The 114,531-nt window shown below is 50.0% G+C and carries 124 protein-coding genes, 1 tRNA gene, 1 pseudogene and 1 riboswitch (2 of these 127 only partly in view); of the genes and pseudogenes, 113 read left to right on the forward strand and 13 right to left on the reverse strand.

What is annotated here, in order from left to right; translation table 11 throughout:
• The 11 genes from L3D05_RS01795 to L3D05_RS01845 all read left to right on the forward strand — a co-directional run.
• Positions 1-106: the 3' portion of a spore germination protein gene (locus L3D05_RS01795; protein ID WP_239614060.1), read on the forward strand. Its footprint begins 1,514 nt before the window's first position; only the last 106 of its 1,620 coding nucleotides appear in the window; the start codon falls outside the window, past its left edge; it ends in the stop codon at positions 104-106.
• Between the two features lie 140 nt (positions 107-246).
• On the forward strand, positions 247-1,578 hold the full coding sequence (gene lysA, locus L3D05_RS01800; RefSeq protein WP_239614062.1) for a diaminopimelate decarboxylase: 1,332 nt from the start codon (positions 247-249) through the stop codon (positions 1,576-1,578).
• Between the two features lie 107 nt (positions 1,579-1,685).
• On the forward strand, positions 1,686-4,769 hold the full coding sequence (locus L3D05_RS01805; protein WP_239614064.1) for a hybrid sensor histidine kinase/response regulator: 3,084 nt from the start codon (positions 1,686-1,688) through the stop codon (positions 4,767-4,769).
• 74 nt (positions 4,770-4,843) lie between these two features.
• A complete protein-coding gene (locus L3D05_RS01810) occupies positions 4,844-5,269 on the forward strand; it encodes a peptidylprolyl isomerase (protein WP_239614066.1) in 426 nt (141 codons plus the stop codon).
• Between the two features lie 171 nt (positions 5,270-5,440).
• A riboswitch (FMN riboswitch) is annotated at positions 5,441-5,637 on the forward strand.
• Positions 5,638-5,937: 300 nt separating this feature from the next.
• Positions 5,938-7,095, forward strand: coding sequence for a bifunctional diaminohydroxyphosphoribosylaminopyrimidine deaminase/5-amino-6-(5-phosphoribosylamino)uracil reductase RibD (gene ribD, locus L3D05_RS01815; RefSeq protein ID WP_239614067.1), 1,158 nt, complete (start codon positions 5,938-5,940; stop codon positions 7,093-7,095).
• On the forward strand, positions 7,080-7,745 hold the full coding sequence (gene ribE, locus L3D05_RS01820) for a riboflavin synthase (RefSeq protein ID WP_239614069.1): 666 nt from the start codon (positions 7,080-7,082) through the stop codon (positions 7,743-7,745). Before ribD ends, ribE begins: the two co-directional genes overlap by 16 nt.
• Positions 7,746-7,759: 14 nt before the next feature.
• Complete coding sequence (locus L3D05_RS01825) at positions 7,760-8,989, forward strand: bifunctional 3,4-dihydroxy-2-butanone-4-phosphate synthase/GTP cyclohydrolase II (RefSeq protein ID WP_239614070.1); 1,230 nt, start codon at positions 7,760-7,762, stop codon at positions 8,987-8,989.
• Between the two features lie 48 nt (positions 8,990-9,037).
• A complete protein-coding gene (gene ribH / locus L3D05_RS01830; RefSeq protein WP_239614072.1) occupies positions 9,038-9,508 on the forward strand; it encodes a 6,7-dimethyl-8-ribityllumazine synthase in 471 nt (156 codons plus the stop codon).
• Positions 9,509-9,562: 54 nt separating this feature from the next.
• Complete coding sequence (locus L3D05_RS01835; RefSeq protein ID WP_500786035.1) at positions 9,563-10,354, forward strand: segregation and condensation protein A; 792 nt, start codon at positions 9,563-9,565, stop codon at positions 10,352-10,354.
• A complete protein-coding gene (scpB, locus tag L3D05_RS01840; RefSeq protein ID WP_239614073.1) occupies positions 10,323-10,940 on the forward strand; it encodes an SMC-Scp complex subunit ScpB in 618 nt (205 codons plus the stop codon). Before L3D05_RS01835 ends, scpB begins: the two co-directional genes overlap by 32 nt.
• A gap of 65 nt (positions 10,941-11,005) precedes the next feature.
• Positions 11,006-11,695, forward strand: a complete 690-nt coding sequence (locus tag L3D05_RS01845) for a DUF2953 domain-containing protein (RefSeq protein WP_239614075.1) — start codon at positions 11,006-11,008, stop codon at positions 11,693-11,695.
• Between the two features lie 103 nt (positions 11,696-11,798).
• Here L3D05_RS01845 and L3D05_RS01850 read toward each other — a convergent pair whose 3' ends face one another.
• The gene (locus tag L3D05_RS01850; protein WP_239614077.1) at positions 11,799-12,614 is read right to left on the reverse strand and encodes an S-layer homology domain-containing protein; all 816 of its coding nucleotides are present in this window, start codon (positions 12,612-12,614) and stop codon (positions 11,799-11,801) included.
• A 224-nt stretch (positions 12,615-12,838) separates the two neighbouring features.
• Here L3D05_RS01850 and ytfJ point away from each other — a divergent pair, with 224 nt between their 5' ends.
• From ytfJ to L3D05_RS01900, 10 genes are all read left to right on the forward strand, one after another.
• A complete protein-coding gene (gene ytfJ / locus L3D05_RS01855; RefSeq protein ID WP_239614079.1) occupies positions 12,839-13,330 on the forward strand; it encodes a GerW family sporulation protein in 492 nt (163 codons plus the stop codon).
• A gap of 1,155 nt (positions 13,331-14,485) precedes the next feature.
• Complete coding sequence (locus L3D05_RS01860; protein ID WP_239614081.1) at positions 14,486-15,763, forward strand: D-alanyl-D-alanine carboxypeptidase family protein; 1,278 nt, start codon at positions 14,486-14,488, stop codon at positions 15,761-15,763.
• Between the two features lie 3 nt (positions 15,764-15,766).
• On the forward strand, positions 15,767-16,435 hold the full coding sequence (locus tag L3D05_RS01865; RefSeq protein ID WP_239614082.1) for a nucleoside recognition domain-containing protein: 669 nt from the start codon (positions 15,767-15,769) through the stop codon (positions 16,433-16,435).
• A gap of 5 nt (positions 16,436-16,440) precedes the next feature.
• Positions 16,441-16,980, forward strand: a complete 540-nt coding sequence (locus L3D05_RS01870; RefSeq protein WP_255807162.1) for a spore maturation protein — start codon at positions 16,441-16,443, stop codon at positions 16,978-16,980.
• A 21-nt stretch (positions 16,981-17,001) separates the two neighbouring features.
• Positions 17,002-17,772, forward strand: coding sequence for a pseudouridine synthase (locus L3D05_RS01875; protein ID WP_239614084.1), 771 nt, complete (start codon positions 17,002-17,004; stop codon positions 17,770-17,772).
• A 73-nt stretch (positions 17,773-17,845) separates the two neighbouring features.
• Positions 17,846-18,409, forward strand: a complete 564-nt coding sequence (locus tag L3D05_RS01880; RefSeq protein ID WP_239614085.1) for a redoxin domain-containing protein — start codon at positions 17,846-17,848, stop codon at positions 18,407-18,409.
• 25 nt (positions 18,410-18,434) lie between these two features.
• Positions 18,435-20,144: a cytochrome c biogenesis protein ResB gene (resB, locus tag L3D05_RS01885; RefSeq protein WP_239614087.1), complete on the forward strand. Its 1,710-nt coding sequence runs from the start codon at positions 18,435-18,437 to the stop codon at positions 20,142-20,144.
• Positions 20,141-21,403, forward strand: coding sequence for a cytochrome c biogenesis protein CcsA (gene ccsA, locus L3D05_RS01890; protein WP_239614089.1), 1,263 nt, complete (start codon positions 20,141-20,143; stop codon positions 21,401-21,403). Before resB ends, ccsA begins: the two co-directional genes overlap by 4 nt.
• 41 nt (positions 21,404-21,444) lie before the next feature.
• Entirely contained in the window at positions 21,445-22,161 is a 717-nt protein-coding gene (locus L3D05_RS01895; RefSeq protein ID WP_255807165.1) for a response regulator transcription factor, read from the forward strand.
• 3 nt (positions 22,162-22,164) lie between these two features.
• Positions 22,165-23,616: a HAMP domain-containing sensor histidine kinase gene (locus tag L3D05_RS01900; RefSeq protein WP_239614091.1), complete on the forward strand. Its 1,452-nt coding sequence runs from the start codon at positions 22,165-22,167 to the stop codon at positions 23,614-23,616.
• A gap of 111 nt (positions 23,617-23,727) precedes the next feature.
• On the opposite strand, the gene serA is transcribed toward L3D05_RS01900, so the two are convergent.
• A complete protein-coding gene (serA, locus tag L3D05_RS01905; RefSeq protein ID WP_239614093.1) occupies positions 23,728-25,320 on the reverse strand; it encodes a phosphoglycerate dehydrogenase in 1,593 nt (530 codons plus the stop codon).
• A gap of 224 nt (positions 25,321-25,544) precedes the next feature.
• A complete protein-coding gene (locus tag L3D05_RS01910; protein ID WP_239614095.1) occupies positions 25,545-26,468 on the reverse strand; it encodes a hypothetical protein in 924 nt (307 codons plus the stop codon).
• Between the two features lie 100 nt (positions 26,469-26,568).
• Between L3D05_RS01910 and L3D05_RS01915 the strand changes: the two genes are divergently transcribed.
• Positions 26,569-27,165, forward strand: a complete 597-nt coding sequence (locus L3D05_RS01915; protein ID WP_239614096.1) for a CPBP family intramembrane glutamic endopeptidase — start codon at positions 26,569-26,571, stop codon at positions 27,163-27,165.
• Positions 27,162-27,458 (forward strand): hypothetical protein, encoded by a 297-nt coding sequence (locus L3D05_RS01920; protein ID WP_239614098.1) that lies wholly within the window; start codon positions 27,162-27,164, stop codon positions 27,456-27,458. The genes L3D05_RS01915 and L3D05_RS01920 overlap by 4 nt, the downstream gene beginning before the upstream one ends.
• 86 nt (positions 27,459-27,544) lie before the next feature.
• Here L3D05_RS01920 and L3D05_RS01925 read toward each other — a convergent pair whose 3' ends face one another.
• Positions 27,545-28,417: a polysaccharide deacetylase family protein gene (locus L3D05_RS01925; protein ID WP_239614099.1), complete on the reverse strand. Its 873-nt coding sequence runs from the start codon at positions 28,415-28,417 to the stop codon at positions 27,545-27,547.
• Positions 28,418-28,583: 166 nt separating this feature from the next.
• Here L3D05_RS01925 and L3D05_RS01930 point away from each other — a divergent pair, with 166 nt between their 5' ends.
• From L3D05_RS01930 to L3D05_RS02010, 17 genes are all read left to right on the forward strand, one after another.
• Positions 28,584-28,919 (forward strand): hypothetical protein, encoded by a 336-nt coding sequence (locus L3D05_RS01930; protein WP_239614101.1) that lies wholly within the window; start codon positions 28,584-28,586, stop codon positions 28,917-28,919.
• Between the two features lie 190 nt (positions 28,920-29,109).
• Entirely contained in the window at positions 29,110-29,709 is a 600-nt protein-coding gene (locus L3D05_RS01935) for a genetic competence negative regulator (protein WP_239614102.1), read from the forward strand.
• Between the two features lie 142 nt (positions 29,710-29,851).
• The gene (gene prsW / locus L3D05_RS01940) at positions 29,852-30,547 is read left to right on the forward strand and encodes a glutamic-type intramembrane protease PrsW (protein WP_239614104.1); all 696 of its coding nucleotides are present in this window, start codon (positions 29,852-29,854) and stop codon (positions 30,545-30,547) included.
• Positions 30,548-30,567: 20 nt separating this feature from the next.
• Positions 30,568-30,759 (forward strand): hypothetical protein, encoded by a 192-nt coding sequence (locus tag L3D05_RS01945; protein WP_439647928.1) that lies wholly within the window; start codon positions 30,568-30,570, stop codon positions 30,757-30,759.
• Between the two features lie 117 nt (positions 30,760-30,876).
• Positions 30,877-32,232, forward strand: a complete 1,356-nt coding sequence (ypeB, locus tag L3D05_RS01950) for a germination protein YpeB (protein WP_239614106.1) — start codon at positions 30,877-30,879, stop codon at positions 32,230-32,232.
• Positions 32,233-32,372: 140 nt separating this feature from the next.
• Entirely contained in the window at positions 32,373-33,017 is a 645-nt protein-coding gene (locus tag L3D05_RS01955) for a flagellar brake protein (protein WP_239614108.1), read from the forward strand.
• 49 nt (positions 33,018-33,066) lie between these two features.
• A complete protein-coding gene (locus L3D05_RS01960) occupies positions 33,067-33,270 on the forward strand; it encodes a hypothetical protein (RefSeq protein ID WP_239614110.1) in 204 nt (67 codons plus the stop codon).
• A 131-nt stretch (positions 33,271-33,401) separates the two neighbouring features.
• The gene (cmk, locus tag L3D05_RS01965) at positions 33,402-34,106 is read left to right on the forward strand and encodes a (d)CMP kinase (RefSeq protein ID WP_239614111.1); all 705 of its coding nucleotides are present in this window, start codon (positions 33,402-33,404) and stop codon (positions 34,104-34,106) included.
• Positions 34,107-34,109: 3 nt separating this feature from the next.
• Positions 34,110-34,697 carry a lysophospholipid acyltransferase family protein gene (locus L3D05_RS01970; protein ID WP_239614113.1) on the forward strand — a complete coding sequence of 196 codons (588 nt, stop codon included), beginning with the start codon at positions 34,110-34,112 and terminating at the stop codon, positions 34,695-34,697.
• Positions 34,698-34,831: 134 nt separating this feature from the next.
• Positions 34,832-36,055, forward strand: a complete 1,224-nt coding sequence (rpsA, locus tag L3D05_RS01975; protein WP_239614115.1) for a 30S ribosomal protein S1 — start codon at positions 34,832-34,834, stop codon at positions 36,053-36,055.
• A gap of 176 nt (positions 36,056-36,231) precedes the next feature.
• On the forward strand, positions 36,232-36,861 hold the full coding sequence (locus tag L3D05_RS01980; RefSeq protein ID WP_239614116.1) for a hypothetical protein: 630 nt from the start codon (positions 36,232-36,234) through the stop codon (positions 36,859-36,861).
• Between the two features lie 62 nt (positions 36,862-36,923).
• Positions 36,924-37,781 carry a YIEGIA family protein gene (locus L3D05_RS01985; protein ID WP_239614738.1) on the forward strand — a complete coding sequence of 286 codons (858 nt, stop codon included), beginning with the start codon at positions 36,924-36,926 and terminating at the stop codon, positions 37,779-37,781.
• The gene (locus tag L3D05_RS01990; protein ID WP_239614118.1) at positions 37,774-37,953 is read left to right on the forward strand and encodes a capping complex subunit for YIEGIA; all 180 of its coding nucleotides are present in this window, start codon (positions 37,774-37,776) and stop codon (positions 37,951-37,953) included. Before L3D05_RS01985 ends, L3D05_RS01990 begins: the two co-directional genes overlap by 8 nt.
• Positions 37,954-38,074: 121 nt before the next feature.
• A complete protein-coding gene (der, locus tag L3D05_RS01995) occupies positions 38,075-39,397 on the forward strand; it encodes a ribosome biogenesis GTPase Der (protein ID WP_239614120.1) in 1,323 nt (440 codons plus the stop codon).
• A gap of 11 nt (positions 39,398-39,408) precedes the next feature.
• Positions 39,409-40,026, forward strand: coding sequence for a glycerol-3-phosphate 1-O-acyltransferase PlsY (gene plsY, locus L3D05_RS02000; protein ID WP_239614121.1), 618 nt, complete (start codon positions 39,409-39,411; stop codon positions 40,024-40,026).
• A complete protein-coding gene (locus L3D05_RS02005; protein ID WP_239614123.1) occupies positions 40,016-41,065 on the forward strand; it encodes an NAD(P)H-dependent glycerol-3-phosphate dehydrogenase in 1,050 nt (349 codons plus the stop codon). The genes plsY and L3D05_RS02005 overlap by 11 nt, the downstream gene beginning before the upstream one ends.
• 73 nt (positions 41,066-41,138) lie before the next feature.
• Positions 41,139-41,411, forward strand: coding sequence for a stage VI sporulation protein F (locus L3D05_RS02010; RefSeq protein ID WP_239614125.1), 273 nt, complete (start codon positions 41,139-41,141; stop codon positions 41,409-41,411).
• 57 nt (positions 41,412-41,468) lie between these two features.
• Here L3D05_RS02010 and L3D05_RS02015 read toward each other — a convergent pair whose 3' ends face one another.
• Positions 41,469-41,945, reverse strand: a complete 477-nt coding sequence (locus L3D05_RS02015) for an inorganic phosphate transporter (RefSeq protein ID WP_239614127.1) — start codon at positions 41,943-41,945, stop codon at positions 41,469-41,471.
• Between the two features lie 185 nt (positions 41,946-42,130).
• Here L3D05_RS02015 and L3D05_RS02020 point away from each other — a divergent pair, with 185 nt between their 5' ends.
• The 48 genes and pseudogenes from L3D05_RS02020 to L3D05_RS02250 all read left to right on the forward strand — a co-directional run bounded on the left by L3D05_RS02020 (position 42,131) and on the right by L3D05_RS02250 (position 81,562).
• The gene (locus L3D05_RS02020; RefSeq protein ID WP_239614128.1) at positions 42,131-42,346 is read left to right on the forward strand and encodes a DUF2768 family protein; all 216 of its coding nucleotides are present in this window, start codon (positions 42,131-42,133) and stop codon (positions 42,344-42,346) included.
• A 24-nt stretch (positions 42,347-42,370) separates the two neighbouring features.
• On the forward strand, positions 42,371-42,664 hold the full coding sequence (locus tag L3D05_RS02025; RefSeq protein WP_239614130.1) for a 2Fe-2S iron-sulfur cluster-binding protein: 294 nt from the start codon (positions 42,371-42,373) through the stop codon (positions 42,662-42,664).
• Between the two features lie 49 nt (positions 42,665-42,713).
• Entirely contained in the window at positions 42,714-43,319 is a 606-nt protein-coding gene (locus tag L3D05_RS02030) for a nucleotidyltransferase domain-containing protein (RefSeq protein ID WP_239614132.1), read from the forward strand.
• Positions 43,316-43,675: a 2Fe-2S iron-sulfur cluster-binding protein gene (locus tag L3D05_RS02035; protein WP_239614134.1), complete on the forward strand. Its 360-nt coding sequence runs from the start codon at positions 43,316-43,318 to the stop codon at positions 43,673-43,675. Before L3D05_RS02030 ends, L3D05_RS02035 begins: the two co-directional genes overlap by 4 nt.
• Before the next feature lie 26 nt (positions 43,676-43,701).
• On the forward strand, positions 43,702-44,433 hold the full coding sequence (locus L3D05_RS02040) for a YphF family lipoprotein (RefSeq protein ID WP_239614136.1): 732 nt from the start codon (positions 43,702-43,704) through the stop codon (positions 44,431-44,433).
• A 321-nt stretch (positions 44,434-44,754) separates the two neighbouring features.
• The gene (gene spoIVA, locus L3D05_RS02045; protein WP_239614138.1) at positions 44,755-46,233 is read left to right on the forward strand and encodes a stage IV sporulation protein A; all 1,479 of its coding nucleotides are present in this window, start codon (positions 44,755-44,757) and stop codon (positions 46,231-46,233) included.
• 331 nt (positions 46,234-46,564) lie between these two features.
• Complete coding sequence (locus L3D05_RS02050) at positions 46,565-47,716, forward strand: sugar ABC transporter substrate-binding protein (RefSeq protein WP_239614140.1); 1,152 nt, start codon at positions 46,565-46,567, stop codon at positions 47,714-47,716.
• A 114-nt stretch (positions 47,717-47,830) separates the two neighbouring features.
• Entirely contained in the window at positions 47,831-49,354 is a 1,524-nt protein-coding gene (locus L3D05_RS02055) for a sugar ABC transporter ATP-binding protein (RefSeq protein ID WP_239614141.1), read from the forward strand.
• Positions 49,351-50,337, forward strand: a complete 987-nt coding sequence (locus L3D05_RS02060) for an ABC transporter permease (protein ID WP_239614143.1) — start codon at positions 49,351-49,353, stop codon at positions 50,335-50,337. Before L3D05_RS02055 ends, L3D05_RS02060 begins: the two co-directional genes overlap by 4 nt.
• A 115-nt stretch (positions 50,338-50,452) precedes the next feature.
• The gene (hbs, locus tag L3D05_RS02065; RefSeq protein WP_182300606.1) at positions 50,453-50,725 is read left to right on the forward strand and encodes a non-specific DNA-binding protein Hbs; all 273 of its coding nucleotides are present in this window, start codon (positions 50,453-50,455) and stop codon (positions 50,723-50,725) included.
• A gap of 272 nt (positions 50,726-50,997) precedes the next feature.
• Positions 50,998-51,074: transfer RNA gene (locus L3D05_RS02070), tRNA-Pro, on the forward strand.
• A gap of 112 nt (positions 51,075-51,186) precedes the next feature.
• Positions 51,187-51,408 (forward strand): trp RNA-binding attenuation protein MtrB, encoded by a 222-nt coding sequence (gene mtrB / locus L3D05_RS02075; protein ID WP_239614145.1) that lies wholly within the window; start codon positions 51,187-51,189, stop codon positions 51,406-51,408.
• 99 nt (positions 51,409-51,507) lie between these two features.
• Positions 51,508-52,041 carry a hypothetical protein gene (locus L3D05_RS02080; protein WP_239614147.1) on the forward strand — a complete coding sequence of 178 codons (534 nt, stop codon included), beginning with the start codon at positions 51,508-51,510 and terminating at the stop codon, positions 52,039-52,041.
• A 101-nt stretch (positions 52,042-52,142) separates the two neighbouring features.
• A complete protein-coding gene (locus L3D05_RS02085) occupies positions 52,143-53,021 on the forward strand; it encodes a heptaprenyl diphosphate synthase component 1 (protein WP_239614149.1) in 879 nt (292 codons plus the stop codon).
• 8 nt (positions 53,022-53,029) lie between these two features.
• Entirely contained in the window at positions 53,030-53,749 is a 720-nt protein-coding gene (locus tag L3D05_RS02090) for a demethylmenaquinone methyltransferase (protein WP_439647929.1), read from the forward strand.
• The gene (locus tag L3D05_RS02095; RefSeq protein WP_239614152.1) at positions 53,746-54,621 is read left to right on the forward strand and encodes a UbiA-like polyprenyltransferase; all 876 of its coding nucleotides are present in this window, start codon (positions 53,746-53,748) and stop codon (positions 54,619-54,621) included. The genes L3D05_RS02090 and L3D05_RS02095 overlap by 4 nt, the downstream gene beginning before the upstream one ends.
• Positions 54,615-55,256 carry a UbiX family flavin prenyltransferase gene (locus L3D05_RS02100; RefSeq protein WP_239614154.1) on the forward strand — a complete coding sequence of 214 codons (642 nt, stop codon included), beginning with the start codon at positions 54,615-54,617 and terminating at the stop codon, positions 55,254-55,256. Before L3D05_RS02095 ends, L3D05_RS02100 begins: the two co-directional genes overlap by 7 nt.
• Entirely contained in the window at positions 55,249-56,124 is an 876-nt protein-coding gene (locus L3D05_RS02105; RefSeq protein WP_239614156.1) for a menaquinone biosynthetic enzyme MqnA/MqnD family protein, read from the forward strand. The genes L3D05_RS02100 and L3D05_RS02105 overlap by 8 nt, the downstream gene beginning before the upstream one ends.
• Positions 56,125-56,128: 4 nt before the next feature.
• Positions 56,129-57,103 carry a polyprenyl synthetase family protein gene (locus L3D05_RS02110; RefSeq protein ID WP_239614158.1) on the forward strand — a complete coding sequence of 325 codons (975 nt, stop codon included), beginning with the start codon at positions 56,129-56,131 and terminating at the stop codon, positions 57,101-57,103.
• Between the two features lie 86 nt (positions 57,104-57,189).
• A complete protein-coding gene (ndk, locus tag L3D05_RS02115; RefSeq protein ID WP_239614159.1) occupies positions 57,190-57,633 on the forward strand; it encodes a nucleoside-diphosphate kinase in 444 nt (147 codons plus the stop codon).
• 48 nt (positions 57,634-57,681) lie between these two features.
• Positions 57,682-58,503: a CheR family methyltransferase gene (locus L3D05_RS02120; protein WP_239614161.1), complete on the forward strand. Its 822-nt coding sequence runs from the start codon at positions 57,682-57,684 to the stop codon at positions 58,501-58,503.
• Positions 58,504-58,564: 61 nt separating this feature from the next.
• A complete protein-coding gene (locus L3D05_RS02125; protein WP_239614162.1) occupies positions 58,565-58,726 on the forward strand; it encodes a hypothetical protein in 162 nt (53 codons plus the stop codon).
• Between the two features lie 103 nt (positions 58,727-58,829).
• On the forward strand, positions 58,830-59,999 hold the full coding sequence (aroC, locus tag L3D05_RS02130) for a chorismate synthase (protein ID WP_239614163.1): 1,170 nt from the start codon (positions 58,830-58,832) through the stop codon (positions 59,997-59,999).
• Positions 59,999-61,114 carry a 3-dehydroquinate synthase gene (gene aroB / locus L3D05_RS02135; RefSeq protein WP_239614165.1) on the forward strand — a complete coding sequence of 372 codons (1,116 nt, stop codon included), beginning with the start codon at positions 59,999-60,001 and terminating at the stop codon, positions 61,112-61,114. Before aroC ends, aroB begins: the two co-directional genes overlap by 1 nt.
• Positions 61,111-61,479, forward strand: coding sequence for a chorismate mutase (aroH, locus tag L3D05_RS02140; RefSeq protein WP_239614167.1), 369 nt, complete (start codon positions 61,111-61,113; stop codon positions 61,477-61,479). Before aroB ends, aroH begins: the two co-directional genes overlap by 4 nt.
• Positions 61,480-61,644: 165 nt before the next feature.
• Positions 61,645-61,779, forward strand: coding sequence for a hypothetical protein (locus tag L3D05_RS26360; RefSeq protein ID WP_255807174.1), 135 nt, complete (start codon positions 61,645-61,647; stop codon positions 61,777-61,779).
• Between the two features lie 515 nt (positions 61,780-62,294).
• Positions 62,295-63,875 carry an anthranilate synthase component I gene (trpE, locus tag L3D05_RS02145; protein ID WP_239614168.1) on the forward strand — a complete coding sequence of 527 codons (1,581 nt, stop codon included), beginning with the start codon at positions 62,295-62,297 and terminating at the stop codon, positions 63,873-63,875.
• A 21-nt stretch (positions 63,876-63,896) separates the two neighbouring features.
• Positions 63,897-64,943 carry an anthranilate phosphoribosyltransferase gene (gene trpD / locus L3D05_RS02150; RefSeq protein ID WP_239614170.1) on the forward strand — a complete coding sequence of 349 codons (1,047 nt, stop codon included), beginning with the start codon at positions 63,897-63,899 and terminating at the stop codon, positions 64,941-64,943.
• Positions 64,933-65,739, forward strand: a complete 807-nt coding sequence (gene trpC, locus L3D05_RS02155; protein ID WP_239614172.1) for an indole-3-glycerol phosphate synthase TrpC — start codon at positions 64,933-64,935, stop codon at positions 65,737-65,739. The genes trpD and trpC overlap by 11 nt, the downstream gene beginning before the upstream one ends.
• Positions 65,736-66,422: a phosphoribosylanthranilate isomerase gene (locus L3D05_RS02160; RefSeq protein ID WP_239614173.1), complete on the forward strand. Its 687-nt coding sequence runs from the start codon at positions 65,736-65,738 to the stop codon at positions 66,420-66,422. Before trpC ends, L3D05_RS02160 begins: the two co-directional genes overlap by 4 nt.
• Positions 66,419-67,621, forward strand: coding sequence for a tryptophan synthase subunit beta (gene trpB / locus L3D05_RS02165; RefSeq protein WP_239614175.1), 1,203 nt, complete (start codon positions 66,419-66,421; stop codon positions 67,619-67,621). The genes L3D05_RS02160 and trpB overlap by 4 nt, the downstream gene beginning before the upstream one ends.
• Positions 67,618-68,463: a tryptophan synthase subunit alpha gene (gene trpA, locus L3D05_RS02170; protein WP_239614177.1), complete on the forward strand. Its 846-nt coding sequence runs from the start codon at positions 67,618-67,620 to the stop codon at positions 68,461-68,463. Before trpB ends, trpA begins: the two co-directional genes overlap by 4 nt.
• Positions 68,464-68,614: 151 nt before the next feature.
• Positions 68,615-69,712, forward strand: a complete 1,098-nt coding sequence (hisC, locus tag L3D05_RS02175; RefSeq protein WP_239614178.1) for a histidinol-phosphate transaminase — start codon at positions 68,615-68,617, stop codon at positions 69,710-69,712.
• A gap of 4 nt (positions 69,713-69,716) precedes the next feature.
• On the forward strand, positions 69,717-70,853 hold the full coding sequence (locus L3D05_RS02180) for a prephenate dehydrogenase (protein WP_239614180.1): 1,137 nt from the start codon (positions 69,717-69,719) through the stop codon (positions 70,851-70,853).
• 99 nt (positions 70,854-70,952) lie between these two features.
• Positions 70,953-71,807, forward strand: coding sequence for a hypothetical protein (locus L3D05_RS02185; protein ID WP_239614182.1), 855 nt, complete (start codon positions 70,953-70,955; stop codon positions 71,805-71,807).
• Between the two features lie 421 nt (positions 71,808-72,228).
• Complete coding sequence (locus tag L3D05_RS02190) at positions 72,229-72,825, forward strand: RNA polymerase sigma factor (protein WP_239614739.1); 597 nt, start codon at positions 72,229-72,231, stop codon at positions 72,823-72,825.
• Entirely contained in the window at positions 72,822-73,415 is a 594-nt protein-coding gene (locus L3D05_RS02195) for an anti-sigma factor family protein (RefSeq protein ID WP_239614183.1), read from the forward strand. Before L3D05_RS02190 ends, L3D05_RS02195 begins: the two co-directional genes overlap by 4 nt.
• Entirely contained in the window at positions 73,412-74,020 is a 609-nt protein-coding gene (locus L3D05_RS02200; RefSeq protein ID WP_239614185.1) for a histidine phosphatase family protein, read from the forward strand. The genes L3D05_RS02195 and L3D05_RS02200 overlap by 4 nt, the downstream gene beginning before the upstream one ends.
• A 122-nt stretch (positions 74,021-74,142) precedes the next feature.
• On the forward strand, positions 74,143-75,357 hold the full coding sequence (locus L3D05_RS02205; protein ID WP_239614187.1) for a hypothetical protein: 1,215 nt from the start codon (positions 74,143-74,145) through the stop codon (positions 75,355-75,357).
• A gap of 93 nt (positions 75,358-75,450) precedes the next feature.
• A pseudogene (locus L3D05_RS02210) lies at positions 75,451-75,606 on the forward strand (gamma carbonic anhydrase family protein); the annotation flags it as partial.
• Between the two features lie 37 nt (positions 75,607-75,643).
• Positions 75,644-75,826 (forward strand): IDEAL domain-containing protein, encoded by a 183-nt coding sequence (locus tag L3D05_RS02215; RefSeq protein ID WP_239614189.1) that lies wholly within the window; start codon positions 75,644-75,646, stop codon positions 75,824-75,826.
• Between the two features lie 206 nt (positions 75,827-76,032).
• A complete protein-coding gene (locus L3D05_RS02220; RefSeq protein WP_239614191.1) occupies positions 76,033-76,995 on the forward strand; it encodes an alpha/beta fold hydrolase in 963 nt (320 codons plus the stop codon).
• Positions 76,996-77,021: 26 nt separating this feature from the next.
• Positions 77,022-77,447, forward strand: a complete 426-nt coding sequence (locus L3D05_RS02225) for a DUF2487 family protein (RefSeq protein ID WP_239614192.1) — start codon at positions 77,022-77,024, stop codon at positions 77,445-77,447.
• Positions 77,448-77,704: 257 nt separating this feature from the next.
• Entirely contained in the window at positions 77,705-78,238 is a 534-nt protein-coding gene (locus L3D05_RS02230) for a Rieske (2Fe-2S) protein (RefSeq protein WP_239614194.1), read from the forward strand.
• A gap of 20 nt (positions 78,239-78,258) precedes the next feature.
• Positions 78,259-78,930 carry a menaquinol-cytochrome c reductase cytochrome b subunit gene (qcrB, locus tag L3D05_RS02235; RefSeq protein WP_239614195.1) on the forward strand — a complete coding sequence of 224 codons (672 nt, stop codon included), beginning with the start codon at positions 78,259-78,261 and terminating at the stop codon, positions 78,928-78,930.
• 19 nt (positions 78,931-78,949) lie between these two features.
• Positions 78,950-79,828, forward strand: coding sequence for a menaquinol-cytochrome c reductase cytochrome b/c subunit (locus L3D05_RS02240; protein WP_239614197.1), 879 nt, complete (start codon positions 78,950-78,952; stop codon positions 79,826-79,828).
• A 67-nt stretch (positions 79,829-79,895) separates the two neighbouring features.
• Positions 79,896-80,543 (forward strand): DUF1405 domain-containing protein, encoded by a 648-nt coding sequence (locus L3D05_RS02245; RefSeq protein WP_239614199.1) that lies wholly within the window; start codon positions 79,896-79,898, stop codon positions 80,541-80,543.
• 62 nt (positions 80,544-80,605) lie between these two features.
• The gene (locus tag L3D05_RS02250) at positions 80,606-81,562 is read left to right on the forward strand and encodes a sporulation protein YpjB (protein WP_239614201.1); all 957 of its coding nucleotides are present in this window, start codon (positions 80,606-80,608) and stop codon (positions 81,560-81,562) included.
• Between the two features lie 26 nt (positions 81,563-81,588).
• Here the strand turns inward: L3D05_RS02250 and L3D05_RS02255 are convergent, their stop codons facing one another.
• Complete coding sequence (locus L3D05_RS02255) at positions 81,589-82,458, reverse strand: YitT family protein (protein WP_239614202.1); 870 nt, start codon at positions 82,456-82,458, stop codon at positions 81,589-81,591.
• 85 nt (positions 82,459-82,543) lie between these two features.
• Between L3D05_RS02255 and L3D05_RS02260 the strand changes: the two genes are divergently transcribed.
• From L3D05_RS02260 to L3D05_RS02380, 25 genes are all read left to right on the forward strand, one after another.
• Positions 82,544-82,912, forward strand: coding sequence for a nucleotide pyrophosphohydrolase (locus tag L3D05_RS02260; protein ID WP_239614204.1), 369 nt, complete (start codon positions 82,544-82,546; stop codon positions 82,910-82,912).
• A gap of 47 nt (positions 82,913-82,959) precedes the next feature.
• A complete protein-coding gene (locus tag L3D05_RS02265) occupies positions 82,960-83,508 on the forward strand; it encodes a tetratricopeptide repeat protein (protein WP_239614206.1) in 549 nt (182 codons plus the stop codon).
• A gap of 4 nt (positions 83,509-83,512) precedes the next feature.
• Complete coding sequence (gene dapB / locus L3D05_RS02270) at positions 83,513-84,316, forward strand: 4-hydroxy-tetrahydrodipicolinate reductase (protein ID WP_239614207.1); 804 nt, start codon at positions 83,513-83,515, stop codon at positions 84,314-84,316.
• Positions 84,317-84,343: 27 nt separating this feature from the next.
• A complete protein-coding gene (locus L3D05_RS02275; protein ID WP_239614209.1) occupies positions 84,344-84,766 on the forward strand; it encodes a methylglyoxal synthase in 423 nt (140 codons plus the stop codon).
• A gap of 7 nt (positions 84,767-84,773) precedes the next feature.
• Complete coding sequence (bshB1, locus tag L3D05_RS02280; RefSeq protein WP_239614211.1) at positions 84,774-85,484, forward strand: bacillithiol biosynthesis deacetylase BshB1; 711 nt, start codon at positions 84,774-84,776, stop codon at positions 85,482-85,484.
• A gap of 57 nt (positions 85,485-85,541) precedes the next feature.
• Complete coding sequence (gene bshA / locus L3D05_RS02285; RefSeq protein WP_239614212.1) at positions 85,542-86,705, forward strand: N-acetyl-alpha-D-glucosaminyl L-malate synthase BshA; 1,164 nt, start codon at positions 85,542-85,544, stop codon at positions 86,703-86,705.
• A 45-nt stretch (positions 86,706-86,750) separates the two neighbouring features.
• A complete protein-coding gene (locus L3D05_RS02290) occupies positions 86,751-88,067 on the forward strand; it encodes a CCA tRNA nucleotidyltransferase (RefSeq protein ID WP_239614214.1) in 1,317 nt (438 codons plus the stop codon).
• Positions 88,064-89,050 carry a biotin--[acetyl-CoA-carboxylase] ligase gene (locus L3D05_RS02295; protein ID WP_239614215.1) on the forward strand — a complete coding sequence of 329 codons (987 nt, stop codon included), beginning with the start codon at positions 88,064-88,066 and terminating at the stop codon, positions 89,048-89,050. Before L3D05_RS02290 ends, L3D05_RS02295 begins: the two co-directional genes overlap by 4 nt.
• A gap of 276 nt (positions 89,051-89,326) precedes the next feature.
• Positions 89,327-90,190, forward strand: coding sequence for a 3-methyl-2-oxobutanoate hydroxymethyltransferase (gene panB, locus L3D05_RS02300; protein WP_239614217.1), 864 nt, complete (start codon positions 89,327-89,329; stop codon positions 90,188-90,190).
• Entirely contained in the window at positions 90,187-91,095 is a 909-nt protein-coding gene (gene panC, locus L3D05_RS02305; protein WP_239614219.1) for a pantoate--beta-alanine ligase, read from the forward strand. The genes panB and panC overlap by 4 nt, the downstream gene beginning before the upstream one ends.
• A complete protein-coding gene (gene panD, locus L3D05_RS02310) occupies positions 91,080-91,463 on the forward strand; it encodes an aspartate 1-decarboxylase (RefSeq protein WP_239614221.1) in 384 nt (127 codons plus the stop codon). The genes panC and panD overlap by 16 nt, the downstream gene beginning before the upstream one ends.
• 106 nt (positions 91,464-91,569) lie before the next feature.
• On the forward strand, positions 91,570-92,208 hold the full coding sequence (locus L3D05_RS02315) for a hypothetical protein (protein WP_239614223.1): 639 nt from the start codon (positions 91,570-91,572) through the stop codon (positions 92,206-92,208).
• Positions 92,209-92,239: 31 nt separating this feature from the next.
• A complete protein-coding gene (gene dinG, locus L3D05_RS02320) occupies positions 92,240-95,137 on the forward strand; it encodes an ATP-dependent DNA helicase DinG (RefSeq protein ID WP_239614225.1) in 2,898 nt (965 codons plus the stop codon).
• Entirely contained in the window at positions 95,124-95,777 is a 654-nt protein-coding gene (locus tag L3D05_RS02325; RefSeq protein WP_239614226.1) for a redox-sensing transcriptional repressor Rex, read from the forward strand. The genes dinG and L3D05_RS02325 overlap by 14 nt, the downstream gene beginning before the upstream one ends.
• Positions 95,777-97,081 (forward strand): amidohydrolase, encoded by a 1,305-nt coding sequence (locus L3D05_RS02330; protein WP_239614228.1) that lies wholly within the window; start codon positions 95,777-95,779, stop codon positions 97,079-97,081. The genes L3D05_RS02325 and L3D05_RS02330 overlap by 1 nt, the downstream gene beginning before the upstream one ends.
• On the forward strand, positions 97,078-97,602 hold the full coding sequence (locus L3D05_RS02335; protein ID WP_239614229.1) for a cell wall elongation regulator TseB-like domain-containing protein: 525 nt from the start codon (positions 97,078-97,080) through the stop codon (positions 97,600-97,602). Before L3D05_RS02330 ends, L3D05_RS02335 begins: the two co-directional genes overlap by 4 nt.
• A 113-nt stretch (positions 97,603-97,715) precedes the next feature.
• Positions 97,716-98,534 carry a DUF4362 domain-containing protein gene (locus tag L3D05_RS02340; RefSeq protein WP_239614231.1) on the forward strand — a complete coding sequence of 273 codons (819 nt, stop codon included), beginning with the start codon at positions 97,716-97,718 and terminating at the stop codon, positions 98,532-98,534.
• Positions 98,535-98,732: 198 nt separating this feature from the next.
• Positions 98,733-99,296, forward strand: a complete 564-nt coding sequence (locus tag L3D05_RS02345) for a hypothetical protein (RefSeq protein ID WP_239614232.1) — start codon at positions 98,733-98,735, stop codon at positions 99,294-99,296.
• Between the two features lies 1 nt (position 99,297).
• Positions 99,298-100,788 (forward strand): AAA family ATPase, encoded by a 1,491-nt coding sequence (locus L3D05_RS02350; protein WP_239614740.1) that lies wholly within the window; start codon positions 99,298-99,300, stop codon positions 100,786-100,788.
• A 185-nt stretch (positions 100,789-100,973) separates the two neighbouring features.
• Positions 100,974-101,522 carry an RNA polymerase sigma factor gene (locus L3D05_RS02355; protein ID WP_239614234.1) on the forward strand — a complete coding sequence of 183 codons (549 nt, stop codon included), beginning with the start codon at positions 100,974-100,976 and terminating at the stop codon, positions 101,520-101,522.
• Positions 101,522-102,730 carry a hypothetical protein gene (locus L3D05_RS02360; RefSeq protein ID WP_239614236.1) on the forward strand — a complete coding sequence of 403 codons (1,209 nt, stop codon included), beginning with the start codon at positions 101,522-101,524 and terminating at the stop codon, positions 102,728-102,730. Before L3D05_RS02355 ends, L3D05_RS02360 begins: the two co-directional genes overlap by 1 nt.
• A 135-nt stretch (positions 102,731-102,865) precedes the next feature.
• Entirely contained in the window at positions 102,866-103,738 is an 873-nt protein-coding gene (locus L3D05_RS02365) for a 3-hydroxyacyl-CoA dehydrogenase family protein (RefSeq protein WP_239614237.1), read from the forward strand.
• Positions 103,735-104,961 carry an acetate kinase gene (locus L3D05_RS02370; RefSeq protein WP_239614239.1) on the forward strand — a complete coding sequence of 409 codons (1,227 nt, stop codon included), beginning with the start codon at positions 103,735-103,737 and terminating at the stop codon, positions 104,959-104,961. The genes L3D05_RS02365 and L3D05_RS02370 overlap by 4 nt, the downstream gene beginning before the upstream one ends.
• Before the next feature lie 15 nt (positions 104,962-104,976).
• Entirely contained in the window at positions 104,977-106,269 is a 1,293-nt protein-coding gene (gene asnS / locus L3D05_RS02375; protein ID WP_239614241.1) for an asparagine--tRNA ligase, read from the forward strand.
• A 36-nt stretch (positions 106,270-106,305) separates the two neighbouring features.
• Positions 106,306-107,034 (forward strand): DnaD domain-containing protein, encoded by a 729-nt coding sequence (locus L3D05_RS02380; RefSeq protein ID WP_239614243.1) that lies wholly within the window; start codon positions 106,306-106,308, stop codon positions 107,032-107,034.
• Positions 107,035-107,145: 111 nt separating this feature from the next.
• Here the strand turns inward: L3D05_RS02380 and mtnB are convergent, their stop codons facing one another.
• The 7 genes from mtnB to L3D05_RS02415 form a co-directional block, all read right to left on the reverse strand.
• Positions 107,146-107,796, reverse strand: coding sequence for a methylthioribulose 1-phosphate dehydratase (mtnB, locus tag L3D05_RS02385; protein WP_239614245.1), 651 nt, complete (start codon positions 107,794-107,796; stop codon positions 107,146-107,148).
• On the reverse strand, positions 107,793-108,482 hold the full coding sequence (locus L3D05_RS02390) for a 2-hydroxy-3-keto-5-methylthiopentenyl-1-phosphate phosphatase (RefSeq protein WP_239614247.1): 690 nt from the start codon (positions 108,480-108,482) through the stop codon (positions 107,793-107,795). The genes mtnB and L3D05_RS02390 overlap by 4 nt, the downstream gene beginning before the upstream one ends.
• Positions 108,479-109,708, reverse strand: coding sequence for a 2,3-diketo-5-methylthiopentyl-1-phosphate enolase (locus tag L3D05_RS02395; protein WP_239614249.1), 1,230 nt, complete (start codon positions 109,706-109,708; stop codon positions 108,479-108,481). Before L3D05_RS02395 ends, L3D05_RS02390 begins: the two co-directional genes overlap by 4 nt.
• 62 nt (positions 109,709-109,770) lie before the next feature.
• Positions 109,771-110,643 (reverse strand): pyrroline-5-carboxylate reductase, encoded by an 873-nt coding sequence (gene proC, locus L3D05_RS02400; protein WP_239614251.1) that lies wholly within the window; start codon positions 110,641-110,643, stop codon positions 109,771-109,773.
• 13 nt (positions 110,644-110,656) lie between these two features.
• Positions 110,657-111,904, reverse strand: a complete 1,248-nt coding sequence (locus tag L3D05_RS02405) for a glutamate-5-semialdehyde dehydrogenase (protein ID WP_239614253.1) — start codon at positions 111,902-111,904, stop codon at positions 110,657-110,659.
• On the reverse strand, positions 111,897-113,024 hold the full coding sequence (gene proB, locus L3D05_RS02410; RefSeq protein WP_239614254.1) for a glutamate 5-kinase: 1,128 nt from the start codon (positions 113,022-113,024) through the stop codon (positions 111,897-111,899). Before proB ends, L3D05_RS02405 begins: the two co-directional genes overlap by 8 nt.
• Positions 113,025-113,382: 358 nt before the next feature.
• Positions 113,383-114,531 carry the 3' portion of a pyridoxal phosphate-dependent aminotransferase gene (locus L3D05_RS02415; RefSeq protein ID WP_239614256.1) on the reverse strand. 27 nt of this gene lie beyond the right edge of the window, so the window shows 1,149 of its 1,176 coding nt (coding positions 28-1,176); its start codon lies off the right edge, out of view; it ends in the stop codon at positions 113,383-113,385.

Raw genomic sequence — 114,531 nt, forward strand, 5'->3', positions numbered from 1 at the left:
TAACGCTGCTGCGCTGCGTAATATCATTTTCCGTCAGCCTCTAACGAATAATAAGAAACGCTTGTCGTTGTATCGGACGAAGAAAAACCGCAAGCAGCCCGTGTGAAGGTAATAATGCAAATGTTGTGGCAAATCCTCCATTTCCCCGGGGGAGGTTTTCCGCTATACTCAGGATATATAGTGCAAACGCCGGAATCTGGTCGAAGACTGACTGTTGCCGGAAATTTCGCCAAAGGGGAATAAGATATGTTTTTGCATGGAACTAGCAAAATTAACAGCAAAGGTCATCTTGAGATCGGCGGCTGTGACGTTACGGACTTGGCACAACAGTTCGGAACGGCTTTATACATCGTAGATGAAGCTCTTGTGCGCCAACGCGCGCGCGAATTCATGGAAGCTTTCAGGGAGACAGGACTTCGCCATCAGGTCGCATACGCTTCCAAAGCATTTTGCGTCATGGCGATGTGCCGCGTAGTGGAAGAAGAGGGAATGAGCCTGGACGTCGTGTCCGACGGAGAATTGTACACGGCACTGCAAGCCGGATTCCCGGCTGAACGTATTCATTTCCACGGCAACAACAAAACGCCGGAGGAAATTATCATGGCGCTGGACGCAGGCATCGGATGCTTCGTCGTAGATAACTTTAACGAATTGCAGTTGTTGAACGCACTTGCCGCCGACAAGGGCAAACGCGTAAACGTGTTGCTGCGCATTACGCCGGGAGTCGAAGCCCATACGCATGATTATATTTCGACCGGTCAGCAAGATTCCAAATTCGGTTTCGACCTTGGCAACGGCACGGCGTTCAAGGCGATCGAGACGGCTATCGGCTTGCCGAACCTGAAAGTGTTGGGCGTTCATTCCCATATCGGCTCGCAAATCTTCGAAGTAGAAGGTTTCCGCATGGCCGTCGAGAAGGTTGCTGCGTTCGCGGTAGAAATTCGCGATAAGCTTAACCATACGTTCACTGTTCTTAATTTGGGCGGCGGATTCGGAATTCGTTACGTGGAAGGCGATCAGCCGCTTCCGGTCGGCGTATACGTGCAAGCTATCGCCGACGCGGTACGCACGACTTGCGAGAACGCGAACTTTGCATTGCCGGAAGTATGGATCGAACCGGGCCGCAGCATTATCGGAGACGCGGGAACGACTTTGTATACGGTAGGGACAAGCAAGGATATCCCTGGCGTTCGCAAATATATCGCCGTTGACGGAGGTATGACCGACAATCCTCGCCCCGCGTTGTACGAATCTAAATACGAGGCTGTTCTGGCTAATCGCGCGAACGATACGCTTGAAGAAGTCGTATCCGTAGCCGGCAAATGCTGCGAGAGCGGAGATATGTTGATTTGGGACTTGAAACTGCCAGCCGTCCAGTCGGGAGATTTGCTAGCGGTTTTCTGTACGGGAGCATACAACTATGCGATGGCGAGCAACTATAACCGCATTCGCCGTCCGGCTGTCGTGTTCGTAAAGGACGGCCAAGCAGATCTCGTCGTTGCCCGGGAAACGTACGATAACATCGTTGGCAATGATGTCATTCCTGCTCGCTTGCAGAAACAAACCGTAACGAAGTAAACAAGACTCTATTTCATATGCAAAGACATCATACCTAAGAGATTGGGCTATGATGTCTTTTTTTATTTAGAAGGATTCGCGCGGAATTTGTCGAAGAGAGAAGAATGATGAGTAAAAGCAAAACGTTATGGATTACGGTATTGTTCGTGCTAGCCATTACAGGCATTCGATTGATATGGATAACTTTGCAGGCGCCGCCGGAGCATCCCCATGCGGTTCAAGGCGTGCTGGATCTGCGGAATTGGGACATGAATTCCAAACATTCGATCACTTTGGATGGCGAATGGGAATTTTATCCTAACCAGCTTATTATGAACGGGGATCAGAAGCCTGAAGCTAAGACTGGCTTTATTCAAGTGCCGGGAAGCTGGAAATCATCCTTTCCCGATTCGAACTCCCCGATCGGATATGGATCCTATCGATTACGCATTCTTGTGAATCCATCGGATAAAGATCATATATACGCGTTTAGAGTAATGGAGATCGTCAACTCTTCGGAATTGTTCGTTAACGGCCGTCAGATTGCTCATGCGGGTAAACCGGCGTCTAGCCATGAGGAATACATACCGCGAAGAATGCCTTACTCCGAGGTTTACACGACCGATTTGGACGTTCTTGACGTAGTCATACACGTAGCCAATTATGTCAATCCGAAACTCGGCGGTATTACGCATTCGATCAAATTCGGAGACCATACACCGGTATTGAACGAATTAGGGTTTTCGGTCGGAGCACAGACATTAGTAAGCTTCTTGCTTCTCCTTCACGTAGTTTATGTTTGTATTTTATATTTTCTAGGTACTCCCCGAAAGGTATTGATTACTTTCGCATTGCTTACCTTTAGCGCGATTCTCATGACTTTGACGGACGATGATCTGCTATTGTTGATGTGGCTTCCCATTAATTACTCTTGGACTGTTAAATTACAGCACGTATCGCTCATTCTCGCCGGATTGCTCCTGTTGCGCTTTATCACGCAATTGTTGCCGGAATATTCGAAGAATAAATATTTAAAATATTATTTCATGTTAAGCTCTTTTACTATAATCGTTATTTTATCGGCTCCGGTTTCGTTCAATTTGCAGATATTACTTTATTCTTTTCTGATTCTTCTTATCCCGGGCATTGCCGTACCCATGATCATTCTTCGATCGGCGGTGCGGGGCGATAAGGATGTTATATTCCTGCTGCTCGGCGTAATTGCATTAATGACGAACGCGATCTGGGGGTTTATTAAGAATACATACTGGACCGATCTGAACTATTATCCCGTGGATCTCATTATTACTTTTTTGTTGATTGCCGCCTATTGGTTCAAACGTTTTTTCCGGACTTCCATGCAGACGCAAAATTTGGCCGAGAAGCTTCAGAAGGCGGACAAGCTGAAAGATGATTTTCTTGCGAACACTTCCCATGAATTGAGAAATCCTTTGCATGGCATTCTTAATTTCGCCCAATCCGTGCTGGATACGAGCGAGGGCAAGCTGGACACCGACAATACGAAAAAGCTAAAGACGCTAATTACGGTAGGCAAACGCATGACTTTCTTGCTGAATGACCTACTCGAACTCAATCGTCTCAAGGAACGCGGGATCGCGCTACATACCGCTCCCACGCGTATTCAACCGCTCGTTCTGGGCGTGATGGACATGCTTCGCTATTTGGTCGAAGGTAAACCGGTGCAATTGTCGAATACCATCCCGGACGGCTTTCCGGCCGTCGTTGCCGATGAGAATAGGCTCATCCAAATTCTATTTAATCTCGTTCATAATGCGGTCAAGTTTACGGATGTAGGCCATATCACGGTTGGAAGCGTCATTAGAAACGGGAAAGCATGGATTATTGTCGCGGATTCCGGCATAGGGATGGACGCGGAGACGCAAGGGCGAATTTTCGAACCCTATGAAAAGGGCGATAACAGTATGACGGCGATAGGGGGCGGGCTTGGCCTTGGGTTAAGCATTAGCAAGCAGCTCGTCGAGCTCCATGGCGGTGCGTTACAAGTAAGTTCCGTACTTGGAAAAGGAACCGAATTCAGCTTCGAATTACCGCTTTCGAGTCACTATGATGGACTATCGACGATGGATCATCCATTTTCTTTAATGGCCGTTACGGAAGAAGAAACTTCAAAAAGAGCTCGCGCGGAAAATGAACCTATTGTCGAGCAGACGGTTGAACGTATTACGGATAAACTAAGCGTATTAGCAGTTGACGATGATTCGGTTAACCTTAGCGTCCTAGTTAATATTCTTTCTCCTGAAATTTATGACATCGTTACGGTGACCTCCGGCGAGGAGGCTCTTGCTAACTTGGATAGAAGAGAGTGGGATTTAGTCATCGCCGACGTCATGATGCCGCGTATGTCCGGGTACGAGCTATCGCACGCGATCCGCGAACGATTCTCCATTACCGAACTGCCGATTTTGCTGCTCACGGCGAGAAGCCAACCCGAGGATATCGAAGCAGGATTCCGTTCCGGCGCCAATGATTACGTGACTAAACCCGTGGATGCGCTGGAACTTCGTTCGAGGGTTCGTGCGCTAACCGAACTGAAAAAATCGGTCCGCGAGCGGCTCAGAATGGAAGGGGCTTGGCTTCAAGCGCAGATTCAACCCCACTTCCTGTACAATACGCTCACCGCGGTAGCCGCTCTAAGCGAAATCGACACTTCGAGAATGCGCTCCTTGCTAGAAGCGTTCAGTAATTATTTGCGGTGCAGCTTCGATTTTCAGAACGCGGAGCAATTGGTGACGTTGCAGCACGAGCTTGACCTCGTACGTTCCTACCTATATATCGAAAAGGAGCGATTCGAAGATCGGCTGGAAGTGACGTGGGAAGTGAACGAAGCCAGCTTCTTGCGCATTCCTCCGCTCACGATCCAGCCCCTAGTGGAGAATGCCGTAAGGCATGGGATCATGAAGCGCTCCCGAGGGGGAGGGGTTCGCATCCGCGTCGTGGAATACGAGGAATACGCGGAAATTTCGATCAAGGATAACGGCGTCGGCATCGAAGCGGATAAACTCAAACGCATATTGGATCCTCAATCGGCTAATGCGGAGAAGGGGATCGGCTTGCTGAACACGGATCGCCGCTTAAAGCAAATTTATGGCAAAGGCCTTCAAATCAGCAGCTTTCCGAACGGCGGAACGACGGTGACCTTTAGAGTGACTAGGAACAATTCCTCCGATTAGAGGAAGGCAGCTGCTTTCATTCGATCCTACTCTTGTTGTACAATAGAGCGATATGATCTAAGGAGGATATTTAATTGTCTAAACAAGCGATAATCAAAATGGCAGACGGAAACGAAATTAATCTTGAATTGTTCAACGAGGATGCTCCGAACACGGTAGCTAACTTCGAGAAATTAGCGAATGAAGGATTCTATGACGGAATTCCTTTCCACCGCGTTATTCCGGGTTTTGTTGCGCAAGGCGGATGCCCGAACGGCAATGGAACTGGAGGACCAGGATACTCGATCAATTGTGAACACAACATTAATAAACACGACCGCGGTAGCTTGGCTATGGCGCATCGCGGACCGAATACCGGCGGAAGCCAGTTCTATATTTGCTACAACCCGCAACCTCATCTGGACGGCGTGCACACTGTCTTCGGCAAAGTGACGTCCGGCATGGAGCATGTGGACGCGCTTAAAGGCCAAGAAAAAATGGAATCTATCCGCGTAAGCTAGTGGATTGCCTCTTGTATCAAAACCTGAGTTCATGCCTTGTTGGAGGCGGGACTCAGGTTTTTTTTGGGATGGAAACGGTTTATATTAATTATGCGGTAAACTTGTTATTTAATTCCTAGTGTATCACTTGCAATTTGTAAGTGGGGATGGTACACTTCTTTTCAATAAGTTGCTTACCTTCGGGGCGGGGTGTAATTCCCCACCGACGGTGATCGGCCGTTATGCTACTCGAACAATGATGAGAGCAGCGTGCAGCCGTCAGTCCGTGACCCGTCATCGCTACTTCCGGAACAACCGGTGGGCGTGGTGCGGTGGACCTGGTGAAAATCCGGGACCGACAGTTAAAGTCTGGATGGGAGAAGGAAGCGCAGCGGCCAAGCCGTGTCCATAGCAAGTAACATAGTCGTAGGCATATAGAATGGATGAACGACAACGTCAGTTATTGTTCTTTTTTTCACAAACCTGTGGCTATAGCAGGCTGTTTCCATATGCATGTTGACGGATATCGTCTATCATGTGCAGGCAGCTTCTGTTCGATTTGCTCATCAAGACACGCATTGAAGGTCTATTTATCGCTGTGCATCTACCACCCCCGAGGCTACGACCTCGGGGGTTTTCTGTTTGAAAATGTCCAAACAGGCCTGAAGGTACGGGAGGGAGAGGTGCCTATGGAATTGTTGAATGATGATTATTACATGCAGCTTGCATTGAATTTAGCGGGAGGCGCAACCGGTCAAACCGGCGTGAATCCCGTTGTCGGCTGCGTCGTCGTGAAAGATGGCCGAATCGTCGGAATGGGTGCCCATCTGAAACGCGGCGAAGGTCACGCCGAAGTACTAGCGCTGAATATGGCGGGTGAGCAAGCAAAGGGAGCGACGGCTTATGTAACGCTGGAGCCTTGCAGCCATCATGGTCAGACTCCGCCATGTTGCGAACGTCTTATCGCGGAAGGCGTCGGGAGAGTCGTTGTCGCTACGGTGGATCCTAATCCGTTAGTTGCAGGCAGCGGAATTAGACGATTACGGGAAGCGGGAATTCAGGTTGAGGTAGGAGTGCTAGAAGCCGATGCCGTCCAATTGAATGAAGCGTTCAACAAATTTATCGTGACAGGGCGCCCTTTCGTCACGCTAAAGACTGCGTTATCCCTTGATGGACGTATTGCTACGCGCACCGGTCATAGCCGCTGGATAACCGGTTCCCAATCGAGAGAGGCCGTGCATACGCTTCGCCATCGCCATAGCGCGATTATGGTGGGTGCGGAGACGGTGCTTGCGGACGATCCGGAGTTGACGACGCGTTTAAGCGTTCCCGGCCTGAACCCAACGAGAATCGTCGTCGATTCTAGGCTCAGAGTCCCTCATGAAGCGAGGGTGCTGAATGATTCGGCGCCCACGATCGTATTGACGACCGATCGATCCGATGAGGTCAAGGCCGGCCTCCTTCGCCAACATGGCATCGAAGTGCTACGTTGCGGCTCCGATGAACGCGTCGATCTGACGATCGCGATGGAGTCGTTAAGCAAACGCGGGATCAGCTCGATTTTACTAGAAGGTGGAGGCGTGCTGAACGGAGCAATGCTGGAAGCCGGTCTGGTAGATAAGCTTATGCTGTTCTACGCTCCGATTGTCGTCGGCGGGGATGGGGCACCATCCGCTTTCCAATTCAAAGGACCCGAAGAGATGTCGTCCGCCTTGCGCCTGAGTCGAGTATCGATGCAGACGTACGGCGATGACTGGTGTATTACGGGATATCCTGCGGTCAATTCGGCCGAGACGGAATCGGTGGCTTTTGCCCTTAAGGAGGAGAAATCATGTTCACAGGACTGATCGAAGAAATGGGTACGCTGAGGTCTGTTCAACGTCGGGGAGAAGCGATGATTCTTAGCATTTCCGCTTCTAAAGTGCTATCGGACGTGAAGCTTGGCGATAGCATCGCTGTTAACGGCGTTTGCCTGACCGTGGTCGAATTCGATCGAACAACGTTCGCGGTGGATGTCATGCCGGAAACCTATCGGCTCACGACTTTACAATCCATTCAAACGGGTAGCCCGTTAAATCTGGAGAGGGCTATGATGGCCGGGGGAAGATTCGGCGGCCATCTCGTACAAGGACATGTTGACGGGACGGGAACGATAAGAGGCAGAACGGCAGAAGCGAACGCGGTCGTATTTACGATCGAGCCGAATAACCCGGAACTGCTTAGGCATATGGTGCAGCAAGGCTCGGTAACGCTCGACGGAATTAGCTTAACGATCGTATCGGTCGATAGGGACTCCGGTACCTTTACCGTTTCGATCATACCGCACACGCTGCGTGAAACGGTGCTTCAAGTGAAGCAACCGGGGGAAGTTTTGAATATCGAATGCGATATTTTAGGTAAGTACGTCGATCACCTGCTGGGTTTGCGGGAGGGGAAACCTGCACGCAAATCTGGCGGATTAACGGAGTCCGTTCTGCGCGATAATGGATTTATGTGAAAGGAGCGAGAAGCATGACACACAAACATTTTGACCCGATTGAAGATGCGATTTATGATTTAATGAGAGGCAAGGTCATCATTGTCGTCGACGACGAGGACCGGGAGAATGAAGGAGATCTCGTCGCGCTTGCGGATAAAGCTACGCCGGAGGTCATTAACTTCATGATCCGCGAAGCGAGAGGGCTGCTGTGCGTACCGATTACGCAAGAGAGAGCGGAAGCTCTTGACCTGCCGCCAATGGTCAGTCACAATACGGATTATCACGGTACGGCATTTACCGTCTCGGTAGATCACATATCGACAACGACGGGCATATCCGCCCCCGAGCGTTCCATATCCGTTCAAGCGCTGATCGATCCGGCCGCAAAGCCAGGCGACTTCCGCAGACCGGGACATATATTCCCGTTAATCGCGAAAGACGGAGGCGTGCTAAGACGAGCCGGGCATACGGAAGCGGCGGTTGATCTGGCTAAAATGTGCGGATCTCCTCCAGCGGCAGTCATCTGCGAGGTTATTAAGGAAGATGGCACGATGGCTAGATTGCCCGACTTAGAAGTGTTCGCTAAAGAACATTCCTTAAAGTTGATTACGATCAAGGACTTGATCCACTACCGCAACGAGAAGGAAAAGCTCGTCAAGAGAGAAGTCGAAGTGAGAATGCCAACCGACTTCGGTACTTTTCAAGCGATTGCTTATACGAACGAAGTCGACAACAAAGAACATGTCGCTTTCGTTAAAGGCGAGATTGACGGCTCTAAGCCCGTGCTAGTCCGCGTCCATTCGGAATGCTTGACGGGAGACGTGTTCCACTCCCATCGGTGCGATTGCGGTCCTCAACTGGAAGCCGCGCTAAAGCAAATCGATGAGAACGGAAGCGGAGTGCTTCTGTATATGAGGCAGGAAGGCCGCGGAATAGGCTTGATTAATAAATTGCGGGCTTATCAATTGCAAGAACAAGGTTTGGACACGGTAGACGCGAATATCAAATTAGGTTTTGCACCTGATTTGAGGGAGTATGGTATCGGAGCCCAAATTCTGAAAGATATCGGCATTCGGGATATTCGTCTCTTGACGAACAATCCGCGTAAAATCAAAGGTCTGGAAGGTTACGGGCTCAACGTCGTTGAACGCGTGCCGATTCAAATGACCGAGAACGAAGACAACACGGGTTATTTGCACACGAAAAAAGCGAAGCTGGGTCATCTATTGTCTTTCAAAGGCGATCCGGATTATGAAATTTAATTTAAATCACCCAATAATCGATTTTCTATCTAAGAGAGGATGAATGACATGTCAGTAGTATACGAAGGTCACTTAATTTCCAAGGGGTTAAAATACGCGGTTGTCGTCGGAAGATTTAACGAGTTTATTACGTCTAAATTGTTAGGCGGGGCGCTGGACGCGCTTAAGCGTCATGGAGTGGAAGAGAACGAAATTGAGATCGCTTGGGTACCGGGAGCGTTCGAAATTCCTTTTATCGCCCAGAAGCTTGCGGAGAGCGGCAAATATGACGCTGTCATTACGCTAGGTGCGGTTATTCGTGGGTCTACTCCGCATTTCGACTTCGTGTGCAATGAGGTTGCGAAAGGCGTTGCGGCGATTTCGCTGAAATCGGGCGTTCCGACGATTTTCGGAGTGCTTACGACGGACAGCATCGAGCAAGCGGTTGAGCGTGCAGGCACGAAAGCCGGCAATAAAGGCTGGGAAGCTGCGACGACTGCGATCGAAATGGCTAATTTGTCTCGTGCAATCTCGGGCTAATGATATAATAGGTAGTAAAATGTGTACTTGCTTCATGTAGGGGGAGAAACACGCGTGGCAATGTTGTACAAGCTGGAAACGTTCGAAGGGCCGCTCGATTTGCTGCTGCATCTCATCGACAAAGCAGAAATCGATATTCAGGATATTTCGATCAACGAGATCACGGATCAATACATGGAGTATCTGGCGGCCATGCAGGAGTTGGAGCTTGACATTACCAGCGAGTTTCTCGTCATGGCGGCGACGTTGCTATCCATGAAGAGCAGGCAACTGCTTCCGAAGCCGCCCGTCACCGAGGAACCATGGCTTACGGTTGATGACGACGAGTATTTGGATCCGCGCGAAGAACTCATTCGCAAGCTGATCGAATACCGTAAGTTCAAATCCGTCGCCGGACAGCTTCGGGAGAAAGAATGGGATCGAAGCCAAGTGTACACGCGCGAGCCTGCGGATTTATCTCCTTTCGAGAAGGTAATCCAGACCAATCCGGTTGAAGGGCTTCACGTCGACGATCTGGTCAACGCGTTTCAGAAGGCGATGCGGCGATTGGCCGGTAGACATCGGGTATCTTCCATCCGCAAAGACGAGATTTCCGTGAAGGATCGTATTTTCGATATCATCGAGACGCTTAAGAGCCGGACTCATGACGGGAAATTGCTTTTTTCCCAATTGCTTGGAGACGGGGATGACCGCGAGGAAATCGTCGTCACTTTCCTTGCAATACTCGAGTTGATGAAGCGGAAGTGGATTTCATGCCATCAGAACGCTTTATTCGACGAAATCGTGTTGACGTGGACGGGGAGAGAGGATAACAATGGATTACTCGACATTGAAATCAGTACTTGAAGGATTGCTGTTCGTATCCGGCGACGAAGGAATCAGCGCCAAGACGGCTGCCGAAGTGGTCGAGACGGACATAGAAGTCGTCAAGGACGTGCTGAAGGATCTCCAGAAGGAGCTCACCAAGAAAAACCGCGGAATCCGGATCGCCGAAGTCGCCGGAGGGTATCGGTTGACTACCGTTATCGAGCATGCCCCATACTTCGAGAAACTGGCTTACTCTCCTTCGCGTTCCGCGCTTTCGCAAGCGGCATTGGAAACGTTGTCGATTATTGCGTACAGACAGCCGATCACTCGAGTGGAAATCGAAGAAATACGCGGCGTAAAGGCTGACCGGGCGCTACATAATTTGGTCAACAAGGATTTGATCGAGGAGAAGGGGCGGGCGGATGCGTTAGGCAGGCCTATCCTATACGGAACGACTAAATCGTTCCTCGATTATTTCGGATTGGCGAGCATTTCCAGCTTGCCGGAACCGACCATCTCCGATGGGGACGATGAATTGGAAGAAAGAACGAAGATGCTGTTCGATCGTATTGAAGGCCGCCAGCTTTCCATGGAAGACATGGATAGGGAATTGGATACGGAATGAATCGCAGTTAATGGAATGAGGAATTCCCAGAAGGTCATACTACCCCTAAGAAAGGCGGGGAAAGTATGGCCTTCTGGCTTTGGATCGTATTGGCAATCGTGATCGCGGGGTTGGTCGCAGCTTTGTTTTCCCGGATTAGAGTTCGGGTTCGTTATTCGAGAAGCGGCCGATTGGATCAGCTTGTCGTCGTTATTCAAGCTCTATACGGTCTGTTTCATTACCAGGTCAACTTGCCGTCTATCGTCATTCGCGGCTGGAACGTGGTTTACAAGGAGCATAGGGAAGGGAATATTCTCGGTCCTAAGCGGAATAATAAAAAGCGGATTATCGGAAGGCTGACTATTGTTCGTTACATGAAAGCCTATCGGACGATTTTGTTATCGACGACAAAATTCAGAAGGTGGGCAAGGCAGACGATGAAAAAAATCGAATGTACCCGCTGGCGTCTTGATTTTCGCGTAGGCACTGGCGATGCCGCATCTACAGCGACGATGACGGGACTGTTATGGGCGGTATCCGGTTGCGCTTCCGGCGCAGCTGCCCAACTGATCTCCCTGAAAACTTCCCCTCAAGGCGATATCGCGCCGAATTATTCGTCAACCGAATTTACGGTTGTATGGGAGGCCGACTTCCGCATTCGGCTGAGCGCCGCCTTGTGGGCCGTCGTGAAGCTTGGTACTAGCACGATTCGCATAGGGAAAGCGATCCGCGCATGGCGTAATTGGCTTTCCGGCCCTCCGGAGAGCGTGAGCTAGCAAGAGTTCTGCTAGTCGGGTGAAAAGCGAACGGGACGGAGAAGGCTGTTTAGCCCGACTCCGTCCCGTTTTTACTTATTTATCATCGTATCTTTACAGGTTATTACTTAGAGGAATATTTCTTTAAATCTCCATTTTCTTTTAAATATTGATAGAGACGATGTAAAGTGGTAGCGGCTTCGGCTCTTGTCAGCAACTTTCTCGGCGCAAATTTACCTTCGGAAGCGGTCATCAAACCGAGCTTCTGTAACGTTGCAAGCGTCGTTCCGGTTATCGCGGAGGAGTCGTCACTAAAATAGCCTTCACTAATGATGAGAGGAAACATCGCGTTTGTCCGGTCATTGGCTTCGTTGTATCTGCCATCCTCTTCCTTATATTCGCTTTCGTCAATTATTTTAATATCGCTCATGTTCTCTCTGATGATCGACAAGGCTTCGGAGGAATCTTGAATTTCTCCGAAGATCGCAGGGAGCAGTTTAGCAGCCCCGATTCTTGTCAGCTTAGTGTCGGGATAAAATTTAAAACCTTTGTTTGAACTGCTATATGTGTCCCATGTTGCGACATAAATCGTATCGTTTATGTATTTATAAGCCCAATATGATTTTGGAACGTCCAAAAACTTATTGATTTTCCAATAGTTGGCATTCGTATCGCGATTCGGTTTAAACTTGTCGAACAACTTCGCGGACAACGTGACGAACTCCGCCTTCGTGACGGCTTGGTCTGGTTTGAACGTTCCGTCGGAATAGCCTTTGATAACTCCTTTATCGTTCATGAAACGGATCGACTCGATAGCCCAGGAGTACTTTTCTTCGTTTACGTCCTTGAAAGATTTGGTTTGAGCAGTAACGGCGGATGAACCTAATAATAAGGTCATCGTTAACATTAGAGCTGTAGTGATTTTAGTGATTTTTTTCATTTGGATCCTCATCCTTCTCTTCTAGTTGATTGCGACATTAAGTGACATTTGTCGAATGGGGTCGCAAACCGCATTATACACTAGGGATATATTGGAAGTGAATGCTTTTATTTTTATTACGGATCGGCTCTTATCGGGTACAGTCGAGTGAATGATGACCGTGACCTGAGGGGATGATATTGACCAACACGACTATAATGCACCCTAAAGGAGGATAACGAATAATGTCTCAACATCCGATCAACGGATTAATGCAAACGGCAATGGAAAATATTAAAGATATGGTAGACGTGAATACGATAGTCGGCGAGCCTGTTCAAACTCCGGATGGCAGCGTCATAATGCCGATCTCGAAAGTCGGTTTCGGGTTTGCGGCCGGAGGTAGCGAATTTAACGGGTTAGAGGATTCTTCCGGTGGCTCTAGCCAGAAATCCTCGAATGGACAAGAAGGGCATAACGCTTCCGTATCACTACCGTTCGGGGGAGGTAGCGGCGGCGGCGTGTCCATTACGCCGATTGCTTTTCTTGTCGTCGGTACTCAAGGAGTAAAGGTCGTTCCTTTGGACAACCAAACGCATATTCTGGAACGTTTGATCGATGCAGCTCCGCAATGGGTGGACAAAATAAAAAATGCATTCCAGAAGGACGGGAATTCTTCGGAAGCAAGCACGCCTATTCCTCCGCTCACCTCCAACTCGTCCGATAACTTTATGTAAATACGCTGAAGAATCAGTCGTCTACCGGCCATTTGGCCGGTTTTTTGCTGTCTGGAAATATGCCGAAAAATGAGGAAAGGCGCGCTCATAGTTGCAAAAAGCGACAATGGTGGAAGGTGAGTGAGGAAAGGCGCGCTCATAGTCACAAAAAGCGACGATGGTGGAAGGTGAGCGAGGAAAGGCGCGCTCATAGTCGCAAAAAGCGACGATAGAGGAAGCTGAGCGAGGAAAGGCGCGCTCATAGTCGCAAAAAGCGACGATAGAGGAAGCTGAGCGAGGAAAGGCGCGCTCATAGTCGCAAAAAGCGACGATAGAGGAAGGTGAGCGAGGAAAGGCGCGCTCATAGTCGCAAAAAGCGACGATAGTGGAAGCTGAGCGAGGAAAGGCGCGCTCATAGTCGCAAAAAGCGACAATAGTGGAAGGTGAGCGCGGAAAGAAGCGCTCATAGTCGCAAAAAGCGACGATAGGGGAAGGTGAGCGAGGAAAGGCGCGCTCATTGTCGCAAAAAGCGACGATAGTGGAAGCTGAGCGAGGAAAGGCGCGCTCATAGTCGCAAAACGCGACGATAGTGGAAGCTGAGCGAGGAAAGGCGCGCTCATAGTCGCAAAACGCGACGATAGTGGAAGCTGAGCGAGGAAAGGCGCGCTCATAGTCGCAAAAAACGATGATGGCGGAAGGTGAGCGAGGAAAGGCGCGCTCATAGTCGCAAAAAGCGACGATGGTGGAAAGTGAGCGAGGAAGAGCACGCTCATAGTCGCAAAAAGCGACGATAGTGGAAGGTGAGCGAGGAAAGGCGCGCTCATAGTCGCAAAAAACGATGATGGCGGAAGGTGAGCGAGGAAAGGCGCGCTCATAGTCGCAAAAAGCGACAATAGTGGAAGGTGAGCGCGGAAAGATGCGCTCATAGTCGCAAAAAGCGACGAAGGCATGGCGAGTACTTTTCTGAGCGAAGGGGATAGCGAGAAAAGAGATGTGGCGCTTGTATTCTTAGCCTATCATCAACACTCAGAACATGATCGAAAACTTGATCGAAAACTTGATCGATTCTCCGCTTACATACTTCGGGACATGCGTACATAAAATGGTTATATGATTTTTGGGACGGGCCGCAATCCGCAATATAACCGGCTAGTCGCTCAAGGAGGAAACGCACGCATGTTCACCTTTATTGGTAAACGATATGCCCGCAAGTTGTGGACGGGCTTAATCGCCGTTCCGCTGCTCATGATCAGCTTCCATTCAGAGGCCCACGCCGCTCTTGGGAGTCAGTCAACGGATGACACGAACGTAAAGTTGCCTAGGGCACCAAGTAACCATGCAAAGGCAGCGGCACTTGCCGATGTAACCTCTGGGCGAATCTTATTCAGCCAGCACGGAGACGAGCCGATGAAGATCGCAAGCTTAACGAAGATCATGACCGCGATCGTCGCGATCGAGCATAGCAATCTTGATAGCACCATCAATGTCAGCACCCGGGCGGCCGGGAAGGAGGGCTCCTCCTTGTACTTGAAAGCGGGGGAGAAAATCACGCTCAGAAACGCGCTTTACGGGCTTATGCTGCGATCGGGCAACGACGCAGCGACGGCGATCGCGGAACATGTGGGAGGATCCGTAGAAGGATTCGCCTACCTTATGAACAAGAAAGCGGAAGAAATAGGACTCACGCATAGCCACTTCATGAACCCGCACGGATTGGACGAGCAGGGCCATTATTCGTCGGCGAACGATTTGGCGAAGCTCACCGTATACGCTTTGCACAACCCGGATTTCGCCAGTATCGTCAAGACGAAAGTAAAAGAAGCACCTAACCCGAATGAGCAATGGGATTATAAATGGGTAAACAAGAACAAAATGCTCACGATGTATGAAGGAGCGGATGGCGTTAAAACGGGCTACACGAAGCAAGCCTTAAGAACGCTGGTTAGCTCGGCGACGCGCGATGGGCAGCAACTCGTGGCGGTGACTTTGAACGACGGATCCGACTGGTTGGATCACCAGAATCTCCTCGATTACGGATTCGAGCAGTTTCATCTGGCAAAAGTGACGCAAGCCGGTGAACCGATCTCGGGTTATCCTTATCAAGTGACGACAAGCTTCACTTATCCTTTTGCTAATGGAGAACGGGAGCAGATGAAAATAAAATTAGCCCGATTGAACGAAGGATCGGTCTATTACAACCTAGGTTACCGAGGTCAACTGAAATTCATATTGAATGATCGCATTATTGGTACCGTACCATTTATCGATAAGAAAGATCAGCCGCAAGTCGAGCAAGGGAAACAAGAGGAGCGGCAACAACACCAGCATCAGCAGACCATGAGCGAACTAGATCATTCACGTTTAGCCGCCGTACAAGCCTCAACACCATCAAGATCCTTTGTTGCATCGATAAGAGCTACCTTCAAAGCCCTATTCCTGCAGAGGGGGACTTAAAATATGGTGAACTGGATATGGATGGGGATGATCGTATTCAGCGTTATCTTCGGTGCGGCCAATGGGAAAATGGAGAAGGTCGCGGAAGCGGCCTTCGGCGGCGCGCAGACTGGGGTAACCGTCTGTTTGGGCTTGATCAGCATACTCGTATTCTGGATGGGGCTTATGAGAATAGCGGAGGATGCGGGGCTCGTTCGCAAGCTGGCGGGTATAATGGCCCCCGTCGTCCGCAAGCTGTTTCCGGACGTTCCCGGGGATCATCCCGCGATGGGGTACATCTTGTCCAACATGAGCGCCAATCTGCTCGGGTTAGGTAACGCCGCGACTCCAATGGGCATTAAAGCCATGCAAGAACTGCAAAAGTTGAATCCGAATCCTACGATCGCTACACCGGCGATGTGTACTCTGTTGGCGCTAAATACGGCCAGTATCACGCTTGTACCTACGACGATTATAGCGATTCGAATGAATTTCGGTTCCGTTCACCCGGCGGACATCGTCGCTCCGACGTTACTTGCAACTTTAATATCGACCGGCGCTGCTATTCTAGTGGACAGGTGGTATCGGAGGAGAACCAAAGCCCCTCCAAGCACGCCGACATTACAATCGAACAAAGGAGCAGCTTCTCCATCTTCCTTGCCTAACCCGCCCGCTCCGATAGGGGGAGGCTGAACGATTTGATCTCACTTATTCAGATAATCTCGACGTGGACGATTCCCGTTCTAATCGCATTCATTCCTTTATACGCAACTTTGCGCAAAGTTCCCGTGTACGAATCGTTCATCGACGGAGCGAAAGACGGCTTCCAGACGGCTATCGGTATCATTCCGCATCTCGTCGGCATGATGACGGCGATCAGTATGTTTCGCGCTTCTGGCGCATTGGATGCTCTAATCGGCCTTGTCAGACCTCTGTTCGAAAGCGTCGGCATTCCGGGCGAAGTTCTTCCGTTAGCGTTGCTGCGTCCGATAACCGGAGCAGGTTCGTTAGCCTTTGTTACGGATTTGATCAAAGAGCAAGGGCCGGACTCTCTCGTCGCAAGAATTGCTTCAACGATTCAGGGGAGTACGGACACGACCCTGTACGTATTGACGGTTTATTTCGGCGCCATCGGCATCCGAAATTCGCGTTATGCTTTAAAGGTAGGGCTCATTTCCGACTTCATCGGGTTCTTCGCTGCCGTTGCCGCTTGCTGGTTGTTGTTCGGCTTGGTATGATGGTGGATGAGGTGAAAGTCCGTGGAAGAAAGATTACAGAAAGTTCTAGCGAATGCCGGGGTAGCTTCGCGGCGGAAATGCGAAGAGCTCATCACTGCCGGTAAAGTTACGGTCAATGGTGAAGTCGTTACCGAGCTTGGCATTAAAGCCGATCCTACCAAAGACATCATAACGGTATCCGGCAAAGCGATTAAGAAAGAAGCCAAGGTTTATATTATGTTCAATAAACCCAAAGGGGTTATTACGAGCGTATCCGATCCTCAAGGCCGAAGCGTCGTTACCGATTACTTGAAGGAAATCAAGGAACGGTTATATCCGGTCGGTCGATTGGATTACGATTCCGAAGGGCTGCTGCTCTTGACGAATGACGGGGATCTCGCGCACAAGCTGACCCATCCGAGCCATCATGTGCCGAAAACTTATCATGCTACCGTAGAAAGAGTTCCGCATGGTAATGCACTGGAGAAGTTGCAGAAGGGCATTAAGCTCGAAGACGGTTTAACGGCGCCAGCCGAAGTCGAATATCACGATATCGATCCCGAGAAGAAATTCGCCACGATCGCGATCACGATCCACGAAGGGCGCAATCGCCAAGTACGTCGGATGTTCGACGCGATTAACCATCCCGTCACGCGGTTGAAGAGGATCTCATTCGGCGGATTGGTACTGGGAAATTTGCAACGAGGGAAGAACCGCCGGCTTACGGCCGATGAGATAAGCAAGTTGCAAGAGTCCGTTGCGGGCGTAGCTGTCGCACCGGGTGCTGAAACCCCGGATACCGTCCAAGATTAACCCCATATTGCGTCACACAATGTTCAAAACCGGAGGTCGGGCTCTTGCCCTTGACCCCGGTGTTTTCGTTATAATGAGAGTATCGCATACAGGTGGTGAGAAGCTTCAAATGGGACGTTATCGGAAAACGATTCAATATATCATATTAGCCGTCGTTCTCCTTGTGGGGGGATTTGCGATCGGCAATTCGTTATTTTCAAAAAGCGTCGTACTTACGAAGGGGGATAAGCCTCCTAGTTTTCGATTAGCCGGATTGGACAACCAAGTTCACGAATGGAAGGATTACGAAGGCCAACCGCTCATCGTGAATTTCTGGGGTACCTTTTGCCCGCCTTGCCGGAATGAAATGCCCGCTCTGCAGAAGCAATACGAGAAATGGGAAGGGCAAGGTTTGGAGCTGATCGGAATCAACTTAAGCGAAGACCGATTAACCGTAGAAAGCTTTATTCGCCAGGTAGGGGTTAACTTTCCGATCCTGATGGACAAAGATAAACGAACGGAAAAGGCTTACGGGCTTAAGCAATACCCGACGACGTTCTTCATTGGCCGAAATGGCAAGATTCAAGAGGTCGTCATAGGCGGATTGCTGACGGAAGAGGAAATCGAAGTGCGCGTAGAACGGCTAATGAAGTCGTGAACGTTTAGTTAAGGAGGCTTCACAGTTGTTTCAGAACACCAAGTGCGAATGCGGACATCAAAATCCAGTAGGAACTGTATTGTGCGAGTCGTGCGGTAAACCTCTGATCGAGGAATTGCTAACAGATGAAAACGCTCCACTAGAGATGAGGTATGACGGTGTCGCGCGCAGGTCGCAGAAATCGAACCCGCATATCGTCGATCGGATATGGAATTTTTTCTCCTCGGTTAAAATTGCGGTTTACTTAATCGTCATTACGTTGCTGGGCGCGGCATTAGGAACGATATTCCAACAGGAGAGCACGTTAATCAACTTAACGGAGCGCTCTGAATTTGCCGCGTATTACAAAGAAGAGCACGGAACCTTGGGCGTTATCTACCATGCGTTAGGATTGTCGAGAACTTACGAGTCCTGGTGGTTCATTACGCTGCTCGTGATGATTGGGACGTCACTCGTCGTCTGTAGTCTCGATCGGGTACTACCGCTCTATCGCGCTTTATCCAAACAGCAAATTCGCAAACATCTGCAATTCATTACCCGGCAGCAGGTCGTGTATTCCGGCGATATGCAAGGCGATAATGAAGCGTGGATAACGGAATTCGGCAAACAGCTCAAGCGCAAACATTATCGGATATGGCAAGAAGACGGAGCGTTGTTAGCGGAGAAGAACAGATTTAGCCGTTGGGGACCCTATATCAACCATATCGGACTTATTATTTTCCTGTTGGCGGTTCTGGGGCGCGGAATTCCAGCCTGGCATATGGATCAATACCTTGCTCTTTACGAAGGGGAAACAAGGCAAATTCCAGGAACGAACTATTACGTGAAAAATGAAAAGTTCACGGTAGACTATTATCCGGAAAATGAACTGGCTAACAACCAGAAGGGGACGAAGGTCGTTAAGCTGTATGAGACGAAAGCTCGACTCTTCGAATGTACGGACGTTTGCGACGATCCGATCCAAGAACCTGTCCTCACGGAAGTGAAACAGCACGACATTCGCGTGAACAGCGCCATGTCTTACAAAGGTTTGAAGCTATACCAGAACAGCTTTCAGGAGCGGGTTCGCTTCATCTCCGTACATCCAACGCTTATGGACGTTGCGACCGGCAAGCCTATAGGCTCGTTCGATCTGCTCATGGACGATCCGATAGAGAAGTACGAAGTCGGTCCCTATACGTTGAAGCTTAACGATTATTATCCGGATTTCGGCTTGGACGAGCAGAACCGCCCGATGACGAAGACGCGCGAGCCGAACAACCCGGCTTTCGTATTCAGAATCCAAGGTCCGAACCTTCAGGCTAAGGGTGAAATCTATATTTACTTCCCAATGCCTAGCGAGAAGAGTAAGTTTTATCAGAAACTACTCAACGACAGCTTTAAGCAAAGAGGAGACAGCCAAGGTGTTTTCTCTATTCAAGTGGAAAACCCGATCGTCGATGGTAAAATGAATAATATTAAGTATTCCGAATATACGACCTATTTGAACATTCGGATGGACAAGGCTATGCCGTACATCTGGGTCGGAGCCGCGATTTCCATGATCGGCTTGATCATGGGATTCTATTGGCAGCATAGGAGAATTTGGTTACGAATCGACGAGGGCAAGCTTTCGCTCGGAGGACACACGAATAAGAACAGCTTCGGATTGAGGGCTGACGTTGCATGGGCTTTGGGACGTACGGGCATCGAAGTATTGCCCAAGTCGCTTGATAATAGGAGGAATGTACGTTGAGTTGGTGGCTAGATTTCAGTAGCAATGCTTTCATTGTCGCATTTTATTTGTACTGCGCTTCATTTATTTGTTTCGCTATTGCGGTTGGGGGCAAGCGTTGGAGTAATCGTAAACCGGAAGATCATACTAATCGTTGGGGGAAAATAGGATTTGCGGCTGCCGTGATCGGGTGGATCGCTCATCTCACTTTCTTCTTTACCCGTTGGTATGGCGGAGGACACATTCCGACCAGTAATATGTATGAATTTATGACCTTCCTTGGCATGGCGATTATGTTCGCTTTCATCGTGGTCCATTTGATTTACCGCAATATGTTGCTCGGAGCTTTCGCGCTCCCACTTGTCATAATTATTATTGCTTACGCTTCCGTATTTCCATCCGAAGTACAGCCGTTGATCCCGGCATTGAATAACTATTGGTTGAAAATCCACGTAACGACGGCTGCTACCGGAGAAGCATTCTTCGCGGTTGGGTTTGCAGCCGCTCTTATGCAGTTGATTAGAGTAGTCGACTTTACTCGCACCGATAAGGCAGGTAAACGCGCCCAATTTTGGACGGAGTTCTCGCTATTCGTCATTATCGTGCTGATCGGTTTTCTTGTCGCCGTCTTTGGATTCCGCGGCGCGGGGTACGAGTCGGCATTTAAGCAAGAAGTCGTTAAGATCGACGATAACGGAGTCGCGACTTCCGAGATTAAGGAAGTCAAATACAGCCTTCCACCTATCGTAGCCCCATACAACAGCGAGACGGTTTCCTTCCAGTCGTTCCTCGGCATGAAAGAGCCGGCGTTCGAATCTCCATCTTGGTTAAACGGAGTTAATGCGGGACGCAAGTTGAACACCGTAATTTGGTCAGTCATTTCAGGTTTGGTGCTCTACGGGGTTCTTAGGTTAATTGCCCGCAAGAAGCTGACGGCTGTCATTAATCCCCATCTGGCGGATATTGACCCAGAGGATTTGGAAGAGATCAGCTATCGGGCGATCGCGATCGGTTTCCCGATCTTCACGCTTGGCGCTCTTATCTTCGCGATGATCTGGGCTGAAATTGCCTGGTCTCGTTTCTGGGGCTGGGATCCGAAGGAAGTTTGGGCACTCGTTACGTTTTTGTTCTACAGCGCCTACCTTCATTTGCGGTTATCCCGCGGATGGCAGGGTACCCGTTCAGCGTGGCTGGCGGTTATCGGTTTCTTGGTCGTCATGTTTACGTTAGTCGGGGTTAATCTCGTAATTGCCGGATTGCATTCATACGCCGGGGTATAATGTGGCACATATAAGGCTAAGTGCCGAGAGGAGATCAAGCTTTGAATAACATTGGGAATCGGATACTGGTCGTTGATGACGAAGAGAGAATACGCCGTTTGCTTAGAATGTATTTGGAAAAGGAAGGCTATATCATCGAAGAGGCGGAAGACGGAGAGACCGCTCTTCGCATGGCCCAAGAGGATGATTTCGATCTTATCGTGCTTGATCTCATGCTGCCTGGTATCGATGGGTTAGAAGTATGCGCTCGCCTTCGCCAGCAGAAAGCGACGCCTGTGCTCATGCTCACAGCGAAAGGCGAGGAAGTCAACCGGGTTCAAGGTTTCGAGGTCGGCGCCGACGATTATGTCGTTAAGCCATTCAGCCCGCGGGAAGTCATTTTTCGAATCAAAGCCATATTGCGCAGATCTTCGGCAACCGCGTTCTTATCGAAAGAGCTAAATACGAGCAACAATATCGTGTTTCCCTATTTGATCATCGAGCATGACGCCCATCGGGTGACAGCAAGCGGCCAAGAGGTAAACTTAACGCCTAAGGAATATGAGCTGCTGCACTACTTAGCAAGTACTCCCGACAAAGTATTCTCGCGTGAAGAGCTGTTGAAAGACGTATGGAACTATGACTTCTTCGGTGATTTGCGTACGGTAGATACCCACGTCAAGCGTCTTCGCGAGAAGCTGAATCGAGTATCTTCCGAAGCGGCTTCCATGATCACGACGGTATGGGGAGTAGGGTACAAGCTGGAGGCGGCGAAGTAGACTATGGTGATCTGGAGAACGGTCGTCGGCAAAATGTGGCTGACGATTATGGGCTTAGTTGCCGTTGTCATTCTCACCTTAGGGTTGTTCCTGCTTGAATATATCGATCTTACGTTTACGGATCCGCTTGCCATCAAGCGATTGTTCAGTTATGCGGGGATCATCGGATTTCTTCTTACGACTTTTTTCGCTTTTTTCTTGCTAACTAAGATCACCCAACCTTTACGGGAAATGAAGGAAGCGGCGAATCGGGTCGCGCAGGGAGATTATACGACCCGAGTTGCAATTCGGTCGTCGGACGAGATCGGGGAACTGGCTAACACCTTTAATCAGATGGCTTCGGAGCTGCAGACGCTCATTCGCGATCTTCAGCACGAACGGGATCATTTAAGCAGTGTTCTTAAGAGCATGACGGATTCCGTCATCTCCTTCGATGCCGAAGGTGAGGTCATACTGACTAACCCGCAAGGCCAACATTTGCTGGAGGATTGGAGCTCCGTAGACTGGACCGACGAGGATACACCCGAACGGGATGCTCACGTGCCGGGTCCGTTACGGGAAACTTTCCGCAACGTCATCTCGAAGGGCAAAGAACTTACCGTCAAAATACACGTGAAAAGCGGAGTATGGTCCGTCGTGATGACGCCGCTGGCGTCCACGGATTCCGTCAGAGGAGCGGTTGCGGTTCTAAGGGACGTAACCGAGGAATTCCGCGTGGACAAAATGCGCAAAGATTTCGTAGCGAACGTATCGCATGAAATTCGGACACCGCTTTCGATGGTGCAAGGCTACAGCGAAGCGCTCATGGATGATATCGCCGCTTCTCCCGAAGAAAGAAGAGAGCTCGTACAGGTTATCCATGACGAATCGCTAAGAATGGGACGACTTGTTAAAGATTTGCTCGACTTGGCCAGAATGGAAGCCGGTTATCTTGAGATGAATTTTCAGCCTCTGGACGTTAACGGTTTGATGTCGCGGGTATACCGTAAATTCGCAGCTCTAGCTAAAGATCGTCAGATCATGCTTACGAAGACCGAAGAAGATCCGACTCTGATCGTTGAAGAGGCAGACGCGGATCGCCTTGAGCAAGTGTTAACGAATTTAATGGATAATGCTTTGCGTCATACCCCGTCTGGTGCCTCCATCGCCCTTTGCGCGTCCAAAGTCGAAAGCGCTAAGGGAGACTGGCTAGAGCTTAAGATCAGGGATGAAGGCCAGGGAATTCCTCCCGAGGACCTGCCCTATATTTTCGAGCGGTTCTACAAGGCGGATAAAGCCCGCAAGAGAGAGACAACGGGCGGAACCGGATTAGGACTAGCCATCGTGAAAAACTTGATCGTAGCCCACAGGGGGACGATCAGCGCGATAAGCGCGCCTGGTGAAGGGACAACTTTCACCATCATGCTTCCTATGACTGCAAGTCGCAAAAAGAATAATCCAGTATCGAAGCGCTAAGAAGGGAACTAACTTAGCATCGATATCAGGGTGTCAGGTGCCCAACATAAAAAAATCTCCCGCGGCCTTAAACGGCTGCGGGAGATTTTTTTATGTTGGTTATCCCATTAATTAATACAAGTGAACTTCTTTAGCGTTGTTCAGATCAGGCAGGGCGGAGATTTCGCCCAGCACTTGCTTAGTTACGCCTTTATCTACGCCGAGCACCATGATAGCTGCGCCGCCGACGATTTTACGTCCCACTTGCATAGTAGCGATATTGATATCTCTTGTGCCAAGCAGTGTTCCAACGCGGCCGATGATGCCTGGCTTATCATCGTGGGAGATAAGCAGGATATGTCCTTGAGGCTCAACGTCGACCGGGAATTTGTCCACTTGAGTAATACGTGGACCGAAGCCGTTCAGCAATGTTCCCGCTACGAGGCGCTCTTCTTTGTCGGTGCGAAGAGTTACGCTCACTTGGTTAGTGAACCCTTTGGAAGCATGCGACTTCGTAATGACGATGTTCACGTCGCGGTTCTTGGCAAGATGCATCGCGTTAACGACGTTGACTTGATCGGAACCCAAGTGATAGGAAAGTACGCCATCAACGATATGGCGAGTTAACGGTTGCGTATCGACATCCGCTAATTCTCCAGCGTAAGTAACCGCGATTTCCTTCACGGGACCTTCGGCGATTTGGGCTGCGAAGCTTCCAAGCTTGTTGCCGAGCTGGAAGTACGGCTCAAGCTTAGCTAATACGTCTGCGGCGACAGGAGGCATGTTAACGGCATTCTTGAACGGCTCACCGCGAAGAATGTGCAGCAATTGCTCCGATACGTCGATCGCAACGTTCTCTTGGGCTTCAATAGTCGAAGCGCCCAAGTGAGGGGTAACAATGATTTTCGGGTGGGACAGGAAAGGGTGGTCAGCCGCAGGCGGCTCTTCTTCGAATACGTCGAAAGCAGCTCCAGCGACTTGTCCTGCATTGATAGCTTCAACGAGCGCTAGCTCATCGATAATTCCGCCACGTGCGCAGTTAACGATGCGAACACCCTTTTTAATGCGGGCAAATTGATCTTTACCGATCATATGGCGAGTTTCCGGAGTAAGAGGCGTATGAACGGTAATGAAATCCGCTTCCGCAATAATATCTTCAACGGATGCTTTGCGTACGCCCATCTTCTCAGCGCGCTCTTCCGTCAGGAATGGATCGTAACCGAGGACGTCCATGCCGAATGCTTTGGCACGGGATGCGACTTCGCTGCCGATCCGGCCCATACCCAGTACGCCAAGTACTTTATTGCGAAGCTCTACACCGACGAAGGTTTTGCGATCCCATTCGCCGCCGACTGTTTTCAAGTAAGCTTGAGGGATATGACGAGCAACGGCCATCATCATGGCGAATGTATGCTCGCACGTTGTAATCGTATTGCCATCAGGAGCATTAATAACGATAATTCCGCGTTTGGTCGCTGCGTCCAGATCGATATTATCGACGCCGACGCCAGCTCTGCCGATGACTTTCAATTGTTTGCCGGCAGTCATGATTCTTTCAGTTACTCGTGTTTGGCTACGAACGAGCAATGCATCGTATTCGCCGATAATAGCGACGAGTTCGTCCTCGCTTAATCCTGTTTTCTTGTCAATCGAGATGTCGGATGCTTCGACGAGGAGTGAAATCCCCAAATCGCTAATCGGATCCGAGACCAGTACTTTAAACATGTGGAACCCTCCTTCGATATATAGAAAACACCCTCAACCCCGCTCACCGCAATTAGCGGGCAAACGGTGCGTAGAGGGTGACTCCGCAAGGTCACTTCTTTTCCTGTATCGCCTTACGCACGAGCGTGGTTCCAATTGCCTTTCCTATTTTATAGCAATGGGATAGGCATTGCAATGGCGAAAGTACGACAAAATGAGCATGAAATCGAGATTATCCCAAAGTTCTACTTCTCCAAGAAGAAAAAAGGCAGTTGAGGCAATTGCTCGCTCTCGTAGAAGCGCGATTTCATCGAAACGAAATCTCCGTTGCGCACCGCTTCCGTGCTGACAAGCAACTCGGCGATCGCATTAAAGCTTTTGACTTTTCTTTTGTCGGCTTGACCGGAGCTAATGAACTGGTCTATTCTTGCCGTTAAGTCATGTGGCAAAAAGTCGGTAAGCTCGTTTTGTTCGGACAAGAAATCGGAGCTGATTTTAATTTTGACCAGAAGAGGAAGGGCTTTCCACTTGCTGATAGAAAGGACTTCCGGACTCGCGTAATCACCCGGAATGTCGGAGTTGACCGATTCCGCCCATTTCAGCATGGAACTGTAATATTCTTTTTGCGCGGTAAGAGCTTGGGCTCTCCCTTCCTTATAGAACGAATTGCCGTTTACTTTGTCCATCACCATATCCGCTGTGCCTTCGTTGGCTTTCTCTGCAAGCGCCGAGAAGCTTTCGTTAAACAACTTGAGGCTCTTTAAGTAGCTTGTTTGGGAATTTTTCAGATGCGGCGAGATCGGCGCAACATAGACCCCTTTGATGGCATCGTATTTTTTCTGGGCGGATTTGGCAAGTTCCTTCATGGACGCCGCCCGATCGGCTGTAGGATCGGATAACCACTTATCTTGTGCCGTAATCCAATCGTTTTGAAATTCACGATAAGACAAAAATACGGTATGATAGAAGGAAACCAAATCTTGTTGCTGATAAGCGTTCGGTTGGAGTGCGGCCGTACTGTTTACTGTTACTTCCGCTACAGCAAGCCTGGTTTCCGTGCGATCGGTGCCGACTTTGACGCCGTAAAAAAAAGCACCAACCGCGATGATAAGCATAAGTAAGAAAGCTAGCGAGAACATGAGATCGGATCGATTCAGACGCTTTTCCATCGGTTGCTCCTTTAAACGGTATTAGTATTTTGTGGGTAGTCCTAGTATAGGAAAAAACAAAGCACTTGAACATACAAAAATTCGCAAGATAAGAGGGAACATGAGAAAATTCGACATAAAAAACATCAAAATACGTAAAGTGACCGTTGACCAGTTGAATGACAAGATGTTATTAGTCAATTTATATGTAACGCAAGTGCTCACTCTTATTATCGGTATCGTGTGGGTTTTATTTCAGGGCAGGAACCCACTTGACTTTTACCGTTATCCCGGTTCGGCCGATTTTGTGTGGTGGGGAGCCGGATTGGCGCTTGCCGTTCTAGTGTTTGATCTAGGTATTTCTCGATTTGCTCCAGAGGATGTGGCGGATGACGGAGGGGTCAACGACAGAATTTTCCGTACAAGGCCGGTATGGCATATCGCCGTCATCTCGTTGATTGTCGCCATTTGCGAAGAAACGTTATTCCGCGGAGCTATTCAACATGCGATAGGGCCGTATTGGACGAGTATTATTTTCGCTGCCATTCATGTTCGATATTTACGCCATTGGATTCCAACGGGCTTGGTATTCGCAATTAGTTACGGGCTGGGTTGGATTCTTATGGAAACGGGAACCTTATGGGCACCAATCTTGGCGCATTTCCTGGTCGATTTCGTGATGGGATGTATCATTCGTTTCCGGAGGGAAGAACAATGAAAGAAAACGACGAAACCTCATCGGTGTGGGAGAGGTACGTTGCGGCTAAACAAACTGTATTCGGAGATGACAAGGAAGAACAACCCCCGTTGACCATCGAAGAGCTGGAAGCGGCCATTGCCGAGGCTGCAGCCAGCTCGGGCATTCCGGAAATCGGGATGCCTCCCCGATCAGAAGTCCATCCCGTTAAACGGAGCCAGCTCTCGAAGTGGTTTTATTTGGTGTTGGTTATTTTATTTACCGCTTTGGTAATCGGGTTATTGTGGTGGGGGCGGAAGCTAGAAGGCGTATAGGTGATTTCGATACCCTATCCATAGCTCAGAAATAAGGCTGTCCCGGGAGGTCTGAGATCGGACCTTCCGGGACAGCCTTATTTGGCTTATAATTCGGTATCAATCGCGTTCGGATCAACGAAGGAGTAGCCTTTCTCTTCCAATTGCGTTAACAGGTTATCCAGCGTTTTTGCAGTCCAGGGAAGCTCATGCATGAGGATGTTGCTGCCGGGATGAAGCTGCTCCATTACGTTATCTATTACAGCTTGAGGGCGTTTGTCCTCTGCGGTTTTGTTCATATCCCAATCCAACGAACCGTTAGACCATGTCATGAACAGCATTCCGTTGTCTTTGGTAATTTTGCGAACGGCATCATTGCCAGCTCCGAAAGGCGGCCTGAAGAATACTGGGGTTTTACCCGTAACTTCTTTAACGATCGTTTGCACGCTTTCGATTTGGTCCTTGATTTTAGCTTCATTTTCTTTTTTAAGGGAGATATGGTCCCAAGAATGGTTGCCGATGACTTGATTGCGTTCGTCGATGACTTTAAGAAGATCCGGGTTCGCTTTTACGCGATAGCCGTTCACGAAGAAAATAGCTTTTGCATTATGTTTATCCAGCGTATCGAGGATAGGATCAAGCGTTATGTGATCTTTAGGGCCGTCATCGAACGTTAAAAGCACGACTTTGTTATCGGTCTTTTCTTTGTCGATGGGAACGATGAAATAATTTTTGTTCATACGGTAAGTTTTAGCGACTTCGGTTGGCTCCGGCGTGGCGCTTGGCTCGGTTTCTTCGGACGGCGAAGCTTGCGGACTCGCTGACGGCGAAGCTGACGCTGTAGCCGATGGAGATGCCGGGGTAGTCTCCACTTGGGATGGGGAAGCGGTAGAGCTTGGCGTAGAAGCTTTGCCGCCGCACGCGGTCAAAAGCCCAGCCAGCAAAACGGTTGTACAAAAAACGAGAAGACGACGATTCATGCTGGAATTCCCTCCATTTGCGTTCATAGCACTTGAGACGGCATAGCCGGCGTACATGAATTGTATCATAATTACCCCATGAATCGACAGATGACGCGCTTCCTTATTTTGATGGGGAATGTCTGAGGTCATCCCGGTCACAATAAAGTTATTAAGGAGGTGGCAAATGAAAATCGGGACTTTCGTTATGGGTGGATTAGCAGGAGCTGCAATCGTAATGATGATACAACGTAATCCGAGGATGTCAGCTGTCGCCGCGAACGTCGGCAATAACCTTAAGCATCGAATGTACAACATGAAGGACGATGCCATGGGGATGGCGAAGAATACGAAGTTTGCAAGCAGTTTCATGAGATCGACGGATAAGTCTAAACCGGGTTTCTCATCAACTTCCTCTCCTGACAGAGGGATGGACAATGTTGGGAAATCTGCTTCTCGGGATTCGGAAATTCGCGCCGAGATCGATTCGTTCATGGAAGATAGCGAGCAACATCGGATATAGGAAAAAGCGTGAAAAAAGGCGGCATTGTCCTCCCCTATAAGGGAAAGGATAGTGCCGTTTTTTTGTTTTTCGAGGGTTTTCCCTAGTGCATTTCGTTGGGAGAAGTGATAACATGTTCTCAAGAAAGTTTCATTCACGCATTATATGCTTAATCATAAGCTGTTATCACCCACAGAAGGAGGATCCTGTCATGAGGATGGAGCGGCTTAGCCAAGACAAAATTCGGATATTCCTCACTTTCGATGATTTGACTGAGCGCGGGATCCAGAAGGAAGACATGTGGCGAGAGATTCCAAAGGTTCATGAGCTTTTTAGCGAAATGATGGATCAAGCCTACAATGAACTTGGATTCGATGCTTCTGGCCCTTTAGCGGTAGAAGTGTTCGCTATGCCTGCGCAAGGAATGGTTGTAATCGTCACCAGAGGTAAGCTAGACAGGGATTCGGATTCCACGTCTGAGGACGAAGAGGAAGTATATGAATTAGAAGTTACGCTTGAACAAAGCGAAGCCATTATATATCGATTCAGGGACATTGAAGATGCAATCGGTGCCGCCAAGACATTAGTCAGCCATTTGACCGAAGAAGGTAGGATGTACCGCTATCAGAATCAATGGGTTCTTTGCTTCGATCCGGCTGGGCTTGAAAGCTCAGGCTATCATGCGCTGATCGCGGTGCTGGCGGAATATGGGGAAGCGACTTCGATCACCCCTGCTGTTCTAGAAGAATATGGCCAACTCATTATCGGCTCGCAAGCGGTTAAAGTACTAGCCGAGCATTTCACGAATTAACCTTTTGAATAGTCGCAACGAGTAAAGCCCCGATATCGGGGCTTTTTTATATGATAAGATCATCCTATTTCACCAAATGTTCTTTTTTTACACGTCTTGTTTTGCTGTTATAATAGAAGGGTAGGAAAGGAGGGAACAATGAATGCTGCTCGTATCGATATTGGCGGCCGCGATCGTACCCGGAATTGCGTTGCTTGCTTATTTTTACTGGAAAGATCGCTATGACGCCGAACCGGTATCGATGGTGCTCAAAATGTTCCTGACTGGCGTATTGATCGTAGTGCCCATTATGATCGTACAGCGTGGATTAATGATCTGGTGGGGAGAGTCTCCGTTCACTTTCTCTTTTATCATATCCGCTGGCGTCGAAGAATTTTTCAAGTGGTTCGTACTCTATCATATTATCTACAATCATACGGAATTCGATGAACCTTACGACGGGATCGTCTATGCCGTAGCGGTATCGCTTGGTTTCGCGACATTGGAGAACGTTTTATATGTTTTCCTTGAGCCCGCTACGTTCGGAACATTGATGATGAGGGCTTTGCTGCCGGTATCCGGACATGCTTTGTTCGGTGTATATATGGGATATTCTCTCGGTAAGGCTAAATTCTCAGTAGGCAAGAGCGTCAAGATCCACTTATGGCTGGCGTTATTGTTGCCCCTTATATGGCACGGAACATACGATTTCATGCTTATGACCGTTCCGTCTAGCTGGATTTGGCTGGCCGTTCCTTTTATGTTATTCCTATGGTTCAGCGGAATTCGCATGGTTAACAGCGCCAATGCCGTCTCGCCGTTTCGGTTCTTAAAGCGGGAGGAAGAGATTAAATCGTGACCGTTCCGTCCATACTGGATATGGGAATATTCGGTAGAGGGGGGAGTCACCTGTTGTCGCAACGGCATAAAGTAACGATACGGTGCAATCGGTGCCATGAGAAGTTCATTTTGCGAGGACGCAAAGAAAGAGGACGAGTGGACACCGGATTCAAGCAATGCTTGTGCAGCAATGCGGATGATTTCGAAATCGAAGAGGAAGCTCTCATCTAACAGGATGGGGCTTCCTTTTCTTGTTATTCCGGTAAAGCTGGGTGTCGCGCATAAAAGTGGAACCTTCTTCCCACAATAACCGCATAACGTTTTGGGAATGAAAGGGGTCGGCTTTTCATGTATGCTCGATTAAGTTCCATTATGTTTCCGATTGCAACCTTGCTGTTTATCGGCGCCATTGTTTGGGGGTACCAAGAGCATCAAGAGAAAAACTCCGTTCTAATCAAAGCAGAGAACCAGTATCAGCGCGCGTTCCATGATTTGAGCCATCACATGGGGCGGCTGCATGACCAGCTCGGACAAACGTTAGCCGTGTCTTCCGCGTCCCAAGGCATGCAGCGCAAAGGCATGGTTAACGTGTGGAGGTTGACCAGCCAAGCGCAGAACGAAATTAACCAGCTTCCGCTTGCGATGTTGCCATTCAACAAAGCGGAACAATTTCTTACGCGGATTTCGAATTTCGCTTACCGGACAGCGGTGAGGGATCTTAACAAGCAGCCGCTCACTCCAGAAGAACTAAAGACGATGAAGTCACTGTACAAAACGGCTGAATCCGTCAATTTAGAATTAGGCAAAGTGCAGGATGCGGTTATATCCGACCATCTACGTTGGATGGATGTCGAGGTAGCTATGGCTAGCGAGAATGGCCCTAACAACAATACGATCATCGACGGCTTCAAGGCGATGGATAAACAGATGGGGGCTTATCCAGAGGCGGATTGGGGACCATCCGCGATGTCCACGGACCGTAAGCTTTCTTCAGCGGGGCTGGAAGGCAAAGAGATGTCGCAAGCGGAAATCAAGAAAAAAGCGTTGGACTTCCTCGGACATCAGGCCAAAGAGACGAACGCCAAAATTTCGGAGGACGGAAGCAAGACGGACATGCCTATCTTCGCCGTCTCCGTCAAAGGGCAAGGCGGGGTGAACATTCAGTTGGACTATACCCGTAAAGGAGGACATCTGCTTTGGTTCATGAATCCTCGCGAGGTGAAGAGCCGGAAGCTTGATTTCGATACGGCCCGCAACAAAGGCTCCCAGTTCCTAGTCCGACACGATTATAAAGAGATGACGCCGATCACTTATGATGAATACGATCATGTTGCGGTGTTCACTTTCGTGCATACACTCAACGGAGTGAAAATATATCCGGATAAAGTAACGGTGCGCGTTGCTCTCGACAACGGAGAAGCCGTAGGTTTGCAAGCTTCTGACCATGTTTTTGCCGAGAAGGTGTTAGATCCAGGTAAACCGAAGATAACAAAGGAGCAAGCGCAAAAAGGTTTGAATCCCGATTTCCGAGTAGAGGATTATTCCCTGTCCGTAATCGAGAATGAAATGCGCAAGTCGGTTCTCTGCCATGAATTCGTCGGGAAAATCAATAACCACCGCTATCGGATATTCATGAACGCGGATACCGGGGAAGAGGAGAACATCGAGGAAATTCCGGATTCCGCCAAAGCGATATACAGGTAAAAAGGGTTGTCCATACACCATCGTCCGAAAGTATCCCGGGCGATGGTTGTATGTCATTCCCCAAACTTATCCACGCGTGCTATAATGAAGCGTAAGAGCGATCAGGATTTCCGATCATGCTTCATGTGGAGGGTTTACGAGTGCTTCCGAAAATTAATCAAACAATGTACATACAGACTGAAACGGTACCAGAGCCTTTAACGCTGCGTTCGCGCGTAGCCGATCAAGACCATCAACAGATTTATATCGAAATCCCGCTCGACGAGAAAAGTCGGAAGTTATACCGTGCGCAAGAAGGCGAGAATCTTCATCTTTATTTCTTCACGGAAGACGGGGTGAAGCATTCTTTCTCTAGCGTCGTAACAGGGTTTCGCAAGGATTCTGTTCCTCTCGTCGCAATTCGCAAGCCGGAGTTGGAGGACATTTCCAAGGATCAACGCCGCAGCTATCTTAGGGTCGAGGCTAACTTAGAGTTAGCTGTGAGAGTCGGGGATAAGATGAAGTTCGTAGCCATCACGGAAGATGTAGGCGGAGGCGGAGTTTCTTTCACCTGTGAACGAAATAAACCGATCGTGACGAATGTTGTTTTAACCTGTTGGCTATTATTGAATTATAAAGGCGGCACGGTTGCGCATGCAAAATTTGAAGGCGAAGTCGTCAGAGTGCTTCCCGTCGAACCTGACAAGCATTTGATTATGATGCGCTTTAAGGAAATCGGCGATTCTGATCAACAGAAAATCATTCGATATTGCTTTGAGCGCCAATTGGACAAGCGTAAGGATTAATGCCGCGAGGCCCCTTGTCCAGGTCACATCTGGACATAGGAGGTCAAGCATGGACGAAAAGTCTAAACAAAAGTACCAGTCTGATTTTGTCGCATGGTCAAGTCGACTGGAACGGCTTATTTTACGAGGGATTATCGTGTTGGTCGTGTTGCTGAGTGTATCCCAGCTTATGCTCCAATTTCCGGCTGCTCGGCACTGGCTGACGTCAACGGACGATTCGGAAGGCGTTCCGTTTCATTATCATGCACGCTAGCTAAGAGGATGGCATTTTTGCATCCCTAAGTGCTGTGTGGTATAATTTCCTCATTCCTTGCAGGCTTTGCCTGCCTTATTTTTTCTAATTGACATCAGGTTGTTGGCGTGTAGGAGGCTAGTCTTTTTCTCATGAATGGATCTCAGTACACTCGGATTAATATTGCGATCGACGGGCCGGCGGGAGCGGGTAAAAGCACAGTTGCCCGACTCGTTGCAAGGGCTCTTCAATATGTTTATGTCGACACGGGTGCCATGTATAGAGCCGTTACGCTCAAAGCTCTTGAAGCTGGTATACCGACCGAGGACAATGAACTCGTAGGGCAATTGGTTAAACAATTGGATATCGTGCTGTTGCCAGGTGAGGCTGCTCAACTCGTTCTAGTGAACGGAGTAGATGTAACCTCAGAATTAAGGTCATTAGAGATCAACCGTAACGTTTCTTATATCGCTCGTCTAGAAAGCGTCCGCACACGGATGGCAGAACTTCAGCGCCGAATGGCCAAAGAGAAAGGCGTCGTGATGGATGGCCGAGATATCGGAACCCACGTATTGCCGGATGCCGAATTGAAAATTTTCTTGACGGCAACGCCTAGAGAGAGAGCCAGTCGGCGGTTTCTAGAGTTAGGTCCTGATGCTGGCATCACGTTAGAGCAACTGGAGATCGAAATCAGTCAGCGTGATCGACTGGATCAGGAACGGGAAATCGCGCCTCTCCTTCAAGCTTCCGATGCCCGCCTAGTGGATTCTACGGGGCGGACAGTGGACGAAGTAGCGGAAGAAATCGTACAATGGGGACTTGCCGCGACAAGAACCATTTTGGCGGAGGAGAAGTAGATTATGTTATACCGTTTCTGTAGAGCGATTCTCCGTCTTATCTTTATGTTTCTTTATCGGCTGGAAGCCAGAGGTGTCTCTAACATTCCTCTTGAAGGCCCTGTTATCTTATGCAGCAATCATAAAAGTTTACAAGATCCCATTACTTTAGGGGTATGGGTGCCCCGCAAAGTTCATTATATGGCTAAAGAAGAACTGTTCCGCATTCCTCTCTTCGGATCTTTGATCAAAGCCGTCGGCGCGTTTCCAGTCAAACGCGGAGGCGTGAGCAAAGAGGCGATCCGAACGGCGATAACGCTGTTGCAGGGCGGTAACGTAATGGGGATTTTCCCGGAAGGTACTCGCAACGAATCGGTAGGCATGGGCAAACGGGGCGCGGTTACGATGGCGATTCGTTCTAAAGCCATTGTCGTGCCGGTTGCATTAGTCGGCCAGTACCGACCATTCCGTAAGATGATAGCGGTATACGGCGCACCCATCGATATGGCGCCATATGCGGAGCAAGGAACTACGGAAAGTATGGAACAAGCGACTGAACTGATCATGTCGCGAATCCGAGAAATGATGAAAACCAGTCAACCTGCTGCTTAAAGGATGCATGTTTCTGACGACATTCTTTCATACTAGAGGTATAATTTGGTACTCATGATTGGGATTAGCAAGATTTAAGCACCGCTAGAAGCGGGTTTAAATAAAGTTGGGGTAGAACTGAGGAGGTAATTTTCATGTCTGAAGAAATCAACGTCCAGGAAACGGCAGCCGCAGAATCGGTTAGCCAAGATGCACTGGAAAATCTCGTAACCTTGAAGAAAGGGGACACCGTGAAAGGTACGGTAGTCAAAATCGAGGATAACCAAGCGTATGTCAGCCTTGGATATAAATACGACGGTGTCATCCCGCTACGCGAGCTTTCTTCCGTTAACTTGGAGAACGCTGCTGCAGCTGTGCAAATCGGCCAAGAAGTCGAAGCGAAAATCGTTAGCATCAACGATGCTAAAGAATCGCTCGTCCTCTCCAAACGCCAGATCGACAGCCCGCGCGCTTGGGATGAACTGCAAGCAAAATTCGAAAGCGGCGAAGCGTTCGAAGTGGCCATCACTGACGTCGTTAAAGGCGGTCTAGTGGCGGATGTTGGCGTTCGCGGATTTATTCCGGCTTCTATGGTTGAGCGTCATTTCGTCGAGGACTTCAGCTCGTACAAAGGCCGTACGTTAAAAGTAAAAGTGAAAGAAATCGACCGTGAGAACAACAAGGTCATTCTTTCCGCTAAAGACGTGCTGGATGCGGAATACGAAGCTCAGAAGCAACAAATCATGAGCTCCTTGCAAGTAGGTCAAGTGCTTGAAGGCAAAATCCAAAGATTGACGCCATTCGGCGCATTCGTAGATATCGGCGGCATCGACGGTCTCGTTCATGTTTCCGAGATGGCTTGGCAACACGTTGCCCATCCTGGTGATGTCGTGTCCGAAGGCCAAAGCGTTAACGTGAAGGTTCTGAAAGTCGATCCTTCCCTTGGCAAAATCTCCCTCAGCATCAAAGCGGCTCAACCAGGTCCTTGGGACTCGGCAAACGGACAATTCAACGTCGGCGATATCGTTACCGGCGTCGTGAAACGTCTTGTCGCTTTCGGAGCATTCGTTGAAATCGCTCCTGGCGTAGAAGGTCTCGTTCACATTTCGCAAATCGCGCATCGTCATGTTGCGACGCCTTTCGAAGTGTTGAAAGAAGGCCAAGAAGTTCAAGCTAAAGTTCTTGACTTCAACCCGGCAGAGAAACGCATCTCCCTTTCCATTAAAGAAACGGAAGAAGCGCCTGCCCGCCCAGAACGCGAGCAACGCGAACCGCGTGCGCCTCGTGCTCCAAGAGAAGAAACGAATCTGCCTCCGGTAGAGAACATGAGCTTCAACCTTGGTGAAAGATTCGGCGATAAGCTGAGCAAATTCAAGTAAACAAACTTGGAAGAACCCGCCCTTGTGGCGGGTTTTTTTGCGTTTAGTTCACCCCGGACGCTGTAAGCCTACCAGTAATAGTCGATCATAAGCCGTACCGTTCGGGGAATTTGAACCTAATGGCGCGGCTTATTCTGTCGCCGACAGGCGCATACTAATCTTAGGGAGGTGAGCCAATGCCGGCTGCAATTGGCGCTGTGTTCCTGTGGCTAATGACGACAATATTATGGTGGAGCGGGTGGAGAGAGGAAACGACGGAGAACATCCCGCATTGGGCTGTTGGGGCGTTCCTGGCCGTATGGCCTTTTGCTTGGTTGGCTAACATTGGGTTTACTCCTCAAATCACGATAAACGGTGCCTGGATATGGACATTTCTGGCAGGATTATTATTGGCATGGCGCATGCGGCCTTCAAGAAGATGGACGGTCATCTCGGCGGGCTTCTTGGTGGGCTCTATTTACGTGGTCATAAGCCGGCTGGCTCATACCCCATCTGGGATGTTGTCTTATCTCGATCCTTGGGGCGCGGCGATCGTTATTGGCATGTTATCAGCAGTAATCGTTCGTAATGTTTCAGAGCAGGTGCTAGCTATCTCTACGGGTCTGGTGTTAAGTATGGGAATTTACGCTTATCTCCAGATGACCTCTGGCTCATTACTCGAGATGAAGGCTACGCAGTGGATCGAAAGCTGGTGGATCGCGGTACTGTGCTCGAGGTTATGGACATTAGCCGCGCGATCGGCGGTGAACCTTAGAAGAAAATGGAATTTCAAAATGGGTCAGAAAAGGGGGGGAGAACGTTGGTGATTCTCGATTGGTTTCATGCCCATAAAGACATTACATGCGTCATCATAGGATCGGCGTTCGGGATGGCGGCAAGAATATTCATGCTTCGCAGCGATTATAGGCAATATCCGGCTTATCCTCATGGCAAGATCATCCATCTTGCGTTAGGTCTAATCGCTGGCGCCTTGGGATCAGTCGCCGTTCCAGCCTTATATAACAAAGACTATACGGCAATTACTTTTCTATCGCTCGCTGCCCAGCAATTTCGCGAAGTTCGAAATATGGAGCGGAACACGTTAACCGCGATCGATCATCTTGAACTCGTCCCTAGGGGAGCCGCTTATATAGAGGGAATTGCCGTCGTATTCGAGGGGAGAAACTATTTGGCTATTATTACTGCCTTCCTGTCAAGCCTTTTCGCGATGTGGATCGGATGGTGGGGAGGATTGATTGCCGGAGTGTTCGCTTTAATACTTGCCCATTATTTTATGAAAGGGAAGAAGATCACGCATATTGCCGACATAGAGATGGTTCCGATAAAATTGGACGGCCCGGATCTTTATGTTGGCGACATCTACATGATGAACGTGGGTTTGGACGAGAACAGGGATGTGATCAAAGAACAAGGGATTGGGTTTATATTGACGCCCAAGAGTGACGATGCCAAAGTCACGATCGCTAATCTCGGTCAGCGGCAAGCTATTCTTCATGATGTTTCCACCAGGCTGGGCGTATACCGCGACGATGGCGATCCGGCATTGTTGCCAATAGGAAAGTTGGGTTTGCGGACTGGAAAACTGGGTCTGCTTGTTCTCCCGCGAGAGAAGGATATTGATAAAGCTTACCAATCGGTATGTAACGTGCCGCTTCTAGAGGCAGCTGTTCGAACGCCGACGAAAGCGAATCGCAAAAGTACGGAAGGGGCGAAGCAAAGTGGCTAGAATCGTAGGAATCGTCACGACCGACCATGGTAACGTAGGCGGCGGCTCGCCCATTTTTTACGCGTCTAGTCGGGAACAGCTGCAGAGATTGGCCCATCTGCTGGAGAAAATTTTGGATTCCGCCGCGCATGAGATGAACGAGGATTTATTCATTATCGTCGATAGGCATTAAACGGTTTGGCAATAATCGTTAGCCAAGCCGCGCAAATTTTGATATGATGAAAGTTGTGAGTGTTTTGACGAGCCCATCCTTGTGGGGGCAAAGCTGTTTGAAATGTTGAGGAGTGGGATATATGGCACGACCTATAATTGCCATCGTTGGAAGACCCAATGTGGGTAAATCCACGATTTTTAACCGGATCATCGGCGACAGGCTCGCGATTGTCGAAGACAAGCCGGGCGTTACTCGCGATCGGATTTATGGTACCGGTGAATGGAACGGAATTTCTTTTAGCGTAATCGATACAGGCGGCATCGAGATCGACGGGGAAGATAGCTTACTCCGTTCGGTTCGAACGCAAGCGGAACTTGCGATTGAAGAAGCCGATGTCATTATATTCATGGTGGACGCCAAGGCAGGTGTCACGAATGCGGACGAAGAAGTGGCGCAAATGTTATTCCGCTCTCAGAAGCCTATCGTGCTTGGGGTAAACAAGGTGGATAATTTGCAGCGCATGGACGATATTTACGAGTTTTACTCGCTCGGGTTCGGCGATCCCGTGCCTATGTCCGGTTCGCACGGAATGGGTATCGGAGATTTGCTTGACGCGGCAGTAAACAAGCTACCCGTTAAAGAAGACCAAGAGTACAATGACGACGTCATCAAAGTCGCTTTAATCGGGCGTCCTAACGTGGGCAAATCGTCGCTCGTGAACGCTATTCTTGGCGAAGAGCGCGTTATCGTAAGCAATATTGCCGGTACGACTCGCGACGCGATCGATACGCCTTTCGAGAAGGACGGTCAAAAGTATGTCTTAATCGATACTGCGGGTATGCGCAAAAGAGGCAAAGTATACGAAACAACGGAAAAATACAGCGTCATGAGAGCGATGCAAGCGATTGAGCGGGCAGACGTCGTACTCGTCGTGATTAACGGCGAAGAAGGAATTATCGACCAGGACAAACATATCGCCGGTTATGCCCATGAGAACGGGAAAGCCGCGATCTTCGTCGTCAATAAATGGGATGTCGTCGAGAAAAATGATAAGACGATGCAGCATTTTACGAATACGATTCGCGATCATTTCCTGTTCATGACCTACGCGCCGGTCGTATTCTTGTCGGCTTTGACGAAACATCGTCTAACGAAGCTGTTCCCGGTCGTTAACCATGTCGCGGAGCAGCATGCACTGAGAATTCCGACCAATGTCCTTAACGACATTATTTCGGATGCGGTAGCGATTAATCCTCCGCCGACGGACAAAGGGCGCAGACTGCGAATCAATTACGTGACGCAAGTTGCGGTTAAGCCGCCAACGTTGCTTATTTTCGTGAACGACCCCGAATTGATGCATTTTTCTTACGAGCGTTATTTGGAGAACAAAATACGCGCGGCTTTCGCATTCGAAGGAACTCCGCTTAGATTGTTCACCCGTAAGAAAGCGGATCAAGAATAGGGGGAGCCGGAGTGTTGAATTCGATCATCGCGATTGTCATAAGCTATTTGTTAGGTTCGATTTCCTTCAGCATTTTATTTGCGCGTTGGCTTCGTAAAATTGATATTCGGGATCATGGGAGCGGAAATGCAGGAGCAACGAATACGCTTCGGGTGCTTGGCAAAGGTCCGGCGATTGCGGTTTTCTTACTCGATATAGCTAAGGGATCCGCAGCCGTATTAATTGGCCTATGGATCGGGCAGAACAACGACTGGGTACCGGTTATTTGTGGGCTTGCGGTTATCGGGGGCCATAACTGGCCGATCTACTTCCGCTTCAAAGGCGGTAAAGGAATCGCATCGACGGTTGGGGCTTTGATCGTATGGGCTTTCTTGCCGACGCTAATCGCGGGAATCCTGGCTATTCTTATTATCGTCATTACGCGATACGTATCTCTCGGCTCTATGATCTTCGCCGTGTGCCTCCCGATCTTGTTCTACTTTTTCGATCTGGAAGCGCCGTACATTTGGGGAGCCTTGGTCGTAGCAGTATTAGCGGTCGTGCGTCATCGCAAAAATATCGTGAAGCTGATGAACGGTACGGAGAATAAGCTCGGTAGCGGTAAGAAGGGTGAACCACATGGAGTATAAGAAAATTGCGGTTCTAGTTGCGGGAAGCTGGGGAACGGCTTTATCCCGAGTGTTGGCTGATAATGGTCATGCGGTAACGCTCTGGACGCGTAATGAAATGCAAGCGAATGAAATCAATCATCAGCGAACCAACGAGAAGTTCCTGCCGGGCGCGAAGTTGCCGGAAGGCATTAAAGCAACGACGGTGATGGCCGATGCGGTGACTCGAGCCGATGCCGTATTGTTTGTTGCCCCATCATCGGCGATGAGGGATGTCGCCCGTCAAGCGGCTCGTTATTTACATAATGACGCTTTGGTCATTCATGCCACTAAGGGATTCGAAAGCGACAGCCTTAAGCGGATGTCCACGGTTCTCTCGGAGGAGCTTGGTCGGCCTGAAGATCGCGTTGTCGTCTTGTCCGGACCTAGCCACGCAGAAGAAGTCATTGATCGTCATCCGACGACGATCGTTGTCGCCTCCAAGGAAATCGCATGCGCCGAGGCGGCCCAGGATTTGTTCATGAACGAGTCTTATTTCCGGGTATACACGAATCCCGATCTTATCGGGGTTGAAACGGCAGGCGCAATCAAAAATATTATTGCGCTTGGTGCGGGGTTGTCGGATGGTCTCGGCTTCGGGGACAATGCCAAAGCCGCGTTGATTACGCGAGGCTTAACCGAAATCGCCCGTCTAGGCGCGGCGATGGGGGCAAATTCATTAACGTTCGCCGGTCTCGCCGGCGTAGGAGATTTGATCGTGACTTGCACGAGCCAGCATAGCCGGAATTGGAGAGCGGGATCCATGCTCGCGCAAGGTTTGCCGCTTGAAGAGGTGCTGGAGCGGATGGGCATGGTCGTAGAGGGCGTGAGGACGACGAAAGCGGCTCATGTGCTTGCGGGCAAGCATAACGTTGAGATGCCCATCACGGATCAGTTATATGCCGTCCTGTTCGAAGGGAAGTCACCGGAGAAAGCCGTCGGCGCTCTCATGGGACGGGTACGTACGCATGAGATCGAGGAAGTCGCCTCCACGTTCCAGAATAAATGGCTTAAAGGCTAAACAATAAACTAGCCCACACGCTTCAGCCTTTCTTCTCATAGGATGCAATGCAAACATCCGGAGGAGGGGAAGCATGGATAAGTTTCCTAAGGATCTTCTTGGCGCCGTGAACAAAAAAGCAGGAAAAAACATTTCCGAAAACTCGATCAAAAAAATTGCCAGCAACGTCAATGCAGGTACGTTGCAAAGCGAAGCGCAGATTAAAGCTTTGATCAAGCAAGTATCGGCAATGGCCAACGTTCCCGTATCCGAAGAAACGGTGAGAGAAATCGTTAGCGCGGTCAAGAAAAGCGGCATGAACTTGAACAGTCTGGAGTCGCTGGTCAAAATGATGATCAAGAAATGAGAAAAGATGCCCCTCTTCGGCTGTTTCAGCCAAGGGAGGGCATCTTTCTTTGGCGATTTATGGGCGTTGCGCGAATCTTAGCGGGATTGTCCAAGCCGCTGCGACCGCGAGTACGATCCATAGGATATCCATGGCATCGAAAGCATCGCTAAAGCGGATTGCATATTCGGAATTATTAAGCAAATCGGACATGCCGAGCTTGTCCAACTCTTCGATGATGTCTTGTTTCACAAGATAGAAAGTGATGTACTTACCGGCGATTACGCCTGCAAGAGCAAATATAACTGCAATGATTTGATGGGATTGCGTAATGTTTTTCTTGGCCAAGAACGCTACGGCAATACCGACTAAAGCTCCTACCCCTGATGCAAGAATGCCTAATTCATAATTTCCGTAATAAGCAATCAGCGCCCAGACGACTGCTCCTGCAAGAGCGGACACGATTGCCCCCCCTACGATTAAGGCCATTGAAGCGGGTTGTTGCTGTTGATTCACCGGGATTAACTCGGCTTCGAGATTTTGTTGCGTTTCCAATTGATCACCCATTTCTATGTAGTAAAAACTTCCAAGAAGTAATATTCTACATTTTCCGATATTTTCCTCCTTTATTCGATAGATGTTTTTTAGAATGATGATTACGGTGTATTTTTGTCATAACAAGCTGTGAATGGTATAATGTTATGCATTTGAGTCAGTCTACGAGACGGAGGATGACATAGATGTACATGATGTCGCAATTATTCGCGGCTGCCAAGCTGGATCCGATGAGCAAAATGTGGGTTTCCATGATCGGGATCGGTTTAATGGTGCTAGCGGCACTTATTATTACATACGCAAGAAGCAAGACCAAAGGATGGGTTCGACTCGTTCTGACTTTAGTTGCTATTGTTATGCTTATTTATGGAATGATCTGCGGACTATTATCTCTAGTGTAAATTACGGATACGGAGGGCATTTGCTTGATTACTTTAACTGGACGAACCCTCACCAAAAGCGTCGATACCGGAATCGGCCAAAGCTTACTGCAGCTCGCCCAAGGGACTTCGATAGATTGGCAGTTCAATTGCTCTAGAGGGACTTGCGCGAAATGCAGATGTTTGATCCATGAGGGAGCGCATTTGTTGTCGGAAGTCAGCGATGCCGAATGGGATCGGCTAGGACCGGATGAGCTGGACGCGGGTTATCGGCTGGGCTGCCAGGCTATTGTCTTTAAAGACGGGGATATTAAAGCAACGAACAAAACTTATTTCTAACATTACTGAGTCTTATTGAATTTTCGCTTACAGAATGGAAGTGGCCCTTATGCGAAGAGATTGGCCGATGTCCGCACTTGCCCGTATTGCGGCAACGCTCGACAATTGCGATGCGCGTTGGGTAGTCGGAGGAAGTACAGGGCTAGCGCTTAGGGGAGCCCGATTGGATCGTGCGCCTCGAGATCTGGATATCTACGTGGATAACGATGACGTGATGTCCATTCATAAGAAATTGGATGCCTATGCAATCGATGGACCGCAGGAGAATACAACGGAAAGATATCATTCTACGCTGTCGCATTATAGCATCTCCGATTCGATGGTCGAGTTGGTCGGGAGCTTTCGGGTATCGGCTTTGCATAGTATGTATACGACCGAAGTGAGCGATTTCTTATATCCTTACAGTGATAGAGTCGAGGTAGAGGGGTACGAAGTCCCCATAGTTCCGCTTGGCCATGAACTCATTTTTAATTTGCTTAGGGAGCGTCAAGACAGAGCGATCGTCGCGGGCGGTCTCATTTCCCACGATCCGCAGAGACATTTGCCCTTGCTTCAGCAGCTTCTTGGCCGGAATACAATAACGAATGCCATTGCTGAAGAGGCCTTGAGATTAGCGGGCGTAAACAAGGCGTTCTCTCCGAAGGAGTCGCTATGACAAATTCAATTAAGATCACCTTTCTTCCGGATGACAGATCGGTATCGGTCAGATCCGGGACGACGCTACTAGACGCTTCCCGACGTGCCGGGGTTGCCATAAGAACACGCTGCGGTGGCGTTGCGGGTTGCCTTATGTGCAAAGTGAATGTTGCGGAAGACCAGAAGGGGTTTCTCCAGCCCCCGACATTAGCCGAAACGCGTAAGCTTGGCTCCATGCTCTCCGAAGGAGTTCGACTTTCCTGCCAAGCGCGGGTTAAAGGCGATGTTACGGTTACGGTGCCGGAAGACCCGCTAAAAGCGGCCATTCGCAAAAAGTTGGCCGAACAGCAGGAAGATGAGGATTGGTTTAAGTGAATCAGAGAGTTACAGGAGGACTATTCATGAAGCTGCGTCAACTTCCTAGAGCCCTTACTTTGGGGCTGCTGAGCATAATGATCTTATCGTTGACCGGGTGCTTGTATCCGGAAGACCAGACGCCGGGCGGACAAGCTTCGGCAAGGGAAGCGGTATTAACAGTCCAGGATGCGACCGAGCGTTATCAGTCGCAAACCTCGCTGTTGCCGATCCAGAATGCCAAAGAATCCGTACCCGTCTACGAAAAATATAAAGTGGATCTTGGGAAACTCAAGCGAATGGGGTATATAGCCCAAATTCCGGCAGCCGCCTTCGAGAATGGCGGTTCCTATCAGTTTCTGATCATTGACGAAGAAACGGATCCGAAAGTTAAGCTGCTTGATCTGGTGGTGTTCCAAACGGTTAACGATGTTCAGAAGAAGGTGGACGAATATCGTTCAAGCCATGGTGATCGTATTCCGAAGGGCGACGAGCTGTATCCTGGGTTTTCCGTAATCAACTTCAAGGAGTTAGGGATGAAAGCTCCTAACATTCAAAGTATGTATTCCCGGCAAACCTTGAACTTCCTCGTGAACGATCAAGGACAAGCATACGTCGATTATGGCATCGATATTGCGACTGCCGTGAAAAAGGCACAAACGGAGCCCCAACCGAATGAAGATTTAAGGAAAGTGCTCGTCGATGCTTCTTATTACGTTCCGGTTCGTTCCCCGGTTTATCATTGGATGGAGGGGGAACCCCGCGCCGTTAACGATTGAACCCATTAAACAGTTAAATGCCGTATACCCGGGTCTTATCGACCTTCAGGGGATGCGGTTTTTTTGTTTGCGCGGAGTCTAGCATTATTTTTAACGAAAAAGATTAAAGGAGTAGACATACGTCTCTCTCTTCTTTCATATGCTCATGGGGGAAACAACAGGGGCGCTGGCGGGCGTAAGTCGGCAGGGCAAACATTTTGTGCGGTTAGCGTCATAATTGTGACGTTTGCACATACAATGTTACCAGTCCAAGTTCGTGTACGAGTTCCGCCCTGAAGGCGGGTCACGAAAGTTTCGCGATTACGATGGGAGGGAATCTCAGTGGAAAAAGTGGACATTTTCAAAGATATTGCCGAACGCACCGGCGGTGATATCTACCTCGGGGTCGTGGGTGCCGTCCGTACGGGCAAATCGACCTTTATTAAACGGTTTATGGAAACCGTTGTACTTCCTAATATTGCGCATGAAGCGGACAGGGTCCGCGCGATTGACGAACTGCCGCAAAGCGCCGCAGGCCGGACGATTATGACGACCGAGCCCAAGTTCGTACCGAATAATGCGGTTCAACTAAAGGTAGCGGAAGGGCTGGAAGTTAACGTACGGCTTGTGGATTGCGTCGGATATACCGTCGATGGGGCGAAAGGCTTCGAAGACGAGGGTGGCCCGCGTATGATCACGACGCCTTGGTTCGAGGATCCGATCCCGTTCCAGGAAGCTGCCGAGATCGGTACGCGTAAAGTCATTCAAGAGCATTCAACGCTTGGCGTAGTCGTCACGACGGACGGTTCGATCGCAGAAATCCCGCGCAGCTCTTACATTGATGCTGAGGAACGGGTCGTTAACGAATTAAAAGAAGTCGGCAAACCGTTCGTATTGATCGTGAACTCCGCACGGCCCAAGAGCGAAGAAGCTCAAGCTCTTCGCAATGAGCTGGCGATCAAATACGATATTCCCGTCATGGCGGTAAGCGCTGCAACGATGGGAGAAGAGGAAGTCATCGGCGTCCTTCGCGAAGTGCTGTATGAGTTCCCCGTACATGAAGTGAACGTTAATCTCCCAAGCTGGGTAATGGTACTTAATGAAGGCCACTGGCTCCGTTCAAGCTACGAGAATTCCGTGCGCGAAACCGTCAAGGACATTCGCCGTCTGCGCGATGTCGAGCGGGTAGTCGCGCAATTCATGGAATACGATTTCGTGGCTCGCGCCGGTCTCAGCGGGATGAATATGGGTCAAGGGGTCGCGGAAATCGATTTGTACGCTCCCGACGAGCTGTACGATAAAATTCTGATGGAAGTGGTCGGAACCGAGATACGCGGCAAGGATCATCTTCTCCAACTCATGCAGGAGTTTTCCCATGCGAAACGGGAGTACGACCGATTCGCGGAAGCGCTTGAGATGGTGAAGACGACGGGGTACGGTATCGCAGCTCCGTCGCTTGCGGAGATGGTGCTCGACGAACCAGAGCTCATTCGCCAAGGCTCTCGTTTCGGCGTGAGGCTGAAAGCGACTGCTCCATCGATTCATATGATCCGGGTTGACGTCGAATCCGAATTTGCTCCGATCATCGGTACGGAGAAGCAGAGCGAGGAGCTCGTTCGTTATCTGATGCAGGATTTCGAGAAAGATCCGATCAAGATTTGGGAATCCGATATTTTCGGGCGCTCCTTGCATTCGATCGTCAGGGAAGGCATTCAAGGCAAAATTGCGATGATGCCGGACAATGCCCGTTACAAGCTGCAGGAAACGCTTGGACGGATTATTAACGAAGGCTCGGGCGGATTAATCGCTATTATCTTGTAACGAAATATAAGAAGCGCCAAGCGCTAGCGGAATGGGATTGCCGCTAATGCGCTTGGCGCTTTTTTCGACGTTCGCGGAGAGCTTGAGAAAAATTGAATGAGCCAGAAGGAAATGTAAGCATTTACGCGATGTCGATTCTCGTAATTTCCTCGTATTATCCTTGTCAGCGCTGTAGAAATGCCCTAGAATGATGGATGTTGCCTTTTTGAGACTCTATTCTATATTTGAAGCGAATCTCCTTATTTTCATAGATTTTCATTAATTCTTAAAAACCGATTGACATACTCGGATTAACCGTTTATAGTAATTTTATCATATTAGGCAAGAGAGAATGGGGAGGCAGATTAAGTTGACACAAAGAAAATTCAAAGGCACTTGGCTCGCATTGGCACTCGTATTCGTATTGGTGCTTGCGGCTTGCGGCAATAAGGAAGAGAAAAATGCTGAAAGCTCCGCTCCGGCATCGGCTACATCATCCGCATCATCCGAACCTTCGGAAAGCGCATCTTCCGTGGATGCGTTGAAAGGCAAGAAAATCGCACTCGTTATGCGTTTCAACACAGGAACATTTTCCGCTCAATACGTTGACGGAGTAAAGAAACAAGTCGAGAAATTCGGAGGACAAGTAACGGTTCTAGCTTCCGAGAACGATTTGGCCAAAATGTCCGCTAACCTGGATTCCGCCGTTAACCAGAAGTTCGATGGTATTCTAATCGATCACGGCGATGCAGCAGCTCTTACGAACGGTTTGAACAAAGCCAAAGAAGCTGGAATTCCAATCGTGGCATTCGATTCCGGTCTTCAATCGTTCGAAGGCATTACGAACCTTGCGCAGAACGATCAGCAATTAGCGGAGTTCACCCTTGAGAAACTTGCTGAAGAAGCAGGCGGTAAAGGGAACATCGTTAAAGTATGGGTAGCGGGATTCCCTCCAATGGAGAGCCGTCAAATTTCTTACAAAGCTTTCACGCAGAAATATCCGGACATCAAAGAAATCGCTGCTTTTGGCGATGCAAGCAACCCGCAATTGGACACGCAGAATAAACTGGAAGCGGTCTTGAAACAATATCCGAACAAAGGCGATATCACGGCTGTTTGGGCAGCATGGGATGAATTCGCTAAAGGCGCAGCTAATGCCATCAAGCAAGCTGGCCGCGATGAAATCAAAGTATACGGCATCGATCTTAGCGACGAAGATTTGAAAATGATTCAAGATCCGACTAGCCCGTGGGTTGCTTCCGCAGCGGTTGATCCGACTTCGATCGGAACCGTGCAAGTAAGATTCTTGTACCAAAAACTCAATGGCGACACGACTGAACCGGTCGTTCAGCTTGAACCGGTATTCGTACACCGCGATGCTCTTCCGAAAGACAAAGTCATTACGACCGCTGAGCTTTCCCAGTATGTTGAAGGATGGGGCAGCAGCGATCTTGGAAATACCGATTACCTGAAAGAACTTGAAGCTTCCGTTGGAGCGAAATAATCGGATACGATTATCGTAAGGTTAGGCATGGCACGGCGCGGATATTAACCGCGCCGTTTCCTGCTGTCAGTAGCCCATTCCATAATGCTCTATCCGGAAAGGAGACGGCCACCGATGACAACGATTCACAAGGTCTCTGAATTGAACATGCGGAACATTTCTAAAGCTTTCGCTGGGGTTGCTGCGCTGAAAAACGTGGATTTCAACGTTAAGGGCGGGGAAATCCACGCTTTGCTCGGAGCGAATGGCGCAGGTAAAAGCACTTTAATGAAAATTCTGTCGGGAGCATACGAGACGGATGAAGGCATGATCGAATTGGAAAGCGGTTCCTTCGCGTTCCGTTCCCCCGCGGATTCCAAAAATGCCGGCATCCACTGCGTCTATCAAGAAGTAGATACTTCTCTGGTTTCCCATCTTAGCGTTTCGGAAAATATTTTCCTCGATCAGTTAGCTTCTTCTAAAGGTAAGGCTTGGTTGAAGTGGGGCAAGCTTCATGAAGAGGCCAAAGCGGTTTTAGACCAAATCGGACTGACCTTATCTCCAAGAGCATTAGTCCGCGATTTGACGTTGTCGGAGAAGCAGTTGGTGCTTATCGCAAGGTTGCTTGCCGAGAAAGCCAAATTCGTCATTCTCGACGAACCGACCGCGCCGCTTAGCCTGGAAGAGGCCGATAAGCTGTTCGAGATTATGCAAGGCTTGAAGAAAGCGGGAATTGGAGTCATCTTCATCTCCCATCGCTTGCCGGAAGTATTTCGAATATGCGATCGGATAACCGTGATGCGCGATGGCGAGCGAGTTCTTACCGAGCTCAAGGGAAATATCGACATGTCGGGTGTCGTGAAAGCGATGCTCGGAAGAAGCTTTGAAGAAGAATTTCCGAAGCTTCCGGCACACATTGGCGACCCCGTGCTGTCTGTTCAAGGGCTCGATGCGGGACGACGCGTTCGCGGCGTAGATCTTGAAGTGCGTCGCGGTGAAATCGTGGCGGTCGTCGGTCTAGTCGGCGCGGGAAAGACGGAACTGTCCCGGGTATTATTCGGTGCGGATCCCGCGGATCGAGGGACGGTTACCATTGCCGGCAAGCCTGCCAATCTGAGCAGTCCGTCTGGCGCGGTTCAATCGGGTATCGCGTTAATTCCGGAGGAGAGGCGCAAGGAAGGGATTCTCGTTAGGGAATCCGTTCTACATAATTTGAGCTTGCCGATTCTGGGCTCAATTAGCCGCCTTGGTTTCTTGTCCGGAAAGGCGGAACGTGAACACGCTAACGGGCAAATTGCCGGGCTTGGCATTAAAGCGTCTTCGGTATCCCAATTGACCGCATTTCTAAGCGGAGGTAACCAACAGAAGGTTGCCATCGGCAAATGGTTAGGGACGGAAGCGGACGTCTATCTCTTCGACGAGCCGACGAAAGGCGTTGACATCGGTGCGAAGAGCGATATTTTCCGAATTATCGGCAAACTCGCGCAGCAAGGCAAGGGAATCGTATATTTGACCTGCGAGTTCGCTGAAGCGCTGGGGCTTGCGGATCGAATTCTCGTCATGTGCGACGGGGCCATCGTAAAATCATTCAACCGCGGCGAAGCGACGCAAGAGGATCTATTGTTGTATGCCAGCGCGGGTCGGGAGGAATTAGCGTGAAAAAACATCTGCTGCCGTTTACATTCAAATATGGCGCACTCGTGTTCATCGGGTTAGTCATTTTGTTTTTCTCGATTAGGAACGAGTACTTTTTCACTTACAACAACCTAACGGATATTCTTCGCTCCATCTCCATCGTGACCTTCGTCGCAATCGGGGTGACGATCTCCCTTACCGTAGACGGGTTCGACCTTTCCGTCGGATCTACCGTCTCGTTATCGACCGTTCTCACGGCGACTATGATGGTTTGGTTCGAGATGCCACTGATCGTTGTGCTGATCGTTCCAATTGTTGTTGGCGCTGCTGTCGGCTTGTTAAATGCGTTATTGATCGTGAAAATCCGAATACCGGACTTATTGGCGACTTTGGCCGTTATGTACATCGTAAACGGAATTCATAAAACCTACACCAAAGGCTATTCTATCTATAACAATATGCCTATGCAGGACGGGACTACCGCGCCCGGCGTTATGAGCAAGGAATTTTTGTGGATCGGACAAGGGAAGCTCTTTGGCGTACCGTTTCCCGTTATTCTTATGCTGCTGGCCGTCATTGCGGCCCATGTCTTCTTCAAGTACACCCGTTGGGGGCGGCAAATGATCATGACGGGCGGTAACGAAGAAGCTGCGAGATTATCCGGACTTAAAGTGAAACGGGTTCGTACGCTCGCTTATGTCGCGTCCGGCATTTTCGCTTCAATCGGGGGAATTCTGTTCGCGTCGCGAATCGGATCGGGCCAGATTGATGCGGGTGCTCCGATGCTCATGGAATCGGTTGCCGCTGTGTTCGTGGGATACTCCGTGTTCGCTGCGGGACGGCCTAACATTATCGGTACGTTCTTTGGCGCCGTGCTTATGGGCGTGCTCGTGAACGGATTGACGATGATGAACGTGCAATATTACACGAACGACATTATCAAAGGGGCAGTATTGGTACTTGCTCTCGCTGTCACTTTCATCCATTTGAATCGCAGAAAAGCGTGACGAAAGGCTTGAAAATCGCGCCACGCTTGAAACTTCGCGATTAGCAAGTGTATAATTTCTTGTGAAACGGATAAACAGATACTATGCCATTGTGCCGTTATGGGAGGTGAATGCAATGAACAAAACCGAATTGATCTCCAAAGTGGCCGAATTGGCCGATTTGTCCAAGAAGGATGCGACTCAAGCGGTTGACGCTGTTTTTGACGTTATTTCCGAAGCTCTTCAGAACGGAGATAAAGTACAACTCGTAGGATTTGGTAACTTTGAAGTTCGCGAACGCTCCGCGCGTAAAGGACGTAATCCGCAAACGGGTGTCGAAATCGAAATTCCGGCAGGGAAGATTCCCGCATTCAAGCCGGGTAAAGCGCTTAAAGACGGCATCAAATAAGATGTAATCTTAGCTGAGAACTGCTGTTTACGATAGGGTGCATCCTAGTTGAACTAGGATGCACCCTATTTCGTTATTCGATTTTTACTCATAGATTCGCCTTGTATCTTCAAAAAGAGGTGAACGTTCGAATCGTCCCAGTCCCTTGCCGGGGTAATCGGCAATATGCTATAATTACGCTTGAATCGAGCGGGATGTAGGTTACATAAGGAATAATTGTCTTAAATACCCCGTCAAACAAACGTAAATTGCGAAGCTAAGCCGACTTTAATCGGGACGTGGCGCAGCCTGGTAGCGCGCACCCTTGGGGTGGGTGAGGTCGAGAGTTCGAATCTCTCCGTTCCGACCATTACATATTAGTAGACTGCTTTCTCGCGCGGATGATGTGAGAAAGCTATTTTTTTCTGACGGTTAGCCGATCTTCAACGATTCGAACACTAAGATTGGAGGTTCTATGAGCTATGGAATCGAATCAACAAGAATATATCGTCATTAAGGCTAAAGACGCCGGGGTACAGGTCATCGGTCTAACCCGCGGCCAAGACACGAAGTTTCATCACACGGAGAAACTGGACAAAGGCGAGGTATTGCTCGTTCAATTTACGGATCACACTTCCGCTATGAAGATTAGAGGCAAAGCAACGATTATGACTAAACACGGGACGATCGATACGGATGTATAGCTGATTTATCGATTATCTCTCCAAGGAGTGCAGGCATAGCCTGCCCTTTTTCTTTGTACAATGGGTAAGGAAGAGCTTCTCCAGAAAGGGGAAATCGCCATGCCCATGTTTCCGATCAAACAATGGGGGATCTTGATTATTTCGGGGATTCTCGTTGTGCTTTTACTGAGTCAAATTCCAAGTGTTGAACAAGATCTCGAGCAGCGTCGCCAGTCTGTAGCCGTGTTTAAACCTAATGACGCGAAATGGCTGACGGACGACAATATGGTGGATAGATTAGCTAAGCTTCCTCTGCACAATCGGTTGGTTAAAGTAGGCTGGGATCATGCGATCCTTACGATTGATTTGCAAGGAGGAGATCCTGCCGAGGTTTGGGCGGATATCGGCAAAATGATTATTTTTTCTTATTCGGAAGTCAATAATGTCAAACACGTGTTAATCAGAGTGTTCTCGGAGGTCGGGGATCATCGTTTGCTACTTGCGGCGGAGACCCGTAAGACCGACTGGTCGGAAACGCAGTTAGCCGAGATTAATCGCGGTACTTTTAAAATAGGGGATGAGTCGAACGAGAACTTGCGGTTCTCGGTGACTTCATCCGGCAAGAGATGGATCGCAAATTTTGCAAATTCATGAACAAAGTCCTAGGCTTATGCGAGCCCATCTCGGTTATGTTATAATGATCGAAATGACTTAGTAGTATAAGGTGCCTGGCAGCGTGTTCGGAGGCGGAAGCAATGAATAGATTAAGATTTACCCAGATGGCTAACAAATACATGAATCACGACATGATCAGTCTGCACACGGAATTGCCGGAATTCCCGGAGGGCAGGGTTTCTTTGTTATACACCGTGCTTAGCCATCAGCCAAGCGCTGTTCCGCATAAGGACCTGCTTTCGGTCGTGACTTCGCTTGTACAGATGGGGTTAGATACCCACGACATGGTTGAGAATACGGACAATTCTACCCAAAGCGGAATGTTGAGCATGCGGGCGCAGCAGTTGAAGGTGCTTGCAGGAGATTATTTTAGCAGTCGGTTTTATCACTTGTTATCGCTTGCGGGGCAGATCGATACGACTCGCCGCCTAAGCGAAGCCATTTGCAATATTAATCAAATTAAGATGAACCTGTATGGCAAGATGAAGCAAATGAAATTGAACGCAGAAGAATATCTCCATTACGGCACAGAGCTTAAATCTGGGCTTTTCCTCTCGTTTACAGGCTTTATGAGCGGGTTATACGCAAGGCTGTGGCCAGAGCTCGTGGAGCGGTTCAGCCGATGCGAAGTGCTGCTTAAAGAGCTTCGCAAGATCGATAAGATGGACTCGCTTGATAGCAGCTGGGGCATCTGGCACATTCTTCATGAAGGTACGGAGGAAGATCGGCGAATGGTTACGGAGCATCGTGATGACCCTAACCTGATCATGGCCTTATTGAATAAATATGACATCGCGGGCAAATTGGGCGTTATGCTGCGCCAATCGACCGGACAACTGCAATCGTTGCTACAGAAGCTCCAATCGGACAAGTTGTTGCGCGAACTGCAACCCTTGCTTGAACCTTTCCTGGAGGCAACGGGACAGCAACGGGCAACCGCATTGAAGGAGCTGGGATAACGATCATGATGGACGCGGAATCAAAAACAAAGCACGTTCACGAGGTTTTCGAGAGCATTGCGCCCAAGTACGATATGATGAATAACATCATTAGTTTCAGAAGGCATAAAGCTTGGCGTCGGTTCACGATGCGCAAGATGAATGTACAACCAGGCCAAACTTCGCTTGATCTTTGTTGCGGGACATGCGATTGGACGATAGCACTTGCAAAAGCCAGCGGAAAAGGGAAAACAATCGGACTTGATTTCAGCCGCAACATGCTCGATATCGGACAGGCTAAAGTCGATAAGATGGGCTTGGGAGAGCAAATAACGCTTATCCAGGGCAATGCGATGGAACTGCCGTTCGAAGACAATTCGTTCGACTACGTTACGATAGGCTTCGGATTAAGGAACGTTCCCGACTACGTCAAAACGCTTAAGGAAATGAAAAGAGTCGTGAAGCCGGGCGGCAAAATCGTTTGTTTGGACACATCCAAGCCGACGTGGCAGCCCTTCAAGAGCATTTATTATTTTTATTTCGAGAAACTGCTTCCTTTACTTGGCAAATGGTTCGTAAAAAGATATGAGCAATATCAATGGCTACCGGAGTCTCTGAAGACATTCCCGGACTTGCAGGAATTGGCGGAGTTATTTCGCACGGTCGGAATGCGCAACGTGAAAGCTTATCCGTTTGTGGGTGGAGTTGCGGCGTTGCACATCGGTACGAAGGGAAATGAAGGCACATGATCTCCAAGCTTCGCGTTTTTCTGGAAATGATTAAATTCGAGCATACGCTTTTCGCTCTGCCGTTCGCATTCGTTGGTGCGATCCTAGGTGCGGTTACCGTAGAACGGCGACTGCCGGATTGGGGCGAATGCGGATGGATACTGCTTGCGATGGTCGGGGCTCGCACGGCGGCAATGGGGCTTAACCGCGTCATTGACAAAGTGATCGACGGACGTAACCCAAGAACGGCTATGAGAGCCATTCCGGCAGGTTTGTTAAAATCGAAAGACGTTCTTATCTTTATCGTTATCTCATTCGTATTGCTGTTCTGGGCAGCTGCTCAATTGAATAGCTTAGCTGTCAAACTGTTACCGCTTGCCGTATTTTTCATGGTCATTTATTCCTATACCAAAAGATTTACTTGGGCATGCCATCTCGTGCTTGGCTTAACGATCGGCTTGGCGCCGCTTGGCGGATGGGTAGCCGTAACGGGTGGCGTAACGTGGACGGCAATTATTCTCTACATTACGGTTTCGCTATGGACGGCTGGATTTGACGTTATTTATGCTTGCCAAGACGTTGATTTCGACCGTGAAGAAGGCTTGCATTCCATTCCGGCCAGATTCGGGATCGCGCGCGCTCTCGGAATCGCACGTGCGCTTCATGCCTTAACCGCTGCCGGGTTCGCGCTTCTGCTTGTGATGACCGACTTAAGCTGGTGGTATTTTGCGGGCACGATTGTCGCCGCGGTGATATTGTTGTATGAGCATAGGCTTGTAAAGCCTAATGACCTAAGCAAGCTGAATGCTGCGTTCTTTACGATGAACGGAGTTCTTAGCGCGGTTATTTTCGTGTTCACATTCATTGACTTAGTGGTGGTGAGGTCGTGGTAACAAGAACGACCGTACCGACCCAGTCCGCTCAGCCGACACGATGGGTCGTCGGGATTACCGGAGCGAGTGGCGCGATATATGGGATTACTCTATGCCGGGAATTGCTTCATGCCGGTTTTCATCTACACCTCGTCATCTCGGATGCGGGCTGGCGCGTGCTTAAAGAAGAGTTAGGTTGGGACGCTTCTCACCGGACAGACTGTTTAAACCGTGCATTCGAACAAGCGTTAACAGAAGGGCGGATGACTTATCATCCGCTTAATGACATTGGAGCGAGTATCGCAAGCGGCTCATTCCGCTGCGAGGGAATGGTTATTATTCCATGCTCCATGGGCACGCTATCCGCGATCGCAAACGGCGCTTCGACTAATTTGCTTACCCGTGCGGCGGACGTCATGCTGAAGGAAGGTCGGCCATTGCTGATCGTTCCTAGAGAGACACCGCTTCATGCGATACATCTGGAAAACATGCTCAAGCTGGCTAGGCTAGGAGTTCGAATCATTCCGGCTATGCCTGCATTTTATCAAGGTCCGCAAACCTTGGAGGATATCGTTTCCTTCATGGTAGGCAAAGTCATGGATAACATGGGCATCGAACATAATCTATACAAAAGATGGGGACAACCCAATGAATAATGAACTCGAGCGGCCGATTAAGCTCGGCCGAATATCTTATACGAACGCTTGGCCCGTATTCCACCACTTCGATCCCGGCGAGCTCCCTTTTTCAACGGAGATACATTCCGATATGCCGGCGACCTTGAACCGCAAGCTCAGAGCCGGCGAGATCGATATGGCCGCCATATCCTCTTACGCTTATGGCTTATCTTCGGACTCTTACTATTTGCTTCCTAATTTGTCGGTAAGCTCCTATGGGCGAGTGCAATCGATATTGCTCTTCCTGAAGTCACCGTTAGAAGAAGTCATTCATGGTAAAATCGCACTCACGACCACTTCCGCCACTTCCGTTAATTTATTGAAAATTATTATGGAGAAATTTTATGGCGGTAAACCCACCTACGAGGACGCTGAGCCTTCTTTAGAAAGTATGCTGGAGAATGCGGACGCTGCGCTGCTAATTGGCGATCATGCGATCCGGGCTTCTTGGATGAAGCAAGGTTACCGGGTATTGGATTTGGGCGAAGTATGGAATATATGGACAGGACATTGGATGACCTACGCAGTATGGGCCGTTCACAAAGAAACCGCCCACCGTTCACCGCTAGCGATTCAAAATATTTACGAGAATTTGTTAGAAAGCAAAAATAAATCATACCGGAACATGGAACCGATTGTCTCGAAAGCCATGAGTCAAATCGGCGGCACTTCGGAGTATTGGCACAACTATTTCGCGAACTTATGTCACGACTTCGGGCCTGAACAGAAAGCCGGCCTTCAGTTGTACTTCCGATACGCAAGAGAGCTTGGGCTGATGGCGAACGAATTCGAACTTCTGGAGTTGCCAGGCCTAAACGTGATCGATACTCTTCCTAATTGCAGGTGAACAAATGAAATTATTACAGCTCTATGCCGCGATGAAATCGGATTTGCAAGCGATTGAAGACCAAATGGTGCTAACGGTTACGTCCGATCTGCCTATTCTTAGCGAAACCTCGCTACATTTGCTTAAAGCGGGAGGAAAACGGATTCGCCCCATATCCGTTCTCCTGTCGGGCAAATTCGGCACTTACTCGATAGAGACGCTTAAGAAGGTTGCCGTGCCATTGGAACTTATTCATATGGCATCTTTGGTGCATGACGATGTCATCGATGACGCCGAGACGCGCCGCGGACAATTGACCGTCAAGTCGAAATGGGATAACCGTATCGCCATGTATACGGGAGATTATATTTACGCGAAAGCTCTAATTGTCATTTCGGATTTAGACAATCCGCGGATTCATCAAATTTTGGCTGGGGCAATGGTTCAAATGTGCATCGGCGAAATGGAGCAAATTCGCGATTTCTTCAATGTAGAGCAAAGCGTTCGTAATTACTTGCGCAGAATCAGGCGGAAAACCGCATTGCTCATCGCGATTAGTTGCCAACTCGGTGCAATGGCAACCGATGCGCCGGCACGAACAAGCAATGCACTGTATCGATTCGGATACAACTTGGGTATGGCCTTTCAAATTTCGGATGACTTGCTAGATCTCTGCGGAACGGAGAAAGCGATCGGGAAACCTCCCGGCAACGATTTGAGGCAAGGGAATATCACGTTGCCGGTTCTGTATGCCCTTCAAGAAGATTCGCTGAGAGAGCAGTTGTTGAAGGAAATCGACACTATTCGCGATAATGAGGGCTCAGCGAATTCAACCGTTGCAGTTAAGCTTGTGCGCTCTAGCCGTGGGATCAAAACCGCTGAAGAAATGGCCGATCGCTACATAACCAAAGCTTTGAAAGCTCTTGAGGGTTTGCCGGACATTCCGGCCAAGCGTAATTTGGCTGATATTGCCCGTTTTGTGGCGAAACGAAGTTATTAGATTTGCTCGGTTATGGTAAAATGAAAAATACGATATCGTTAAGTAACTGAAGCATTGTTGCTATAGACGGAAGGAGAGAGAGCTTAATGGAGAGAACCTTTTTAATGATCAAGCCCGACGGAGTGCAACGGGGATTGATCGGCGAGATCGTCAGCCGTTTCGAACGCAAAGGATTGAAGTTGATCGGTGCCAAGCTCATGAGTGTTTCTTTGGAAAGAGCGCAACAGCACTACGCTGAGCATAAAGGCAAAGATTTTTATGATAGGCTGCTCGATTTTATCACTGCCGGACCCGTATTCGCTATGGTTTGGGAAGGGGATCAGGCCGTTGGATTGTCCCGCGCGATGATTGGCAAGACCAATGCGCTTGAGGCGGCACCGGGAACGATTCGCAGCGATTTCGCGATACATACGAACTTCAATCTCATCCACGGATCGGATTCCCACGAGAACGCACAACGTGAAATCCGTATCTTTTTCACCGATGAGGAACTTGTACCCTACGATAAAGCGATTCAAGTGTGGATCTAATTCATCAGTGGTAATGGACACAATACCGCTCAGGGGAGAGCAGACGTCATGGGAGACCATCTTTTCGGTTTAAGCGCGACTTCCCTTCCGTCAGAGGACGAGGATTTCGCCCGTTTTATCGTTAATATTAAGCGTCTGACTTCCATCGATCTATCGCAATACAAAGAAAGTCAGATGCGACGTCGACTTACGACATTACGTATGAAATACGGCTACAAATCTTTTGCCGATTATTTCGCGGCTTTATCCGCGGATGCGAGATTAAGAAATGAATTCCTTGATCGCATGACGATTAACGTCTCCGAATTTTGGCGCAATCCGAACCGTTGGCAAGTGCTGAAAGACAAGTTTCTCCCGGAGCTTATGAAAACGTCGCCACGGCTTAACATCTGGAGCGCCGCTTGTTCAACGGGAGAAGAGCCCTATACGCTTGCGATGATATTGGATTCCATGAACGTGTTGGACCGCGCTTCCCTGGTCGCTACGGATATTGACGAGGGAGTATTGGAGAAAGCCAAGGTAGGCGTCTATTTGGAGAGATCCTTACGGGACGTCCCGGTTTCTTACAAGAATACATATTTCACAGCTGCCGACGGTGCCTATAAAGTTTCGGACAAGCTGAAAAAAGCGGTAAAGCTCCAGAAGCAAAATCTTCTGCTGGACAAATTCGGCGATAAGTACGATTTGATCGTGTGCCGGAATGTTATGATTTATTTTACGGAAGAAGCGAAACATATCCTCTACGGCAAATTTGCCCAAGCGCTTAAGCCGGGCGGATTGTTGTTCGTAGGCAGCACGGAACAGATTTTCTCTCCGGGCCAATACGGCTTGGAAACGGCTGATACTTTTTTTTACCGCCGGATGATTTAAGCGTATGCTAAATAGGCTCCCAACCGATAATAAGGCTATTCAAGCCCACACGGAGGGGACCATGGACAAACGCAAAGTCATTGCCGCATATAGGCGAGGGTTGATTTCCGTGCAGGAATGCGCGCAGATATTAGGTTTGGACAACGTAGAGTTGCTCGGATATATGAGGGAGTCGCGAGGGCTTCACTCGAAAACGAATAAGAAACAGTCCGTCCGTACATGACGGGCTGTTTTCTTGTCAAACGCTTTAACGCTGTACTATAATGATCAAAGATGTTCACGGCTTGGGTGGATAATAGAGGCTTGCTAATTGGGAGGAACCTAAATTGAGTTTACGTTATTTGACTGCCGGGGAAACACACGGCCCGCAGCTTACTGCCATTATCGAAGGATTACCGAGCAATCTAGAGCTTGATTTCGAAGCATTGAATTTTCAATTGCAACGCCGTCAGAAAGGCCATGGACGTGGTCGCCGCATGCAGATCGAGACAGATACCGCCCAAATCGTCGGCGGTGTTCGGCATGGGCGCACGACGGGAGCGCCAGTGGCGGTCGTAGTCGAAAATAAAGATTGGAAGCATTGGACGTCGGTCATGAACGTTGAGCCGGTTGAAGGTACCGACGAATCGAAGCGTCGCGTATTCCGTCCTCGTCCCGGTCATGCGGATCTGAATGGGGGATTGAAATACAACCTTAAGGATTTGCGCAACGTGCTTGAACGCTCCAGCGCTCGCGAGACTGCCGCCCGAGTGGCCGTTGGCGCTATCGCTTGTCAGCTGTTGGCGAGATTCGGAATCAAGGTAGCGGGTCATGTCGTTTCGATCGGCGAAGTCGTTGCCGCCTCGCCGAATTTACCGATCGATGAGCTTATCGCTGTGACGGAAGAGTCTCCAGTTAGAGTCGCGGACAAAGTAGCGGAGCAAAAAATGATAGAGCTAATCGATCGCATGAAGACGGAAGGCGATACGATCGGTGGCGTCGTTGAATGCATCGTGACTGGATTGCCGGTCGGCCTTGGAAGCCATGTACAATGGGATCGCAAGCTGGACGGCAGAATCGCGCAAGCGGTCGTATCGATCAACGCATTCAAAGGCGTAGAGGTCGGAATCGGATTTGAGGCAGCGCGTATTCCGGGTTCTAAAGTGCATGATGAAATTTTGCATACCGCGGATAAAGGCTTCCATCGTGCGTCGAACAGAGCCGGTGGATTCGAAGGCGGAATGACGACAGGCGAACCGATCGTCGTTCGCGGCGTTATGAAACCTATTCCTACGTTGTATAAGCCTTTGGCAAGCGTAGATATCGATACGAAGGAAGCCTTCACGGCACAGGTAGAACGTTCCGATGCATGCGCCGTACCGGCGGCAAGCGTCGTGATGGAACATGTCGTGGCTTGGGAAGTGGCGCAAGCGTTCCTAGAGAAATTCGGCGGCGATTCTATCGACGAAATTCAAAGAAATCTAGATAGCTACCTCAGTCAAGTGGAGGCTTATTAATGGCTAGCCGGACGAGGGAGCTGAAGGTCGAACTTGGCGAACGTTCCTATCCGATCTATATTGGAACAGGTTTGATCGCTCTGACCGGGCAGTATTTTAAGGATCATGGATTTCCCGTTAAGTCGCCAATTTTGCTTGTTACGGATAGTTCCGTAGTGGACTTGTATGCCGAGAAGGTAGAGGAGTCCCTTGCCAATGCTGGCTACAAAGTAACGACAGCAGTCGTTCCTTCCGGTGAAACTTCCAAATCCTTGGAGATGCTGGATGAACTAGTCGGAGCGGCATTGGAAGCCGGGCTGGATCGCAAATCTACCGTAATTGCTTTAGGCGGCGGAGTTGTCGGAGATTTGGCTGGATTCGTAGCGGCCTCCTACATGAGAGGCGTTCGATTCGTACAAATCCCGACGACGATATTGGCGCATGACAGCAGCGTTGGCGGTAAAGTCGCGGTTAATCACCGTTTGGCGAAAAATATTATCGGTGCGTTTCACCAACCGGAATTCGTTCTGTATGACATCGACACATTGGTAAGCCTCCCGATGAGGGAAGTTCGCGCCGGACTGTCCGAAGTCATCAAGCACGGTCTGATCTGGAACGAAGATTTCGTCGCCTGGTGCGACGAGAATGCGGATAAGTTGTTGGCATTGGATTCCGAGGCTCTTGGATATGCCTTGTATGAAGGCTGTAAGGTAAAGTCTATCGTCGTCTCCCGTGATGAGCGAGAGAACGATCTGCGCGCGATACTCAACTTAGGTCATACGATCGGCCACGCGCTTGAAGCGGTTGCGGGTTACGGTGAGCTAGTGCACGGCGAAGCGATAGCGATCGGAATGGTCGGATCGGCCCGTTTGGCCGAGAAGTTCGGCTATTCAGCGGACATTGCCGCGGAGACGGAACGGATATTCCGGAAATTCGGACTTCCGGTGCGCATACCGGACAGTTGCGCAACGGAAGAGATCATGAGCGCGATGTTGCATGATAAGAAATTCGCGGAAGGTAAAATGGTTTTCGTCGTTCCTACTGCGATTGGAAGCGTAGAAATTCGGAACGATGTATCAACCTCGTGGGTTACGGATATTGTCGACGGATTAAGAGAGGGGAATGAACAACCATGAGCGTCAGGGGAATCCGGGGAGCCATTACGGTTGAATTAAATGAAGAAGGTCCGATCTTGGACGCGACTATCGAATTATTGAACGGAATCGGCGAGGTGAACCACTTCGAGCCGGAAGACATTGCTAGTGTGTTCATCACGGTGACTCAGGATCTGGATGCGACTTTCCCTGCTCGCGCCATTCGCCAGATGGCAGGCTGGGAACTCGTGCCTCTCATGTGTTCCCTGGAAGTGCCGGTCAAAGGCAGCTTGGAAAAATGCATCCGCTTGATGGTCCTCGTGAATACGGATGCTTCGCAGAAGGACATCCGTCACGTATACCTCAACAGAGCCCAAGCTCTTCGCCCAGATTTAGTGGTTAAGTAGTAAGACCGCAGGACCGCAAACATGCAACAAACTTTGTAAATTGTTGTCTTACTTGATCATCTAAGTTGATGCTTATTTTGCAATTATGCGTGAAGCACACGCCGTTTCTCTCTTCGGAGAGGACGGCGTTTTTTGTTTGAATACGCCAACAAGGGAGTGTTTAGGATGTCGAGTTCGTCAGCGGAACGGGAGTATGTCCATCTGTTGGAGGAACAGATGTGCCAGGCTCAAGGTATGCGTTTGGAACAGTTAAAGAAACAAGGCGAAGGAGAAAGGAAATTATCACTTTATCAGGTGTAAAGGCTTATATAGATGCATATGACGATTCATTCCGATTCGGCTTTGAAGCCGCGTTAAATCGGTTGAAAGGAGCTCCAACCGAAAGCATAGTTAGTGTAGGAACGAAATCCATAATAGAGTCGCGGTATGCAGGATGAAGGAATAAGTAGCTACGGAGTTACCAATTTGTGTGTTGACGAAAAGTGTTGTGGGGTGCTATATTTATACGCATATTACACATTGCAGAACGGTCGGCCATAGGGACGACAACTTACGCAGATGTGAGCCGAGTAGAGATGAGATGAGCGGAGTTGCCGTGTGTCATTTGCGCAGTGTTGCTGTGCATGTGGTGGAGGCCTAACTAACTTATCGAATTATGCGCATCTCTGCGGAGCAGGGGTGCTTTTTTAATGGCATTTTTGCCGCATATCCGATTTTACTTGATAACGAGTGAATCGATCAGCATCGCGCAACGCACATACAATTTTACTCGATAATCACCGGGGCGTTAGAACGTCCATAAGGAGAGATGAACCATGGACCAGCAAGAGCTTCAAGGGATTAAAGAAATGGCGCAGCAGTATAACGTTATTCCGGTAGTCCGGAAACTTCTCGCGGATACGGAAACACCGATTCGGGTGTTCCAACATCTTAGCCGCGATAAGCGCGCATTCTTGCTTGAGAGTGTTGAAGGCGGCGTAAAATGGGCTAGATACTCCTTTATCGGAACGGACCCGTTTCTCGTATTGAAGCTAAAGAAAAATCATCTCACTTTGGAGCAGAACGGCAAGACGGAATCTCACGAAACGAACGAACCGCTACAGGTTCTTCGCGATAAGCTTCGCTCTTACCGCAGCCCGGCGTTGCCCGAGCTTCCTCCGTTCACTGGCGGGGCGATCGGATTTTTCGGTTACGATCTGTTGCAGTATTACGAGAGAAAACTTCCGCCGCATAAGAAAGACGACTTGAATATGGATGACATGCAATTCATGTTCTGCGACCGGATTATCGTGTTCGATCACTTCAAGCAGCATGTGCTTGTCATCGGAAACGTTCATATCCCGGAAGGAGCTAACGATGCGAACATCGAGGCTGCTTACAGGGAGACGTTAAATGGCATAGATGATACGATCCGCAGAATCCAGCAGCCGATACCGGTTCAGCCGTCCCGAGGCGCTCCGCCGCAAGATCCGGACCTCGGCGAAATTTCATCGAATCTGACCAAGCAACAATTTCTGGACAACGTCAACCAAGCGAAGGAATACATTCGCGCCGGAGACATTTTCCAAGTCGTGTTGTCACAGCGCTTCCATATCGAAACCGAAGTAGATCCGCTGCATGTGTATCGCGTCTTAAGAACGATGAACCCGTCACCTTACATGTACGTGTTAAAATTGGACGACGAGGTTGTCGTGGGTACGTCACCGGAGCTCTTGGTCAAAGTCGACAACGGTAAAGTCGAAACCCGGCCGATCGCAGGTACAAGGCCAAGGGGGAAAACGCCGGAGGAAGACTTAGCACTCGAGAAAGAATTGCTCGCGGATAAAAAAGAGCGAGCGGAACACGTGATGCTAGTAGATCTAGGTCGAAACGATCTAGGCCGAGTGTCCACATACGGGTCGGTTAAATGCGATAGTTATATGGAAGTCGAACGTTACTCGCACGTCATGCATATCGTTTCGAACGTAACCGGCGAGTTGCGTCCGGACAAAGATTTCTACGATGCGTTTCTTTCTTGCCTACCTGCAGGCACGGTCTCCGGCGCTCCTAAGCTTCGGGCGATGGAAATCATAGCCGATTTGGAGAACGAAGCTAGAGGCGCATATGCGGGAGCGATCGGTTATCTTGGGTTTTCGGGTAATCTGAATACGTGCATCACGATACGGACGATTATTTTCAAGCATGGCAAAGCTTATGTACAAGCCGGTGCGGGAATCGTATGGGATTCGGTGCCGGAGAACGAATACGAGGAAACGGTGAACAAAGCGAAAGGGATGCTCAAAGCGATCCGCGCCGCCGAAGCCGCATTTCCTCCGGCAGGTACCGTTAAACGCAGTTCGACTGATTTTCCGGCAGTATTGGCAGGAGATCGCCGAACGAATCTGGATTATGATTAAGGGGAAGGGGTATCAAGCGATATGAGCGACACTCTAACGATAAGCTTACCTCAGGCATTGGCCAAACTAACGAGCAGCATAGATCTGACGCGCGACGAAGCATACGGCGTAATGACGACGATCATGCAAGGCGAGGCGACTCCAGCGCAGATCGGAGCAACCGTAATTGCTCTCAGGATGAAAGGCGAAACGGTTGACGAGATTACAGGTTTCGCCGAGGCGATGCGAGCGTTCTCCAACCATGTCGCCACGGAAAATCATGATCTGCTCGACACGTGCGGTACAGGCGGCTCCGGCATTCATAAGTTCAATATTTCGACGGCATCGGCGATTATCGCTTCCGCGGCCGGCGTTCGGGTTGCCAAGCATGGCAACAGGGCAATGTCCGGCAAGGCGGGTAGCGCGGACGTGTTGGAAGCGCTAGGCGTTAATATTAATCTCTCGGCCGAACAAGCGGCGGTTTGCCTCGAAAGGACGGATATTTGCTTTATGTTCGCCCAATTATATCATCCAGCCCTGAAGCATGCCGCGGCTCCTAGACGCGAGTTGGGTATCCGGACAATCTTCAACATGCTAGGACCATTGGCGAATCCGGCGAACGCGGATCTTCAGCTCATCGGCCTATATGACCGTACGCGCACGGATGCGGTTGCGGAAGTGCTGTCAAGGCTCGGCTTGAAGAGAGCGATGGTCGTGGGCAGCTACGACGGATTGGACGAGATCAGTTTGTCGGCGCCGACGCGGGTATCCGAATTACGTAATGGAGAAGTGACGACGTACGATATTACACCTGAGTCGCTCGGATTGTCGACCGTATCCCTTGGAGCGGTCCAAGGCGGAAATGCGGCAGAGAACGCGCTAATCATTCGCAGAGTACTGGGCGGAGAGAAGAGTGCGTATCGGGATGTCGTGTTAGCGAACGCAGGGGCATGCATATATGTAGCCGGCCGCGCGGATTCCTTGCAGGACGGCGTTAGAATCGCCGCGGAAACGATCGACTCCGGAGCAGCGGCTAATAAATTGCAACTTTGGATTACAACGACGGGAGAAGTGAGCCATGTTTCTTGATCGCATCGTCGCCACCAAGAAGGAAGAGGTATCGGCGCTTAAACAAACATTATCGATTAACCAAGCGGAAAAAACGATAGCGGATCTACAACCTTGCCGTGGTTTCGAGCGGGCATTGGTCGGACGCAACCGTCCGGTCGGACTCATTGCGGAAGTGAAGAAAGCTAGTCCGTCGAAAGGGCTCATCCGTCCGGATTTTCATCCGGTTAGCTTAGCCCAAGCCTATGAACAGGCAGGAACGGATTGTATTTCCGTTCTGACGGATACCGATTATTTTCAAGGCAGCAACGAGTATTTGAAGCAAATTCGCGAGCAAGTGAAAGTACCGCTGCTGCGCAAGGATTTCACGATCGACGAGCGTCAAATTTACGAAGCGCGATTGATCGGCGCGGACGCGATTCTTCTCATTGCCGCTATCTTGACGAAAAGCCAGATTTCTTCGTTCTATACGCTCGCGCGTGACTTAGGGTTGGACGTACTGGTCGAGGTGCACAATCGTCCGGAACTGGAAACGGTGCTGGAGATCGGCAAAGCGTCGCTGATCGGCGTGAACAATCGCGATCTGAAGACTTTCGTTACGGACTTGAAAGTGACGGAACAATTGATCGGCCTTATGCCGAAAGGAATCGTCGCGGTTAGCGAGAGCGCGATATCGACTACGGATGACATCGCGTTCGTTCGTCAGGCGGGAGCACAAGCCGTTCTGATTGGAGAGCATTTTATGCGTCAGGCAGATGTTCAAGATGCGGTAAACGACTTGCTCGGTCCTGCCACGAAGGAAGGCGCAGGAAAATGACTTTTTCCGTTTCCGGTTCGTCCAAGATAAAAATTTGCGGCATTATGGATGATGCGACACTGCAAGGTATGAGTGGACTCCCGGTCGAATATATCGGCTTCATGTTCGCGAAAAGCCGTCGGCAGTTGACGCCGGAGCGCGCGGCCGAGCTTCTGGCGGTCGTGAAGCAGATTCCGATGGCCTCTGGAAATCCTCCTCTTGCCGTAGGAATATTCGTCAATCCTACTTTGGAACAACTTGCGGAGACATTATCCGTTGTCTCGCTGGACGTCGTACAATTGCACGGGGACGAGACTCCGGAATTTTGCCGTCAGGTGGGAGAACGATTCAAAGTGGACGTTTGGCGAGCGTTACCGATATTAGAAGACACGGCCAATCAGCCTGACCGCGGAACGCAAAGGCTGGATGCGTACAAAGGCGCGGTATCTACTATTCTGCTCGATACGGCGGGCGGAGGTACGGGGAAAACTTTTCGTTGGGACGTTATTCCGTCCTATCAGGAAGCGGCAATCCGCAATGGCCTGGAATTGTTCATAGCCGGCGGACTAAATCCAGGCAACGTAAACGAATTAATAACGACTTATCATCCGGTTGGCGTCGATATCTCCAGCGGTGTGGAGACAGACGGGGTGAAGGATTCGCATAAAATCACCGCATTCGTAGAAAGGGTGAAATACTCATGAGTCAAGTACCTGATCAACACGGACGATTTGGTCCATTTGGCGGAAAATACGTACCGGAAACGTTGATGAACGCGTTAATCGAGCTGGAGGAAGCTTATCAGAAGTATAAGGATGACTCGGATTTTCTAGATGAGGTCCGCTATTTGCTGAAACAGTATTCCGGACGTCCGACGCCGCTTTATTACGCGGAGAGGCTATCCCAACATCTTGGCGGGGCTAAGATTTATTTGAAGCGCGAGGATCTCAATCATACGGGCGCTCATAAGATCAACAATACGATTGGACAAGCCGTGCTCGCCAAACGGATGGGCAAGAAAAAGGTGATCGCGGAAACCGGAGCAGGCCAACATGGCGTAGCTACGGCGACGGTAGCGGCTTTGATGGGCATGGAATGCAAGGTATTCATGGGTGAAGAGGATACGAAGCGCCAACAATTGAACGTCTTTCGCATGAAGCTTCTCGGTTCGGAGGTCATCCCGGTCACTTCGGGAACCCGTACGTTGAAGGATGCATGTAACGAAACGTTGCGTTATTGGGTAAGCCACGTTGACGATACGTATTACATTCTCGGCTCGGTTACGGGTCCTCATCCGTATCCGATGATGGTTCGCGACTTCCAACGGATCATCGGCTTGGAAGCAAGGGAGCAAATTCAAGAAACCGAAGGACGATTGCCGGATGTTGTCGTCGCAGCCGTTGGCGGAGGAAGCAACGCGATTGGTATTTTCCACCCGTTCATCGAGGATGAAGGCGTTCGATTGGTTGGCGTGGAAGCGGCTGGCCGAGGCGTCGATACCCAGGAGCATGCCGCAACGATGACGAAAGGTCGTCCGGGCGTTTTCCAAGGCTCCATGAGCTATGTATTGCAAGACGAAGGCGGACAGGTATTGCCGGCTCATTCGATATCCGCGGGTTTAGACTATCCGGGAATCGGACCGGAGCATGCGTATCTTAAAGACACGAAACGTGCGGAGTATGTCCCGATTACAGATAAAGAAGCTTTGGACGCTCTAGGCATTCTTTCCCGAATGGAAGGGATTATCCCTGCATTGGAGTCGGCGCATGCCATTGCGCAAGTACTGAAGATCGCCCCTACGATGAATAAGGACCAGATTATCGTCGTTAGCCTATCCGGACGTGGGGATAAGGACGTAGAATCGATTATGTCTTATCTGGCAGTTGAGGAGGAGCAATCATGAGTACGACACTTGCACCTAACGCGATCGATACCGTATTCGCGGAACTGAAAGCTAAAGGCGAAACAGCCCTCATTCCGTTCATGACGATGGGCGATCCGGACTTGGAAACGTCGGTTGAACTCGTTAAAGCAGCGGAAGCGGCGGGCGCGCATATGATCGAGCTGGGCGTTCCCTACTCCGATCCGTTGGCGGATGGCCCTGTCATTCAACGCGCTTCCGAGCGTGCGCTCAAGAACAAGATTAGCCTTACCGATTGCATGGCGGTCGCTTCCAAGGCTAGGGATAAAGGCGTCAAGATGCCTTTCATCCTATTCACTTATTTCAATCCTGCCCTGCAACTCGGCTTGGATCGTTTCTTCGATTTATTGAAAGAGCACGGCTTCAGCGGGGTTATCATTCCCGACTTGCCGCTCGAAGAAGATTCGGAGACGAGGGCGCTCGCGGAAGCGAACGGTATCCATCTCATTCCTTTAGTCGCGCCGACTTCCGAAGCTCGGGTGGAGCGCATTGCCGCGAATGCCAAAGGCTTCGTATATTGCGTCTCTTCGCTAGGGGTTACCGGCGTGCGTTCCACGTTCCATGAAGGGATCGATTCTTTCTTGAGCACGGTTCGCAGAGCCGCATCCGTTCCGATCTGCGTAGGCTTCGGGATTGCGTCCCGCGAGCATGCGGAGCGATTTGCCGGGCAATGCGACGGGGTCATCGTCGGAAGCGCGATCGTACGCCAAGTCGAAGAGGCGTTGCCGTTGCTGAGTTCCGCCATTCCTGCGGAGCGAGAGCAAGGTATTCAAGCGGTTCAGCACTTCATCGCTGATTTGAAACCTCGCACCACGTCATCTTAAACATCATTTTTCGTAATTACCTTTAATGCCATCTGTACAGTGAAGCGTTGATGTGTCACAATAGAATACACATATCCATACGGAGCGACTAAGTTCTGCCGTCAGGCGGAGCGCTTAACGCTCCGTTTGTCGTATTACAGGAGGGAAACTCATGCAACCGAAACCGAATATTGTTCATTTACCCGTATATCAACCCGGGAAACCCGTTGACGATGTGAAGCGGGAGCTTGGCTTAACCGAAGTGATTAAGTTGGCGTCCAACGAGAACCCGTTCGGAAGTTCCCCGAAAGCGAAGGAAGCGATCGCTCGCGAAGTGGAGAACATTAGCATATATCCGGATGGGGCTGCGGTCGAATTGACGAATGCCGTTGCTAAACGTTTTGGCGTAAACACGGATCAAGTTATTTTCGGAGCGGGCTCCGACGAAATCATACTTATGATCGCCCGCGCGTTTCTCGTCCCCGGAGACGAGACGATCATGGCCGACCAGACGTTCCCGCAATATAAACATAATGTACAGATCGAGAACGCAACGATCATCGAGGTTCCGCTTAAAGATGGAACCCATGATCTTCAAGCAATGTCCGAGCGCGTAACGGACAAGACGAAAGTTATCTGGGTGTGCAACCCGAATAACCCGACGGGAACGATTAATACGGCGGACGAGGTGGAACAATTCCTCGCCAAGGTGCCGAGCAGCGTGTTAGTCGTGCTTGATGAAGCTTATTGCGAATATGTCGAGGATCCTTCTTTCCCGGATGGCTTAAAGCTGTTGGCTAAATATCCGAACGTCATTTTGCTCAGAACGTTCTCCAAAATTTACGGACTGGCTTCCTTACGCATCGGCTACGGAATCGGCCGTCCGGATGTGATTCGCAGCATCAATCAGGTCAGAGAACCGTTTAATACTTCGAGATTCGGCCAAGCCGCAGCGCTTGCCGCGCTCCAAGACGATGAATTCATCGCTTTCTGCCGCGCTGAGAACAAGAAAGGTTTAGCGTATTTCAACAAATCTTTCGCGGAGCTAGGGTTGAAAGCTTTCCCGGCATACGGCAATTTCATCATGGTAGACGTGAAGAGATCCGGACAGGAAGTATTCGACGCGTTACTGCGCAAAGGAATTATTGTTAGAGCCGGCCACAAGCTCTATCCGACTTATCTTCGAATTACGGTCGGAAGCCAAGAAGAAAATGAAAAAGTGATCGCCGCACTGACTGCCGTGCTGCAAGAACTCGCGGTAAAGGTGTGAAGGCATGAGCGGAGAGTTTAGCGACTTTACGGAATTTAACGAATCGAACCGAATTAAAATCGCAATTTTTGGTGTTGGTCTCATTGGAGGCTCCTTGGCTCTTTGCTTCAAAGGCAAGCCAGGGGTAGAGGTGGTCGGCCATTCCGTCAACCACGCTTCAACCGAGAAGTACGTCGCCCGTGGCGTCGTGGATTGGGCGACGACCTCCATCGCGGATGCGGCGAAAGACGCGGATTTCCTTTTCTTATGCGTGCCCGTTGGAAGGTTGGAGGAATACGTGGACGAGCTTTCTCGTCTTCCTCTTAAACCCGGTTGTATCATCACGGACGTAGGAAGCACGAAAGCTTCCGTCGTTCATCACGCCGATAAGCTTTCACTTCACGGCGCGGTGTTTATCGGAGGCCATCCGATGGCAGGCTCCGAGCGGTCCGGAGTGGAGGCGGCAAGCCTCTATTTGCTGGAAAATGCTTTCTATGTGCTAACGCCCGTGGAAGGTACTCCCGTCGAGTATGTCAATAAGCTGGAGCAATTGCTCAGATGGACTCGCGCGCATATCGTGAAGACGGATGCGGTTCAGCATGATGTGATCGTTGGAGCGATCAGCCATTTGCCGCACATGATCGCTGTCGCTCTAGTGAACCAGATCGCGGGGTACAACGAGACGAACGTGCTGTACAGAAGATTGGCGGCAGGAGGCTTCCGCGATATCACGCGCATAGCCTCTAGCGATCCTGTGGTCTGGCGGGATATTCTGCTCAGCAATCGCGAGGTCGTGCTGAAGCTTGTGAAGGATTGGCAAGGCGAGATGGACCGGTTCGCGAAGTTGTTGGAGGAGCAAGACGGAGAGGGGATCGAGGAGCAATTCCGCCGATCCGGCCAATTCCGCAGTCAACTGCCGGAGAGACGCAAAGGAATGATAACTTCCATATACGAGTGTTACGTAGACGTACCTGACCATCCGGGTATCATCGGCAAAATCGCAACCGAGCTCGGTCAAGCCAAAATCAATCTAAGCAACTTGCAGATTATCGAGAGCAGAGAAGACGTACCGGGTACGCTCCGATTGTCTTTCAAGCAGTCCGAAGAGTTAGATAAGGCTATAGCCTTATTGAAATCGTTGCAGTATGACGTGCATACGTAAGAATGTAAAGCTGCCCTTAAAGGGCAGTTTCTTTTTTCAATACGTATCGAGGAGTCGCAACTAAATCAGGTGCAAGATCACGATCGGGAGCGTGCAGAAATGAACAACAAAAATACGTTCATCGTTATGGCAATCGTCATGGCCTTAATTCTGAGTTCCTGTTCCACAGCTCGCCAAGCTGGTCCAGCGGTAACGGTTCAAGCAACAGAAAGCCAAATGACGCCTAATCCGGCAGCGAAGCTTCCCGATAACTTTTCAGTTCCAATATTAAAAAGCGCGTTAGAAGAATACATGAATTACCGGTTGTGGTTTTATCCCTCCAAAATCAAGGAGAACGATTCCTACAAAAGCTTCGACTCTCATATCGGCGAAACGGTTAATGTCGAAGTGCGTTTGTACAGCGACGGTTCCGGCGATAAGAAAGTATTTGCTCACACGACCATAGGCGAGTGGCTGGTTTTGTTCGGGCAAAAAAACAATATCGTTTACGCAGACGGCCAAGTGGGCAAAGAAGATACGGAATGGCCGCAAGGAAACTTTGAAGCGGCTGGGACCTTTTCGATGCAATTGTCCGAGCCTCGCAAGCCGAATTTTGGAACATCGGTCCGCAAGGAGGAGATGATCGAAGCCTTGGAGGACGAAATCAATAAAGTGTGCGCAGATTTATTAACGGGCTCGGAGAGGGATTTATGGATCGATTCTCAAGTTTATCTCGCAGACTTTTACGAATATGAAAGCATTGTCAGTGTGTGGTTCGTAAGACCGGACGGTTACGTTTGGATCCATCCGCTTGGTCTTGCCGAGCAAGATGGCGGATTTTCGGTTACGGGAGTCAAAGGATTCAGCATCTCCGACATGAACGCACGAAATGAAAATGATTTTACTCGGTATTTGTATGAGAAAGAAATTCAGGGCGCCATTAAACAATGGATTTGCAGTCCCAAGCCGGCCTAAATAGCGTCGCCGGACAAATAAACGTTATGTAAACGCTTCAAAATAAAATGTAAACGCTTATTGACAAAATGAAAACGTATACATATAATAAAAGTACAGTATGGTTTCTCTCCACTCCTATCCAATACTTGCACAGTGTGCAGCCACCCTTCGGGGTGGATTTTTTTTGTCTATAGCGCCGTTATCGAAAATGTACGAATATTAAAGCTTTTTTACCAATAAAAATTGAACCATATTTGAGAAATTTTTAAGCTCCAAATGCCCATTCCTGTGATACAATAGCATATAGCATTTGTAAAATACTGGCTTACAAAAAATCAATGCGCCTTTGAGCGCAACTTTTTCGTTTCTGGCCGGTACAATTAAGTAATCTACCGGCTGCGAACGTTCACCCTGACACGGGGGGAGGGTCGCGGATATGATGACCGATTCCCAATTAATACGGGAAATTAAAGACGGTAATGTAGAGTTGTACTCTACGCTTATGGGACGATATCAGAAAAAAATTCTGTCTTTCGTATACCATATGCTTAAGAGTGCCAAGCTGGAAATCTTGGCAGAAGACATGAGCTCTGAAACTTTTTATAAAGCTTATCGCAGTTTGCATTCCTTTAGGGAAGTAGACGCGTCCTTTTCTACCTGGTTATATACAATCGCACGTAATACGGTTCTCAGTGAATTGCGTAAGCAGAAAGCGGCGCACCTTTCACTCGACGACTCCACATACATACCAGCCGCCCCTTTAGAAGAGGCACCCGAGCAGCGCTTGCTGCGCAACGAGAAGGTTTCCATGGTAAGAGATGCCATCAATAGTTTACCCGAGAAGCAGCGGTCAGCGCTTATCCTTAGGGAATATGATGGAATGGATTACCAAGAAATCGCTAATATTTTAGGACAGACGGTCAGTTCCGTCAAATCGTTGTTATTCCGGGCCAGGGCCAGTGTGAAGACACAATTGGAATCGTACTTTACTGAACCGGCCATGATGAAGGAGTACGAGGAGATGAAGCTGCGATGAAATGCGAAGATGCCATAGAATGGTTCGGGGTTTATCGGGATTTGCCCGATGATTCGGCCGATCGACTCGCTATTGATATGCACGTGCAAAGGTGCAAAGAATGCGCGGAAGAGTTCCAGATTTGGGAAGAAAGCGCGCAATTGATTCAAGAGCTGCCGATTAATGAAGCGGACGAAGAGAACGAACAAATCGCTTCGGCTTGGCTGAATCAGAATGTCATGAATCGAATTTACTCCGAGCAGAAGTGGTATATGCCGACGGTTCGCCGGACGTATTCTTTCTCGTTCGGTTTTAGAAGGAAGGTTGCGGGCGTACTCGCAGCTATGTTTGTGTTATTCGTTTGCGGTTTCTTGTACACGGTATTCAGTCCAGTAGGCGGAGTAAGCGGCAAGCACTCCGGTGCGGAAGCTTTTGCCGTGAGCCATCAATATGGCGACAGCATTCATCTCGACGTTCCCATGGCCAGCTTAAGTGATTCCATCATGCTCAACGTCACGCCGTCTATGCCTGAATATTGGGTTGCCCTATCCATTGTCGGCATGGTGATGACTTTGCTTATTCTAAATTGGTTTTCCCGGGTTCGCTCATGACGCAGGCTTCTCGAATCGGTTGGGTGCGGCACGGGATTACGGAATGGAATCAATTGGGCAAGATCCAAGGCGTAACCGATATTCCACTGAGTGCCGAAGGCTTGAGGCAAGCTGGACTACTCGCTGACAGGCTGAAGAACGGAGATCAACGGTGGACCGGAATCTATAGCAGCGATTTGCAGCGTGCCAGACAGACTGCTGAAATTCTCGCGGAGCGACTAGACCTTCCGTTGATCCAAGACGTGCGGATAAGAGAACGATCTTTCGGAGCGGCGGAGGGGACGACCGAACCGGAAAGATTGGCCTTATGGGGAGAAGAGTGGCGTAAAGTAGTGCCTGATCAGGAGAGCGATGAGCAGATTCGCGTTCGCGGGCATCAATTCGTTGACGATTTTGTTATTAAGCATCCAGGAGAAGCTTGGTTGGTCGTTACGCATGGAAGTTTTCTAGCTAGGATGCTGCAATCGTTATGCCATGACCTTGATAACACGCATTTGTTGAATATGTCATTAACGGTTCTTGAAAGACAATATAATATTTGGCAGCCATTGCTTCATAACTGCACTCGGCATCTAACGGATGCGGAAATGAAGTCGGCTACTTAAAAATCCGGGTTTTCAACCGGATTTTTTTGTTGTTTTGGCGCTGCGTTGCGTGCAGAAACGTTTAAGACTAGCGTCACGCGCCCATACTGAACAGTAAATCCTCCATAAAGCGGGGAATGCTGATGAATTTAGCCGACATGCTTGTGTATGCGGATATTGCCGAATTAACTACCATTGCCGAAACGTACGATTGCACCTGCAGCAGCCACTCCAAGAACGAATTGATCCAGTCGATACTATCGACTGTTCAGCGTCGGGATGTAATGGAATCCAGAGTCGGAGAAATGATGGGTAACGATTTGCGTTTTCTGAATTCGCTAGTGTTCGAGAACAGGTCCGCCTACAGCCTGGAAGAGTTGAAGGCAAGAGCGCTTAACGGCGAGTCGAAGCTGAACGAACCTTCGTCCGAGGCCGTAGACAATGTTGCCCGTCCGCCGGAGTCAAGCCGGAACCGCAAAGGGAAAAGCGCGGCACCTAAACCGCCTCCAAGTCCGGAAGATACGGCAAGGCTGGCGATATCGAGGTTCAAAAAATTCGGTTGGCTGTTTAACGGATTCTCGCAGCAGACTCGATTGTTGTACCAGGTACCGGATGATGTGAAGATTCGTTTGCGGGACGCGTTGGAAAGGCGATACCGCGCTACATTGGTCGTTGTCGATGAACCGCCAGTCTATCGGGACGAGAGAAGCTTATTTACGGAGGATATTGTCCACTTCCTTCGTTTCGTAAGGGATAATGAGCTGCCACTAACCTCTGATGGGGTTCTTTATAAGCGGCAAATCCAGCAAACATTAGAGCTTCTCTCCGTTAATGAGACGATTCCTTCGAGAGGAGGATGGAGATTTGGCTACGGCCGCAGGTTTCGCGACTATCCCGATCGCTTCTCCCTCCTGTACGACTTCGTCTACTACGAAGGGTATATTGCGGAGGAATCGGATCGGTTAACACTAACCGAGGAAGGTCGCAACATCGCGGATAAATTCGCCGACCCTGATCCGACCAAGCTATACCGGTTTTGGCTTCGTCTCTATAAGGGAGCGATTCCGAATCTTAATACGTTAACGCAATGGATTATGCGCCTATCGACGGAATGGACGACGGTGGACTCGATTTTCCAGATTTTGCAGCCGCTCGTGCGGTCTTACTATTATGATACCCAGCAGGATGTGCTCGAACGCCGCGTGCTGGTCATGCTCATGCATCTCGGGGTCATTCGATGGGGGGAGACAGCAGACGGCATTCGAGTCATCATCATGACTCCTCAAGGAAAATGGCTAGTGACAGGCAATACGCTTGCGTTCGAAGACACGATAAAATTAGGCAAACCGACCGTCTGACACCCTGAATCCGCTATTGCTACAATCTCCTATAATCGTAGCTCCACTAAAAAGCAGGGTGCGAAAGGTGATTCATTAATGTACCTTCCATATGGACATGGGGCGATCATACACGGATGCAAGATAGGCAAAGGTACATTGATTGGCATGGGGGCTATCGTCTTGAACGGGGCTGAAATCGGTGAATATGCTTTAGTAGGAGCGGCAGACAGTTACGTAAGCAAAGGCGAGCAATATAGGAATCCTTGACCAGGGGTCCTAACGCCGGAAATCGGAGGTGCAACGAATGGACAACATGAAAGTCGCCTATGAGACGATGCTGGGGCTGGCGGCAGAAATGGTCCTAGACGAAGCGCTGCGCAATTACCGGACAGAGAAAATCTATCATGCGATCGATAATGCGCTTGCGCAAGGAGATGTAGAATCTTTTCGGCGGTTGACCGATGAATTAAAAACGATCCAGCGTTAGAGGGCTAGGACCGTTTCCGCGGCAGCGGAAACGGTCCGAAGCTCTATCCTATGACCCGGCCGGATTTGGCCGGGTTTTTGCGTATGTCGTAAGCGCTATTATCCTTGTGAAATGAGGCTTTAATTGTTCAAGGATTTGGAGTACGATAAATAAGGAATGGTCATCCGAGATCGCTAGTATTCTTTGAAAGGAAGTCGTCAGACAAAATGCCGCAAATCGATTTACCGCTTGAGAAATTATATGCCTATGAAGGAATCAATCCGAAACCTGCCGATTTCGAACAATATTGGGAGAGGGCACTCAACGAAATGAAAAGCGTTGATCCGCAGGTCGAGCTCATACCCGCGCAGTTTCAAGTTCCGTTCGCCGAATGTTTTCATCTTTATTTTACGGGAGTGCGGGGAGCGCGTATCCACGCCAAATACATACGTCCTAAAGGTCAGAATAAGCCCCATCCTGCCATACTACAGTTTCATGGGTTGTCGATGGATTCCGGAGATTGGCAAGATAAAGTTGCTTACGCCGCTCTTGGCGTAAGCGTCGTCTCCATGGATTGCCGCGGGCAGGGCGGGTTATCGGAAGATGTCGGGTCCGTGAAAGGAAACACGCTCCATGGCCATATAATCCGCGGTATCGATAACGATCCTGACGATTTATTGTATCGCCACATGTTCCTAGATGCTGCCCAATTAGCTGGCATCGTCATCGGAATGCCGGAAGTCGATCCAACTAAGGTAGCGGCAATCGGAATATCGCAAGGCGGCGGGCTTACGCTTGCTTGCGGAGCGTTGGAGCCCCGAGTGTCCAAGCTTGCGCCCGTCTATCCTTACTTAAGCGATTATTTAAGGGTTTGGGAGATGGATCTGGACGTCGCCGCATACGAGGAGATTAGAACTTACTTCCGTAAATTCGATCCGCAGCATAAGCGGAAGAACGAAGTGTTCGAGAAGCTCGGTTATATCGATATTCAGCATCTTGCTCCTAGAATTAAAGGCGAGGTCATGATGGCTACCGGGTTAATGGATACGATAACCCCTCCTTCAACCCAATTCGCGGCATTTAACAAAATCACCTCGCCTAAACGCGTGGAAATTTATCCGGATTTCGCCCATGAATGGTTACCCGGGTTCGCGGACAAGACCATGACTTTTATCGCCGAATGGCTCTAGAGCAATACGAGGAGTGAATAAGATTCATGAAATTCAGTGAAGTAGACGAGAATAGCTGGCCAGAACTCCAACCCTATTTGGATACGTGTCTGATTCCTTTATCGGGTCTGACGGGGGAGGAATCTCCATGGGAGGCAACGGAGAAGGTGGCTAGAACGGGACAATGGATAGCTCCATTGGAACAAGCTTACCGAGGTCGGACGGTTACGATGCCTGCTTACCATTACGATGCGGGAGGCGCGGAGGATACCGAAAGAATCAATCGGCTGATTGAACGGTGGAAAGCCATCGGCTTCCGGTATGTCGTGGTCGTTAGCGGACAAGCCCTTCCGTTGGCCGAAGCCTTGAAAGCGGATTTGATCATTCAACCGAACGCAGAGGAAGAGGAGCCGGATTTTCAACGGATCAGCAAGTCCGTCGCAGCTCTATGGCGCAAGCCGCAAGGGGAATGAATAGTCAATATTCCGTAAAACCGCTCAATCGTACGCATAAGGATAGATATAATGAGTAAACAATAGGCAGACACAACCCACGGGGAAATGTGACAATTTGAGAACATTTTAGTTGTGCGATTCCCGTCGAGGAAGGAAAGTCCCGCCCCTATTCTTGACGCTCCATAGCGCGTGGGCTATTATAGTTATGTCCTTGTGAACAAAATGTTAAAGTCCGTATCGGACGCGAGATTGGTGTGGCAAAGGGGGTAGAACGAATGGACCACAATAAGCAGCAAGAAACCACGCACAAACCGGTTAAGCGCAAAGAAATGTCAAGACGTCAATTTTTGTCTTACACGCTTGGCGGAGCAGGAGCCTTCATGGCCGGCGGGGCCATTTTACCAATGATCCGCTTTGCCGTAGATCCTATATTGCAGAAGAAAGAAAAGGCAGGTTTCGTTAAAGTCATCGAAGAGAGCAAGGTGACGAACGAGCCAACGGAAGTGAAATTCAAAATTCATCAGGTGGACGGATGGTATGAAAGCGATCCGAAGCTCGCTGCATGGATTACGAAGGACGAATCCGGAAAAATCTTCGCGTTATCCCCTGTATGTAAGCATTTGGGTTGCATGGTAAGCTGGGGCGGCGAAGAAGCACCGAACGAATACCACTGCCCATGCCATGGAGCACGTTACACGAAAGACGGCAAAAACCTGAAGGTTGCGCCGAAGCCGTTGGACGAATATGAAGTCAAAACGGAAAACGGTTGGGTATATCTCGGACCGATTGATCCGAATAGTCGCGTTTAGAAGGAGGGCGTTTCGTTCCGATGTTCAAAAATATGTACAACTGGATCGACGAACGTCTAGATATTACGCCGATGTGGAGAGATATCGCCGATCACGAGGTGCCTGAGCACGTTAACCCGGCGCATCACTTCTCCGCTTTTGTTTATTGCTTCGGCGGACTGACGTTCTTTATCACCGTCATACAGATCCTCTCGGGGATGTTCTTGACGATGTATTACGTCCCAGACATTATCAACGCTTATTATAGCGTTGACTACTTGCAGCACCAAGTCGCTTTCGGAGCGATCGTGCGCGGTATGCATCACTGGGGAGCAAGCCTTGTTATCGTCATGATGTTCCTACATACTCTTCGCGTATTTTTCACCGGGTCTTACAAAGCGCCTCGTGAGATGAACTGGGTTGTCGGAATGTTGATTTTCTTCGTCATGTTGGGCCTTGGATTCACGGGTTACCTGCTTCCATGGGACAACAAAGCTTATTACGCGACGAAGGTTGGTTTGGAAATTGCGGGTGCCGTACCTTTCCTAGGTGATTACATCAAGGAACTAATGAACGGCGGCACGATCGTCGGCGCTCAAACGCTGACCCGATTCTTCGCAATCCACGTGTTCTTCTTGCCTGGAGCGTTGTTAGCATTGCTTGCGGGACACTTCTTTATGATTCGAAAACAGGGCATTTCCGGGCCGCTGTAAGAGAGGGGAGTGACTAGCGATGGCACATAAACATGATCCAAATGAAAAAATTGTATTCATCGGCGATTCTCGCGTACGTAAACGCGATTATTCGAACGTGACACCTCCGGATTACACCGCTTTCCCGGGCAAGTCGGAAGCCTTTATTCCGAACTTCCTGCTGAAGGAATGGATGGTCGGAGTTGTCGTTCTGATTGGATTTCTGGTTCTGGTCATTGCCGAACCGGCTCCGCTTGGTTATCCTGCGGATCCACTAAACAGCGCGTTCATTCCGATGCCGGACTGGTACTTCTTGTTCCTGTATCAGTTACTGAAATATCCGTACGCATCAGGAGATTTCATCGTACTCGGGGTACTTGGATTATCCGGTATTCCATTTATCGCTTTGCTGCTCGCCCCATTCCTGGACACGGGCAAAGAGCGTCGCTTCTATCGTCGTCCGATCGCTTCGTCTCTAATGATCGTATCGTTAGTGGCTGTCGTGTACCTGACTTGGGTTTCATGGGCGCATTACCAGCATGAACTGGAAGCAACAGGTACGGTTCCTGAGCATATCGAACGCGAGATCAAAGCGGAAGAAGCCGTTGCGAAAGGCTTGCCGCGTCCGATTCCGGGCAAAGAGAAGATTCCTGCAATGGTAGCTGCTGACGATCCTGCTTTCACCGAAACGATGACGCAAGCGGCTTGTATCGCTTGTCACGGCGCGGAACTTGAAGGCGGCGGCGGTCCGGCGCTTCGCGGAATCGGCGACGTATTGAGCAAAGACGAGATTGTTCAAACCATTACTAATGGTAAGGGCGATGGAGCGATGCCGGCATTCAAAGAAAACTTGTCAGCGGAGCAAATCGACCAAATCGCAACTTGGCTTTCCAAACAAAAAGCAGAGGCGGCGGAGTAACCTTCGTCCTGCTCTAAACCTGACCGTAGCTGGTCAGGTTTTTTTAATAAAGAAAGGAGTAGTCTTGATGAGTTGGTTGAAATGGCTTCTTTCACGCAGCGTTTTGCTCCATCCGACGACTTTATGGCTGATGATGCTGATCTATATTCCGGGTACGGTATATGGATATTATTGGTACAAAGACCAATTGGAAAGCACATGGAATAACCATCCGCACTGGCAAATCCCGTTCGTGCCGGACAGTCCGACCGCGTCGCTTTTCTTTACGCTAGCCGTGCTATGGTTGTGGATTTGTCCTCGCAGATCGCGTCGGCCATGGGTCAACGGAATTCGAGGCGTCGTGGAGACGTTAGGCGTCGTTACGTCGGTCAAATACGGGATATGGGCAACCGCGATTATTTTTGCTGGACAAGCGCAAGGGGACGTCCTCCAGTGGGAGCATTGGATGCTGATTATCGGCCACTCGGCAATGGCGGTAATGGCGCTGCTATACGCAAGGTTTTTTACTTATGGGGGCATGGCTCTCTTGGCAGCGGCGGCATGGACATTCCTCAACGATACGGTGGATTATACTTACGATGTGTATCCGTATTTACCGACGCAGTTGGATGACGATTTATTTTATGTCGGACTATTTACGTTTCTATTAACGGCATTCAGTGTGTTATGTGCGGCAGTAGCGAAATTCGCATTCCTATCTAAAGATAAAAACTGAATAAGACAAGTCGTTCTAAACACGGACAACCTCTCATATCCATGGGGTAGGAGGGGATGTCCGTGTTTTTGTTCGGAAACGAGGTTCATCGCAGCTTTAAGCTCCGGTTATTGCTGATTTTCGTAGGCAGTGTCCTATTCATGTTGGTTGTCGCCCCTTCGCGGACTTGGGGTAACGGCGACAGTAATAGCGCAGTTAACGGCCACGCCAGTATCGAACGTTTCTTATCGGCTTCGGAGTCGTTGTACCAAGCCGTGAATAAAGGTAATCTCGACGTCGCCCGGAGCAGCTTGTCCGAGATCGAACTTCAATTTCGTAACCTGCCGATGAAAATGATCGGGACTGCGGAAGGCATTCATGCGCTTGCAAACAGCATTACCGATCTGAAACGGGCTGCGGCAGCGGTAAGCCCTGATGAACGGAAATGGAAGTCGGGCGCGGCAGCCCTAAGATTAGCCGCCGATGCGCTAGCCCATCCGAATAAGCCGATATGGCATCAGTATCGGACGGTTCTAAGGGAGGATATCGTTAGGATAAATAAAGCTTTGCCCCAAGGGACTGCCGTTAAGGGACAGTTGTCAGCAAATGCGAAGGCGGCTTTCGATCAATTAACCGAACATTACCGCGTCATACGTACGGCAGTTATGTTGCAATCCGAGCCTTGGAAAATCGAACGAAGCGATTCGGTCGTTCGTTATGCGAGTCGCGTCTATCAAGCGGACACTCCTTCAACAGAGTTGCTGCTCGGAACGATCCCACCTCTGCAGGAGGCTCTTGAAGGCTTATTCCCCGTAGATAAAGATGCATCGACCGCCATTGTGCCTCCAATCGCTGTCGCGCCGCCATCATGGGGTTGGTCGGCTATGATGGGATCGTTCATCGTAACTATTCTCACATGGGTAGGTTGGAGAAGATATAAGAATGAGGAATACGGGAACAACGACCGAGGTGGATCACGGACAAACCCTTCTGAAGACGCCGCTCAACGTTGGATGAATAAATGGAAAAACAAAGGATAGGAGGAGGAGCGCCTAAAAAGCGTCCTTCATTCATCGCGGAAGCCTTCTCCAAGCACGTCATGCACATCGTTAATGACGATAAAAGCCCTCCGGTCATGTTGACGGACGAGGCTTTTTAATTTACGGATTTCAAATCGGCTGACGACACAATAGACGACGGTTTTGTTTTCTCCGGAATACCCCCCAATCGCGGGCATTAACGTTACTCCGCGATCCAATTCACGCGTAATGTCTTTGGACAGCTTCTCCGGGCTGTGGCATAATATCGTGAATGCTTTGGCCGAATATGCGCCTTCTTGGATGAAATCAATGATTTTCGAAGCGATAAATACGCTTACGAGCGTATAAAGTACCTTCTCTTTCGGGATAAACAAGAGCGAGACGCCAAGGATGAGCACGTCCAGAGAGAGGATGATTTGACCCATGCTCCAGCCGCGCGCCCGGTGTAAAATTCTCGCGATAATGTCAACGCCACCCGTCGTCCCCCCGGCGCGAAAGACGAGTCCGAGTCCGATGCCAAGCGTAACTCCCGCATACAGCACGACTAGGATGAAGTCTTGTTCGGATTGGAAAGGGGTAAGCCAACCTTGGACGACGAGAGTTTCCGCGATCCACAGAAAGAGGGAGAGCAACAGCGTTCCCGCAAAAGTATAGATCATCGCGCTTCTCCCGAGCTGGCGCCAACCGAGTACAAACAGAGGGAGATTAATGAGGAGCGAGCTGAGCCACACTGGAAAATCCACTGCGTAATTCAGAAGCACGGCAACTCCCGTTACGCCGCCCTCCATCAATAGATTAGGGATAATGAAGTATTGCAACCCGAAGGCATATAAGGCGGTTCCCGCGATGAGCAGGCTCCATGATCGAATGTTACTCCATAGGTTGGATTGATTCATAGGGTGATTCCTCCAAAATTGCATTTGTTTTCGTATACGTCTTACGCTAACATAGGAGAGAAACCTTCATGAAAGGAAACGAACGATGGGACAATCTCGCATAGCCGATCTAGCGTTGACAGAACGGACGCTGGCCGACATCCAACGCGATGTGGATGCTTATATTTCGCAATTCAAAGAAGGCTACTTTTCTCCGCTGTCCATGCTCGCCCGAATGAGCGAAGAAGTAGGGGAGTTGGCCCGGGAAGTTAACCACGAGTTCGGAGAGAAGCCGAAAAAGAGGGATGAGGCCGACAATTCCATCGAGATGGAGTTAGGAGATATTTTATTTATTGTGACTTGTTTCGCGAATTCATTAGGCATCGACTTAACGGAAGCGCATCGCAAGGTTATGCATAAGTTCAATACCCGAGATGCAGACCGGTGGACGAAGAAACACACCGATAATCGCTGAAGTTCATATGCTGTTACTATCCCCGCATTGAAGGGAGGATGGTCAGCATGGACGGGGAAACGTGCCTCCGGCAGGCATATGAAGCCATCTTTCAAGGAGATTTCGAATCGGCCGTGTATTGGTTTGGGCAAGCGATCGAGATTGAACCCGAGAATGCAGCGTTTCATTATAGCGGGTCCATTACCTGCGCAAGAAGCGGCAAGATTCCAATGGCGGTGGCTTATGCCCAGAGAGCCATTGAATTGGATCCGGATAATCCAACTTATCGGCTTAACCTACGGATGGTCATGTCCAGGCAAAAAATCTCCGACGCGAGACATCATCTTTCCATGGTATCGCCTGACATTGAGCTGAGCATTATGCTTCTGAAGGAAGCTGCCCATCTCGATCCGCTGTCTGCGGAAGCTCGATATATGTTGGGCATGCTCTACCGGATGCAAAGAGATTACAAGCATGCACTTGATTCCTTGCGGGATGCGCTTCAGCTAGAGCCACAGCACGAGGACGCCAAACGGATGCTGCATGAAGTGCGGGCCGAAAGGCGGCGCCTTCTTAAACAACAATATTCACATTATCATTCGAAAAGGAATAGGTGATCGCATGTCGCAGAAAATTACCGTAGCCGTAGCAGGAGCAGGCGGACGCATGGGCCGTGAAGTCGTTAGAATGGTATTGGAAGATCCCGAGCTGCAGTTAGTCGCAGCGATAGGTAAATCTACGGGACCTGTTGACGCCGGTACGCTTGTCGGAAAACCGGATACCGGCGTTATCGTTTCCGCCGACTTAGCCGATGCGTTGTCGGCTAGCCGACCTGACGTGCTCGTCGATTTTACGAATCCGAAATCAGCAATGCCCAATACGGAAACGGCGCTAGCTTACGGCGTTCGTCCCGTCATCGGCACAACGGGCTTTACTCCCGAGCAGATTGCCGATTTGGACAAGCAATGCCGCGAGCTAGGCATCGGCGGATTGATCGCGCCTAACTTCTCGATCGGGGCGATCCTGATGATGAAATTTTCCGCTATGGCTGCCAAGTATTTTCCCCATGTGGAAATCATTGAATACCACGGCGACCAAAAATTAGATGCCCCTTCGGGAACATCCGTCAAAACAGCCGAGTGGATATCCGAAGCTCGTCAAGAGCTGCGTCAAGGAAATCCGCATGAAGAAGAGCTCATCGAAGGAGCCAGAGGCGGCTATTACAACGGATTCCGCATACATAGCGTACGGTTACCGGGTGTATTTGCTCAGCAAGAGGTTGTGTTCGGCGCATTCGGACAAACCTTGAAAATCCGTCACGATTCTTATGACCGGGCAGGATACATGCCAGGCGTAAATACGGCGATTAAGAAAATTATGTCCGTTACCGGAATGGTATACGGCTTCGAGCACTTTTTGGATTAGCAACCTGACGAGAAGAGAGGGATTTCCATGATAGATATCGCACTTATCGCGCATGATCGCAAGAAAGACGAGATGGTGAATTTTGCTGTCGCATATGAACATGTATTGCAGCATCATCGCTTATATGCAACAGGAACGACGGGTACTCGAATTATGGAGAGCACTTCCTTAAACGTACATAGGTTCATGTCCGGCCCGCTCGGCGGCGACCAACAAATCGGAGCTAGGGTAGCAGAGAATACGATGGATCTCATTCTCTTCTTCAGGGATCCTCTAATGGCGCAACCTCACGAGCCCGATATCATCGCATTGCTGCGTCTTTGCGATGTACAAGGAATTCCGGTCGCGACGAACGTCGCTACGGGAGAGTTGCTGATTAAAGCGTTGGAGCGCGGGGATTTCGCATGGCGTGAGCTAGTACATAAATATAAACCTGGAATAGAAGGATGAGAGCTAGATGACGGCTAACTCACAAGATCAACTGGACATACTCGTATTCGCAGCTCATCCGGACGATGCCGAGATCGGAATGGGCGGCACGATCGCCAAGCAGGTCAGAGACGGACTGAAAGTCGGCATCATCGATCTTACTTTTGCCGAGATGTCCTCCAACGGTAACGTGGAGACGCGTCAACGTGAAGCGGTTGAAGCTTCCGCCGTACTTGGATTGACCGTTCGCGACAATCTCGGACTGCCGGACAGGGGACTTGCCGTCCATCGGCAACAGACGGACTTGATGGTTGCCGCGATTCGGAAACACCGTCCTCGGCTTGTTTTTGCTCCTTATTTCGTGGACCGGCATCCCGATCATATTTCTTGCAGCCGCATGGCCGAAGAAGCGGTATTTAACGCTAAGCTCAGACGATATATGCCGGAGCTGCCTGCTTGGACGATCGAGCAGTTATTTTTCTATTTTATTAATGATGCCCATACTCCGCAGTTGCTGGTGGACATTAGTGACGTACAGGGAATTAAGATGAATGCATTGCAGGCTTATCGTTCGCAGTTCATGCCGGAAGGCAGCGAAGTAGACTGGGTTGAAACTCCGTTGACCGGAGCGTACCTGGACAATATTGTGGCAAGAGACCGTTTGCTTGGACAAGCTAAAAAATATAAATACGCGGAAGGCTTTATCGCCAAAGGTCCGATAACGCTTGAACGCTTCTAATGACGATTAATAAGGGAATATACTAATGAATGGCGCATCTAGGAAGGAGGGGTCGACATGAATCGTCCGTTAAGGATAGGTATTACTTGTTATCCATCGCTCGGGGGCTCTGGCGTCGTTGCGACAGAGCTGGGCAAGCTGTTGGCCGAGAAAGGTCACGAAATCCATTTTATTACACATAGCATGCCGTTTCGATTAGGCAAATTCCACCGCAACATTTTCTATCACGAAGTAGAAGTGTCGGATTATTACGTGTTCCGTTATCCTCCATACGATTTGTCCTTAGCCAGTAAAATGAATCAGGTCGCGAGGCTGCAGAAGCTTGATTTACTCCACGTCCACTATGCCGTGCCCCATGCGGTGTGCGCGATCTTGGCGAAGCAGATGGCCGGGGATGATCTTAAAGTCGTAACGACGCTGCATGGAACGGATATTACCGTATTGGCACAGGATGAGACGCTTAAGGACATTATTCGGCTAGGTATTCGGCAGAGCGATGCGGTAACCGCGGTAAGCCGCGATCTGATCAAGGAAACGCGCGAGCTGTTGGATATTCAAGAACCAATTGATTTAACTTATAACTTTGTGGATAAAAGGATTTATTATCCTCGCGAATGTACGGACTTGCGCAGGGATTACGCGGATCCGAACGAGAAAGTGCTGATGCACATTTCTAATTTCAGACCCGTCAAGCGGACTGTAGACGTGGTCGATATATTCGCCAAAGTCAATGCCAAGACTCCTTCTAGGCTCGTCCTAGTTGGAGAAGGGCCGGATTTGCCGAAAATACAGACGAAGATCCAATCGATGGGCCTCTCGCATCGCGTTCACTTTCTGGGTAAACAGGACGATGTCGCTCAGGTGATCTCCATTGCGGATCTGATGTTGCTTCCTTCGGAGAAGGAAAGCTTCGGATTGGTCGCTTTGGAGGCGATGGCTTGCGGAGTGCCGACTATCGGCTCCGTAGCGGGCGGCATTCCGGAGCTCGTGCAAGATGGCAAGACAGGGTTCCTATCAGCTATCGGGGATACCGATGGCATGGCGAACAACGCATTGAAGCTACTGACTAACGAGAAGTTATACGCGGATTTTAGGGAAGCATGCATACAGAGGGCTCATCATGTGTTTTGCGATGAGCTTATTACCTCGCAATACGAAGAAATTTATTATCGCGTGCTCGGAATGCCCCTCCCGACCCCTGTCCCTGTATGTAATGTTTAATAGGCGGGTTCGCGCGAGCGACTGCACAACCGGAGGAACGAGCGGATGTTAGAAAAGGAAGACGAATTGTTATGGACCGAAGGGCTAGATATCGTTCGCAGGTTAGAAGCGGGAGGTTATCAAGCCTATTTGGTCGGCGGGTGCGTCAGAGATCGGTTGCTCGGCAGGGCGATCCATGATATCGACATCGCCACTTCGGCGACCCCAGACGAAGTGACGGGCTTGTTCGCCCGGACTTTGCCGACTGGAATCAAGCATGGCACGGTGACGGTATTGGAAGGCGGCCGGTCTTACGAAGTGACGACGTTCCGTCAGGAATTCGGTTATTCCGATTCGCGGAGACCGGATGAAGTGGCGTTCGTGCTAGACGTTAGCGAAGATCTGGCAAGACGGGATTTTACGTTTAACGCGATGGCGATCGGGTCCGACGGCGAAGTCGTCGATCCTTTCGGCGGCCAGGACGCTTTGCGCGCGGGTGTCGTGGCGTGCGTAGGAGAGGCTTCCGAACGCTTTAGCGAAGATGCGCTAAGGATGATTCGAGCAATTCGCTTCGCGGCTGAATTCGATTTCGACCTGCTGCCCGATGTCTGGCAGGCGATCGTTGCGCACCGGTCTAAGCTGAAACATGTTGCGATCGAAAGGATCAGCTCCGAATGGGATAAAATGATGGCGGGAAGCGGGCCCGAGCAAGCGTGTCACTACTTGTTCAAGAGCGGCTTGCTCGAGCATGTGATCGATCCTTTGCCGGAAGCCTTTAAGTCGGCAGCCGAGCGATATCGCTATAATCGGCTCTCATGGGAATGGGATCGTTGGGGCGTCGCTTACTCCGATGAGGGGTCGATGGGCAATCTATCGCAGCTTCCTTCGATATCCGATACTGATTTGCGGTGGGCGGCGTTACTTACGGGCATGGCTCTTAGCGAAGGGGACTGCTTGGAGTTATGCCAAAAGCTTCGCCTAAGCGGACGCAGATCGCTCCGCATTGCGGGAATCGTTGGTTTGAACGGACAATTGGATTTTACGGATGAGGATTCCCTCTGGGAAAGCTGGACTCTGGCCGTTCTAGCGCGCGGACGTTCGATAGCCGAGGACTGGATTGGGATGAGCGAGGGATGCGAGAATGAAGCCGTGCCATCGTTCAAGATCTGGTTGGAGGAAATGCCGGTAACCGCAATCGCGGATTTGAACGTTCGCGGTGATGAGCTGTCTCGCTTTCTGAATAGACGACCGGGGCCATGGGTAGCAGAGATGCTTCAATCGTTGCTGGAAGGCGTAGCGTTCGGGACATTGCTTAACGATAAAAGCTCATTGCTCTCGGAAGCGGCGATACAAAGTACGGAAAGCAGGGAAGAGGAACGATGAGCAACGATAGTTTGCTAAGCCTATTAGAAGCAGAGGCTGGACAATACGTTTCCGGCGAAGAAATCAGCCGAAAGCTGAATGTGAGCAGAACGGCGATCTGGAAGCAGGTACGCAAGCTGGAGGCGAACGGTTATCAGATCGATGCCGTGCCCCGCCTGGGGTATCGATTAACCGGGAAGCCTTCCCGCTTGTCGATTCAAGAGTTGCTTCCTAAACTTAGGACGAAACAATTCGGACGCCAACTGCATGTGATGGATGTTGTTTCTTCAACTCAGGACGAGCTTCGCAAGTTAGCGGAGCAAGGCGCTGCCGAAGGAACGCTGGTCATCGCTGAGCAGCAGACGAACGGACGAGGGAGAATGGGACGCCACTGGGTGTCTCCGGCAGGTAAAGGAGTATGGATGAGCCTGCTGCTCCGTCCTCCGGTTCCGTTGCAATGGACGCCTCAATTGACTTTGCTGGCTGCCGTGGCGCTAAGCAGAGCGATCTCCCGCGTCGTCCCCCTCGAAATCGGGATCAAATGGCCGAACGACCTTCTCGTCGGCGGCAAAAAAATTAGCGGAATCTTGCTGGAGTCTGCGGCCGAAGACGAGAGACTGCGATATGTCGTCGTTGGTCTCGGTATATCCGTAAACCTAGAGGCAGGGGATTATCCGGCAGAATTGTTGGAGAAGGCCATATCATTAAAGATGGCTTCGGGTGAAACGGTCAATCGAAGCGAATTAATCGCCTGCATACTCGAAGAATTCGAACGGCTATACGAGCTGTATTTGGAGCAGGGCTTTGCGCCGATACGTTCGTTATGGGAAGCGCATTCGGTAACTCTCCATAACGAGACATTACTATATACGCCGCAAGGTTCCATTACTGGCATACCGACAGGGCTGGACGATTCCGGCGGTTTGAAGGTCGAGTTGGCAGACGGAACCCGACGCACGATCTATTCCGCGGAAATAGGGGATGCTAAGGTTGGCGGTTCATAGACGGCAAACCCGAATTCTGTTATAATCTCTGTGCAAGGTGGTATCGCTTCAACGTGAACCGCACTTGCCCAGTGATGATTAACGTAATGATGCACTAATGATCAATGCAAGTTACGGCAATACCGTCAATGATTCGCGGCGGATTCTGCTCTGAGCCGAAAGGACCGAGACAGAAGGACGTGAAGGACGTTCTATGTTGAATGGCGACCTTTTTTGCTCATGGGCAAAATAGGTTTTTTTGTTGTTAATTATTGTAAATTATTGGAGGATACCCCCATGAAACAAGCTTTGACCTTACCGAAACTGAAGGCAATGAAAGCCCAGGATAAGCCGATCGCCGTGTTGACGGCATACGACTACCCTTCCGCGATGTTAGCGGAAGAAGCAGGCGTAGATCTTATTCTGGTCGGCGATTCGTTAGGTAACGTGGTGCTCGGGTACGATACGACGGTTCCCGTAAAGCTTGAAGACATGATTTATCATACTCGTGCCGTTGTCCGGGGAGCCCCCCGTACGATGGTCGTAACGGATATGCCGTTCGCTACTTACCGGCTTGGTCCGGAGGCAACTTTGCGCAACGCAGCCAAGATCATGCAAGAAGGCGGCGGGCATGCGGTTAAGCTTGAAGGCGGAGAAGAACTGTCCGAGGAAATCCGCTTGCTTACTTCGGCAGGAATTCCCGTCCTCGGACATCTGGGATTAACGCCCCAGTCCGTTCTCCAGATCGGTGGCTACAGAGTACAGGGTAAGACCGACGAAGAAGCTGAGAAGCTGTTGAGAGACGCCAAGGCGCTCGAACGGGCCGGAGCATTCGGTATCGTGCTGGAGCTCGTTACGGAGGAGCTGGCGGCGGCTGTGACGCAATCGATCGATATACCAACGATCGGGATCGGAGCAGGTCGAGGCTGCGATGGCCAAGTGCTCGTGTTCCATGATATTCTTCGTTACGGTTCCGGTATTCGGGATAAGAAGATGGTGAAGAGTTACGCGAATATCGGAGACACGATCCGAACCGCCATAACCGAATACGTGGACGAAGTGAAAACAAAAGCTTTTCCGGAGGAGAAGCATTCCTTCCCGTCAAGTCAATCCTCTGCTCAAACCTTAACTACCCAATTATATGGAGGAGAAGGGAAATGAATCTAAAAATCGTTCGCACGATCGTCGAACTAAGGCAAGAAATCGCCGATTATCGATTGTCTAAGCCGGTTAATCCGTCCGTCGGCTTCGTTCCAACGATGGGCTTCCTGCATGAAGGCCATGCAAGTTTGATACGACAATCTTCCGCGAGCAACGGTCTAACCGTCCTTAGCATTTTCGTCAATCCGACCCAATTCGGACCCGGCGAAGATTTGGATAAATATCCGCGGGATGAACAAAGAGATCTTCGAATCGCGGCCGATTCCGGCGCCGATCTCGTATTTATGCCATCCGTGCAGGAAATGTATCCTAATCGAAGATTAACGACGGTCACCGTCTCTGAAGTAACCGATCGATTATGCGGAGCGAGCCGCCCCGGCCATTTTGATGGGGTCGCGTTGGTCGTCGCCAAGTTGCTCAATATCGTACAACCGGATCGTGCCTATTTTGGCTTGAAGGATGCCCAACAGATCGCCGTTATTGCGAGTATGGTGCAGGATTTGAATATTCCGGTCGAGATCGTCCCTTGTCCCATCGTTCGCGAGCCGGACGGATTGGCACTCAGCTCGAGGAACGTCTATTTAGAGCCTGAGGAAAGAAAGCAAGCTCTAATCCTGTCCCAATCGTTGTCGCAAGCGGCGGAATGGATACATGAAGGGTTGACGTCTAGCCAACTCGTTCAACGTCTTAAAGACGAGATCAACCGGTCTCCACTCGCGGATATTGATTACGTAGACATTCTGAAGTATCCTGATCTAGGTCCGATTGAAGCTGATAAGCAGCTTAGCGAGGTGGATAACCGTGTGTTAATCGCGGTTGCCGTTCGATTCGGTAAAACGCGTCTTATCGACAATAGGCTGTTAAATCCAGCGGAAGTAGGTGCTCAATTATGTTTCGCCAAATGATGAAAGCCAAAATACATCGCGCTACGGTAACGGAAGCGAACTTAAATTACGTCGGCAGCGTGACGATCGACCAAGATTTGCTTGAACTGGTCGATATTTTGCCTGATGAGAAAGTTCAGATCGTCAACAATAATAATGGTGCCCGGTTCGAGACTTATGCGATCGCGGGACCAAGAGGTTCGGGTGTCATCTGTTTGAACGGAGCAGCCGCAAGGCTTGTACAGCCTGGAGATCTAGTCATTATCATCAATTACGGCTTGATGTCCGACGAGGAAGCCCGTCGTCACCAACCGAAAGTGGCGATATTGGATGAACGAAATCAAGTTGTCAAATTGTTGGCGGGAGAACCGCATTCGACCGTTTTGTAAGACGTATGAAACCGCACCTTGAAACGCAGAATGAGCAGTACAGTTTCAATCCGAAGCTGTTGCTTACGAAGCCGATTGTGCAAACAATCGTGTAGGGGGGACGATAATGATTCGTCAATGGTTCGCTACAATGAACGATGTGCTCGACGACCTTATCTTGCGGTATCCGCATGCAACCGGTAATGAAAAAAATGATCTACAGCAACAATTGGACATGCTCAAAACGCTAAGTGATGATATTATTGAGTCATGGTTACAGTTTGAAGACAAGATGGGATTATTTCGTGACCTGCAACAGCAATCTTCTTCCATCGCTCCTGAACCGCATAAATTTCTGGCCTCGTTCGTCAAAGGACAAGGATATTTCAAGCTCCATATGTTCAAGCATGCCTCGGACCAACTGGAAGACGCCGTTACCTCCTACCCGGATTTCGTATGCGCGCGATTATTTCTAGCCATGTCGCGAATGCACCTGAAACAGTGGAATGAAGCCCAACGGCATTTCCAATTGATCGCGGCCATCGCGGACGAAAGCAGGCTGCAAGCGATCGCTTATAATGCACTTGGCTGCATACAAGCCATCTATGCGCACTTGGATCAAGCGCAAAGTTATTTTATTAAGGCGCTTGAGACCGATCCCGCATTCCTAGATCCTAAAATGAATCTGGAGTCGGTTCAGCAAGGAAACGGACAATTACAGCTTCAATTCGGAAGCGCGGAGTTACAAACGTTAGTCCAAGTGTAATCGCCCGTACCGGAAGGAAAGGAAGTCAGGAATGAAATTTGCCGTGCTCGATTTTGAAACAACGGGCATGTCGTCCGACAAAGATGAAATCATACAAACGGGACTCGCGATTATCGACGAAGCGGGTGCCGTTTGTTCCACGTATTCAAGCTTCGTGCGGCCAAGCAAGCCGATTCCCGAGGAAATTACGCGCTTGACCGGCATTCGCAACGAAGACGTTGCATCGGCGCCAGAACTTGAAGATATGCTAAACGATATTGTTCCTATGTTGCAGGATGTTATTCTAGTTGGCCATAACATAGAATTCGATGCGCATTTCCTACAAGCCGCCTTGGATAAGAGCGGCTATTTGCCCTTCTCCGGAAGGATGCTGGATACGTTGGACTTGTCCAGGTTGCTCTATCCTACGCAGCCTTCGCATGCTCTAACCTCGCTTACCCACGCACTGGGAATCACGCATGACCGTCCCCATCAAGCGGATAGTGATGCTCTTGCGACGGCCGAGCTTTTTCTGATAGGTTTGAGTAAGCTCCGATCGCTTCCTCTATTTACTTTACAGAGATTGGGCGCCATGTTTGACCCCGATCGCAATGATTTGGGCTGGCTGATCGCAGACACCATTGCTTGGAGAGAAATGCAACCGATGTTGTCAGAGGACGACGTGCACCACTTCCGCCAATTCGCCATGAACGTTGGAGACTGGGGAGAAGAATCGGGTCTGAATCGTTCGGACGAGGACAACGAAGCTGCAGAGCTGCTAAAGGAAATGGATTTCGAGCAGTACTTATCGGCCGTGCAATCCAATTTGAAAGAGCTGTTCCCCGGATACGAAACGAGGGAAGGCCAAGACATCATGTTCCAAGAAGTGTTCGGCGCTCTGCAAGACGATTCCCATCTGCTTGTCGAAGCGGGAACAGGAACAGGCAAATCGCTAGGATACTTACTACCGTCTCTCTATTACGGGTTGAAGGAAAATAAGAAAGTTGTCGTCAGCACGCACACGATCCAGCTTCAGGAGCAACTACGCGAACGAGACTTGCCGTTGCTGCACAAGGCGTTGCCGGTTCCTTTTCGAGCTTCGGTGTTCAAGGGGCGGAGCAATTATCTCTGCTTGAGAAAGTTCGAGAACAGGCAGCAAATCCCCGATTACGCCATGAGCCGGGAAGAGGCGGTAACCCGCGGAGGAATGACCGTATGGTTAGGAGAGACGACAAGAGGGGAATCCGAAGAGCTTAACGTCGGGGGGCGCAATAAAGACGAGTGGGATGCGGTATCGAGCGACGCGGCTTCTTGCCTGAACCGGGCTTGTCCTTGGTTCAGAAGATGCTTTTACCATCGGGCAAGGCAAGAAGCGGGCAAATCGGATTTGATTATTACGAATCATGCCTTGTTATTCACCGATTTGCGGGCGGAGCATCGCCTTCTCCCGGCGTATGATCGATTGGTCGTAGATGAAGCCCACCATCTAGAAGAAGTGGCGAGCCATCATCTTGGCCAGAAAACGGGGCATTCGTCGTTGGCTCTGCCCTTGCAGCGAGTATGGAAGGATGCGAGAACGGGGTTGTTGCCGCAGCTCATTAGCTCGGTATCCTCGCTCGGTACCGGAGATTCAGGGGCATGGACGGAAAAGCTGGAGTTGCTCGTTCCTAAAGTCCATGAAATCAGAGAGGCTTGGGAACGTTGGATGGAAGCTTTGTTCCAATTGCTCGCGGCCAATGCGTCAGCCGATGAAACCGGCAATCTCACTTTAAGGCTTAAACCAGCGGAATTGCCTGCACTATGGGATAACGTTTCCGTGGACGGTCATAACGTGATTCAGCTATTATCGGATCTTATTCGACCGTTGGAGAAATTATCGGCAGAAATCAGAGAAGAGGCGGAAGAGCTCAGCATGCAGGGAATGCTGACGGATCTGAACGGCGTAGTGAAAGACTTATCTACGGTTAGATCGGATACGCAATCCTTCGTCACGTTGGGCAGGCCCGAATTCGTCTATTGGGTCGAAGCCCATACGCAGTACAGAGGCAGGTCGGTCTGGGTATACGGCGTGCCTGCCGATGTAAGCGCACTTCTTAAAGAGGGCGTGTTCGATCGCAAATCCAGCGTCATCATGACCTCCGCAACTCTTACGATCGATAAATCGTTCCGTTATGTGACGGAACAATTAGGGCTAGACGAAGCGGAGAAAGGCGGTCGACTGAAGACGGCGATGCTTCCATCGCCTTTCCGTTATAGAGACCAAGCGCTCGTGCTGATTCCGAGAGATTTTCCGGGAATTAAAGGCCGTGACGGGGAATCGGTGTTTGTAAGCGCGTTAGTCGATTCCTTGCAGGAAATGGCACAGACGGTCGGCGGTCGTATGCTCGTATTGTTCACCTCTCACCGCATGCTTAAGACCGTCTATGGCCCGCTTAAGGAGCGGCTGGAATCCAGCGGCATTCAAGTGTTAGGTCAGGGAATGGACGGCGGGAGCCGCAGCCGGCTTACGCAGCAATTCGTGAAGCAGCCCTTATCGGTGTTGCTTGGGACTAGCAGCTTCTGGGAAGGAATCGATCTTCCGGGAGACGCGCTGACTTGCCTAGCCATTGTTCGGCTTCCTTTCCAACCGCCGAACCATCCGGTTGCGGAAGCCAAGTCGGAGAAACTGCTGGCGGAGAACAAAAATCCGTTCATGAAGCTCTCGCTCCCCCAAGCGGTAATCCGCTTTAAACAAGGCTTCGGTCGACTCGTACGTACGGCTACCGATCGGGGAATCGTTATTCTCTACGACACCAGGGTCATCGATACGAATTACGGTAAATATTTTTTGTATTCCTTACCCGGTCCGAAGATGGAACATTTGCCGACCGCGGCTATGTCCGCAAGAATCAATTCTTGGTTAGCACCCGTTGCCGTTCAAGAAGAGGGAGAGACGCATGAAACCCATTAAAATATCCGAAGCAGTCGTTAGAAGGCTCCCGATTTATTTACGATTTCTTAATGAGCTAAGTCTAAGTAACATACAGACGGTTTCTTCCCAAGAGCTAGGAGAGAAGCTGGATCTGAATCCCGCCCAAATTCGCAAGGATCTTGCTTATTTCGGAGAGTTCGGACGCAAGGGCGTCGGCTATAACGTGGATTATCTCATCGAAAAAATTCGCCAAATTCTTAAACTGGATAAAACGATGAACGTCGCATTGGTCGGCACGGGTAACTTGGGCCGCGCTTTATGCAACTACAATACGTATATCAAAGATAATATGAAGATCGTCGCCGTATTCGATGCGGACACGAGTAAGAAAGGGACTCTCATCAATCGATTGACCGTACAGCCGATGCAAGAGCTTACGGATTCCGTCAAACAACTGGACATCTCCGTCGGCATTATTACGGTACCCGCGGCGGAAGCTCAAAATGTGGCGGATCAATTCGTGGCAGCGGGCATTCGCGGGATTTTGAATTTTGCCCCAGTAGTGCTGAAGGCTTCGCCTGGCGTAAGAATTCACAATGCGGATTTCACCGCGGAATTGCTCAGCCTAGCTTATTATATGGATACGATAAACGGAACTAAGGAAGGGAACGAAGCCTAATGACTCGTCTGCTAATTAAAAATGGAAATTTCGTAACGATGGATGAACAATTACCTCAATTTCAAGGCTGGATGGCCATCGAAGGAAATCGGATTGCTGCTCTAGGACAAGGCGCCGCCCCCGAGCACGAAGTAGCAATCGCTACAGAATTGATGGATGGCAGCGGACTATTGTTCATGCCGGGATTGGTCAATACGCATGGCCACGCCGCAATGTCTTTGCTTCGCGGTTTGGCGGATGATCTGGCATTGCAGGATTGGCTACAAAATCATATGTGGCCAACCGAGGCTAAGTTTACGGGAGACGATGTGTACTGGGGTTCGTCGTTGGCAGCCGCGGAGATGATCAAGAGCGGGACGACATCGTTCGTGGATATGTACGATCACATGCATCGCGTTGCCGAGGTCGTTGAACAATCCGGACTTCGGGCTAGCTTGACGAGAGGCGTTATCGGATTATGTCCGGAAGACGTTCAGAATGCCAAGCTTGCCGAGGCGATTCAATTCGCTAAAGACTGGCACGGGGCAGCGGACGGACGCATCAGCGTGATGATCTCCCCTCATGCGCCGTATACTTGCCCTCCGGATTACATTTTGAAATTCGTCGAGGCGGCCCATGATCTGGACTTGCCGATGCATACGCATATGTCAGAGACGCTAGCGGAAGTGGAACAGAACGTAAGAGACTACGGCTATCGTCCGGTTGAGCATCTGGATCGGTTAGGCATGTTCAGCCGTCCGACGTTAGTGGCGCATGCCGTTCACTTGACCGATGAAGAAATCGCATTGCTCGCTGAACGCAAAGTCGCGGTTTCCCATAACCCGGTCAGCAACCTCAAGCTAGCGAGCGGAGTAGCAAGAGTACCGGATTTGTTGAAGGCGGGAGTAACGGTCGCGCTAGGTACGGATAGTGCGGCGAGCAACAATAATCTCGATCTGTTCCAAGAAATTTCTATGGCCGCGTTGCTTCACAAAGGAGTATCGGGAGATCCGACGGTCATTCCGGCTAACGAAGCGCTTCGCATGGGAACGGTATATGGAGCTCAAGCTATCGGATTAGGTGGCGTCACGGGGCAGTTGAAGGCTGGAATGAAGGCGGATTTCATAGCGCTTTCGATCGCTAAGCCTCATTATGTGCCGCATACAGATTATATTTCTCATTTGGCGTATGCCTCGAGAGGCTCGGATGTCGCGCATGTATGGGTAGACGGCAAGCAACTGCTTAAAGACGGCCAATTATTGACGTTAGACGAAGAGAAAATTCTCGCCGAAGCGGAACGTTGCTTCCAGAGGTTACGGGGATGAACTTAAGCCGCAGTGAAGGTCAACGGAAGATCCCGTCCCTTTCGCTCGGAAGGTGGATCGTCATCTTGGCGGGATTTATCTTATTCGTTATAGTGTCTATCGTCTTGTTCGTACGTTCGGCTGATTCGGAGTATCGCAATGGCGAGAACAGAGCGATTCGCATCGCCAAGGAGCAAGGCGGATTGGTTGAAATTTCCAAGTCGTCCCCCCATACATGGGACGAAACGGTGTGGATCGTGACGGGAAATGATTCCGCAGGCGAAACGTGGATGGTCTGGGAACGCAAAGACGAGCTCATTCGGAAAAAGGTTAGTGAGAACGTGTCCGAGAAGCAGATGCTGGCGAAATTTTCTCAAGAGCACTCGGGGGATCCGATTCGGATTATCCCGGGTTGGTTTATGGATCAGCCCGCTTGGGAAATTCGATATTGGAGCGAGAAGAGCAAGCAATATCAATCGCTCGATTTCTATTCCTTCGAAGACGGCCGCGTTCTGAAGACGTATGTGTTATCCAGTCAATAAAAAAACAAGTGTCGCCGGTTGTCCTGCTTTAGAGCTGGGGCAATTGGCGATTTTTTTGTTATTAACTGGAACATTATGCGGTTTTGTTCGTCTATAGGTTGGAGGTGTCGCAAATGAATAGGTTATTATTGGTTCTCCTATCGGCGATAACGATCTTATCCGCTTGTAGTAACGATCTCTCCAATAGAGGTTCAATGGGTGATGTGATCGATATTCATGGAAACGTTCAGCATCTAGATCGAATGGAACAGTTTATTCAGCATGCCAATCAAGGCGAACCAGCTTCAATCCGAGTTGTACGTTATACGATTGAAGGGGATCCTATCTATTACGATTTATCATTGAAAAACGGACAAATCGATTTCAAGTATGACACGACCGAGGACAAGTTCGGAAGCGGTAGCATCACTAAGAGTACCTGCGACAATCTCACAAGGAAAGAATCTGCTACGGAACTGGCGTTTGTATTAACCGGATGTTCCGGTACTAACCAGGAGCAGGAAATTCTTTACCTTGCCTTCGACGTTCGCAAGCAAGATCGCTTTGGGTTCATAATGAATTATGGCGTAAACGAAAAAAACGAAGTAGACACGGAACAACGTAAGCTCGTCAAGGATTTGCAAAATGGAGAAACCGCCACGCTTACCGACTTTGAGCTAACGACGGACGAGCTTCAGACGATATATAGAAAAATGGTGCTGATGAATTACCTTGGGGAGAAGCAGCTGCAAGCCACATGTAATCAGAAACCGCACGAATCCTATTACTTGAAGGTTTTCATCAACAGCGGAATTCGCGAATATCGCTGGTCGGATTGCGATCAGAGCGAGGATGGACAAGCGATGAATGAAATTTTGAATGAGATTAAGGGAATCATAATGAATCGCGAGGACTACAAAAGTTTGCCTGACGTACAAGGAGTTTATATGTAAGCTCGTATCGCACAATAACGCCGTCAGGCGTTTTTTTGTTTATTTTCCATTCATCGTCTAACGATTCGTCTATCAAAAGCTGATATACTCGTATATGTACTCAGCAGCCAGATCGGAAACGTTGTGCCATTACTTTGACCAATACTGACCAGTCCCAGTTACACAAATCCAAGATCATCATAGGGGGATCGGCGAAAAATGAAAAAAATAAAAATAATACCTTTAACGATAACCGCGGCGCTTACGGCCGCAATTTTATTCGGTGGATGGTTCACATACCGCCATTACGGAGTCGAGCAACCGTTAGACCGAGTCGCTAATTCGATTGAGGGCGTTGAATCCGCTAAGGTCGTAATGTCTAACGGACATGTGGATATTAAAGTGAAACTTGCCTCAGACGCGAATCTCGGTGACGTGTATCGTCTAATTAAGAATAAAGGGGCAAGCGAGATAGGAAACAAAGAGCTTGAGCTCTCGGCAACGGCGGCAGCAACGGATACTTCCGTTACTTCTCAGAGCAATGCCCGTCTGGATAAAGTGTGGAGCTATGCGTTATTCAACGTAGCGGAATCAATGGAAAACCGCAAATATTCCGGAATAAGGGATACGATGTCTAAGCTCTCGGAGCAATTTCCCGGGGTAACAGTGACGACGGATATGGACGAGGATAATGTCTATATTTCGATGCATGACGGAGATGCTGCGAAGTATGTGGTGTTGCCTCGACAACCTGCAATGTTAGGAGCGTGGCCTAATGCGTAAAATAAGTACCTACGGCAAAGAAATGGCTCTTGGGGCTATCGTCGTCATACTTGTATTTTTATTATACGTTGGTTTGCCTCCGGCTATTATGATCATGGGTTTGGTAATGTTCGGGGCTATCTTCTTGTTTACTCGTAACCGCGGCGGATTAGCTATGGGAGCGGCAGGCAAGAAGACGGTTGCCCGAAAACCCGAGTTTCTGACCTTCGACGATATCGGCGGCCAAGATCAACCAAAGCGCGAATTGACGGAAGCATTGGATTTCCTCGTGCATCGCGACAAAATTCAGAAGCTTGGCATTCGCCCGCTGAAAGGCATTTTATTGACGGGTCCTCCGGGAACAGGGAAAACGTTGCTAGCGAAAGCGGCTGCACAGTATACCCACTCGGCTTTTATTGCCGCTTCTGGTAGTGAATTCGTAGAAATGTACGTCGGGGTCGGTGCGGGAAGAATCCGCGATTTGTTCAAAGAAGCTCGCCAACAGGCCGTGAAATTGAAACGCAATAGCGCGATTATCTTCATAGACGAAATTGATGGAATCGGCGGCAAGAGGGATGGCGGACAACAAAGGGAATACGATCAGACGCTTAACCAATTGTTGACGGAGATGGATGGCGTGCAAGGGGACGAGAGCGTGCGCGTGCTTCTGATCGCCGCGACTAACCGTAAGGAGTTGCTGGACTCGGCGCTTATGCGTCCCGGACGCTTCGACAGGCAAATTCAAGTGGATTTGCCGGATAAATCGGCAAGGGAACATATTCTTAAGCTTCATGCCCGTAACAAACCGATCGCGGAAGGGGTATCGCTAGGCAAAGTGGCGGATGAGACTTTCGGATTTTCCGGTGCGCAGCTCGAAAGCGTCATGAATGAAGCCGCGATCTACGCTATGAGAGACGAATCGGACGCGATTACAGCCGCCAATCTGTCCCAAGCGATCGATAAGGTGATGATGGGAGAACGGATGGATCGGGAAACGACTCGCGAAGAGCGGGAAAGAGTTGCGATTCACGAGCTCGGCCATGCGATCGTCGCCGAGAACTTACGCCCTAAAAGCGTCGCGCAAGTGTCTCTTACTCCGCGCGGTCAAGCACTGGGTTACGTTCGGCATCATCCGCAGCAGGACCATTATCTTTACACGTTGGCGGTTCTGGAGGAGCAGATCATGATCGCATTAGGCGGAGCCGTAGCGGAAGAAATATTTTACGGCGGACGGAGCACCGGCTCCAGAGGAGACTTCGAGCAAGCGACGAATATCGTGCGGACGATGATCGAATCCGGCATGTCGGAGCTTGGCATCATTCATCCGCAGGCATTGACCCAACAACAATGGTCCGAGGAGAACGGGAAAATCCTCAATGAGTTGACCGATCGGACCAGAGAGCTGCTTGGTAAGCATAAACAATCTTTCTCGCAGTTGTTGGACCATTTGATTCGGGAAGAGACGTTGTCCGGCAAGCAGCTTCGCGATATTTTGCAGGAGCGCGCAGCTTGATCAACCGAATAGGAATTAGATTAAGGGATGGAGAGGGATTACCCTTCTTCATCCCTTTTGTCATTGTCCTCTTAATGTTTTCTTAAGGTTTTCGCAAGATTGTTAGCAGGAAATTTAAGAATAAATATGATAGCATTGAACTTAGTGTCTATTTGAATCGTCTAAATGGAATAGAGGTGGCAACATTGGAGTCCCAGCGCAATTTCGATTTCCTTAAATATATGGTTGAGAGTGATGACAACAAAGGTTTGCTGAATGAATTAATGACGGCATACGGGAAGGATGTATGGAATTACGCCTATAGCATTACTCGCAAGTGGGATATGGCTGACGACATCGTGCAAGAGGTGTTTATTAAAGTCTATCGCAATATGCATGCCTTTCGCAGGGACGCTTCGGTCAAAACGTGGCTGTTGACGATTACTCGGAACACAGCGATCGATTTCCAGAGATCCGCGTTTTTCCGAAAAGTGACTTTGTCGGACGTGGTTGAGGAATATGGGGAACGTCATTCCGTCGAGCAGGACGTCGTGGAAAATTCGGTCGTGAATGACATGTGGAGAATGGTGTTGGAACTGCCAAAGAAATATCGGGAAGTGATTATCTTATACGCGCATAATCAGCTATCATTAAAAGAAATTGCCCAAGTGCTTGATGTTACGGAAGGAACCGTGAAATCCCGAATGTTCCACGCTCGGCAAAAATTATCCAAAATGAAGGAGGCGAGCCGCTGATGGATGATAAGGATTTATTTGACCAACTCAAGCGCGGTCCGCTCATTCGCAATGGATTCGATGAGAATTTACGCCGAAGGATTAACGAAAATCTAGATAAACCGAAGCGCAAGACGATGAGTCCGTTATTCATCCGTTGGGGAACTCTCAGCGCTTCATTCCTGTTGATCTTAGCCGTTGCAGTCGGATTGTGGAGCTGGAAGAGCTTCACGGGAGATGCCAACAAAATGGAAGCTCTCTCCACGGAGCAAGCTTCCGCTAGCCAGCCTGCATCCCCCGAGCGCGAGATTAACCCGATTCCTCATTCCGCTGTCGTGATCGGCCTTCGGTTAGACAACGATCAAAGCGGGACATCGAGCAGTACTTACCGGACGATCTTGGTTGCGCCCGAGAACGACAAGTTGACCTTCTTTAGGAGCGGCGAAGGGATATGGATGCCTTACAAAACGAATTTCTGGAAAATCGAAGCTGTACCGGATGCTCGTGGTAAGGGAGATCAAACGCTCGAAGCGTTGAAGTCTGGAATCAGGAAACTCGAATCGAGCGTTACAGTTGCTCCTGTTCAACTACGAAGAACCGAGAAGCTGCTGTACGCGGGCAACAAATACGTGTCGATCCTTCAAACCACGAACGTGAATGAAGAGGGGCAGCCCGTCGAACGTAGCGAAGCTTGGGTCAATGAGGTATCAAATCTTGCGCCGGAAGTGCGCGTGGATGATGTTAACGCATTAAAAGACGGAAACTACTCTCTAGCCCAGGCTCTTGGCACGAATACCGCCGAAGAGGATGTTAATCAATGGGTTATCGCTAGGGATACGGGCAATTGGGTAGCCAAGCAATCCGTATCGGTATCAAGGCCGACTACGTTACAAGACTTGCATGACTGGCCAACGCTTTCCGTTCAATTAACGAAAGCCATCGTGAAGGACGATCCAATTGCTCTGTCCTGGGATGAAATACGCCGGTTAGAACCGCAAGCGATGGATGCTTACACGTCTCAAGACGAAGATGTCGCGATTATCGTCACGGATAACAGCCTCAAGCTGATCCCTTATCGGTTATCGGACGCGGAGATGCGGGAACAAACCGTAACGCTGCCTATACAAGCCAACGAATCCGTCGTTATGGTTCAATGGGCAACCCAAGAAAAATACGTCGAGAACTGGAAACAGCTGTTCAGTAAATGGTTTGCCGCATCGGCAAATTAGCTCGGATTATGTTAAGATGAGAATACCCTGGCTACGCAATGTGATTAATCTCAATGCGGACGAGGGTGATCTCATCTTATTATTTATTTAACGGCGTTTTGCCGTGTTACTTGGTAGCCTGGAGGGACATACTTCATGTTTAAAATCGTCGGCGTCGTGGGCGCGGGAACAATGGGACAGAGTATTGCGGAAATGCTTGCGGTTAAAGGATTGGACGTTCATCTGGTTGAGAAAACGCCCGAGAAGCTGCAGCAGGCGAGGGAAATGCTGGAACAAAGCTTGGATCGGCAGATGGAACGTTGGGCCATTACGGCCGCGGAGAAGAAACTGACGTTAAATCGGATACATATGGAAACTTCCTTGCAGTTTTTGGCCGATTGCGAGCTTGTGATCGAGACGATAAGCGAGGACTTGGATAGCAAGATGGACGTATTCCGCGAACTGGACGGGATCGTTGCGAATCATGCCGTACTCGCCAGCAATACATCGACATTGAGTTTGACCGAGTTAGCCGGAGCGAGTCGATATCCGGAGCGTGTTATCGGCATGCACTTCGTGTATCCGGCACTTCGGATCGACGTCGTGGAAATTATTCGGGGACTGCAAACCTCGGATGAAACGTTCACGAAGACGAAGAGCTTTATCGATGAGATCCTCGACAAGAAAGGCGTCATGGTATACGAATCTCCGGGATTCGTAACAACGAGATTGATCTGCTTGCTCATTAACGAAGCTCTTCATTTACTGGAGGAAGGCGTCGCGTCTACGGAGGACATTGACGACGCGATGAGGCTAGGATACCGGTTCGAGCACGGTCCTCTCGAGATGGCTGACAGATTCGGGCTAGATTCCGTGCTCGCCGCGCTGGATCGGATGTTCCGGGAATACGGCGAATTGAAATACCGCCCATCGTTCCTATTGAAGAAAAAAGTTCGCGCAGGGCAGTTAGGCATCAAGAGCGGGGTAGGATTCTTCAAGTACGACAAGGATGGTGAACGGCTTAAATGAATATACTCGTTATTAACGCGGGAAGTTCTTCGCTCAAATATCAGCTCTACAATATGAAGACGGAAGACGTCTTAGCCAAGGGGAGGGTTGAGCGGATCGGAATGGACTCGTCCATTTTGACCCATGAGGTGGATCACCAACCGGAAGTACGGGAGGTGAGCGAGATTCTCGACCATACGACTGCCATCAGGAAAGTGCTGGACATGCTGACACACCGAAAATTCGGCGTATTGCGGAACATTCAGGATATTCAAGCGGTTGGCCATCGCGTCGTGCACGGCGGGGAATCGTTCAGCCGCTCTGTGCTAGTAGATCAGAACGTCAAGTTGGAAATTCGCAAACTGTTCGATCTTGCGCCGCTTCACAACCCTGCTCACATGATGGGTATAGCCGCGGTGGAAGCGAACTTGCCTGAAGTTCCTCAAGCAGTCGTCTTCGATACAGCCTTTCATCAGACGATGCCGGCAACTTCTTTTATGTACGCAATTCCGACCGTACTGTACCGTAAGCACAAGATCCGCAGATACGGCTTCCATGGTACATCGCATGATTATGTCAGTAAACGCGCGGCGGAATTTCTCGGGCGACCTCTCGAAGAGCTAAAGCTAATTACTTGCCATATCGGGAATGGGGCGAGCTGTGCGGCGATTCTTCATGGCAAATCTTTCGATACGAGCATGGGAATGACTCCACTTGAAGGGCTGATGATGGGAACGCGTAGCGGCGATCTCGATCCGGCGGTCGTGCCGTACACGATTAACAAAGAGGAATTGACGTTAAACGAAGTGAACTCCATGCTGAATAAGCATAGCGGGTTGCTAGCGGTCTCGGGTATCAGCAGCGATATGCGCGAAATCGTGGATTCCATGAACGAAGGCAATGACAAAGCGAAGCTTGCTTTTGAAATGTACACATATCGTATACGGAAATACATCGGAGCTTATATCGCCGCGATGGACGGCGTGGATGCGATTATTTTTACGGCGGGAGTCGGGGAAAATTCGGATGTGTTGCGTAAAGCCGTTTGTAATGGGCTAACCTTCTTCGGCATTCATCTGGATGAGCCGAGTAATGCCGTTCGTTCTTCCGAACCAAGACGAATCACGTCTGACGACTCGGCAGTAGACGTCTTAGTCGTACCTACGAACGAAGAGTTATTGATCGCACGAGATACTTACCAGCTTGTACTGGCACGGCCTACGGAGGAAGCAGAGTCGCCTTGAGAAGGGAGTTAAGTTATGGAACGGGTAGATTTGGCCACGATCGGAAGTTACGTCGGACAGTCCGTTAAATTCGGAGGATGGCTTACTCGCAAGAGATCGAGCGGCAAAATTCAGTTTTTGCAAATTCGGGACGGAATGGGTTTCATCCAAGGCGTACTCGTGAAGGCGGAAGTGGATGAGGCCGTATGGGAACGAGCGGGTCAATTAACGCAGGAAAGCTCCTTCTACGTCACCGGCATCGTACGGGAAGATCCGCGCAGCCCTTCCGGATACGAGTTGTCCGTCACGGGAATCGAGATCATCCAGATTGCCAAAGACTACCCGATCACGCCGAAAGAACATGGCGTCGATTTCTTAATGGACCATCGCCATCTGTGGCTGCGAGCTCCGCGGCAACGTGCGATCCTTCGGATCCGCGCAGTCATTATATCAGCCATACAAGGCTTCTTCGATCAACGCGGCTTCACGCTCGTCGATCCACCCGTCCTAACTCCATCCTCCTGCGAGGGAACGACCAATTTGTTTCATACCAAATACTTCGAGGAAGACGCTTATCTGACCCAGAGCGGTCAGCTCTACATGGAAGCAGCGGCAATGGCGCTCGGTAAAGTATATTCTTTCGGGCCGACTTTCCGCGCGGAGAAATCCAAAACCCGCCGTCATCTCATCGAGTTTTGGATGATCGAGCCAGAGATGGCCTTCGTTAATCACGAGCAAAATTTGAACGTCCAAGAACAATTTATTTCGCATGTCGTCGGTCAAGTGCTAAGCACTTGCAAAGCCGAGCTTGCGGTGCTGGAGCGGGATGTATCGGCTTTGGAGCGGGTACTTCCGCCGTTTCCGCGTATCACTTACGATGAAGCGCTTGAATTGCTCAAAGAAGTCGGGATGAAGTTGCCGTGGGGAGAAGATTTCGGAGCCCCTCATGAAACGGCCATCGCCGAGAAATTCGATCGTCCGGTGTTTATTACCCACTATCCGGCAAGCTTCAAAGCTTTTTACATGAAACCCGATCCTAATCGACCTGAGGTTGTCCTATGCGCGGATATGATTGCTCCGGAAGGTTATGGAGAGATAATCGGCGGCTCCCAGCGTATCGACGATCCTGAATTATTGGCCCAACGATTCGATGAGCATGAGCTTTCCGAGGAAGCTTATGGCTGGTACATGGATTTGCGCCGTTACGGATCGGTTCCGCATTCCGGATTCGGATTAGGTTTGGAGAGAGCGGTTGCTTGGATATGCGGACTGGAACATGTTCGCGAGACGATCGCTTTTCCACGTACGTTATACAGACTATATCCTTAACTAACTTTATTCGTGTCATAAGGAGGAATGCAGGCAATGATCGATCGTAATGCTATGGCAAGAGGGATGGCCGAAGCCTACATGGACGGAGCCGTCAGCATTCCGTATGCTCTACTGCGAACTTACCGGGCCCTTAAACTGAACGACACCGAAGGGATGCTTTTGCTGCATCTGATCGCTTATCGCCAGTTGGAGCAGAATGATTTTCCTACGATCGAGCAGCTTCAGGAGAGACTCGGTTGTTCGCCTGCGCTTGTGGGCCAATCTTTACAAAGGCTTATGAAGCAAGGTTTGGTTACGATAGACGAAGTGTTCGATCCTCAAACCGGCATTCAGTCCGAGAAATATAATCTGTCCGGTTTGTTCCAGAAAGTCGGAGAGCTACTTGCCGCAGGAGAACTTCCGATGCGCAGCGCATCCGGGAATGAATCGACCGGAGCGGGAGAAGATGGACGTCGGGAGCAACCAGAGACATCCAACGTCGTTCCGATCGTGCACAAGGCTGTTAATGCCAATCTATTCGTATTGTTCGAACAAGAATTCGGCCGTCCGTTGACGCCGACGGAATACGAGATCATGAACGGCTGGCTAGATCAGGACCAATACCCCGACGAGCTTATCCGCTTCGCTTTGAAGGAATCCGTGTTTGCTGGCAAACTCCATTTTCGCTATATTGACCGCATCTTATTGGAATGGAGCCGTAACCGCGTGACGAACGTCGAGGAAGCCCGGCTACATGCGCAGAAGTTTCGTACGGGGCGATAGGAAAGCAAGAGGACGATAGCTAGTCGAAGTTGGATGATTAGATATTGAAAACTCCACTTTATAACCTGCTGTGGGGGCAGGCTGTAAAGTGGAGTTTTGCATGTATAACGACTATTTGCGATTCGTTAGCAGCTGCCAACGATACACGTATTCGAACAGGAATTCGAACGCTTCCAAGTGACGCTTGGCTTCGAAGGCGTCACGTCCCCAAGCGTAAATTCCGTGCTTCCGCAAGAGAATGCCGGGAATGCGGTCCGCTATCCGTTCCGCGATCTCGGGAACGATGCGAGGGACTTCCGTGAAATTAGACAAGATCGGAATGTTAATGACCGCTTCTTCTTCCCAGATGTTCAACCCTTTAATGAGCTCGACTCCCTCTACGGGAACAGCGCGTCGTTCCCAGAACAATTCCGAGACTAAGCTGTTAAAGACGGAATGGATATGGAATATGGCACCGCAGCCGGTCAATCGGTAGATTTCGTTGTGAATGACCGTTTCCGCGGATGGCTTAAGCGATGTCGACTCGCAAGGGTTGCCGTTCCGATCAACGAACAGGAAATCCTCGTGTGTCGATTTGGATTTGTCTTTGCCGCTTGCGGTTACGGCGAAGTAAAACTGATCAGGAGAATATGGGCCTACCCTCATGGACAAGTTACCGCTTGTTCCCGGGAAGAAGCCGCGCGCTGCGAAATCCGCTTTAACTGCCGATAGCTCGCCGATGACCCGTTGCTTCTCTTCCGTTGTAATATTCGCGAAACTCATTTAGAACGGCCTCCTTGTTCAAGATGTTGAATAATATCGTGGAACGTATCGAACGGAATGTGCGGCAGGTCGAGCTCTTCGCATTTGTCCGTCAGGTGAGAACGGGAGAACACGAGATCCACGATCTTCGCTCCGGCGAAATCCGTTACGCTATCGCCGATTAAGATGCGGTAGTATTGATCGGTCGGGAAACGGCGAATAACTGCCGTCTTGCACATTCCGCAACCGCCATGATCGCATTCTTCGTCGCAGGAGTGCGGCCAAGTAATCGTAATATTGTCACCGCTAAAGTTACTGCCGTTGCAATAAATATGGTCCGAAGGAATTCCGAACGGCTTGAGCAAAGGATAGATGAAGAAATCGATGCCGCCGCTCGTCACGTAGAAAGGCACGTCATTTTGTTTGCACCATTCTAACAGCTCGGGAAACCCTGCACGGATGCCGGCGTTATTGAGAATGTAAGAAGTGACTTCCTCTTTCATTGAGGAGGGAAACAGCTGGAACATTTCTCCGACGCCTTGTTGAATCGATTTGCTCTCGCTCAGGATATCTTTGACGATATTCTCCCATCCTGGCGGGTTAAAATGTTTCATGAGGGCAACGATATTGTCGTTTAGCGTAATCGTTCCGTCAAAATCGCAAAACAAAACGGGTTGACGAGGAAACTGCGATGTCGTATTACTCAAGATGTGCGTACCCCCCAGCGTTCTATGGCGATGCGTAATTGTTCGTGATTAACGGCGAATTGCTCAAGAGTGGAACCGGACAAGACGGCATCGACGGCTTGCCGGAAAGCTTGCCCTCCGGCCGCGGAGCCGCCAGGATGACCGTGTACGCCGCCTCCTGCATTCACGACGACCTCAGGGCCGAAATCTCCCATGATTAGAGGGACTAGTCCGGGATGGATACCGGCAGATGGGACCGGGAAAGCGGCTTTCTGCGGAAGCGACGGAGTTAATAAGGCTTCCATGACCGCAAGGTTCTCTGCTTTAGGCATCACGACGGATCCGTACGGCGACGGGAACAAGGAAAGATCCGCTCCGGCGATTCGCATCAGCTTGCCCAGCAGCAGAGGGGCCGATATTCCGTGATGCTGGGAAGGGTAGAACGCTCCGGCCATCGCCGGATGGGCAGCAATCGGAACATTGATCTCCGGATCCGCCGCAAGCTCCGCCAACGCATCGAAACCGTAGGCGAGCACGTTAAATAACAATCCGTTCGCTCCAGCGGCGATCGCCCTCTTGGCATTAGCTTTAAGTTGGAACGTCGAGCCCGTCAAGTTCGTGAAATAGAGCAGCTTTTGTCCGGTTATTTGCTCAGCTTCGCGAGCGGCGCTCATGCAGGCTTCTACCCGTTGCTCAAGAGGCGTGAGCGGATTCTCGAACAAGATTTCATCATCTTTAATGAGATCTACGCCACCAAGCGCCTGCTGTAGAAATTGCTCGCGCAAGTTGGCGAGTTCATGTCCGATGACCGATTTGAAAATACTCATCACTAGCGGGCGATCGTGGACGCCAAGAAGGTCGCGAACGCCCTGTACTCCGAATTTCGGTCCAGGGAATGCGCTTAGGAAATCGGCTGACGGCTCGATATCGATCAGTTTGATTTTGCCGTCCATGGATAGCTTGCCGAATGCGGTCACGAGGAAAGCGGGAATGTCCCGGCTGAAATTCACGTCGGGATAAGCGATCGTAATGTCGGCGTATCGATCGCCGGGCTGCGCGCCCTCAGGTTCATGGGCCTGGACGGATACGACTTGACCGAGGTGCTTTTGCATTTGTTCCTTGGCTGCTTCCGGAAGCTCGGTCCAGCTTCCGACGGTTAAGCCGACCGCGATGCCTTGCGCTTTTTTATGGAAATCCGCTTTGTCGTCATAAAGACGGTATGTGGCGTTGCTATAAGAATAGTTCACCGGGTTGTTTCCCTCTTTCTATTGTTAAGCTTTGACCGGGAGTTGGCAATATGGTTGGTTATTCAGCCTTTGACGGCCTCGGCGCGAATCGCGTCGCCCATCTCGCGTGCTCTCTCCGCGCAACGCAATATGGCTTTGTTCATGCCTTCTTGGAAAGCGAATTGGTCCAGCGTTTCGATTGCGGCTTGAGTCGTTCCGTTGGGGGATGTGACTTTGCGCCTAAGCTCGCCCGGGTTTTCTCCCGTTGTGATCACCATCTCTGCCGCGCCGCGCACGGTTTGCACGGTGAGGTCTTTAGCGGCTTCCGGAGTAAGTCCGAGCTGAACGCCCGCATCGATCATCGCTTCCATCAAATAATAGACATAGGCGGGGCCGCTTCCGGATACTCCGTTAACGGCTTCGATCAACGGCTCTTCGACGACGGCGCTCAAGCCGACGGCATTGAACATGTCGAGGGCAAGCTTCCGCTGATTGTCGTTCACGGTTTCCGAGAAGCTGATTCCGGTCGCGCCAAGACCGATCGTGCTCGACGTATTCGGCATCGTGCGGACGACGGGTTGCCCGCGACCTAACAGCTGATGGATTGTCGAAATAGATAAACCGGCGATAACCGAGATGATTAGCTGATCCGGGCGGAGCAACGGTTTCAAAGCGCTAATGGCAGCGGCGGAATCCTTCGGTTTCATGCCTAGAATGACGACGTCGGCGTTGGTCAAAGCGGAGGTTTTCAACTCATCCGTTGTCGCGGGTACGACGCCGTATTGCTGTTGAAGCTGCAGAAGGCGCTCCGCGTTCTGGCGATTCATGACGGTAATGTTCTTCGGATCGGTTAGCTTGGCTTCCACGAGACCGCGCAAGATCGCCTCGGCCATGGAACCGGCACCGTAGAAACAAAGAGTATTGCCGCCTAGAGATGAGGTGTTCGTATCGGACATGAGTGGATCACTCCTAAGTTCTGATTTGACCCGAGCCAATAACCCGGTATTTGGTTGAGGTTAGTGCTGGAAGACCCATAGGTCCCCGAGCGTGCAGCTTCTGCGTGCTAATGCCTATTTCCGCGCCGAAGCCGAACTCGAAGCCGTCCGTGAAGCGAGTAGAAGCATTGTGATATACGGCCGCAGCGTCTACTTCCTGTAGGAATCGTTCCGCATTCGCGGCATTAGCGGTGACGATACATTCCGAATGCTGGGTGCCGAAACGGCCGATGTGACTCAGTGCCTCATCTAAATCCTTTACCACTTTGATGTTCAAAATGTAATCATTATATTCCGTGGCATAATTCTCATCGTTCGCCGCGTCGATCCAAGGAACGATATCGTGGGTGGCATCGCAGCCTTTAAGCTCGACATCGATGCTGCGGAACTTCTCGGCTAAATTATTTAAGTGAGTGCGTGCGAACGTTTCATGCAGAAGCAAAGTTTCCATCGCGTTACATACGGAAGGGCGTTGGGCTTTGGCGTTGATAGCAATCGCTTCCGCCATTGCGTAATCGCCTGTTTCGTCGACGTACGTATGGCAAATGCCAGCACCGGTTTCGATGACGGGAACCGTCGCGTTCTGGACGACGTTCTGAATGAGGGAAGCCCCGCCTCTAGGAATAATGACGTCAAGTAATCCGTTTAACTTAAGCATCTCGTCAACGGAACTACGATTGGAGTCCTCGATTAACTGCACGGCATCCGCAGGCATGGCGGAATGGGATAACGCTTCCTGCAACACGGCGATGATGCTTCGATTGGATGACAGAGCGGCCGATCCTCCGCGAAGAACGACGGCATTGCCGGTCTTTAAGCAGAGCGAAGCAGCATCGACGGTGACGTTCGGCCTAGCTTCGTAGATCATTCCGATGACGCCAATCGGCACGCGTCTTTTCTCGATATATAGGCCATTCGGACGGCGTATGGTTTCCAGAACCTCTCCGACGGGATCGGGTAAACCGACGATAAGCTTCACCGCATCGGCAATGTCTTGCAATCGTTCCGGAGTTAACTTTAACCGATCCAACAGGGAAGCGGAGGTGCCTTGCTCCCGGCCTCGTGCGAGATCCTCTTCGTTAGCTGCTATAATTTGGTCTTGTTTGGAGATAAGGGCTTCCGCCATTAGAAGCAATGCTTCGTTTTTCTCGGCGGTCGTAAGCCTATTGAGTACCGCTGCGGCTTTCTTAGCCTCGCTCGCTTTCGTTCTGACTTCACTCATGGGAAGTAGCCTCCTTGATAATCGCCGATGCCACCCATTCATCGCGGTGGATGACTTCTTTTCGCGTAACGTCTATTCGTTTCATTGCTTCTTCACTCGTCAATCCGGCTACTGCCGTAATTTGCCAAGCGGCATAATGGGTAACGCCTCGGCCGAGAATCCGGCCTTCCGAATTGACGACTTCAACGACCTCGCCGGGATGGAATTCTCCGTCAACGGAAACGATCCCCGCAGGAAGTAAGCTGCGCCCCCGGTTGAGCAATGCTTCCTCTGCACCCGAATCCACGACGATTTTGCCTTGAGGTACGGAAAGAAAGCCAACCCAGTGTTTCTTGGCGGATAAGGAATGCAAGGAGGAAGCGAAATAAGTGCCTTTACCGGTACCCGCCACGGCGGACTGGAGATCTCCGGGCTCGGATACGCGCCCAACGAAGAGGGGGACGCCTCCTTGCATGGCAATGCTAGCCGCATCGATCTTGGAACGCATGCCCCCGGTGCCTACGGATGACCCGGCACCGCCGGCGGATCGGTACAACTCGTCGGACAAAGTCTCGACGCGCTCGATCCGCACCGCATTCGGTGTTTTACGCGGATCTCCCGTGTAGACGCCGTCCATATCGGTTAAGATGAATAGACCATCTGCCTTTACGAGATTGGCGACCAATGCGGATAGGGAGTCGTTCTCGCCGAACTTGATCTCATCCACGGCGACGGTATCGTTCTCGTTAATGATCGGGATTGCTTGCTGTTTCAACAGCTCTTCGATCGTTCTTGTCGCGTTCTGGGCCCGGCTTCGGTTACTGAAGTCCGGCCGCGTGAGCAAAATCTGGGCAGCGGTTATCCCGCTGGCGATAAGAGCTTCTTGGTAAGCTTGCATTAATAACGCTTGGCCAACCGCGGCAGCCGCTTGTTTCTCATGGACGAGCTTAGGTCTGGCGACATAACCGAGACGGCGAAAGCCAGCCGCGATAGCGCCGGACGTAACAAGCAACACTTGGTTCCCTGAGGCATGCAACGAGGCAAGTTCATCAGCGAAAAATCGCACCTGCTCGCGGTTAAGTCCACCTTCTTCTGAAGTAAGAGAGCTGCTTCCAATTTTGACTACGATACGTTTACTCATGAGTTCAACCCCTTATCAAGCCATAAAAAAAACTCCTGCCCAAATAAAGGACGGGAGATTCACTTCCGCGGTACCACCTTCATTGACGGCGCCTACAAACAGAGGCATCCGTCCTCTCAAGACCCTGATAACAGCAGGAACTGTACGGCTCATCACCGTCCGCTCGGGGATGGGGGAAGCGGGGGACAAGGTAAATTTTCTCAGCCTGGAAATTTACTCTCTGGAAGTGTCCGTATCCGTTTCGTTTCCCTTCAATGCGTTCATATGTTGGCGACCTCTAATGCTCGGTGCCAAAGTTAATTTAAGAATACCATGCGCCATAAGGCTTGTAAAGGAATGGAGGGGCATTCCAGCCCGTCTAGAAAAGTCCTAATTTACCAATTCTCGCGGCGACTTCGCGCAATCTATCTTCGGTCGTTAGCAAGCCTAACCGAACATAACCTTCTCCATTCGTACCGAAACCGGAGCCTGGCGCGACGACGACATCCGCTTGATCGAGCAGCAGATCGGCGAATGTCATCGAGGTATACCCTTCGGGTACGGGAAGCCAGCAGAAGAAAGAACCTGCGGGTTTCGCAGCTTTCCAACCGATTTCTTCAAGCGCGCCGTAGAGGGCGTTGCGGCGGCTTTCATAGGTTGCCACAAGGTCGCGGACGGATTGCTGCGAACCGGTTAAAGCTTCAGCGGCAGCTTCTTGAATCCCGCCGAATAAGCTGCAATACATATGGTCTTGGATGAGGTTGATCAGTTCGATGATCTCGGGGTTCCCAAGCGCGAATCCGACTCTCCATCCGGCCATGTTATAGCTTTTAGATAACGTATAAAATTCAACTCCGACTTCTTTGGCGCCGGGCGTCTCCAGAAAGCTAATCGGACGTTGGCCGTCAAAGCCGATCGTGCCGTATGCGAAGTCGCTGGCGACGACGACTTTATTTTTCTTGGCGAAAGAGACGGTTTCTTCGTAAAACTCGGGAGTCGCGACTGCCGAGGTCGGGTTATTGGGATAATTGAGGAACATCAGCTTGGCCCGTTCGAGTTCATCGGCGGTGAGGGCCTCGTAATCGGGTAAATAAGCATTCTCTTCCTTAAGCGGCATGAACGCCATTTCGGCACCTGCGAGCGCGACGCCAGACCAGTAGTCGGGATACCCGGGATCCGGAACCAGACAGACGTCTCCGGGATTCAGCAAGCATTGGCTAATCTCGATTAGGCCGGACTTTCCGCCGAAGAGGACGGCTACCTCCGTTTCCGGGTTTAATTCTACGCCGTAATCTTCTTTGTATCGCTGGGCAACGGCTTCCTTAAGGAAGGGGAATCCGCGGAAAGGTGGATACTTATGATATTTAGGGTTTTCGGCAGCGCTTTTCATCCGCTCTACGATCGCGGGTGGCGTCGGAAGATCCGGATTCCCTTGTCCGAGGTTAATTACGTCGCGTCCCGTAGCCGCTCGCGCATTGGCTTTGGCAACCAATGAAGCGAAAAATTGCTCGGGTAAAGTCTGAAGCCG

It is taken from the genome of Cohnella mopanensis, assembly GCF_022352055.1.
Lineage (GTDB): Bacteria > Bacillota > Bacilli > Paenibacillales > Paenibacillaceae > Cohnella > Cohnella mopanensis.

What these genes read in the sequence shown, in the direction of transcription:
- lysA (WP_239614062.1), top strand. Translation starts at nt 247, where the DNA reads ATGTTTTTGCATGGAACTAGCAAAATTAACAGCAAAGGTCATCTTGAG.
- L3D05_RS01805 (WP_239614064.1), top strand. Translation starts at nt 1,686, where the DNA reads ATGAGTAAAAGCAAAACGTTATGGATTACGGTATTGTTCGTGCTAGCC.
- ribD (WP_239614067.1), top strand. Translation starts at nt 5,938, where the DNA reads ATGGAATTGTTGAATGATGATTATTACATGCAGCTTGCATTGAATTTA.
- ribE (WP_239614069.1), top strand. Translation starts at nt 7,080, where the DNA reads ATGTTCACAGGACTGATCGAAGAAATGGGTACGCTGAGGTCTGTTCAA.
- L3D05_RS01825 (WP_239614070.1), top strand. Translation starts at nt 7,760, where the DNA reads ATGACACACAAACATTTTGACCCGATTGAAGATGCGATTTATGATTTA.
- ribH (WP_239614072.1), top strand. Translation starts at nt 9,038, where the DNA reads ATGTCAGTAGTATACGAAGGTCACTTAATTTCCAAGGGGTTAAAATAC.
- scpB (WP_239614073.1), top strand. Translation starts at nt 10,323, where the DNA reads ATGGATTACTCGACATTGAAATCAGTACTTGAAGGATTGCTGTTCGTA.
- L3D05_RS01845 (WP_239614075.1), top strand. Translation starts at nt 11,006, where the DNA reads ATGGCCTTCTGGCTTTGGATCGTATTGGCAATCGTGATCGCGGGGTTG.
- L3D05_RS01850 (WP_239614077.1), bottom strand. Translation starts at nt 12,614, where the DNA reads ATGAAAAAAATCACTAAAATCACTACAGCTCTAATGTTAACGATGACC.
- ytfJ (WP_239614079.1), top strand. Translation starts at nt 12,839, where the DNA reads ATGTCTCAACATCCGATCAACGGATTAATGCAAACGGCAATGGAAAAT.
- L3D05_RS01860 (WP_239614081.1), top strand. Translation starts at nt 14,486, where the DNA reads ATGTTCACCTTTATTGGTAAACGATATGCCCGCAAGTTGTGGACGGGC.
- L3D05_RS01865 (WP_239614082.1), top strand. Translation starts at nt 15,767, where the DNA reads ATGGTGAACTGGATATGGATGGGGATGATCGTATTCAGCGTTATCTTC.
- L3D05_RS01880 (WP_239614085.1), top strand. Translation starts at nt 17,846, where the DNA reads ATGAGAGTATCGCATACAGGTGGTGAGAAGCTTCAAATGGGACGTTAT.
- L3D05_RS01900 (WP_239614091.1), top strand. Translation starts at nt 22,165, where the DNA reads ATGGTGATCTGGAGAACGGTCGTCGGCAAAATGTGGCTGACGATTATG.
- serA (WP_239614093.1), bottom strand. Translation starts at nt 25,320, where the DNA reads ATGTTTAAAGTACTGGTCTCGGATCCGATTAGCGATTTGGGGATTTCA.
- L3D05_RS01910 (WP_239614095.1), bottom strand. Translation starts at nt 26,468, where the DNA reads ATGGAAAAGCGTCTGAATCGATCCGATCTCATGTTCTCGCTAGCTTTC.
- L3D05_RS01915 (WP_239614096.1), top strand. Translation starts at nt 26,569, where the DNA reads ATGAGAAAATTCGACATAAAAAACATCAAAATACGTAAAGTGACCGTT.
- L3D05_RS01920 (WP_239614098.1), top strand. Translation starts at nt 27,162, where the DNA reads ATGAAAGAAAACGACGAAACCTCATCGGTGTGGGAGAGGTACGTTGCG.
- L3D05_RS01925 (WP_239614099.1), bottom strand. Translation starts at nt 28,417, where the DNA reads ATGAATCGTCGTCTTCTCGTTTTTTGTACAACCGTTTTGCTGGCTGGG.
- L3D05_RS01930 (WP_239614101.1), top strand. Translation starts at nt 28,584, where the DNA reads ATGAAAATCGGGACTTTCGTTATGGGTGGATTAGCAGGAGCTGCAATC.
- L3D05_RS01935 (WP_239614102.1), top strand. Translation starts at nt 29,110, where the DNA reads ATGAGGATGGAGCGGCTTAGCCAAGACAAAATTCGGATATTCCTCACT.
- prsW (WP_239614104.1), top strand. Translation starts at nt 29,852, where the DNA reads ATGCTGCTCGTATCGATATTGGCGGCCGCGATCGTACCCGGAATTGCG.
- L3D05_RS01945 (WP_439647928.1), top strand. Translation starts at nt 30,568, where the DNA reads ATGGGAATATTCGGTAGAGGGGGGAGTCACCTGTTGTCGCAACGGCAT.
- ypeB (WP_239614106.1), top strand. Translation starts at nt 30,877, where the DNA reads ATGTATGCTCGATTAAGTTCCATTATGTTTCCGATTGCAACCTTGCTG.
- L3D05_RS01960 (WP_239614110.1), top strand. Translation starts at nt 33,067, where the DNA reads ATGGACGAAAAGTCTAAACAAAAGTACCAGTCTGATTTTGTCGCATGG.
- cmk (WP_239614111.1), top strand. Translation starts at nt 33,402, where the DNA reads ATGAATGGATCTCAGTACACTCGGATTAATATTGCGATCGACGGGCCG.
- L3D05_RS01970 (WP_239614113.1), top strand. Translation starts at nt 34,110, where the DNA reads ATGTTATACCGTTTCTGTAGAGCGATTCTCCGTCTTATCTTTATGTTT.
- rpsA (WP_239614115.1), top strand. Translation starts at nt 34,832, where the DNA reads ATGTCTGAAGAAATCAACGTCCAGGAAACGGCAGCCGCAGAATCGGTT.
- L3D05_RS01980 (WP_239614116.1), top strand. Translation starts at nt 36,232, where the DNA reads ATGCCGGCTGCAATTGGCGCTGTGTTCCTGTGGCTAATGACGACAATA.
- L3D05_RS01985 (WP_239614738.1), top strand. Translation starts at nt 36,924, where the DNA reads ATGGCGGCAAGAATATTCATGCTTCGCAGCGATTATAGGCAATATCCG.
- der (WP_239614120.1), top strand. Translation starts at nt 38,075, where the DNA reads ATGGCACGACCTATAATTGCCATCGTTGGAAGACCCAATGTGGGTAAA.
- L3D05_RS02005 (WP_239614123.1), top strand. Translation starts at nt 40,016, where the DNA reads ATGGAGTATAAGAAAATTGCGGTTCTAGTTGCGGGAAGCTGGGGAACG.
- L3D05_RS02010 (WP_239614125.1), top strand. Translation starts at nt 41,139, where the DNA reads ATGGATAAGTTTCCTAAGGATCTTCTTGGCGCCGTGAACAAAAAAGCA.
- L3D05_RS02020 (WP_239614128.1), top strand. Translation starts at nt 42,131, where the DNA reads ATGTACATGATGTCGCAATTATTCGCGGCTGCCAAGCTGGATCCGATG.
- L3D05_RS02030 (WP_239614132.1), top strand. Translation starts at nt 42,714, where the DNA reads ATGCGAAGAGATTGGCCGATGTCCGCACTTGCCCGTATTGCGGCAACG.
- L3D05_RS02035 (WP_239614134.1), top strand. Translation starts at nt 43,316, where the DNA reads ATGACAAATTCAATTAAGATCACCTTTCTTCCGGATGACAGATCGGTA.
- L3D05_RS02040 (WP_239614136.1), top strand. Translation starts at nt 43,702, where the DNA reads ATGAAGCTGCGTCAACTTCCTAGAGCCCTTACTTTGGGGCTGCTGAGC.
- L3D05_RS02050 (WP_239614140.1), top strand. Translation starts at nt 46,565, where the DNA reads ATGGGGAGGCAGATTAAGTTGACACAAAGAAAATTCAAAGGCACTTGG.
- L3D05_RS02055 (WP_239614141.1), top strand. Translation starts at nt 47,831, where the DNA reads ATGACAACGATTCACAAGGTCTCTGAATTGAACATGCGGAACATTTCT.
- hbs (WP_182300606.1), top strand. Translation starts at nt 50,453, where the DNA reads ATGAACAAAACCGAATTGATCTCCAAAGTGGCCGAATTGGCCGATTTG.
- mtrB (WP_239614145.1), top strand. Translation starts at nt 51,187, where the DNA reads ATGGAATCGAATCAACAAGAATATATCGTCATTAAGGCTAAAGACGCC.
- L3D05_RS02080 (WP_239614147.1), top strand. Translation starts at nt 51,508, where the DNA reads ATGCCCATGTTTCCGATCAAACAATGGGGGATCTTGATTATTTCGGGG.
- L3D05_RS02085 (WP_239614149.1), top strand. Translation starts at nt 52,143, where the DNA reads ATGAATAGATTAAGATTTACCCAGATGGCTAACAAATACATGAATCAC.
- L3D05_RS02090 (WP_439647929.1), top strand. Translation starts at nt 53,030, where the DNA reads ATGGACGCGGAATCAAAAACAAAGCACGTTCACGAGGTTTTCGAGAGC.
- L3D05_RS02095 (WP_239614152.1), top strand. Translation starts at nt 53,746, where the DNA reads ATGATCTCCAAGCTTCGCGTTTTTCTGGAAATGATTAAATTCGAGCAT.
- L3D05_RS02105 (WP_239614156.1), top strand. Translation starts at nt 55,249, where the DNA reads ATGAATAATGAACTCGAGCGGCCGATTAAGCTCGGCCGAATATCTTAT.
- L3D05_RS02110 (WP_239614158.1), top strand. Translation starts at nt 56,129, where the DNA reads ATGAAATTATTACAGCTCTATGCCGCGATGAAATCGGATTTGCAAGCG.
- ndk (WP_239614159.1), top strand. Translation starts at nt 57,190, where the DNA reads ATGGAGAGAACCTTTTTAATGATCAAGCCCGACGGAGTGCAACGGGGA.
- L3D05_RS02120 (WP_239614161.1), top strand. Translation starts at nt 57,682, where the DNA reads ATGGGAGACCATCTTTTCGGTTTAAGCGCGACTTCCCTTCCGTCAGAG.
- L3D05_RS02125 (WP_239614162.1), top strand. Translation starts at nt 58,565, where the DNA reads ATGGACAAACGCAAAGTCATTGCCGCATATAGGCGAGGGTTGATTTCC.
- aroB (WP_239614165.1), top strand. Translation starts at nt 59,999, where the DNA reads ATGGCTAGCCGGACGAGGGAGCTGAAGGTCGAACTTGGCGAACGTTCC.
- aroH (WP_239614167.1), top strand. Translation starts at nt 61,111, where the DNA reads ATGAGCGTCAGGGGAATCCGGGGAGCCATTACGGTTGAATTAAATGAA.
- L3D05_RS26360 (WP_255807174.1), top strand. Translation starts at nt 61,645, where the DNA reads ATGTCGAGTTCGTCAGCGGAACGGGAGTATGTCCATCTGTTGGAGGAA.
- trpE (WP_239614168.1), top strand. Translation starts at nt 62,295, where the DNA reads ATGGACCAGCAAGAGCTTCAAGGGATTAAAGAAATGGCGCAGCAGTAT.
- trpD (WP_239614170.1), top strand. Translation starts at nt 63,897, where the DNA reads ATGAGCGACACTCTAACGATAAGCTTACCTCAGGCATTGGCCAAACTA.
- trpC (WP_239614172.1), top strand. Translation starts at nt 64,933, where the DNA reads ATGTTTCTTGATCGCATCGTCGCCACCAAGAAGGAAGAGGTATCGGCG.
- L3D05_RS02160 (WP_239614173.1), top strand. Translation starts at nt 65,736, where the DNA reads ATGACTTTTTCCGTTTCCGGTTCGTCCAAGATAAAAATTTGCGGCATT.
- trpB (WP_239614175.1), top strand. Translation starts at nt 66,419, where the DNA reads ATGAGTCAAGTACCTGATCAACACGGACGATTTGGTCCATTTGGCGGA.
- trpA (WP_239614177.1), top strand. Translation starts at nt 67,618, where the DNA reads ATGAGTACGACACTTGCACCTAACGCGATCGATACCGTATTCGCGGAA.
- hisC (WP_239614178.1), top strand. Translation starts at nt 68,615, where the DNA reads ATGCAACCGAAACCGAATATTGTTCATTTACCCGTATATCAACCCGGG.
- L3D05_RS02180 (WP_239614180.1), top strand. Translation starts at nt 69,717, where the DNA reads ATGAGCGGAGAGTTTAGCGACTTTACGGAATTTAACGAATCGAACCGA.
- L3D05_RS02185 (WP_239614182.1), top strand. Translation starts at nt 70,953, where the DNA reads ATGAACAACAAAAATACGTTCATCGTTATGGCAATCGTCATGGCCTTA.
- L3D05_RS02190 (WP_239614739.1), top strand. Translation starts at nt 72,229, where the DNA reads ATGACCGATTCCCAATTAATACGGGAAATTAAAGACGGTAATGTAGAG.
- L3D05_RS02195 (WP_239614183.1), top strand. Translation starts at nt 72,822, where the DNA reads ATGAAATGCGAAGATGCCATAGAATGGTTCGGGGTTTATCGGGATTTG.
- L3D05_RS02200 (WP_239614185.1), top strand. Translation starts at nt 73,412, where the DNA reads ATGACGCAGGCTTCTCGAATCGGTTGGGTGCGGCACGGGATTACGGAA.
- L3D05_RS02205 (WP_239614187.1), top strand. Translation starts at nt 74,143, where the DNA reads ATGAATTTAGCCGACATGCTTGTGTATGCGGATATTGCCGAATTAACT.
- L3D05_RS02215 (WP_239614189.1), top strand. Translation starts at nt 75,644, where the DNA reads ATGGACAACATGAAAGTCGCCTATGAGACGATGCTGGGGCTGGCGGCA.
- L3D05_RS02220 (WP_239614191.1), top strand. Translation starts at nt 76,033, where the DNA reads ATGCCGCAAATCGATTTACCGCTTGAGAAATTATATGCCTATGAAGGA.
- L3D05_RS02225 (WP_239614192.1), top strand. Translation starts at nt 77,022, where the DNA reads ATGAAATTCAGTGAAGTAGACGAGAATAGCTGGCCAGAACTCCAACCC.
- L3D05_RS02230 (WP_239614194.1), top strand. Translation starts at nt 77,705, where the DNA reads ATGGACCACAATAAGCAGCAAGAAACCACGCACAAACCGGTTAAGCGC.
- qcrB (WP_239614195.1), top strand. Translation starts at nt 78,259, where the DNA reads ATGTTCAAAAATATGTACAACTGGATCGACGAACGTCTAGATATTACG.
- L3D05_RS02240 (WP_239614197.1), top strand. Translation starts at nt 78,950, where the DNA reads ATGGCACATAAACATGATCCAAATGAAAAAATTGTATTCATCGGCGAT.
- L3D05_RS02245 (WP_239614199.1), top strand. Translation starts at nt 79,896, where the DNA reads ATGAGTTGGTTGAAATGGCTTCTTTCACGCAGCGTTTTGCTCCATCCG.
- L3D05_RS02255 (WP_239614202.1), bottom strand. Translation starts at nt 82,458, where the DNA reads ATGAATCAATCCAACCTATGGAGTAACATTCGATCATGGAGCCTGCTC.
- L3D05_RS02260 (WP_239614204.1), top strand. Translation starts at nt 82,544, where the DNA reads ATGGGACAATCTCGCATAGCCGATCTAGCGTTGACAGAACGGACGCTG.
- L3D05_RS02265 (WP_239614206.1), top strand. Translation starts at nt 82,960, where the DNA reads ATGGACGGGGAAACGTGCCTCCGGCAGGCATATGAAGCCATCTTTCAA.
- dapB (WP_239614207.1), top strand. Translation starts at nt 83,513, where the DNA reads ATGTCGCAGAAAATTACCGTAGCCGTAGCAGGAGCAGGCGGACGCATG.
- L3D05_RS02275 (WP_239614209.1), top strand. Translation starts at nt 84,344, where the DNA reads ATGATAGATATCGCACTTATCGCGCATGATCGCAAGAAAGACGAGATG.
- bshB1 (WP_239614211.1), top strand. Translation starts at nt 84,774, where the DNA reads ATGACGGCTAACTCACAAGATCAACTGGACATACTCGTATTCGCAGCT.
- bshA (WP_239614212.1), top strand. Translation starts at nt 85,542, where the DNA reads ATGAATCGTCCGTTAAGGATAGGTATTACTTGTTATCCATCGCTCGGG.
- L3D05_RS02290 (WP_239614214.1), top strand. Translation starts at nt 86,751, where the DNA reads ATGTTAGAAAAGGAAGACGAATTGTTATGGACCGAAGGGCTAGATATC.
- L3D05_RS02295 (WP_239614215.1), top strand. Translation starts at nt 88,064, where the DNA reads ATGAGCAACGATAGTTTGCTAAGCCTATTAGAAGCAGAGGCTGGACAA.
- panB (WP_239614217.1), top strand. Translation starts at nt 89,327, where the DNA reads ATGAAACAAGCTTTGACCTTACCGAAACTGAAGGCAATGAAAGCCCAG.
- panC (WP_239614219.1), top strand. Translation starts at nt 90,187, where the DNA reads ATGAATCTAAAAATCGTTCGCACGATCGTCGAACTAAGGCAAGAAATC.
- panD (WP_239614221.1), top strand. Translation starts at nt 91,080, where the DNA reads ATGTTTCGCCAAATGATGAAAGCCAAAATACATCGCGCTACGGTAACG.
- L3D05_RS02315 (WP_239614223.1), top strand. Translation starts at nt 91,570, where the DNA reads ATGATTCGTCAATGGTTCGCTACAATGAACGATGTGCTCGACGACCTT.
- dinG (WP_239614225.1), top strand. Translation starts at nt 92,240, where the DNA reads ATGAAATTTGCCGTGCTCGATTTTGAAACAACGGGCATGTCGTCCGAC.
- L3D05_RS02325 (WP_239614226.1), top strand. Translation starts at nt 95,124, where the DNA reads ATGAAACCCATTAAAATATCCGAAGCAGTCGTTAGAAGGCTCCCGATT.
- L3D05_RS02330 (WP_239614228.1), top strand. Translation starts at nt 95,777, where the DNA reads ATGACTCGTCTGCTAATTAAAAATGGAAATTTCGTAACGATGGATGAA.
- L3D05_RS02335 (WP_239614229.1), top strand. Translation starts at nt 97,078, where the DNA reads ATGAACTTAAGCCGCAGTGAAGGTCAACGGAAGATCCCGTCCCTTTCG.
- L3D05_RS02340 (WP_239614231.1), top strand. Translation starts at nt 97,716, where the DNA reads ATGAATAGGTTATTATTGGTTCTCCTATCGGCGATAACGATCTTATCC.
- L3D05_RS02345 (WP_239614232.1), top strand. Translation starts at nt 98,733, where the DNA reads ATGAAAAAAATAAAAATAATACCTTTAACGATAACCGCGGCGCTTACG.
- L3D05_RS02360 (WP_239614236.1), top strand. Translation starts at nt 101,522, where the DNA reads ATGGATGATAAGGATTTATTTGACCAACTCAAGCGCGGTCCGCTCATT.
- L3D05_RS02365 (WP_239614237.1), top strand. Translation starts at nt 102,866, where the DNA reads ATGTTTAAAATCGTCGGCGTCGTGGGCGCGGGAACAATGGGACAGAGT.
- L3D05_RS02370 (WP_239614239.1), top strand. Translation starts at nt 103,735, where the DNA reads ATGAATATACTCGTTATTAACGCGGGAAGTTCTTCGCTCAAATATCAG.
- asnS (WP_239614241.1), top strand. Translation starts at nt 104,977, where the DNA reads ATGGAACGGGTAGATTTGGCCACGATCGGAAGTTACGTCGGACAGTCC.
- L3D05_RS02380 (WP_239614243.1), top strand. Translation starts at nt 106,306, where the DNA reads ATGATCGATCGTAATGCTATGGCAAGAGGGATGGCCGAAGCCTACATG.
- mtnB (WP_239614245.1), bottom strand. Translation starts at nt 107,796, where the DNA reads ATGAGTTTCGCGAATATTACAACGGAAGAGAAGCAACGGGTCATCGGC.
- proC (WP_239614251.1), bottom strand. Translation starts at nt 110,643, where the DNA reads ATGTCCGATACGAACACCTCATCTCTAGGCGGCAATACTCTTTGTTTC.
- L3D05_RS02405 (WP_239614253.1), bottom strand. Translation starts at nt 111,904, where the DNA reads ATGAGTGAAGTCAGAACGAAAGCGAGCGAGGCTAAGAAAGCCGCAGCG.
- proB (WP_239614254.1), bottom strand. Translation starts at nt 113,024, where the DNA reads ATGAGTAAACGTATCGTAGTCAAAATTGGAAGCAGCTCTCTTACTTCA.